Raw genomic sequence first — 115,343 nt, 5'->3', positions numbered from 1 at the left:
ATTGCCCAGCAATAATTTATGTTTCTAGAACGAGAAAAGCTTATTTGCTTTCAGAGCGATTAACCAAGGATGGCTTTAATGCAAAACCATACCATGGGAAAATGGATAAGCAAGAAAAGTCAGAAAATCAAGATGCCTTTATCAATGGTGAAACACAAATTATGGTAGCGACCTCGGCTTTTGGAATGGGAGTTGATAAAAAAGATGTAGGTATGGTGATTCATTATGAAATTTCTGATTCACTTGAAAACTATATCCAGGAAGCAGGAAGGGCGGGCAGGGACGAAAATATTGTTGCTGATTGCTTTGTGCTATTTAATGAAGAAGACCTAAGCAAACATTTTATTCTATTGAATCAAACCAAGCTTTCTATTAAAGAGATTCAGCAGATTTGGAAGGCGATTAAGTATATCACCAAATTCCGTTCAAAAGTATCCAACTCAGCTTTAGAAATTGCTAGAAAAGCAGGTTGGGACGATAATGTAGTTGAAATTGAAACCCGGGTAACAACCGCTATTGCAGCTTTAGAAGAAGCAGGATATCTAATACGAGGGCAGAATATGCCTAGAATTTTTGCAAATAGCATCCTTTCTAAAAATGCGCAAGAAGCCATTGAAAAAATCAATCTTTCTGAGCGATTTGAAGAGAAGCAAAAAGAAAAAGGTATCCGAATCATAAAGAAGCTTTTCTCCAGCAAAAGCAAAAATCAGTCAGTCGAAGATCCTGCTGAATCAAGAGTTGACTACATCAGCGACCACCTAGGGATTGTGAAAGAAGAAGTAATAAACATTGTCAACCTTTTACGTGAAGAAAATATTTTGGCTGATGCAAAAGATTTAACTGCCTTCATCAAGAAGGGTGAAAACAAAAATCGTTCTCTAAATATCGTTGAGTCATTTGCAAAGATTGAAAACTTTCTTTTACCCATTTTTGAAGAGCAGGAAAAAACAGTCCACATCAAAGAACTGAACGAACAAGCCGATGAACAAGGTTGCAATGATGTTTCGCCTAACAAAATTAAAACAATCATCAATTTTTGGGCAATTAAGCATTGGATAAAGCGGCAAAATATTCAATACTCTAAAAACCATATTGTTGCTATTTCACTTCATCCAAAAAAAATACTTAAAGAAAAACTTGAGAAGCGTCACGTCTTGGCGAAATTCATTATCGAATTCCTTCATAAGAAAAGTGATTTGAATGAAGATAAAAATGAAAGTCAAAAAGAAGAAGTATTAGTTGAGTTTTCAGTTCACGAATTAAAAGCTGAATACGAATCTAATCAAAACCTATTCAAACTTGATATTAGCATCGATGATATAGAAGATACACTTTTTTATCTTTCAAGGATTGAAGCGCTTAAAATAGAGGGTGGTTTTTTGGTAGTTTATAATCGACTAACTATTGAAAGGCTTGAAGAAGACAATTATAAACGATATACAAAGCAAGATTATCAAAAGCTGAATGAATTTTACGAAAACAAGATTCAACAAATTCATATCGTTGGCGAGTATGCCAAAAAAATGATAAACGATTACAAAGATGCGCTTCAATTTGCTGAAGACTATTTCCAATTAAATTATTCTTCGTTTCTAAGGAAATACTTCCCAGGGAGTAAAGTTGATGACCTTAAACTTAAAATGACTCCAACCAAATTTAGACAGCTTTTTGGTGAACTTTCACCAACGCAATTGAAAATCATAAACGACAATGAAACAAAATATATTGTTGTAGCTGCAGGGCCCGGAAGCGGAAAAACAAGGGTATTGGTTCACAAGCTTGCCTCATTGCTTTTGATGGAAGATGTAAAACACGAGCAATTACTAATGGTTACTTTTTCGAGAGCAGCAGCAACAGAATTCAAAAAACGATTGCTAAAATTGATTGGAAATGCCGCTAACTATATTGAAATAAAAACCTTTCATTCTTATTGTTTTGATTTGTTGGGAAAGGTTGGTAACTTGGAAAAGTCAGGTGAGATTCTTAAAAAAACAATTGAAAAAATAAAAAACAAAGAAGTTGAACCAAATAGAATTACAAAAACAGTTTTGGTAATTGACGAAGCACAAGACATGGATGAAGATGAGTTCAATCTCATCATTACCTTAATGGAACAAAACGAAGAAATGAGAGTTATCGCGGTAGGTGATGATGACCAGAATATTTATGAATTTAGAGGAGCAAGTTCAAAATACCTTGAAAAGTTTATTCAATCAAAAAGAGCCATAAAGTATGAATTGGTTGAAAACTATAGAAGTAAACGTAATCTTGTTGAGTTTAACAATCAATTTGTAAGAAGCATACATCAACGACTAAAACAAACACCAATTATTGCAAATCAAATTGATGACGGGAGAATAAAATTGGTTCGTTATCAAAGCCAAAATCTCATTAGTCCACTTGTTCAAGATATACTCACAACAGGACTTTCGGGAACTACTTGTGTGCTTACAAAAACGAATGAAGAAGCTTTGCAAATCACAGGTCTTTTACTAAACAACGGTATGCAAGCAAAATTGATTCAGACCAATCAAGGATTCAATTTGTATAATCTTTTGGAAGTTAGGTTCTTCTTAAATCAACTGAATTTAACTAATGATGTGTTTATAATTAGTGACGAAGTTTGGATAAGTGCAAAGCGAGAATTATTAAATAGATTTCTAAATAGTACAAAGTTAGAGCTATGTAAAAACATCATCAAGGATTTTGAAGCAACTAATCCCAAAAAGAAATACAAATCAGATTTGGAAGCTTTTATTCGCGAGTCTAAACTTGAAGACTTTTTTAGTGAAAATGGGGAAACCATTTTTGTATCTACTATTCATAAAGCAAAAGGCAAAGAGTTTGATAATGTTTTCTTGATGCTTGATAATTTCAATTTAGTATCCGATAGCGATAAAAGGCAATTATATGTTGCAATGACGAGAGCAAAACAGAATTTAACAGTCCATCTTAATTCAAGTTTTCTTGATCATCTTTCCGAAGAAAATTTAGAGCGAATTAACGATAATGAAAATTACTTACCTCCAAAAGAAATGGCAATGCATTTGACCCACAAAGATGTTTGGCTTGATTACTTCATACACAGACAGCATTGGATTTCTCAACTTTCAAGTGGTGATAGCTTAACTTTTAAGGATGATGAATGTTTAAACCTAAGTGGACAATCAGTTTTAAAGTTTTCAAAGCATTTCTTAGAAAAAATTGAGAGCTTAAAAGGGAAGAATTATATTTTAAAAAGCGTGAAAGTGAATTTTATTCTTCATTGGACGAAAGAAGGTTTAGCACATGAAGTCAAAATTGTTCTGCCAGAATTGTTATTTGAAAAAAATAGTTAATTTATTTCCCCTACCTTTATACTCTACAAAAATAAACTATGCTCAAAAAAATACGCCGCATTTCCCTTTATGCTTTACTTTCAATAATAGGAATACTTATCCTAAGTTTTGTTGTGTTGAAGGTAGTTTATAATGAAGAGATACCGCAGGGGGAAAGAGGTGAGCTTGCCGATGAGCTGGCGGAGAAAATGCTAGAGGCAATTCATCATCAGGAATTCAAGGAAGCAGAAGAAATTCATTGGAAATTTAGAGGGGTAAATCAGTATGAATGGAAATTGCAGGAAGATGTAGTTGAGGTGTATTGGAAAGATTTTCAAGTGACTTTACTCACAAAAACCCCCGATAAAAGTAAAGCCTATCAACATGGCAACGAAATTAAAGAGGAAGAACGAAAAGAAGCCATTGCTTATGCCACTAAAAATTTTAATAACGATAGTTTTTGGTTGATTGCTCCGCACAAAGTTTTTGATGAAGGCACTGAACGTCAACTGATAGGTGAAGGAGATGGTGAGCAACTTTTAGTAACTTATACCTCAGGCGGAAGTACACCAGGCGATTCGTATCTTTGGGAATTGGATGAAAATTACTTACCCGTTTCCATGAAAATGTGGGTAAGTATTATCCCTCTTGACGGGATAGAAGCGCAGTGGAGCGACTGGCAAATGACGGAAGGAGGATTTCCCTTGCCCCAAAAACGCACTTTCTTTGGTTTAGAAATTCCTGTCTCAGGGGTGGTGGTGAAATAAGTAAACATTAAAATTCGAGATAAATTAATTTAATAATGCACATTTATGTAAACAATCTAAAATTATGGATACAAGTTTATACCATTTATCAATTGAAATTACCGCAATAAAACGCCCTTTTTTCCTTCCTGTTTCATTACAAAAAGAAACCATAGCTACGGCTATGCTTGATTTTTCTAATTCACATAAAGAAAAAAATCATCATTTTCTTTGTAGTAATTTCAAATAATAACTGGTATTAGTTTTTCAAATCGTCAACACTTTAGTTTTACCTGCTTGGTTGGTGTTGATTTTCTTTCCAAAAAAAGCATGGCGAAATACCGCTATTTATGCCTTTGCGATACTTATGGCTTTGGTATATGCTTTTTATGTAGGAAGCGGATTTGGGGATTTTGATTTTGAGGCTTTTAGCACCTTAGAAGGCGTAAAAGCTATGTTTACCACCAATGTGGCTGTGCTCACAGGTTGGGTGCATTACTTGGTGTTTGATTTATTGGTAGGAAATTGGATAGTCAACAACGCACAAAAGCATAAAATTAATCACTACTTGATTATTCCCTGTTTGTTATTTTGCTTTATGCTTGGGCCTGTGGGGTTTTTGCTGTATTCCATAATTAAGCTTGTGAAAAATCAAAGCTTAAGGGAGTAATTTTTTTACCCATCTACATATAAAATCAACTCCTTTCTGCTATTTTGTAGTCAATTAAAATCTCCATTTCTCGTTTTCTGTCAAGATGGCCTTTAATTTTGAATTTAAGCGACTTTTTTGGCTCGGGTTTTACGCGTTTAATTTTGTATTTTCTTTTGTAATAATTACAATTTCGACACGTATGAAAATTGATTTTTTGGGGTAAGTAAAGGGCTTCGTTTTGTTTCTCGTAAACAATTTGCGTGCTTGAAATTCTGCAACCTAAAATTTCATCATGTTGCTCTTCTAAATAAACCTCCACAAAACTCATGCTTGTTTTGTCAATAATAAAAAAACCTTGGTTGTATGTTGCTTTTTCTTTAACGGCCTCAAAGTTGACTTTTACTAGGCCATCTCCTAAGTTTGCATCCTCATCATATTGATACGTATATCTTTTCGTTTTTTTTAGATGCTTTGGCTTCCTGATGTGAGTGCCATAATCTAAGTAACTGATGTAGCCAAGGTAATCATCTAAAAAGCAGGCTAAATCAAGTTTATCCATTCGCTTATTGATACCGTACTTAAAGTCATTTTCTTTGTCAACTCTAATACCCAAAAAATACCTGTTAAACAATTCACCTTCTAAGCTTTTTGTATAGATTCTTGCAATTGCTTGATCGTAATTTTTTCCCACTAAATTGTTTTGCGAATAACTTTCTAATTCAAATTTATTCCCTTTAACTAAAAATGCATATTTTTCTTCTTCCGTATAGGGGTTTTGGCTTCCTTGGTGAAGAAGAACTTTAATTTCAGTATTTAGTTCGTCTAATTCCTGATGGTCTAGCAAAGCATGCTTCACTACTTCAAAATCAATATCCTCATTTTGGATAGTGGTTTTTGCCTCAGCAGTGATATGAAAATTTTCTACGTTTCCTTCCTGGGTTTTAGTTTTTTCGGCTACTTGCTCAACTAATTCTAAAGCAGTAAGCTCGTTTTTATTCTGACAAAAAACAAGGAAGGGCAACAAAAATGAGAGAATTAGGCTAGTATTTTTCACAAGATTATATTTTTTAATTACATCACAAATTAACTAAAAAATTTCTTCATAGTTGATTTTTTTTAATTTTACAATAGGAGTTTGGTTTATTCCTTTTGTATAATTCACTGTGGTTTGTTGGTTTTAGCACAACTTTTTGAGGCTCCATTTAGGAAATCCTCATTAGCTTGGTATTGTCTATAGCCGAATGTTACATGCAATAATCCCCATCTGAAGATGGGGAGATTATTGAAATCATGGTTTCTATAGCTATTTGAAAATTGAATAGAAATAGGATTAATTTTTATTTTAGTTCAATTGATCGGGATTGTAACCTTTGTATTCTTTTTCTTGCTCGTTAAAAATGATATTGTATTCTTCAAGTTCATTTAAAACGGGTTCATAGATTTCTTTGTGAATAGGGCGCAATACCCCAGGCATAGTAATTTGCTTGTTAAGGATTTTTACACAGGCAATCCCTACAGGAATTCCCACTGTTTTTGCCATAGCGGTATATTTTTGATTTTCACCAATACTCACCATAGTAGAATCAATTTGTTTTTTTTCTCCATCCATTTCGTATCCAAATTTATGATACATCACAATCATGTCTTTATCATTTGGCTGAAGCGTCCATTTATCTTCCAGGATTTTTTGAAGAGCTTGCGCTGGAGTAGCTTTATGAAGTCCAATTTTTTTATTGGGATTAAATAAATCCAACTCCAATAATTTATCCCAAATTAAGTCATCTTGATCAATTTTTACGGCATGTCGAAGTTTGAGTTCAACACTATCGTAAGGCGAATAGGGCAAGAAGGAATTAACAAACTCTCGGTAACTCATGTTTTCGGTATTTTGTAAATGATAAGTATCATCAGTCATTCCTAGTTGAACAAACACATTCCAAGCCCTACTAAAACCAATTCGCCTTAAGGTTCCTCGGTAAATGGTAGGAATGTTTTCTAATCCGTAAACACTTCTATAAGCTAACGAATTTCGATTAGCCAAACCTTCAAATTTACCATAACCAGGTACTTCTAGGAACTCTGTTCTTCTAAATAAGCGTTGGTAAGGAATATATTTGTATTGTCCTTCTTGAATAAATTCGGCCGCACCACCTTGTCCTGCAACTACTACATTTCTAGGATTCCAAGTAAATTTATAGTTCCAAAGGTTGTCGTCACTTTCTGGAGCAACTAATCCGCCTGTAAAAGATTCAAACATTAAAATTTTTCCGCCTTGTTCTTTAATTTCGTCAATTACTTTCATAGCGCTCATGTGGTCAATGCCTGGGTCAACGCCAATTTCATTCATAAAGCTTAGGCCTTTAGCTTTTACTTCTTCGTCTAAAGCTTGCATTTCTTTAGAGACGTATGAAGCGGTAACCATATTTTTCCCAAACGCTAAACAATCTTTAGCTACCTCAATATGAAATCGAGCAGGAAGCATAGAAATAACAATACTTGCATCTTGAATAGCTTTTTGTCTTTCTTCTGCATTAAAGATGTCAAGTTCTAAAGCTTCCGTAGATGAAAAACCTTCTATCATTTTTTTTGCGATAGCAAGAGATTTATCAGCTACAATTAGATGTAGCTTTTCAGTTTTTGATTTCTCAGATAAATAACGAATTAATGATGAAGTTGACTTTCCGGCACCAATTATTAAAATAGTATGCATAAAATTGTCTTTATTTTGTAAATTTGTGAATGTACGAAGTTAGTAAAATTATCTACTCTAATTCAAATTTTATGCGTAAAAGTCTGTTGTTATTTGGTGCTTTTTTTGGAATTTTAGCTGTTATTTTTGGTGCTTTAGGAGCGCATGCGCTTGAAAATCATCTAGATGAATCGGCGCTGAAAAGTTTTGAAACTGGAGTGCGTTATCAAATGTACCACGCCCTTTTATTGCTATGGGTAGGAAGCAGCTCACTTATTCAACCTAAATTTCAGAAAACAATTGGAGTTTTGTTGGTGCTAGGAATTTTATTTTTCTCTTTTTCTATCTATTTATTAGCTACTTCAGCTTGGTTAGAGCTTCAGGTTTCTTTTCTTGGGCCTGTTACTCCAATAGGTGGTTTGCTATTAATTGTAGCTTGGTTGCTAATTTTCATCAACTTTTTCAAAACGAAAACCAAATAAATTCTATTTACTTCCTTTTATTAGAATAAAGTTTCTAATTTTGCTTTCCATAAATCAATAAACGATTACAATGGCTGATAATTTAAAAACTACGAAAACGATTTCGTTAGAAAAAGAATTCGGAATTAAAAATGCAAAAGTTCATTATCAACTTACTCCAGAAAAACTTCACCAAGCTACTCTAAAGAAAAATCAAGGGGTTGAGGTTGACTCTGGCGCACTAGCAATAAATACTGGTGAGTTTACTGGCAGAGCGCCCAAAGACCGGTTTATAGTTATGGATGAAATCACCAAAGAAGATGTTTGGTGGGGAGATATCAATAAACCTTTTGATTCTGAAAAATTTGACCTCCTGTATGATAAGGTCATTGATTACTTAAATGGAAAAGAATTGTATGCTCGTGATGGCTACGTGTGTGCTGATGATAATTACCGCTTAAATATTAGAGTGGTAAACGAATATCCGTGGAGTAACCTCTTCTGCTACAATATGTTTTTGCGCCCAGAAGAAAGTGAATTAGAAAATTTTTCTGCCGACTGGAAGATTGTTAATGCACCCGGATTTCATGCCAATCCAGAAATAGACGGTACACGTTCACATAATTTTGCTATTCTCAATTTTAAAAAGAAAATTGCTCTAATTGGAGGAACTGGCTATACTGGTGAAATGAAAAAAGGAATTTTTTCTGCCTTGAATTTTATTTTACCAACTCAAAAAAACACCCTACCTATGCACTGCTCGGCCAATGTTGGTGAAGATGAAGATACTGCTATTTTCTTTGGACTTTCAGGAACTGGAAAAACAACGCTTTCTGCAGACCCTAGCCGAAGATTAATTGGTGATGATGAACATGGATGGACTAAAGAAAATACAATCTTTAACTTTGAAGGAGGCTGTTATGCTAAAGTAATTGACCTAACCGAAGAAAAAGAACCCGATATTTTTCGCGCTATAAAACCAGGTGCTATTCTTGAAAATGTAATTATAAATAATCAAGGAAAAGTTGATTTTGAGGACGCTAGCATCACACCAAATACCCGTGTAAGTTACCCAATTTACCACATTGATAATATTCAGCCTTCTTCAGTAGGAGAGAATCCTACCAATATTTTCTTCTTAACGGCCGATGCTTTTGGGGTTTTGCCTCCAATTTCAAAACTAACTCCCGGTCAAGCCGCTTACCACTTTATTAGTGGATATACCGCTAAAGTAGCTGGTACCGAAGCAGGAATTAATGAACCGCTTCCAAGTTTTTCTGCTTGTTTTGGAGCGCCATTTATGCCTTTGCATCCTACTCGTTATGCTGAAATGTTAAGCAAAAAAATGAAAGATGCTGGAGTGAATGTATGGCTTGTGAATACAGGTTGGACAGGCGGTCCTTATGGCACTGGCTCTAGAATGAAACTGAAATATACCAGAGCTATGATTACTGAAGCCTTGGCAGGTAACTTAGAAAATGTAGAATTCAAAACCCATGAAATTTTTGGTTTGGCAGTTCCTCAATCTTGTGAAAATGTTCCTGACGAAGTGCTTAATCCAAGAGCTACTTGGGAAGACAAGGAGGCTTATGACCAAAAAGCGACACACCTTGCCAAATCTTTTCAAGATAATTTCAAGCAATTTGAAGATTATGCAAATCAAGAAATAATGAATGGAGCTCCAAAAGCTTAATTATTCATTGCCACTAAAAAAAAATCCGTACGATGTAAAAATTGTACGGATTTTTTTGTCTTTTAACTTGATTTTTAATTATTCTGAATCCCAAAGTCTGCATAAGCTTGCATACCGTGTTCGTGTTTGTCTAAACCTTCAATTTCTGCTTTGTTGCTTACACGTAAGCCAACTGAATATTTTAGCACTAACGTAATGATTACAGAAGAAACCATACAGAACGAACCAATAATCAATAAGGAAGAAAATTGAATCCAAAGTTGATTCCAGCTAGCCATCTCTCCAAAAACCCCAACCGCTAATGTTCCCCAAATACCGCAAAATAAATGAACAGGAATAGCTCCTACAGGATCATCAAGATGAAGTCGGTCTATGAGGCGTACCGCTAAAATTACGACCACTCCAGCAATTAATCCAATTAAGATAGCTTGCGTAGGCGACATTAAATCTGCACCGGCAGTAATACCTACCAAACCACCCAAAACACCATTAATAAACATAGTAACATCAAGCGATTTATAAAGAAACAACGTAATTAGTGCCGCGCTAATACCTCCACCTGCTGCGGCTAGACTAGTAGTAACCAGTACTTTTGAGGTTAATCCAGGTTGTGCAGAAAGCACCGAGCCACCATTAAAACCAAACCAACCAAACCAAAGCAAAAACAAGCCCATTACTGCTAAAGGTAAATTATGGCCGCGAATAGCTAGCGATTTATTTTTTTTGAATTTTCCATATCTTGCGCCTAAAAGATAAATAAAAACTAACGCGGCCCATCCTCCTACCGAATGAACAATTGTAGAACCTGCAAAATCGTAAAATCCAAATTCTTCTAAAAAACCACCACCCCACAACCAAGAACCTACAATAGGATAAATTAAGCCCACATAAATTATACTAAATAACACAAAAGCTTGAATTTTTACACGTTCTGCAACAGCTCCAGAAACAATTGTTGCCGCGGTAGCTGCAAACATAGCCTGAAATAAGAAATCAGTCCAGAAGGTATAACCACTCTCTGCGTATTCTGATGTGAGTCCGTTGCTAGGTAATTCTAAACCAAAACTAGCAAAGCCTAAGTAGCCATTAAAGTCTCCAGGATACATTAAGCTAAAACCAATAAAGTAATAAAGGAGTAATCCAGCACAAATAATAAATATGTTTTTAAATAAAATATTGATAGTGTTTTTTTGTCTTGTCAAACCAATCTCTAGCAATGAGAATCCAAGATGCATAATAAAAACTAAGGCAATGCAAAGCATCATCCATAAGTTGTTGGTGGTTAAAAGCAATTCTTCCATGAGATTTTTATTTTAGTGCGTTTGTTCCTCTTTCATTAGTTCTAATTCTAATTACTTCTTCAAGGCGACTTACAAATATCTTTCCGTCTCCAACTTTTCCTGTTGTAGCAGATTTTCTTAGCGTCTCTAGTGCTTCATTTAAAAAGCCTTCACTTACTACAATAACTAAAAAGCGTCTTTGAATATCGGAGGTGCTGTATTCTATGCCTCGGTAAACACTACCTCTTCGCTCATTACCCACACCCGTAACATCCCAATAGCTAAAAAAATTCACGTCAATTTGGTGTAAAGCTTCTTGAACTTCATTAAATTTTGATTTTCTAATAATCGCTTCAATTTTATACATGTACCTGTTTTTTATGAGGGTAAAATTATAAATTTATACTTATTTAGCTTGATATTTTTTAAAAACAAGGGGGTGTGTGTGTTTTATTTGTTTTTTTTAAAAAAGCTAAAAGACTGATGTTCTCAAAATCAGCATTTATTTTTGTTGAAATGAAAAAACAATACTATTTATAAGTAAGCAAATTAGAAACTTGGCAAAACAACAGGCTTATTTATAATGACTATAAATTATATATTCTAATGAAACACACCTACACCTATTCATTATTATTCACTTTTTCACTAATGCTTAGCAAGTAGTTTTATAAGTTTTAAGATTTTTGTTGTCTTTGATGCTTAATTCAAATCTAGAAACACTTTAATTTGATGTGTGTAGATTTCAGGTTCTTTAATCGTTTCAAGGCAAGAATACTTTTTGAGTGAATATTTCGGATAAATTCTCTTTATTGATTAGTAAGTTTTATTTAATTTAGACGAAAAATTTGACGATGAAAAAAATAATTACATTAAGCATGATGTTAGGCTTTGCAGTGGCTTGTCAGTCACCTCAAGAGCCTGTTCAAGGGGATTGGATTACGGGAACAGAAGAAGAAAAATTAGAAAAGACTGAAGAGCATTTTCAAGGGTTTGGAAAAGCTATGTGGGAAGTGAGCTATCGTTATAAAGAACTTTACACCGCAGGTAAAAATCAAAATTGGGGCTATGCAGCGCATCATATTGAAGAATTAGAGGAAGCTATTGAATTAGGATTAGAACGAAGACCTGAGCATGCAGCGTCTGCTGAAATATTTTTAACTGTTGCTCTTCCTGAGCTTGAAAAAGCAATTCACAAAAAAGATTCTATTGCTTTTTTTGAAAAATACGAACAATTACGCGTGAATTGTAATGCTTGTCACCAAAGAAGAGACCATGAATATATTAAAGTTAGAATACCAGAATACTATCAATCGGTAGTTGAATAAATAGTCCTCTCATAAGAGGACTATTAAAAGTGCAGTCAACTTTAAAAATGACTGTTCATTTAAAAAAACTTAATTCATCCATTCTGTTTTATCCTTGATAGATGATTTGCGTTCACCCGCGGGCAAATCACCTTCATAATTGCCCATATAGAAAAAACCTAGACACTTTTCATTTTCCTCAAGTGAAAAGAAATTCTTCATTTTGCTAATAACTGCTGGAGAACTCCAATAGCTTCCTATACCTAATTCGGTGCATTTTAACCACATATTCTGAACCGACATTCCCACGGCAGCTACTTCTTCCCATTCCGGTAATAAGCTTGGGTTAGTTTGCATGCAAATAGCTATAACAACTGGAGAAACTTCAAATTTAGAACGTATTTTCCGTTCTTTGAAGCTTGATAATTCGCCTTCTTTTTTCTTTTCATCAACTATAAAGTTAGCAAGTTTTTCTTTGCTTTCCCCCCTTACTACTTTAAATCGCCAAGGTTCCGTTTTTCTGTGTGTGGGTGCCCAATTAGCCACTTCTAAAACGGCTTTAACAGCGGTATCAGAAATTTCTTCTTGGGTGTATTGAGCGGGAAATACAGATCTTCGCTTTTTTATTAATTCAGTTAAATCCATTGTTTTAAAATTTAATCAAATAAGTCTTTAATTACTTGTTTAATTCGGTGGCGGTCTTCATCAGTTAAATTACTTCCTGAAGGTAAACAAAGTCCGTTTTCAAATAACTTTTCGGCTACATTTCCGCCGTAAAAAGGAGAATTTTTAAAAATAGGTTGCAGGTGCATTGGTTTCCAGAGTGGGCGACTTTCAATATTGGCTTCTAAAAATGCCAAACGGATTTGCTCTCTATTTATCTCCTTTGTTTTTTCAGGATTCACTAGGATACAACTTAGCCAGTGATTAGAGAAATAATCATCGCTTGGCTCTTGAAGCACTTTAATTCCATCAACTTCTTTAAAAAGTTCAAGGTAAAATTGATTCATTTTTCTTCGTAAACCAACATGTTTGTCTAAAACCAACATTTGCCCTCTTCCAATGCCAGCCACTATATTGCTCATTCGGTAATTGTAACCAATTTGTGAATGTTCATAATGCGGAGCTTGGTCGCGTGCTTGTGTGGCTAAAAACACAGTTTCTTCTTTGAGTTCTTTGTTTGGGGTTACCATAGCACCTCCGCCAGAGGTGGTAATTATTTTATTTCCATTAAAAGACAAAGCGGCTAAACTTCCAAAAGTACCACAATTTTTGCCTTTGTAGTGAGCGCCTAAGGCTTCGGCAGCATCTTCAATAACAGGAATATTATAGCGTTGGGCTACTTCATGTACTGCTTCAACTTGATAAGGCATTCCATAAAGGTGAACAGCAATAATAGCTTTGGGTTTCTTCTTTTTTTTGATTCGGTCTTTGATGGCTTCTTCTAAAGCGATTGGACAAATATTCCAGGTAGTTTCTTCACTATCTACAAAAATAGGATGCGCACCTAGATAGAGTATAGGGTTTGAAGAACCACAAAAAGTGAAGCTTTGACAAATGACTTCATCATTTTGACCTACACCTAGTTGAACAAGCGCAAGGTGCAAAGCTGCAGTTCCGCTAGATAAACAAGCCACTTCATGGGTGCTTCCTAGGTACTTTTTTAAATCTTCTTCAAAACCATTAACATTTGGTCCTAAAGGAGCTATCCAATTAGAAGCAAATGCTTCATCGACAAATTTTTGTTCTTCTCCACCCATGTGAGGAGAAGAAAGCCATATTTTGGGTAAGTTATTCATTGTTTTTATTTCTGAAGGGTAAAAATAAGGTATCTAAAATGATTTTTATGTCAACCCAAAGTGAAACTTGCTTTCGGTAAGCTAAATTAATTTTCAACTTATTCGGAAAAATTACTTCATTGTTATATTTTAAGGGGGCTTTTTGTTGTTTTAAGAGAGCTTCTTCATTAGCGTATTTTAGCGAGGCCCACCCAGTTAAACCGGGTTTTAAATCCAATATTGAGGTATATGGCTTATCAATTTCGTCATAATACCCAGGAATGTCTGGTCGAGGACCAACGATGCTCATTTCTCCTTTTAACACATTGAAAAGCTGGGGCATTTCATCTAATTTTGATTTCCGAAGAAAACGTAAAAAACCATGCCTAGCTCCATTTTCTTTTAAGGTTTTAAACTTGATGATTGTAAAAACAGAAGCTTTTTTACCTATGCGCTTTTGCAGAAAGAAAACTTTTCCATTATGGATAAAAAGTAAAATAAAACTAATGAGTACCAAAAATGGTAACAACAAAATCAATCCGATTAAGGCCAAAAAGAAATCAAAAATAGGCTTGACAAAGCGAAGATACATGCTTGTTGTTTTTTGCAAAGATGAATAAAATTAGTTTATTAAACCAAGCAAATTTTGGGTTATGGAAGAATATACCATTTTCATGTAAATCTCCATGATAAAAAAGGAGCATGTGTTTGTCAAGCCGAGAAACGAGTTGACTCATCCTGCTAATCACGTATTGCTTTTCAAGTCTTATTTTCTTTTGTCATTCCGTACGAGTGATAACGAGATACTGAATCTTATATTTTGGAAATCAGGGACTTTCTGTCTGCTTGAGTCTCTGAAAATTTTGCGAATTTTAGTTAAAAGTGTGTGACGTTTATTAATTTTGTTTCAAGTTCGAGCCCTTCGACCTGGCTCAGGATAAACTCTATCGAGAACCGATCACATCTCGACTCCGCTCGAAGATAAACAAAACACTGATAATCATTAATTTACAGAAAAACGTCATTCGTAGTAATTTCAATTTGTTTTTGGTGAAAAAACAGATTGAGATTGTACTTCGATTAAACTCAGCAGAACTATTGAGAGCCGTCTTCGGTAGTGTTCTCGATACTTTTTTCTTTCCCTTATCGGTCAAGAAAAAAACTCGAACTGACATTTGGTTTCATAACAGTAAGATTCCGCATAAAATTTCCTTAGGAAAATTTTTCCGGAATGACAGGTCAACGAGGGTGAGTTTGTTACACCAAGGAACGAGGTCTCCCATACTGCTAATCACGTTATGTTTTTAAGTCCCCTCCCCAATGGGGGAGGCTTAGGGAGGGGCTTTTAGGGCTTTGGTTTTAAACAACTCAAAATTGAATTTGATGTTATAAATTCTATTACTTACTTTTGGATGGTGAAAATAGTCAATTCTATAGCTAAATTTATTGAAAAGTACTTTCCTAGTCCGTTAAGTATAGCTCTTGTGTTGACTATCTTCAGCTTGTTGTTGGCTTATTTTTTTACTTCGAGTCCAACGGATGAAAATCATTTTGTGAACACACTAACTCACTGGCAAAGTGGAATTTGGAACTCAGATTTATTAGTTTTCGCTTATCAAATGATGTTAATTTTGGTATTAGGTCACATTCTTGTACTTAGTCGTCCAGCTAATTTATTTTTAACCAAGATGACTAGTTTTGCTAACTCCAATTCTTCAGCAGTAGTTATAGTGAGTTGCTTAACTATTTTAGTGGCTTATTTTAATTGGGGCTTAGGCTTAATTTTTGGTGCTATTTTAGTGCGAAAAATAGGGGAGAAGGCAGAACGCGAAAACTTTAGGTTGAATTACCCGCTTTTGGGAGCTTCAGGTTACGTAGGAATGTTAGTATGGCATGGAGGTTTAAGTGGTTCAGCTCCTTTAAAAGCAGCAGAAAAAGGTCATTTAGCAAGTTTTTTTTCCGAAAAAGAAATTTCCCAAATGGGTTCCGATTTCCTTCCTGAAGTTTCTACTGCTCAAAGTCTTTTTTCTACACCTAACCTGATTGTTGCATTAGCTTTACTTATCATTGTTCCATTATTTTTAAGGAGCTTAAGTCTTAAGTCGGTAGGTAAAATTAAATTACCGAACCTGCTTCAAAAGCAAGACTCAACTGATCAAGGCCATTTACATACATTAGACCAAAAACCTTACTTAGCAAAAATCATAGGACTACTTTTGTTAGTTGCTTTTTGGGTGGCCTATGGAGAAGAAGTGTTGCAGCTTCAGTTGACGCCAAATTCACTTAATTTTTTTATGTTGAGTTTGTGTTTTTTATTGCATCATAACCTAGCTTCATTTAGTGATGCTTTAGCTGAAGCCATTCAAGGTGCTTCAGGTATTTTAATTCAGTTTCCGCTTTACTTTGGTATTATGGGAGTAATGAAAGAGAGCGGTTTAGTTACCGAAATGGCTAGTTTTTTTATTCAGAATTCTTCAGAAGAAAGCTTACCAATTTTTACTTTTATTAGTGCAGGTTTAGTTAATATTTTTGTTCCAAGCGGAGGTGGGCAATGGGCTATTCAAGGCCCTATTGTTATTGAAGCTGCTTTAGGTAAAGGCGTTGAAATTCCAAAAATCATTATGGCTTTTGCTTATGGAGACCAAGTTACCAATATGCTTCAGCCCTTTTGGGCTTTGCCTTTATTAGCCATTACTAAATTAAAAGCAAAAGAAATTTTTCCTTATACTTTTGCCTTGTTTTTACTCGCTTCTCTAGTTTTTATAGCGGCTTTAATTTTTATTTATTAATATGTATTTACTTAAAGAATCGCTTGTATTTCCTCCCGTTGAATACGCCGATGAGCAAGGCTTATTGGCAGTGGGTGGCGATTTATCTGTTGAACGATTAGAATTGGCTTACCAAAATGGAATCTTCCCATGGTATGCTGAAGGCGAACCAATTTTATGGTGGAGCCCCAACCCAAGAATGGTACTTTTTCCAAACCAACTGAAGGTTTCAAAAAGTATGCAACAGCTTTTTAAAAAAGGCAAATTTGAAGTTAGTGTAAATCAAAATTTTGACCAGGTAATTAAGCATTGTGCAGCAATTCCTAGAAAAGGGCAGCAGGATACTTGGATTACTTCTGAAATGATAGAAGCTTATAAAAAACTACACGAAAAAGGGCTTGCCTACTCGGTTGAAACTTGGGAAAATAAAAAGTTAGTTGGTGGTTTATATGGTGTTTTGTTAGAAGACCAAAAAGTTTTCTGTGGTGAAAGTATGTTTGCACATGTTAGTAATGCTTCTAAATATGCTTTTATTTGGTGGGTCAAAGAACTTGAACAAAAAGGCTTTCGCTTAATCGATTGTCAGGTATATACTTCGCATTTAGCTAGTTTGGGTGCTGAAGAAATTTCTAGGGAAGAGTTTTGGAGTTTTTTAGCATATAAGGGAGTTTGACCTTATCATTAGTTTTTCTGTGTTTTCTGTTGCTAAATAGTTTATATTTGAACGTATAATAGTATAGTTTATGAAAATAAAAATAATGGCTCTTATTTTTTGGAGTTTTTTTGTCGCTTGTTCGTCAGATAAAGACGACATCTCTGAGGAAATAATTTTTGATTTTGAATTAGAAGAAATCTATAGCATAAGTCAGAATAGAGCTTTTGCTAAGCTTCAAACTAGCCAAAGTGAAGCAGTTTTTGAATTACGACTTCGCAAAACTCAGGATAACGATTTATTTACCGATTTATGGTATGAAGTTGCGCCAAATCAAATTAATTATTTATGTAATTTGGATAGTTCTTCTTCTTATGAAGCTACTTTATTTGCCACTTTTAATGGTCAAGAGGTAGAAGGAAACAGCTTGACTTTTGAGACGCGACAAGTTGGCACAGACGCTTCAACTGAAGTTATTGAAATCACTAATCCCGTAACTGGAAGAACTTGGATGGACAGGAATTTAGGAGCCGACCAAGTAGCTAATTCGTTTAATGACAATAGAGCTTATGGCCATTTATATCAATGGGGTAGAAGCGCAGATGGGCATCAATTGAGGGATGCAGAAATTATTGAAAATCAAGCCACAGATATACAGCCAGAACATGGCTTTTTTATAGCTGGTTTTCCAACGTGGAATAACCAGCAAAATTCCGATTTATGGGAAGGTGTTGATGCAGTTAATAATCCATGTCCTTGTGGGTTTCGATTACCAAGCCCAGAAGAATTAGCTGAAGAAATTAGCTCTTGGACAACCCCAGATGCTGCAGGTGCTTTTGAAAGTTCTATGAAATTTAGCCTAACCGGTTATCGCGGAAATGCCGATGGCGAAATTGGTTCGGAAGGAGATTTTGGCTATTATTGGTCGGCAGAAAGCGAAAACATGAACGGTAAAGATATGGGAATCAACACTTTTTCTGCACAAGTAACTAGCCACTTACAAGCTGGTGGAGCTTCAGTACGTTGCATAAAAGACGAGTAAAGGACTTACTTACAAACTTCCAACCTCAAGTTTCTTAAATATACGAAGTGCATTACTATCGGTTAAAGAAGCAACATAAGAGCAGATTTCTAACAGGTTTTCATAGGTGCTTTTTCCTTCAAAATTAAGTTCAGAAAGAAAATTAGCTAAAATGAGTCGGTCGTAATTTGTTGCCGTAGCTTTTTCTTGTTGTTCCATGGCTTTTGTAAAACAATCTAAAAGTGTAGTTAAAATTTTATATCCAGAAATCTCCTTTTCTAAGACTTCACGGCTTCGGTAGATTTTGTCAATACTTATTTTGATGATATCATCAATTTGAGCTTTAAATTTTGATTGGTCTAATAAAGATTTATGGTAATTCCCTTCTCTAATAGCTTCTTCGTTCTCTAGGAAAAGGCTTACGGCTTCATCAATCAATGTACCAATAGCTAATGAACGCAAATAATTCATTCGGTTTTTGGTGGTTTTTAACTGCGTATATTTTTGACGATTTACCCGGCTGGCAATGATTTTTGATAAGTATTCTAAGGCTTTATCTTCTTCAATAAGTCCTAAATTAATGCCGTCTTCAAAATCAATCACGGTATAACAAATATCATCAGCAGCTTCAACTAGAAAAGCCAGCGGATGGCGATGATAACTCACATTTGTAGTAGATTTTTTAACTAGTCCTAATTGCTTAGCCACTTGTTGAAAAATAGTTTTTTCAGTTTGAAAAAAGCCAAATTTTTTATCGCTAATCTCCCGACTTGGTCGATGTGGTAAACTTTCTTTAGGGTATTTGGTAAAAGCACCTAAAGTAGCAAATGAAATTCGTAAGCCACCTTCAATACCGGGTTCAGATTTGTTTAGTAATCTAAAGCCATTAGCGTTTCCTTCAAAATGGGTAAGGTCTTGAAATTCAATTTTGCTTAGTTTCTTTTGAAAGCGCTGTCCTTCGCCATGGCTAAAATATTCGCCAATAGCTTTTTCGCCAGAATGGCCAAAAGGCGGATTTCCAATATCATGAGCAAGAGCAGCAGCAGCTACAATAGCACCAAAATCGTGAAAGTGATGTCCGTGGGCTTGGGCTAGGTGAGGGTATTTTTTTAAAATTTCTATACCTACTTTACGCCCTAATGTTCTTCCTACAACAGAGACTTCTAGAGAGTGTGTTAAGCGCGTGTGTACAAAATCGGTTTTAGACATGGGAATAACTTGGGTTTTATCCTGCAGGCTTCTAAATGCCGAAGAAAATATAATCCGGTCATAATCTACTTCAAAACCTAATCTGGTTTCATCTTGTTCTTGTCTTAAACGCTTATTTTGATCTCCATATTTTTGTAAGGATAACAATTCTTCCCATTGAGGCATACCTTAATTTTTGTTTCAAAATTACATAAAAAAAAGCATTGTAAGCTTAAAGCTAAATGGTTTTTGGTCCTCAGTTGCTGCCGAGTTCTTGTAAAATAAGTAGCGAATTCAGATTTAATTTTCTAGGGGTAATGTCTTATCCCCATTTAACCATCAAATGACGCTATTTAGCTCATTCATTTTCCCATATATTTCCTTGTTCACAATTTCCGTCACGTACGTAAGGGATGCAAATTATTCACAGCCTTATATATGAAAAAAGCAATTTCGCTCTCTTAACGACATTTAATAGTAAAATTGGTATTACTCTTCGTTTTTTGAACATAAAATTTTTTTTAATTGGTAACTCCTTAAAATTATTTTTGTTAAATTGTAAAAAATAGACGTTATGAATAAAATTATTGGATTATTTGCTTTTTTAATTCTTGTTTTTGGTTTGAATCATGCTCAAGCACAAGACACAAGACTTGGGGTGCGCGGAGGTTTAAATCTTTCTAATTTATTTGCTGATGAGCCTGACGACACTAATTTAAGAGCAGGTTATAGTTTTGCCCTTACCTCTAAATCAGCTTTAATTGAAGACATTTTGTTTTTACAGGCCGAACTAGGTTATTCAACCAAAGGTTCAAGAATTGAAAGCGATTTAGGAGAGACTAGCTTGAACTTAGGTTATATTGATTTGCCTGTAATGCTATCTTTGGGTTTCGCGAATTTGATTTATGTTGAAGGTGGAGTTTATGCCGGCTATTTAGTGAATTCAAGCGTTTCAGGACAAACTAATTTGGGTACAAGTTTTTCTAGCAATTTGAGTACAAGTGATTTTAATCGCTTAGACTATGGTTTGGTTTTTGGTGCAAATATTGATTTAAAACCAATTACTATTGGCGCTAGATACAACTATGGTCTTCAGAACATTGTTGATAATGACATAGGAAATTTTCTTGGTACTGAAGCTAGAAATTCGACATTTCAAGTTTATGTAGGCCTTTCCTTTTAATTTTTAGTGTTTTTTTGGGCTTGATCAACAGTCATTGAAACAGCGGCGTCTCCCGTAACATTGACGGTGGTTCTTAACATATCTAGCGGACGATCAACTGCAAATATTAAAGCGAGTCCTGCTTCAGGAATACCAGCTTGACCAAGTACAATAACTAACATTACAATTCCAGCACCTGGAACAGCTGCTGAGCCAATTGAGGCCAAGGTGGCAGTTCCTATAATTCCTAATTGAGTTGCCAAATCTAAATTCATACCAAAGGTTTGCGCAATAAAAACGGCAGCCACTGCTTGGTACAAACTTGTACCGTCCATGTTTATGGTAGCTCCAATCGGCAACACAAAACTAGCTACTTTAGCGTCCACTTTCAATTCTTCTTCAACGCGCTCCATAGTTACAGGAAGGGTGGCTGCACTAGAACTAGTGGAAAAAGCCAATAATTGAGCGGGAAAAATTCCACCTAAAAACACTTTTGGATTTTTACCTGTAATCATCCAAACCGCAAGAACGTAGAAAATAATCATTAAGGCTAATCCAGCCACAACACAAATGGAATAATATAGTAGGGCTATTATCAAATCACTACTAGGAGCTTCAACTACTAGTGCTGCTAGAAGTGCAAAAACACCAATAGGAGCCGCTAACATAATAAGGTCAATCATTTTTAAAATGACTTCATTTAAACTATCAAAAAAGCGCTTTACAGGCAAGCCTTTTTCTTCTGGAATTAAAATTAAACCAATGCCAAAAAATATAGCAAAAAAGATGACTTGTAGCATGTTTGCATTATCAGCCGCTGCGCCAAAAATATTGCTAGGAACTAAATCTTCAAGCGCTTGTAAAGGGCCAGAATCTTGTTGTTGTTGCGCTACTTGTCGTTTAGATTCAGCATCACCTCCATAGCTTTCAATAAGTTCGTTTCTGGTTTCTTCAGAAATGGTTTTACCTGGCTGAAAAGCATTGACTACTACTAACCCAATAGTTACTGCTATAATTGTTGTAATTAAGTAGGTAATAATGGTTCTAAACCCCATTTTAGAAAGACTAGAAATATCTTTTAAATCGGATATTCCTTTTACTAGTGAAGCTAAAATTAAAGGAACAGCAATTAATTTAAGCGATTTAATAAAAATGCTTCCAAATGGTTTAATCCAATTAGAAATAAAATCGGCACCCCATTCAAACGGGTTTAACACAAGGGCAAAAACTACCCCAAAAACCATTCCCATAATAATTTGCCAATGCAATGCTATTTTTTTCATTTGTGTTGTTTTAGTGTTAAGTATTGGACAGGTATATGACTTACGATTATTGCCTTGTTTAGAGGATAATTATACCTAAGTGTTTCATTTGCTTGATTAAAATTCAAATTCTTTTCTTGCTTGATGGAGCAGGAGTTGGTCTAAAATCACTAATGCTGCCATGGCTTCAACAATGGGTACTGCGCGAGGAACTACACAAGGGTCGTGCCTTCCTTTGCCTTTTACTTGCGCTTCTTTTTGATGCACATCAATGCTTTTTTGATCTTGCATTAAAGTAGCTACTGGTTTAAAAGCTACTTTAAAATAAATAGGCATTCCGTTACTAATTCCTCCTTGCACGCCTCCGCTATAATTTGAGCCTGTACGTTCATTTTTTAAAATGGCATCATTATGTTGGCTTCCAAGCATTTTTGTTCCCTCAAAGCCACTTCCTATTTCAAAACCCTTAACGGCATTAATGGAAAGCATAGCTTTACCTAATTCGGCGTGAAGTTTGTCAAAAACAGGTTCACCCAAGCCCACGGGCACATTTTTTATAACACAAGCCACCACACCACCAACAGTGTCGCCTTTTTTTCTAACTTTTTTAATGTATTCTTCCATTTGCGAAGCTAGATTTGGGTCTGGACAACGCGTAATACTTTTTTCTGTTAGAGAAAAATCAATTTCCTCTACAGGCTGGACAAGACTTAGATTTCCTACCGAAAAAGTGAAAGCATGAAAAGAAACAGACCTTAAAACTTGTTTTGCTAATGCGCCAGCAACTACTCTTGAAGCAGTTTCTCTCGCGCTAGACCTACCTCCGCCACGGTAATCTCTATGTCCGTATTTTTTTTGATAAGTAAAATCAGCATGACTAGGTCGATAGACGTCTTTAATGTGCGAATAATCTTTCGATTTTGCATCTTTATTTTTGATTTCAAAAGCAATAGGAGTTCCTGTTGTAATCCCTTCAAAAATTCCGGATTTAAAAACCACCTCGTCACTTTCTTTACGTTGCGTAACGATAGCCGATTGTCCAGGTTTTCTTCGGTCAAGTTCTTTTTGAATCGTAGCTAAGTCAATTTTTATACCTGCCGGGCATCCATCAATTATTCCGCCAATGGCCACACCATGCGATTCGCCAAAAGTGGTCAATTTAAAAAAACTTCCAAATGTGTTTCCAGGCATAAATTTAACTTTAAAGCGAAAGTAAACAATAGCGTTGAGGTATGAAATATTTGAGCTTGAAAAATAATTGGATACCTGTAATTTTTGGTTTTTGTCTTAGTTGCAACAATTAGAAATCAAAATACCTCAAGGCTGTAAGAATTTTCCGATATTCTTAATCTATTCGCATAAATCTATTAAATTTGCAGGTTCATTAAAACGACTATGATCCAAGAAATAAAGTCACACATTAAGGAAGTTGAAGCATTTCAATCTGAAGATTTGCAGCAAATTGAAGAATTTAGAATTAAATATTTAGGCAAAAAAGGCTTAATGAACGATTTTTTCAAGGCCTTTAAAGAAGTGCCTAACGAAGAAAAAAAAGAATTTGGTAAAACCCTTAATGAATTAAAAACCTTAGCCACCGAAAAAGTTAAGGAATTAAAAGAAGCCCTAGAGAATAAGCAAGAGGAAATAGGTGTTTATGGCGATTTAACCCGCCCGGCCGAGCCTTCAGAAATTGGATCAAGACACCCTATTTCTATAGTAAAAAATCAAATTATTGAGATTTTTGCTAATATTGGTTTCAATGTTTCTGAAGGACCAGAGATTGAAGACGATTGGCATAATTTTACTGCGCTTAACTTGCCCGAACATCATCCAGCAAGAGATATGCAAGACACCTTTTTTGTGCAACGTGACCCTAAAGATATCTTACTTAGAACTCATACCTCTAGCGTGCAAGTGAGATACATGGAAGAAAATCAACCGCCAATTAGAACTATAAGTCCGGGACGCGTTTTTAGAAATGAAGATATTTCTGCTCGTTCTCACTGTATTTTTCATCAAGTAGAGGGTTTGTATATTGATAAAAAAGTTTCGTTTTCAGACCTTAAACAAACCTTACTTTATTTTACGAAACAGCTTTTTGGAAAATCTAAAATTAGATTAAGACCCTCTTACTTTCCCTTCACAGAACCTAGCGCCGAAGTAGATATTTATTGGGGGTTAGAAACAGAAACCGATTACCGAATTACCAAAGGCACCGGTTGGCTAGAGATTATGGGTTGCGGAATGGTTGATCCCAATGTTTTAACCAATTGCAATATTGACCCAGAAAAATACTCTGGCTTTGCTTTTGGAATGGGGATTGAACGTATTGCTATGTTGTTGTATCAAATTGGAGATATTAGAATGTTCTATGAAAATGATGCGCGTTTTCTGGAGCAATTTAAATCTAGTATTTAGTTTTTATCCATGAAGAAAGATATTACAATTCCTGAAGTTGTAGATGTTCACGTTGCCGCTATTTACGTACATAATGAGTCGTTTAATACCCACGAATGGAACGTCTATTTAATCAATAATCTTCAAGAAGCCATTGAAACTGTCTTGGTGGTTTCTAAGGGAGCTAAGCAAAAAACAACTTCAGTTTTAAGAAAAAGCATAGCTCATTTACCAGCAAAATCTTTTGCTAAGCTCGAATTTCTTCATGAAGATTTGCTTCAAATTGAAAATAGATTTATGGTGACTTATTTTAAAGACGGAAAGATGTATGATAAAACTTTTGTCTTCTCTTCTAAAAGCATCAAAACAAGCAAAGCGAAGCACTTACCCGTTGTTCCTGAAAAAGGAATTTTAGCCAAGTAAGTTATTTAGCTAAAGCCGAAGAGGATTAGTTTTTTTTAACCCCCATCTAAAGATGGGGGCTATTGAATTCCCCTCATTAAAAATGGTTTTTTTTATTTTTTTTTATATTTTCATTTAAATTGAGGTTTTTGATTTCCTTTAAAAGGAAACCATTATTCATTGATCAATAGGAACGGGATTTATCCCGTTTGTAATTTTTGAAGGTTCATGATGGGCTTTAGCCCAATATTTTTATGGGTGTTTTTTGAGCTGGGTCATTATGCTTTCATAAAAAACATAAATTTTTATTAGAAGACTAATCTACAATCACGCTTAAATTTCAAAAGAAATACTTATTTTTAGCCACATAATTCAAAAATCACAACAAGATGGCAGTGAGCAAGCCTTTCAATTTAAATAAGTGGATCGAAGAAAATAGAAACTTACTCAAGCCTCCTGTAGGCAATAAAAATTTATATACCGAATCTGACGACTACATTGTTATGATTGTTGGTGGACCAAATGCTAGAAACGACTACCATTTTAATGAAACAGAAGAATTGTTTTTTCAATTGGAGGGAACTATTGAAGTTCACATTCAGGATGAAGGTCAAAAGAAAACCATGAAGTTAGGGCCAGGTGATATGTATTTAAATCCCCCAAATGTTCCACATTCGCCGGTGCGTCACGAAGGTTCGGTGGGTTTAGTGGTGGAAAGAAAGCGCAAAGGAACCAATCTGCAAGACGGATTAATGTGGTTTTGTGATCATTGTAATCACAAATTACATGAAGTATATTTTCCATTAAAAGATATTGAGAAAGACTTCTTAGGTCATTTTAAGGACTTTTACACCGATGAAGAAAAAAGAACCTGCAACAACTGCGGCACAATAATGCCCGTTGACCCAAGGTTTATTGGTTAGAAGTAATTTTTCTTTCATTTCTATTTTTTTTCAGGTCAAATTCGTCTGTCTTCGCCCGTGAGAAAGCCAGTTAATATTAAAGCTCAAAAGAGGAAATAAAATTGTACCGAAGTGTGGGTGAAAATACATTCTCTAATGCATAGTGTGAGTTTAAGGCAGAAACCGTATTATATTCATAAAATTCACTTCTATTTTATCCGCTTCAAAGTTTAAATTGTTACTTTGCATTATATTTAGATAATATGCCTGTACAAGAATTAATAGAAACAAATAGTTCTAGTTTTAAGTTAGAAGATGAGGTAGGTAAATTACATGCTTACGCCATAGAACATTTTCAAAAAAACTTACCTGTAATTAATGAGGGGGTTTATTTGGGATGTATTTCTGTTGAAGATTTAGCGGGGATTTCATTTAATGATAGGTTGAACAATCACGCCTATTTAATTAGAAAGTTTTTTATTACTGAAGAGATTTCAGATTTGTTGTTGCTTAACGAATTTGCTGTAAATCAAACTGATATTCTTCCGGTATTGAATGAAAATGAAGAATGGATAGGGATTATTCATTTAGACGACTTCTTAAATAAATTTAGCGATTTACCATTCCTTAATTTTAGAGGCGAAGAAATTTCACTTAGGAAAAAAAGGATAGATTTTTCATATTCAGAAATAGCCCAAATTGTTGAAAGTCAGAATGCCAAAATTTTAGGTGTTTATACGTCTAAGTTAGACGAGCAATTTATAGAACTTTCGTTACGCATAGACCACAACGGAATGAATGAAGTGCTTCAAGCGCTACGCCGTTATGATTATGAAATATTGTCTTTTCATCAGAATGATTTACATTCAGAAAACCTCAGAGAGAATTCCGCTTATTTAGATAAATACTTAAATATATAGTGCATGAAAGTCGCTGTTTTTGGTCAGTTTTTTTATCCTGATTCTGGTAAATATATAAAACAACTCCTAGCTACTTTAGCTCAAAATTCAATTGAAGTTCACATTGAGCAGGACTATTACCAAATGTTACTAGAAAAGTCTATTTTAGGTCATAAAAATCAATATTCAACCTTTGAAAATTTAGATAGTAGTTTTGAGCTGTTTTTTTCATTGGGTGGAGATGGAACTATACTTTCTGCAGTTGATTTTGTGAAGCATTACCCTATTCCTATTGTGGGAATTAATACAGGGCGCTTAGGCTTTTTGGCCAGTATTCATAAGGAAGAAATACAGCCTGCTATCACTGAAATTTTGAATAAAGAATACACCCTTTCTAACCGGAGTTTGTTAGAAGTGAAAACAACGGCTTCTAATTTTCCTGAATCTTGTTATGCCCTCAATGAAATGGCTATTTCTAGAAGAAATACAACCTCAATGATTACCGTTGAAACTTGGTTAAATAACGAGTTTCTCAACGCGTATTGGTCGGATGGCATAATTTTGTCAACCCCTACAGGATCTACAGGTTATTCGTTAAGTTGTGGAGGCCCTATAATTACCCCAGAAAGTAATTCTTTTGCATTAACCCCAATTGCGCCACATAATCTAAATGCTCGTCCATTAATCTTTCCAGATTATCACCCTACTAAGTTCAACGTTAAAACTAGAGAACAAGACTTTATGATTTCGGTAGATTCAAAAGTATTTACCGTAGATTCTTCAACAGAAATCACAGTGAATAAAGCAAATTTTGAACTTCGCTTAGTGAGTTTAAAATCCGATTCATTTTTGCAAACCCTTCGGAAAAAATTATTGTGGGGCGAAGACAGTAGAAATTTCAAGCATTAATTTTACTGCCGCTAAATGAAATAAATTAAATTCCCTTTCGTTTTTAGGATAGTTGATTTTTCAGCTAATACCAATTTGACTATTAAATGTCGTTAAGAGAGCGAAATTGCTTTTTTCATATAAAGCGCTGTGAATAATTTGCATCGTGAACGTACGGGGCGGAAATTGTGAACAAGGAAATATATGGAAAAATGAAAGAGCTAAATAGCATCATTTGATGGTTAAATTGGTATAAAATATCTTTTTCAATTTTAAATAAAAAAACACTAGGGCAATCTATAATTATTATATTTGCACCCTTTTAAAATTCTATGAAGTACAGGTTGTTAGCATTTATTGGGCTTTTGACATTTGGATTTGCGCAATCTCAGACGTATGAGGTAGGCTTAATCTTAGGGGGAACTAATTTTTCTGGCGATGTGGGTTCTACTTCATTTATGAATCCTAAAGACTATCTGCACCGAAACAAAGGAAGCTTTGGAGCCATTTTTAAATGGAATCGGAGTACACGACATTCATTTAGGTTTTCATATATGCGCTTGCGCACTTTTGATGACGATTTGCGCTCAGATAACAACGCTAAAATAGCAAGAGGTTATTTTTTTAATACAGATATAGACGAGTTTTCTGTGGGTATAGAATATACTTTTTGGGAGTGGGATCCGCACAACCATAAATCTGAAATTGTACCTTATTTATACACTGGTCCTACCTTTTTCTTAAGTCACCACCACTTTGTACAAGGTGATCAGTTAACACGTGGTGATCGAAATACAAATTTTGCAATTCCTATGGTAATTGGCTTAAAAATGAATTTTGGAGACCATTTCGTTATAGCTGGAGAATTTGGTGCTAGATATACCTTTACCGATAATTTAGACGGAAGCGCACCAAGCGAGCTAGGAGATAATAATTTTCCGGCATTTGGTAATGCTAATACAAATGATTGGTATATGTTTGCAGGTCTAGTACTAACGTATTCTTTTGGAAGAAAGCCATGTTATTGTAATTTTTAATGGAAAAAGAGCTAAGTAAACATAAAATCCCTAAACATGTAGCTATCATTATGGATGGCAATGGTCGTTGGGCAAAAAAACAAGGTTTGCTTCGGGTTGCGGGCCATGAAAAAGGCGCAAAATCGGTTCGAGAAGCAGTGGAATATAGCGCTGAACTTGGAATTAAAAACCTTACCCTTTTTGCATTTTCAACAGAAAACTGGAACCGACCTAAGTTTGAAGTTAATCAATTAATGAAACTTTTGGTTAGCTCATTGAAAAAAGAACTGCCCACACTTCAAAAAAACAACATTCGATTAAATTCTGTTGGTAACTTAAATACTTTACCAGATAAAGCTCAAATAGAACTTGAAGAAGTAATAGCTAAGACTTGTCAAAATTCACAGATGACGCTTACTTTAGCACTCAGCTATGGCTCCAGAGAAGAAATAAAATGTATGGTTCAACGCATAAGTGAAAAAGTGAAAAAAGGCTCAATTCAACTTAATGAAATTACGGATCAATTAATTAATCAACATTTATACACTTTTGATTTACCAGATGTTGATTTGTTAATTAGAACCAGTGGAGAACAACGTATAAGTAATTTTTTATTATGGCAAATAGCTTATGCAGAGCTTTATTTTTGTGATGTTTTATGGCCTGACTTTAGAAGAGAACACCTTTTTGATGCAATTTATAATTACCAAAAAAGAGAAAGAAGATTTGGAAAGACTAGTGAACAACTTTAATAAAATGAGACTTTCAAAGTGGTTAATCGCTTTGTTTTTCTTGGCAATTAGTTCAAGTATTTTTGCGCAAGACAAAGGAATTGGAGATGCTAAAAAATATACGCTAGGAAGTATTCAAGTAACCGGCTCTACCACCTACAACGAAACGACGGTAATTGCTTTTACAGGCTTAAAGAAAGGGGAAGAAATTTACCTCCCTGGTGAACGCTTAAGCCAGGTGATTAATAAACTTTGGAATCTTGGTTTGTTTAGCGATGTTAATTTTTATATAGCAGATATAAAAGGAAATACCGTAGATCTAGAGTTAGAAATTAATGAGGTTCCTAAGCTAAATGAAGTAAAAATAAGAGGAATTAAAAAGCGAAAACAAGAAGAACTCCAGAAGGAACTCAAGCTTAAAAAAGGCACCAAGCTTACAGAGAGCTTTTTAGCCAATACTAAAAATGCATTAACCAACAAATACCGCAAAAAAGGATACCTCAATGTTGATCCAATCATAAGCACTAGGCAAATTAAAGACAGCTTGGATAATGTGCTTGGTGAAGACATGGTAATCAATATAAAACGCGGAGAAAAAGTAAAAGTTTCGCAAATACAAGTGAACGGTAACGAAGCCTTTTCTGATCGAAAGATTAGAAGGTTTATGAAAAACACGAAACAAAAGAATTTCTTCCGAATTTTTAAACGCTCTAAATATATCCCGGAAGACTTTAAAGAAGACAAGCAAAGAGTTGTTGAAAAACTTAAAGAAAATGGATATAGAGATGCAAGAATAGTTTCTGACACGATGTTCCCAACTTCAGAAAAAACAGTTGAAGTTCAATTAGAGGTAAATGAAGGAAATCAATACTATTTTGGCGAAGTTACTTTTCTTGGAAATAGCGTTTATTCAGATCAAGAATTAGCAAGTTTATTAGCCATTAGAAAAGGAGATCCATACAATGGACCTTTGTTAGATGAAAAAATAACAGGAGGGCCGAAGCAAAAAGAAAACATAACCGACTTGTATCAAGATAATGGCTATTTATTTTCGCGTGTAGTTCCTGTTGAAACAAAAGTTTATAATGATACTATTGATTTTGAAATACGAATTGTTGAAGGTAAAATAGCTTATTTCGATAATGTTACAGTAAAAGGAAACGACCGCACCCATGATCACGTAGCTTATAGAAATGTAAGGACTTTCCCAGGAGAACAGTACAGCAAACAGGCCATTATGAGAACAGCTAGAGAATTATCTCAGCTAGGTTATTTTAATCCCGAGGGAATTAAACCTGATTTAAAAAATGTAGATCCTAGTGCTGGAACTGTTGACGTAGAGTTTGAAGTAGAAGAACAAGGCGCAAGTCAAATCCAGCTTCAAGGTGGTTATGGAGGTGGTGGCTTTATTGGAACTTTAGGTCTAAGTTTCAATAATTTCTCCTTGCGAGGAATAGGTGATAAAGATGCTTGGAAACCACTACCTATGGGAGATGGTCAACAGCTTTCCTTAAGAGCACAAGCTAGTATTGCTTTTAGAAATTACAGCTTAACTTTTGTAGAGCCCTGGCTAGGAGGAAGAAAACCAGTACAACTTTCGGTATCCTTATCTCAAACAGAACAGTTTTTGTTTGACCCATTTACTAGACGTGCAGATAATAGTAGAAGCTTCTCTATTACAGGAATAAATGTAGGATTAGGAAAGCAACTAAGAATACCAGATGAATATTTCTTCTTATCAGCGAATGTTGGCTATCAACACTTTAATTTAAATAATTATAATGTTGGCTTGTTTAGATTTCCTGACGGATACTCAAATAATCTTTCTTTCACTTTTGCCTTGAGAAGAGATAACACTTGTTGCAACCCTATATTCCCAAAATCAGGTTCACGCTTTAATATTTCAGCTAAATTAACCCCTCCGTATTCTATGTTTAATGGGGTAGATTACAAGAGTTTGAGTGAAGAGCGTAACATAGCTTTGGAGGAAAACGATGAAGAAGCTTTGGCTAGAATTGACCAACAACGTTTTGATTGGCTAGAATTTTATAAGGTTAAATTTCAAGGAGAATGGTTTAATAAAATTGCAGGAGATTTAATTTTAAGAAAAAATATTGAATTTGGCTTTCTAGGAGCTTATAATGATGATCGAGGAATCCCTCCCTTTGAACGTTTCTTTGTAGGGGGAGATGGGTTGGCCGGTTTTGCCATGGATGGAAGAGAAATAATAGCCTTACGCGGTTACCCAAACCAATCTATTATTCCTAGAAGAAGAACCGAAGTAACCCAAGAAAGCTTTAATGATGGTGCTACTATTTACAATAAGTTTACCTTAGAATTAAGGTACCCTATTACGCTTAACCCAAGTGCATCAATCTTTGGATTAACTTTCTTTGAGGCAGGTAGTGCATTTGATTCATTTGACAATTATTCACCTTTTGATTTAAGTAGATCTGCGGGGGCAGGTTTAAGGATATTTATGCCGCAATTTGGATTGCTTGGTATTGATTTTGGTTATGGTTTTGATCCAATTCCTGGAAGTAATACAGGAGCAAATGGATGGGAAACTCATTTTATTATTGGTCAACAATTTTAGTTTGGCATGATTTTTAATGTAAATATGTTAGGAAGTAAAAAATTAAACATCTTAGTCGTTTTTTGTTTAATTAATTTAACTTTACAAGCTCAAAGAGGCTTGAGAATTGGCTATGTAGATATGGAACACATTATGGAAAATGTTCCAGAATTTCAGCAATCTATGGATATGGTAGATATGAAAGCACAAAAATGGTCTTCAGATCTAGCCAAGAAAAAAGCAGAAATTGAAAAGCTGAAGGAGGAATTAGATAACGAAAGGCCGCTTTTAACGCCCGAATTAATTGAAGAAAAGGAAGAAGAAATTGAATACTTGAGAGAAAAAATGTTTGAATTTCAGGATGAAAAATTTGGTGTAGGGGGGGAGTTAATGACCAAAAAAAGACAAATTATTATTCCTATTCAAGATCAAGTTTTTAATGCTGTGCAAGAAATAGGAGATAACAGAGGCTATGATTTTATCTTTGAAAACTCTGCTGATGCTCTTTTATTATTTTCAGCTAAAAGACATGATTTAACCAAAATTGTCCTGAAATTAATTAAACGAAATGCTAGGCAAGATCAATTGCAAGGCGAAGATGAAGAAGATGAAATGTTTGGAGGCGATTACAAATCTGTAAAAGATGCTGAAGCAGACGAACAGAAAGAAAAAGAAAAAGAAGAGAAAATAGCGCAAAGGGAACGCGAACGTGAACAACAACTAGATGAACGAGCAAGACGCCGTGATTCAATAATGACCGCTAGAGAAGCTCAGTTAAAAGCAAGAAGAGCACAAATACAAAAAAGACGAGAAGAACAACAAAGAAAAAGAGACTCAATAAGAGCATTAAGAGAAAATAACTAATACATATAACTATTAAATCAACAAAAATGAACAGAATTAAATTATTTAGCATAGCTTTCCTTTTGTTTATTGGAGCTAGTAACTTGATGAATGCGCAATCAAAAATAGCGCATGTTGACTCACAAGAGTTAATCGAAACCATGGATGCCTACAAGCAAGCCCAAAATGAACTTGAAAAAATTGAAAAGAGTTATCGTGATCAAATTGACGATATGATGAAAGAAGCGCAAAAAACAAGTGAGCGATACCAAGCTGAATCGGATACAAAAACCGAAGAAGAAAATCAGCGAAGAATGATGAAACTTCAAGAAATGCAGCAAAGTATTTCTGAATTCAGTCAAGATGCTCAAGAAGATCTTCAGAAGAAGAGAGAAAGTTTGTTAAGACCTGTGCTTGAAAAAGCTAGAGAAATTATTCAACAAGTAGCTAGAGAAAAAGGCTATGATTATGTACTTGATTCTTCCATTGGAAGTGGAGTGCTTATGGCCGATGGATACGACTTGCTTAACGATGTAAAAGATGCTATAAATAAGTAATAAATTGCAAAAATATAGTAGTAAAGCTGTTCAAATTACTAAATTTGAACAGCTTTTTTAGTTTGATTAGATGGTAAATAATTCAATAGGAATATTTGATTCAGGACTTGGTGGCACTTCTATTTTTAAAGAAGTACATCAGTTACTACCTAACGAAAATATAAGCTACTTAGCCGACAGTAAAAATGCTCCTTATGGCCAAAAATCAAAGGAAGAAATCATTCAACTTAGCTTTAAAAATACTGAGCTACTTCTTCAAAAGCAATGCAAGCTTATTATCGTAGCTTGTAATACAGCAACTACCAATGCTATTCACTTACTTCGAAAAAAATATTCTGTTCCGTTTATTGGTATTGAACCTGCCATAAAACCGGCTACTCTGCAAACTAAAAACAATAAAATTGGTATTTTAGCCACAAAAGGGACGCTTTCTAGTCAATTGTTCTCTAAGACCTTTAAAAAATTTGTAAAAAAGGACATTCAAGTAACTGAAATTGAAGGGAAGAATTTAGTAGAAGCAGTTGAAAATGATAGCCTAGATACAAAAGCTTTTAAATCTTATTTTTTTCATCATATAGCCGCCTTTAAAGAACAAGAAATTGATTCTTTAGTTTTAGGCTGTACTCATTATCCTTATTTAATCCCTTTAATTAAAGAATTTTTACCCCAAGTAAACATTATTGATTCTGGTTTTGCTGTAGCTCAACAAACAAAGCGCGTTTTAAATCAAAACCAATTACTAAATCTGAATAATACAAGTCCACATATTGAATTTATTACCAATGCAGAAATTAAATTTCTAAGTAAGCTTCTAAAAAAACACAACCCCGATTTTATTAACTTTAAGCTTAAGCAGCTCGACTTTTAAGTATTGATGACTCTTATTTTAGTATTTCTAAAAATGCCTAAAATCGATTAATCCATTACACCTTGTAATACTTCATTAAACCGAATGCTTTAATGAATTTTGTTTAATCCTTAACACAGATAAATTAAACAAAATTGTAAATTTACCCGCTTAATGGATAAATCATGAAAAAGTTAAGCCTTGAAGAAATCCAAGCACTACCCAAATTAGCGCGTATGCACCTTGTTAATTCCTTAGGAGGAATAAAATCTGCCAACTTAATAGGAACTATGGATACGTTAGGCAATGAAAACTTAGCTATTTTTAATTCGGTAATTCATTTGGGAAGCAAGCCCCCTATGCTTAATTTTATGATGCGGCCCCACACCGTAGAGCGGCATACTTATGAAAATATTAAAGATACCTTGTTTTTTACCGTCAACCATGTTCATGAAGATTGGGTTGATTTAGCGCATCAAACTTCAGCAAAGTACGAGCGTGTAGAATCTGAGTTTGAAAAAGTTGGATTAACCGCAGAATATAAAGATAATTTTTCTGTTCCATTGGTCAGAGAATCAAAGGTTAAGATGGTGTGTAGCTTTGTGAATGAATACCACATCAAAGAGCAGAATTGTCATTTAATCATCGGTCAAATTGAAGCACTTTATTTTCACGAAGACCTGCAACAAAAAGATGGTTTTTTAGATTTAACAAAAGCAAAAACCGCAGGAATTATCGGCTTAGACGGCTATGTACAAACCAGTAGTTTAAAACGATATGATTATGCAAGGCCTCATCAGAAACCAAGTTTAAAATAGACAATGGCACATCAAAAACCAAATTTGCCTCAGAAAATTTGCCCGGTATGTCAACGTCCCTTCTCGTGGCGAAAAAAATGGGCAAAAGATTGGGATAATGTAAAATACTGTAGTGAAAGATGCAAGAAAAACAAAAAATAAACCTCGTCTGGTTCAGAAACGATTTACGTGTTCGTGACCAAATTTCCTTAACTTCGGCTTTGCAAAAAGACCTGCCAGTTCTTGGCGTTTATGTATTCCAGCCTAAACATTACGAAATAACTAAGTATGGCTTTAAAAAAACAGAAAAATTTAGGGCTAAATTTTTGTTGCAATCGGTGGAAAATTTAAAAGATAATTTACATCAATTAAACCTGCCTTTGTGGGTAACTCATCAAGAAATAGGAAAGGCTTTTGAAGAAATCTACCAAACTTTCAAAGTAGAACATATTTTCTACCAAACCGAATGGACCTCAGAAGAAAAAGAAGAAGAGATTCGGGTAGAAAAGGCACTATCAGAAACTAAATTCAACCCCCAATACAACCAGTTTTTATTTTATCCAGAAGATATCCCATTCACAAATTTCAATGAAATTCCAGAGGTTTTTACCCACTTCAGAAAAAATTGCGAAAAAAAATCTAAGCTAAGAAGTGAAATTCCTATACCACAACCACAAAAGCAAAGCCTTGAAATACCAATCAATGAAATTCCACAGTTAGAGGATTTAGGTTTTCAGGATTTTGAAACTCACTCACAATCGGCTTTTCCTTTTCAAGGGGGAGAAGACCAGGCCTGGCAACGCCTCAATAATTATTTTTGGGAGACCAAAAAACTACAATTTTACAAAAAAACAAGAAACGGACTTTTGGGTACGGATTATAGTTCTAAGTTTTCAGCTTGGCTAGCAAATGGTAGTATTTCTGCAGTTTCCATCTATCATCAAATCAAAAGTTTCGAAAAAGAAATCAAAAAAAACCAAGATACTTATTGGCTAATTTTCGAACTCATTTGGCGTGATTATTTTAAATATGTTTCGCTTAAGCACGGCAATACAATATTTCAACTTGGCGGTATTTTAAACAGGGATTATAATTGGAATTTTCACCCCAAAGCTTTTCAGGATTGGACAGAAGGCAAAACACCAGAACCTTTTGTAAATGCCAATATGAAAGAAATTGCTGCTACCGGATTTATGAGCAACCGTGGGCGCCAAAACGTCAATTCCTATTGGGCTAAAGAATGGAAACAAGATTGGCGCGTAGGTGCCGCCTATTTTGAAGCTCTGCTTATTGATTACGACGTCCACAGCAACTGGGGAAATTGGATGTACAACAGCGGCGTAGGTAATGACCCACGCGATAGAAAATTCAACATTAAAACACAAGCAGAACGTTATGACAAAAACGGAAAATACCAACAAACTTGGCTTCAAGAAAGCTTATTTTAATTAGGAGTCGGGAACCTGCTATCCGCTGTATCCCTCAGTTACTTCGCTGGTATTCTACCCCTACAAAAGCTTCTTAGGTCGCTTTTGTAGGTCAAGAAAAACTAAGCTCAGAAACCTCGGGGATGCCGCTTCTATCAGGACTATAATACCAGTTATTATTTGAAATTACTGGAAAAGAAAACGATGATTTTTTTCTTTATGTGAGTTAGAAAAATCAAGCATAGCCGTAGCTATGGTTTCTTTTTATAATGAAACACAAAGGGAAAAAGGGCTTTTTATTACAGTAATTTCAATTGGTAAATGGTATAAATTTCGTTTTCCAATTAAAAAACAAATAAAAATGAAAAAAACATTACGTTTAGTATTAGGCGATCAACTCAATCAAAAGCACAGTTGGTTTCAAGAAAAATCTGATCAGGTTATTTACTTCATGGCAGAGATGCAACAGGAAACAAATTATGTAAAACACCACATTCAAAAAGTAGTAGCTTTCTTTCTTTCCATGAGAAATTTTTCAAAAGACCTTCAGCAACAAGGACATCAATTTATTTATTACAACTTAGATGATTCAAAAAATACAGGCGATTTAAAAAAGAATATTCAGCAAATCATTGAACAAGAAAACATTGAAAAATTTGAATATCAACTCCCCGATGAATACCGTCTAGACCATCAATTGAAAGAACTTTCAAATGAAATAAGCATTTCGTCAAAAGCCTATGATACCGAGCATTTCTATACCCAACGGCAAGACGTTACTCAGTTTTTTGAAGGCAAGAAAGAGATGGTGATGGAATACTTTTACCGTGATATGCGTAAAAAACATCAGCTGTTAATGACGGCAGACAAACAACCGCTTGGAGGAAAATGGAATTACGATAAGAGCAACCGTAAAAAATGGACGGGCAAACCAGAAATTCCTCCCATCAAGTCCTTTTCAAAAAATGTTACTGAAATTGTTGAGCTTCTAGAAAAAGAAAAAATTTCAACTATAGGGCGAATAAATGAAGAAGATTTTACCTGGCCAACCTCCAGGAAAGAATGTTTAGAGGTCTTAGCCTACTTTTGTACAACTTTACTTGTTCATTTTGGTGATTATGAAGATGCGATGCATACCGATAAGAAATTTCTTTTTCACTCCCGACTTTCATTTGCTATGAATTCAAAAATGTTATCGCCTAAAGAGGTAAACGAAGCTGTAATTAACCATTACCAAAATCACCAAGAAGAAATAGATATTTCTCAAGTAGAAGGGTTTGTAAGACAAGTTTTAGGTTGGCGAGAATACATGCGAGGAATTTATTGGAAACAGATGCCTGAATACGCAAAATTAAACAAGCTCAATAACACCAATCCACTTCCTGAATTTTTCTGGACAGGCGAAACAAAAATGAATTGTTTAAAACACTCCATTAATCAAAGTTTAGATCATGCTTACGCACATCACATTCAGCGTTTGATGGTAATTGGCAATTTTGCTTTACTAAACATGGTAAATCCTAATGAGGTTGACCAATGGTATTTAGGCATTTATATAGATGCTATTGAGTGGGCAGAAATCACCAATACCCGCGGAATGAGTCAGTTTGCTGATGGCGGAATTGTGGCCACAAAACCCTATGTTTCAAGCGGAAGTTACATTAATAAAATGAGTAATTATTGCAAGTCCTGTAAGTATTCAGTAAGTAAAAAAACAGGAGAAGATGCCTGTCCATTTAACAGCTTGTATTGGAATTTTATCAATGAAAAAAAAGAGCACTTTCTAAATAATCAACGCATGAGTATGATGCTGGCAATGCTTAAAAAGATGAACCAAGAAACTTTAAACCAGCATATTGAGCGTTCAAAAGAAATAATAAAAAGTCCAAATAAATTTTGATTATCTTAAGAATTCTTATACTTTTACAAAAAAATATATCAAAATGAAGAAACCATTATTAAGCTTAGCCCTACTTGCATTATTTGCATTAGGACTTACAAGTTGCGAAGAAGTAAAGAAAGAACCAGCAGACCAAGTTGAAGAGACTACTGATGATACTCAAGATGCTTTAGAAGATGCAGGTAGCGATGTTGAAGAAGATTTAGACTCAACAGACACTATGGAAGAAGGCCAAACTGAAGCAGAAAAAGCGCTTGATGAAGCAGAAGAAGGTCTAGAAGATGCTGAAAATGCTCTTGAAGATGCTACAGATGATGCTGAAGAAGTGAAAAAAAACGTAGAAGAAGCTACTAAAGACGCTTTAGAAAAAGCTGAAAAAAGTGCTAAAGAAGCCGTTGATAAAGCCCAAAAGGCTGCAGATGATGCTGCAGAAACTATGCAGGAAGAAAGAAAAAGTATAGAAGATGAAGGGAAAAAACAGAGTGACAAGTTGAAATCTAATATGTAATCAATATTGTTACTACTTATATAAAATCACGCTACTTCATGTTAGCGTGATTTTTTTTGCTAGAATCTAGAGTGTTAAAAAGTACCAAACTGTTAGTTTGGAAATACATCTAAATTTTTATTTCTTCTTGAACGAAAACCTATAAATTCAGGTCTGTAAAACTGCTTGTTAAAATGTAATTTCAGATTTTTTATACCAATTTTACTATTAAATGTCGTTAAGAGAGCGAAATTGCTTTTTTCATATATAAGGCTGTGAATAATTTGCATCCCTTACGTACGGGACGGAAATTGAGAATAAGGAAATATATGGGAAAATGAATGAGCTAAATAGCGTCATTTGATGGTTAAATTGGTATTAAACCTTTTTTATAATTTCTAGTCCAACTTAAAAAGCAATACTATGAACAGAAAATACCTACCGCTTTTTTTATTGATGCTCACACTTACTTTTAGTTCTTGTAGTGTTTTTCAATCAAAAAAAGCAGCACCAGCTAAATCAGCTAAACAAAAAAAATCTAAAAACGGCATAAAGCCTTACGGTCAAGTAATTACCAAAGAAGCGAAAACTAATAAGGGACTTTTTGACGTTCATTTTTTAGACAATAAGTACTTTTTTGAAATTCCAGATTCCTTATTAAATCGAGAGATGTTAATGGTGACTCGAATTGCAAAAACAGCCACTGGAATTGGATTTGGCGGAGGAAAACAAAACGAACAAGTGCTAAGATGGGAAAGAAAAAACAACCGTGTAAATCTTCGCGTTGTTTCGTATTCTAATTATGCAGCAGATTCACTGCCCGTACATGAAGCAGTAGTTAACTCTAATTTTGAACCTGTTCTTTTTTCCTTTGATATCAAGGCCTTTAAAAAAGACTCTGTGGTTAATAACCTAGTAATTGATGCAACCAATTTATTTACAAAAGATGTAAAAGCCATAGGTTTTCAAGACCAAAGAAGAAAGCAATACCAAGTTAAAGGTTTAGATGGTTCAAGGTCTTACATAGATACCATTAAATCCTTTCCTAAAAACATAGAGATTAGACACGTAAAAACTTACTCGGCTGGTAAACCTCCATCTAACGCTAGTACAGGTTCTATCTCTCTTGAATTTAGTAATTCTTTAATCCTCCTAGACAAAGAACCTTACCGTAAACGATATTTTGACGAACGTGTAGGTTGGTTTGCAAGAGGACAAGTAGATTATGGAAATGAAGCTCAACGTGCTAAATCAGTAAAGTATTTAGATCGTTGGCGTTTAGAAGTAAAAGAAGAGGACGAAGAAAAGTTTAAACGAGGTGAATTAGTAGAACCAAAGAAGCCTATCATTTATTATATTGATAGAGCAACCCCAGAAAAATGGCGTCCTTACATTAAACAAGGAATTGAAGATTGGCAAGTAGCTTTTGAAGCAGCTGGTTTTAAAAATGCTATTTTAGCTATGGATCCACCTTCTGTAGAAGAAGATCCAGATTGGAGCCCTGAAGATGCTAGGTATTCTGTAGTTCGGTATTTAGCTTCACCAATTCCTAACGCTAACGGACCTCACGTAACTGATCCTCGTTCAGGTGAGATTATAGAATCTGATATCAATTGGTATCATAATGTAATGACTTTGCTAAGAAACTGGTATTTTGTTCAAACGGCAGCTATTAATCCTGAAGCAAGAAGGCCCGAGTTTAAAGATGAAGTAATGGGCGAATTGATTCGTTTTGTTTCTGCTCATGAGGTTGGTCACACCTTAGGTTTACCTCATAACATGGCTAGTTCTTCAGCTTATCCTGTAGAAAAGCTAAGAGATCCAGCTTTTACAAAAGAATTTGGAACAGCACCTTCCATTATGGATTATGCAAGATTTAATTACATTGCTCAACCTGGTGACGGTGATGTGGCTCTTATGCCTGCGGTAGGTCCCTATGATAAATATTCAATTAAATGGGGATATCGACCAATTTTAGATAAAACTCCAGAAGAAGAAAAAGAAATCTTAGATCAGTGGATTTTAGAGAAAGCAGATGACCCCATCTATCGTTTTGGTAAACAACAAATAGGAGGAGTTATTGATCCTAGTGCACAAACTGAAGACTTAGGTGATGATGCTATGTTGGCGTCTCACTATGGTATTGAAAACCTAAAACGTATTGTGCCTAATCTTAATGAATGGACTTACCAAGAAGGGGAAAGTTATGAAGATTTGACTAATTTTTACAATCAAGTTTTTGGTCAGTATAACCGCTACATGGGGCATGTTGCCGCGAATATTGGAGGAATTTATGAGTATTACTATACTTACGATCAGAAAAAAGATAATTACATTCATGTAGATAAAGACAAACAAAAACGAGCTTTGCAATTTCTTTTAGATGAATTGTATGAAACTCCAGAATGGCTTATTGTTCCTGAAATCTACAACAAAATTCAGTACGATGGTTACTTAGAACAAATTAGAAGTTACCAAGACAGAAACTTAACTCGTGTTTTGGATTTTGGTAGAATGGCTAGAATGATGGAAAATGAAGAACTTAATGGAGCTGAAGCTTATGCATTAAATGATATGATGAGCGATTTAAGAGAAGGAATTTTTCAGGAGATTAAACGGGGTCAAGAAATTTCTAGGATTAGAAGAAACTTGCAGCGCTCTTATGTTTCAAGAATGCACCAAGTAATGACCGAAGAACAATCAAGTATTCCTGCAAGATTTAGAAAATATATTAATCAAAGTAAAATTGATGTCATAAATTCTGATGTGCGCTTAATTGCGAGAGCTGAACTCAAACAACTAGAAAGCGACTTAAAAAGAGCAGAACGAATTACAAGAGATGAAATGACAAAGTATCATATTGAAGACTTGTTAGACAGAATAGACCTTATTTTAAATCCAAAGTCCTAATACCTTAAAATTATTACATCGCTTATTTTTTCAAACTGAAACTTTAGCTCGAAGTAAAAAAAGCAAAAAGTCTTGACTAAAAGCGTCGGTGGTAAAAACCAACCGGCGTTTTTTTCGATATATGTTTTTTTAAGCCTTGAATTCAACAAGAAAAAAGAGTTTCCAAAATCATTTTACAATGTTTTGATAATCTCTGTAAAAAGTTTCACCAATTTAGGTTCAGCTTGCTTAGCAATAGCAATAATTTCTTCTACATTTACGGGTTGTAAATGGTCTGGATCGCATTCATCGGTAAGCACAGAAATGGCGGCCACAGGAAGTTTGAGGTGATTGGCAACGATGATTTCTGGAACTGTACTCATGCCAACAGCGTCTGCACCAATAATTCCTAAATACCTATATTCTGCTCGGGTTTCAAGTTGAGGACCAACCACAGAGGCATAAACACCTTCGTGTAAAATGATTTCAGCTTTTTGAGCAATTTTTTTAAAAGCAGCATTTAAATTTTGATCGTAAGGTGCAAGCATATCTACAAAACGCTCGCCTAATTGAGAAACTCCTTTAAATGCTAAAGGCGAACTACCTTGAAGATTGATGTGATCATCAATTAACATCAATTCACCTTTTTTATAGGATTTGTTTATGGCTCCAGCGGCGTTAGAAACCAATAAGTTACTTATACCTAACTGCTTCATTATTCGCACAGGATAAGTAATGTCTTGCAAACTGTAGCCTTCGTAAAGGTGAAATCGACCTTGCATTACAACTACTTTTTCCCCACTTAATTCACCATAAATAAATTTCCCTTGATGAAATTCTACTGTGGCCGTAGGGAAATGCGGAATGTGATTATAAGAAATCTCTTTTTCAACTTCAATTTGATTAACTAAAGCACCTAGGCCTGTTCCTAAAATTATTCCTACTTGCGGAGCTTTAAATCCTTTTTCTTTTAAATATTCAACGGTTTTATTAAGTTGTTCTGTCATTTGATTTATTTAGCTTATAAAAATAAAAAAAAAGCTACTCTTAGTTGCTAAAATAAGTCAATAATCTACCTACATTAAATGAAAGATAGGTAATTAAACTAAGTTTGTATTCATTGTCAAATAGAATAGGAAACATAGTACAAAATCATTCATAAAATTGGAGCAGTAATTAATGTATTCAGTATTTTCGTAAAAAAAGATGAATAAAAATAAGCTAGCGCAAGCTTCAAGTCCATACTTGCTTCAGCACCAATACAATCCTGTAGATTGGTGGGAGTGGGGAGAGGAAGCTCTTCAAAAAGCTAAAAAACAAAATAAGCCTTTACTAATTAGTGTTGGTTATGCAGCCTGTCATTGGTGCCACGTAATGGCACATGAGTCTTTTGAAGACGAGGAGGTAGCTCACTTAATGAATACTTACTTCGTTTGCATAAAAGTAGATCGAGAGGAGCGTCCAGATATTGATCAAATTTATATGGATGCCGCTCAAATTTTAACTGGAAGAGGTGGGTGGCCGCTTAATGCATTTGCTTTACCCGACGGAAGACCTTTTTATGCCGCTACTTATTTTCCAAAAGAAAATTGGAAGAAAGTTTTAAAAAACGTACACAAAGCTTTTACAACACAAAAAGAACAACTTGAAGATACCGCAGAAAAACTAACCGAAGGAATTAGAATTGGCGATTTAGCAGAATTTGAACCTACCCAAGAAGCTATCTTCACTCCATCAGATTACAAAGATTTGCTGGGCAGTTGGATGCAGTTTGTAGATTTTGAAAAGGGAGGTTTTAAGGGCGCACCAAAGTTTCCTATGCCTAATTCTTGGGAATTTTTAATTCAATATTATGCGTTTACCAAAAATCAATCGGCTCTAGAAGCACTTATTGTTACCTTAAATGAAATGGCTAAAGGCGGGATTTACGATCAACTGGGGGGTGGTTTTGCTCGCTACTCGGTTGATGATGTTTGGTTAGTTCCTCATTTTGAGAAAATGCTTTACGATAATTCTCAATTGATAAGTTTGTACGCTAAAGCCCATCAATTATTTCCTAATCCTTTTTACGAAAGCATTATAACTGAAACGATTAACTTTGCTCACCGAGAGCTTCAGCATAAAAACAAGGGGTATTTTTCTTCATTAGATGCTGATAGCGAAGGCGAAGAAGGAACTTATTATGTCTGGAAATATGAGGAAGTTAAAGCTCAAGTTGCTCCTGAAGATTGGGATTGGTTCAAAAGCTATTTTCAGCTTCAAGCAAAGGGAAATTGGGAAGACAAAAAAAACATTCTTCATTTGAAACAATTACCTAAAAAATTTGCTTCCGAAAACCAATTTAAATGGCAAGATTTTGAAGAAAAAGTACATAGCTACAAACAAAAATTACACCAAATACAACAGAAAAGAGAACGTCCAGGTTTGGATGATAAAATACTTACTTCTTGGAATGCTATGATGATTAAAGCTTTGGTGGACGCAGCCAAGTCATTGCAAAATAAAACCTACTTAAATCAAGCCAAAGCAACCGCCGATTTCATTTATGCCAATTTACGAGCAGAAAATGGACGATTAAAGCGTAACTTCAAAAACAATAAGGCTAGTATTGATGCTTTCTTAGATGATTATGCGTTGCTCATTGAAGCTTTGATAAGCTTGTACCAACTAAGTTTTGAAATTCATTACCTAGAATGGGCTAAAGAATTAATGTACATTTGTGAAACTGAGTTTTTTGATGAACATTCGGGAATGTTCTTTTTTACTTCTTCTAAAGGAGAACAATTAATTGCAAGAAAAATGGAATTGAGTGATAATGTAATTCCTGCTTCTAATTCAGTTTTAGCTAAATGCTTGTTTTTGCTCGGTCATTTTTATGCTGCTGACGATTTACTGGAGAAGAGTAAAAAGATGTTGGCTCAGGTGGAAAAGAAACTTTATAAATCAGGCCCTTATTTTGCCAATTGGTCTCAGTTGGCTGGTTGGATTGCTAACCCGTTTAAAGAAGTAGCCATAGTAGGCAAAGATGCTTTTGAAGTTGCTTTCAAAATGCAAAAGAACTACTATCCTAATGCCTTGTTTTTAGGGGGAGAGACAGAAAATTTAGATTTGTTGAAAGGAAAATTAGTAGTTGGCGAAACTCGTATTTATGTTTGTGAAAATAAAACTTGCCAACAACCTACTACCGATTTACAAGTTGCAATTGATCAATTTTTTTGAAAGTAAATTTTAAAATCGAACGAAATAATTATCTTTACCCCGATGAATGGAATTGATATTTTTATTGGGGTTTTATTGATTTTTGGTCTTTTTAGAGGATTTCAGAAGGGGTTAGTTTTAGAGTTCAGCTCTTTAATAGCTCTTGTCTTAGGCTTAATAGGTGCTTTTACCTTTTCTGATTACACCAAATCATATTTGATTCAATGGTTAAAATGGGAAGAAGAGTACCTACAAATTGCTGCTTTTTTAATCACTTTTTTAGCTATAGTTATTGTGATTTCTTTAATTGGCAGATTGTTAACTAAAATCCTGCAAGCCATTGCTTTAGGAGGTGTCAATAGAATATTGGGCGCTGTTTTTGGTTTTTTTAAAATGCTATTAGTAGTAGTGGTTTTAATGCTTGTGTTTAAAGCATTTAATGCCGGGGCAAATTGGTTTGAAAAAGAACAGCTTTATCAATCTAAAGCTTATGCGTTAATTGATGAGCAGTTAATTATCTACTTACCTAGCTTAATTGATTTAGCTAAAGAAAGAGATATCATTTCTGATGAAATTGAAGTAATTTTAAAGTAAATATAAACTTTTGCTAGCTGAATAAATAAACAAGATAAACTTTATTTTATAGCTTTAATTCCTTTACGTGTGCTGAATCAATCCAACCGGTATTATCGTTAGCAATTCTAATCTTTGTGTAGTTTCTAAACTCTTCTTCAATTTTTACTTTAGTGCCTTCGTGAAGGGTAAACTCTTTCTTACTTCTTGGGTTAGGCTCGTTAAGAATTTCAATTTCTTCGGTAAAAACAATACCAAAACGTTTACTTTCAATAGTTTTTAATTGTTGATTAGCTAACCAAAAAACACCGATGGCTAATACCAAAAATAACCCAGAAAAGCTTAGTGAAATCCGCTTTAAGCTAGATTTTTTTCCAAAAAGAAATAGCATAAAAAACAACAAGGTGAATACACTGCCTGCAATAGCAAGTAAGGCCCATTGGTCCTGATCAAGTGCAAAGATGATATTTTCTTTCTGCACTTCAAAAGCTGAAGCTTCAGCAACTTCAATCTCATCAATTCTTTTATTTTCTGCGAATTTCAAATTATTTTGAATGGACTTATTGGTTGGCGAAAGCATTAAGGCAAGCTCATAATAATAAATACTTTCAGCTATTTTTTGTTGTTTGTAATAGGCATTAGCAAGGTTGTAAAAAAGTTTGGCAGAAACTTTTCCGTCTTCAATTATTTGCTTGTATAATCTTGTTGCTTCTCTATAATTTCCATCTGCATAAGCATTGTTGCCTTCTTCAAATTTAGTATTTAAGGCAAAGCTAAACTGAAAGCTTAAGCAAATAATTATTAAGTAAACTAGATTTTTTTTCATGTTACAGGTTTTTATCTAATTTAGAAATAATTTGGGTAGCTTGTTGATATTCTTCTTGCATTGCTTCATTGCTAGACGGACTGTATTTTGCCATTTCGCAGGAAGAAAGCAAGCGAATAAATTTTTGAGAGACGGCTTCCTCAATTTCATTTTCATTTAAGGTTGCTATTATTTTTTCTTTGCTCATCTCGGCTGTTGAGATTTGTAGCTTGGCTTTTAAATAATTGTGCAAGGCTCTTTCTAACGCATCGAAAAAGGATTCTTTGTTTCCTAGATTCTTTTTTGCTTCACTCAGGTACTTTTTAGCTAGTTGATTCGCTTTGCGTTGTTTCTTATTGGTTTCAGAAACAGCTAATTTACTAGCGTTCTTTTTAACTAAAATAAATAGAGGTATTAATAACAAAGGCGATATAAATAAGGCCCAAAAACTTGTACTTTTAAAGAAATTTGATTGGTTAGCTGGACGCAATTTGGTTTCTGTAGCAATGTATTCAAAACTCATATCTGAGGTAATTCTATTTTTAAGAGCAGCTTTGTTGGTTCCTTCTTCGGCTACTTTGGCTTGTTGATTTAACGGATTTTCAGGTCCAGCTTCTACATTTATTTGAACTTCTTTAGTAGTTGTTGTTTTGTACTTTTCTTCGTTTGGATCAAAATAAGTAAACTTCACCGGAGAAATCTTATAATTTCCTTTAAATTCTGGAACAATGGTATATTTGTTAGAAATGTATCCAGATAGACCTCGGTAGGTGGTACGGTAATTATCTTTTCGTTCAGGTTCATAGACTTCTAATGAAGCAGGTATTTTTAAATCTGGAAGGTTCATTAAACTCAAGTTTCCAGTTCCTGATATTTTTAAATTTGCAGTTAAACTTTCTCTAGCCTCTAGACTTGTTTTACTCGTGTTTAGCGCAATATCAAATTGACCAACAGCACCCGTAAAATCGGCTGGTTTACCTTTTTCTGGTAAAGGTTTTACTTGTAATTTCCGGGTTTTTGCAGAAGCGTTTTTCTCAACATATTCGTATTGCCTTCTTCCAAAAATATCTCTTTTATCACTAGGAACCTGAACCGATAAGGCTACAGTTAGTGGCTCAATCACCAACTCTCCCGTTTTTTGCGGATAGAGTAAAGTCTTTCTTAATTCCACATATTGATAAGGTTCTCCACCATATTCACCCTCTTTCACTTCAAGCTGATCAATATCAATATTTTGACTCCAAAAATCATTGAATTTTGGGTCGTCTAAGACGCGGTAGTTTCTAATGTTCACATCTCTTCCTATGAATAATTTATAAACCACATAAACCTCTTCATTTAAATAGGATTTAGTTTTAGAAACTTCTGCTACAAGGTGAATAGCATCGGAGAGCCTACTTTTTGCAATACTTTTATAGGAGTTTGGATTATCTACAGCAGCAGTAACCTCTATGTCAATAGGCGAAGTCTTGTAAGTTTTTCCTTGGTATTCAATTTCAGCTTGACCAATTGTTAGTCTTCCTCTTCGCTGGGGTTCTAGAAAATAAGTATAAGTTTTTTGAAAACTGCTTTTACCATTCACCCAACTTTGTGAGATGGATTGATTTGGCCCTGCTAAACGTTTAAAACCTTTAAAATCTGGAGCAAGAAAATTATCAGCATCTTTATCAATAATAAACTCTACTTTTACGCGTTCATTAATGCCCATTTTTTCTCTACTAGCTTTGGCTTCAAACTGTACCTGAGCTAAACTTGAGAATCCAAACAATAATGAAATTACGATGTAAATTAACTTTTTCATCTGTTTATATGATTTGCTTTTTAGTGGTCATATGTAACACGTATAATCATTCCTTTGTGTATATAAGCTTTATACATGCGTGTTTCATTACCAATCTTTTTCGGTTCTTACCCGTTCTCCTTTTTCTTCTTTTTTATTCACTTTATCTTGAGTTTCTTTCTCTTTATTTTCAATAGCCTCTAAGAGATTTTGAATTTGTTCTGGAGAGAGTTTACCTTCCACTTGTTGTGGCTTTTGTTCTTGTTGTTCTCCTTCTTTCTCTTCATCTTTGCCACCTTGGTTTTGAGGCTGTTGTTGCTCTTGTTCTTGCTCGCCTTCCTCATCATTATCTTGCTCACCCTCACCTTCTTTATCTTCGTCTTCTTGATCACCTTCGTCTCCCTGATCCTTTTGATCTTGGTCTTGATTATCTTGATTATCCTCATCCTCATCTTCTCCTTCGCCCTGGTCATCTTGAGGTTGCTCTTGTTCGTCTTCTTGATCATCGTCGTCTCCGCCACCTCCGCCGTCTTCTTCTTGTTTTTTCTTGGCTAAAGCTAAATTATAGCGGGTTTCATCATCATTAGGTTGCATTCGAAGTGCATTTTTATAGGCTTCTACTGCTTCGCCGTAACGCTCTTCTTCCATTAGCATGTTTCCTTGGTTGTGAAAACTCTTATGTTTAAGTTGTCTATTTTCGCTTTTTTGTACCGTTTCTGCTAAATTAATAAAAGCTTCCTTTTGTTTGTCATTTTTTAAATAAAGATTACCAAAATTATAACGCGCTATATCATTATCAGGATCGGCCGACAATGCTTTTCTGAATGCTGCTTCAGCTGCTGCAAAATTATCACTTTCTATTTGCGAAGCCGCCTCTGCTAAATGTTTTTTTACTTCTTTTGAAACTTCTTGGGCGTGCAAATTAACTACTGAAAGCAAGGATAGCAGTAGTAAAATGAAATAGCTTTTTATAGGTTTTAAGTTATTCATTTTCAGATTCATTTTCATTAAATAAATTCAATTTGCTCAACCAACCTGTTTTGCGCTCAAGAAGAAGTACTTCTAGCAACATAAAAAATATACCAAGGATTAAAAACCATTGAAAATAATGTTGATAATTTGCATATTCTTTCGTTTCAAATTCAGTTTTTTCCAAATCATTAATTGCTTCTAAAACTTCATTTACTGCTTTTGTTGTACTACTGCCATCTACATAAACGCCATTCCCTAAATCAGCAATGCGTTTTAAAGTAGAGAGGTCTGCGCGTGTAATTACGGTTTCTCCAGCACGGTCTTTTTTGTAATTTACACCACCTCTTCCGTCACGAATTGGAATAGGTGCTCCGCGCTCAGTTCCTGCTCCTAATGCAATAATTTTTATGCCTTGTTCTGCTGCACGTGCAATTTCTTCCTCAAAGTCGGCTTGATGGTCTTCGCCATCGGTTACTAAAATTAATACTTTGCTTGTTTCTTCGTTATCAAAATACCGATTGGCTAGACGAACAGCTTCACGAGTGGCCGTACCTTGACTAGAAACCATGTCTGTATTCATAGAGCGAAGAAAGTTTTTAGTAGCCGAATAATCTGTTGTGATTGGAACTTGTGGAAAGGCACTTCCTGCATAGCCAATTAAACCTACTCTGTCTCCCTTAAGGTTGTTGATTATTTCGCTTATAATTCGTTTCGACTTAGCTAAACGATTTGGCGTTATATCTTCGGCTAGCATACTTTTTGAAACGTCTAATGCAAAAACAAGATCTACTCCTTCTCGCTTAACTGTTTCTGTTTTTGTACCTAATTTGGGATTGACTAATGCAATGCTTAAAAAACCAATGGCTAGGCATAAAAATGTGATTTTAAGCGAAGATTTTAAGGTAGATTTATTAGGCGTTAGTAAGCCAAACAATTTTGGCGAAGCAAATTTTTGTTGTGTTCGTTTTCTCCAGAATAGAACAAGTAAATGTATGGCTATTAATAAAGGAATAGCTAACAAGCACCACAAATATATTTTCTCTTCTAGTATGTACATTATATAAAACTTCTAAATAAAGTATTTCTTAAAATAATCTCGAAAAACAACAGCAATAAACCAATAATTACCAAGGGTCTAAATTTTTCTTCGTAATCATAAAAGGTTTCTTCTTCAATTTCCGACTTTTCTAAGCTATCAATTTCATCGTAAATCCGTTGTAAGGATTCTTCATTGGTAGCCCTAAAGTATTTTCCGCCAGTTTCTTTAGAGATCAACTGCATTAATTCTTCATCAATTTCAACTTCTATGGGGCGGTATTGAAATTCGCCGTTAGGCAAAATAGCAACGGGAGATAATGCTCTACCTCTACTACCAATTCCAATGCTATAAATTTTAATCCCTTTTTCTTTAGCAATTTCAGCAGCCATAATAGGGTCAATTAATCCAGCATTATTTACTCCATCGGTAAGTAAAATAATGACTTTACTTTCTGTGTCGCTTTCTTTTAGGCGATTCACCGCTGTGGCAATTCCCATACCAATAGCCGTACCGTCGTCAATATTAATGGCGTGTGTTAGATTTTCAATGGCATTGCTTACTAAAATTCGGTCTGAGGTAAGTGGTGTTTGGGTGTAGCTTTCGCCGGCATAAATTGCTAAACCCACTCGGTCTGTTTTTCGATTTTGAACAAATTCTGAAGCTACTTTTTTTAAGGCTTCAAGTCGATTTGGTTTAAAGTCTTTGGCTAACATACTTGTTGAAATATCTGCGGTTATGATGATATCTACTCCTTCAATTCCTGAAGTTTTACTTGAAACATCCACTGTTCTTGGTCTAGCCATTGCTACAATTAAAAACGAAAGCGCTAATAGCCGAAGTACATAGAGCACTGGCCTAAGTTTTGGTAAGATACTAGTCGTGTCTTTAAATCCTTCTAGACTAGAAATAGATAAACTAGGGTTTTGTTCATTGCGTTTCCAATAGTACCAAAAAGCAACAAATGGCAATAGCAAGAAAAGCCAAAACCAGGCTGGATTTTCAAAAAATATGTCTTTGTAATTCCACATCTTTATTGCGTTCTAAGTTCTAGTGAGTTAATTACTCGCTGGCTAATTTCTTCAGCGTATTGGTCGTCTGCATTATAAATCAAAATAAGCTGTTGAAAAGCCCCCATTTCTGCAAAATTTAAAATCTTATATTCTTTTTTGATATCGTTTTTTGTAAAAGGATTTTCAATAGCAAAATTACCAGAGACTAATTTTCCTTCAGCTCCGTCAAGAGTGGTAGTTTGATCTTCTTTGGATAAAATATTGTAAGCTCCTTCAGCTTCTAAAATCTCATACACGCCATCAACCACTGTGTTTAAATCAAATTCTTCATCTTCTTTAAATTGCATTACCGAAAGTACACTGTGAAAATTACTATAAATACCCCCGGCTACAAAAGTTTCTGGATCTGCTAAAATCTTTTTAGCTTCTTGTGTCATTTCAGAATCACCTCGAACTAAAACTTCGGGCGTGGTAATTCCTACAGGAGGAATTCCATATTGACTACTTACCCAATTTCCTTCTAATAATTCTTTACTAGGATGACCAAAATAGTGGTCTTTAACGTAGTCGTATCCTTTGGTAGCAATCAAATAGGTGATTCCACCCGATATAATGAGTAAAACGGCTAGCGCTCCTAGCGCAAATTTTATTTGTTTTTGTTTTCTTGCTTTTTTAGCTCTAAAAGCAGCATCTTGGGCTAACTCTTCTTCCGTAGGTTCTGGAATTCCTTGATCTACTTCGTCTGTAAACGACTGTATAAACTTTCGGTCGTCTTTTGCTGTTAGAACGTCGGGTTGCGACCTGGCAAACTTAGCTAAATCAGAACGTTTTAAAATTTTTCTGAAATCATCTATGGTGGCTTGTTGAATAAGAATCTTCTTGGCGTCTTTATTGCGTTGCAATTCATCAATTAATTCATTGGTGGTAAACTCTAAAGCGCGAAGTTCTATTTTATCTTCTAAATAGCGGCGACTAATATTGGTTAAAACTGAATAATATTCTCTTAAGTTTCGCTCTTTCATCAACGGACTTTCATCTAATTGCTGAAGTGATTGAATAGCTTTTTGATAAGGTGGAATATTTTCTTTTGCTTCTTTTCTTTTTTGAAGAATATACTGAATTAATAAGAACAAACCAACAACAACCCCAAGTAGCAACAAGCCCCACCATATCCATTCAGGAATTTGGAAAGGCCGCTCTGTTTCAATGTAAGTCTTTACCGGAAACAAACCTTGTTTGGTGGTGTCAACAACTACATCTTGCACATAAATTTGAAGTGAATCTGTGCTAATTCCTGATTCGTTAATTTGAATAAATTGTTTGGGAATAGTGTAACTGCCCGAATCAAATTGAGTAAGTGCGTATTGTTTGCTTAATTTTAATTTTGGCTCTAATTGATTGGTGTCAATCTTAAAGGCTTCAATAGCTTCAAGCGGAACAAAAGTTTGGCCTTCTGGAAACTGAACTACATCATCTATATTGGTTTCAACTTCAATGGTATAAATAACTTGTTCACCAATTAAAATACTATCTCGGTCAAGGCTTACATTTGCCTGCTGAGCAAATAACTGAATTGTACTTAATCCACTCAAAAAGCAAGTCAATAAGATAAAATTTAAATAATTGATTTTCATGCGTTTATCTTGCTTTAAAGTAAGTGAGTAATTTAGTGACGTAATTTTCATCTACTCGTGTAGTTAAACTGCCTGCACCACTTGCGCTAAAAGATTTTTTAAAGTATTCTGATTGTTTTTTAAAGTTAATTTCATAGCGATTTCTAGTCTTTTTAGAGGAGGTATTTACCCACAAACTTTCACCTGTTTCTTGATCTTTCATTTGTACCATACCAACATTAGGCATCTCTTTTTCACGAATATCAAAAACTCTGATTCCAGTAATGTCGTGACGTTGAGAAGCAATTTTCAATTCTTGTGCGTAATCATCCAACATAAAATCTGACAACATAAAAGTAATAGCTTTTTTCTTCATCACATTAGAAAGAAACTTAATGGCTTTTCCTAAATCGGTTTTCTTACTTTTTGGCTGAAATTCTAGCAACTCTCTAATAATTCGCAAAACGTGAGACCTCCCTTTTTTAGGCGGAATGTAAAGCTCAATTTCATCGGTAAAAAGAATCAGTCCAATTTTATCGTTATTTTGTGTAGCCGAAAAAGCTAAAGTAGCAGCTATTTCAGTAATTCGATCTCTTTTAATAGAAGTTTGTGTGCCAAAAAATTGTGACCCAGAAATATCTACCAAAAGCATCATGGTAAGTTCGCGTTCTTCTTCAAATACTTTTACAAAAGGCTCGTTGTATCTAGCGGTAACATTCCAATCAATGGCGCGAACATCATCACCAAATTGATATTTTCTTACTTCGCTAAAAGTCATTCCTCGTCCTTTGAACGTAGAATGGTATTCACCACCAAAAACGTGGTCGCTTAACCTACGTGTTTTGATTTCAATTTTTCTTACCTTTTTTAAAAGCTCCTTAGTATCCATAATTATTTCAAATTCTAATTTAAATTTTTAATAAGTGGAATTTGATTAAGGCACTTCTACTTCATTCACAATTTTATTAATGATATCTATGGAAGTTACATTTTCAGCTTCGGCTTCATAAGTAATTCCTACACGATGTCTTAACACATCATAGACTACAGCGCGTACATCTTCTGGAATTACGTAGCCTCTTCTTCTAATAAAAGCGTAGCATTTTGCGGCAGTTGCTAAATTAATACTTCCTCTTGGTGAAGCACCAAAACTAATTAAAGGTTTTAAGTCTTGTAGTTTATATTTTTCAGGATAACGTGTAGCAAAAATCAAATCAAGAATATATTTCTCAATCTTTTCGTCCATATATACATCCTTAACGGCTTCTTGAGCACTAAGGATTTGAGCAGTAGAGATTACTGGATTTACGTTTTCAAAACTGCCTTTTAGATTAGCCCTCACAATTTGTTGTTCGTCTTCAATTTTTGGATAATCAATAACTGTTTTTAGCATAAATCGATCAACCTGCGCTTCAGGTAAAGGATAGGTTCCTTCTTGCTCAACAGGGTTTTGAGTGGCCATTACCAAAAATGGCTTATCTAATATAAAAGTTTCATCACCAATAGTTACTTGCTTTTCTTGCATGGCTTCTAATAAAGCCGATTGCACCTTAGCTGGTGCACGGTTAATCTCATCAGCAAGAACAAAATTGGCAAAAATAGGTCCTTTTTTAATGCTGAAGTCGTTTTCCTTAATATTGTAAATCATGGTTCCTACTACATCGGCAGGAAGTAAGTCTGGCGTAAACTGAATTCTGGAAAAGCTTCCTTGAACAGCTTTTGATAAAGTGTTAATTGCTAAAGTCTTAGCCAATCCTGGCACCCCTTCTAACAAAATGTGCCCTTTACCTAAAAGACCAATTAGTAAGCGTTCTACCATGTGTTGTTGACCAACAATTACCTTATTCATTTCACGCATCAAAATATCTACAAAGGCACTTTCTCTTTGTATTTTTTCATTGATGCTGGCCATATCTAAATGCTCATTCTGATTTTCCATAAATTCAATATTTAGTCTAAACTCTTTACTTCTATTGAGCGTGCAAATTGAAAAATAATTGCTGTAGTGCTTGTTAATGTATGGTTAAAAATTAGCTTGCAAGTCCTTGTAAGGTAAAGGGTTTTGCTTTTTGTTTAAGAGTTTGCGGACATGGTTTAGTCAAAAGTAAAAACTATTTGAATGAAATTAAAAACTTAATTAAAATAATATTGTAAACATTTGATTACTTCTATTTCTTAATAAAGTTTGATTAAAAGTAAATAGAAGCAAACCGAATTTAAAAAACAGCTATTTGTTTTTTTAGGAAGCGCAATTTAAATGTTTGTTTACAAGCCAAAAAATTGATTTTTCTTACTGTGTTTTTTTGTCTTTTGTTCTTCTTCTAACTCATTAGTAAAGTTTGCTATAAAAGGCCTGCTTTCTGGACTTAATTCGCCAATTGCTTCTGTAATAAATCTGTTGATTTTTTTTGTTTTCATAAGACTAGCGTTTTTCTTTAGATTCAATACAAAAATAAACCTAATTGTTTCAAAAAAGTGTTACGCTATTGTTAGTTCCTTATGTCTTTATGATTAATTAAGTGTTTCTTTATTGATTTTAATTTTATTATTCGATTATTCTAAGTCAAATTGTTGTAAACTCTGCTATTAATCGAACTTAGGTTTATAGCAAAAAAAAAAGTTGAAAAAGCTATAATTAGCTTCAACTGAATTATTTTTGTACGCTTGAAAAAGAATGCTATGGATTTTAACATTAGAAAAGCCCAAGAAAAAGACATACCTTACATCTTACAACTTATTCATGAGTTAGCTACTTTTGAAAAAGAACCTGATGCGGTAGAAATTTCAGAAGAAACCTTATATAAATACGGGTTTTCGGAAGAGGCTTACTTTCAATGTTTAGTAAGTGAGTTTAGACAAGAAATTGTGGGAATGGCACTTTTTTATCCTCGCTTTTCAACATGGAAGGGAAAAACCATTCACCTAGAAGACCTTATCGTAACCCAAAAAATGAGAGGTAAAGGCCTAGGTAAAGCACTTTTAGACGAGGTAGTAAAAACCGCCAAAAATCAAGGCCTAAAACGAGTAGAATGGGTAGTTTTGGATTGGAATACACCTGCTGTAGAATTCTACAAAAATTACGGAGCCAATGTTTTATCACATTGGGATACCGTTCAATTAGAAATCAATACATAAATCAATAATAATCATGCAAGTTTTTAAGTTTGGAGGCGCCTCTGTAAAAGACGCCGCAGGGGTAAGAAATGTGGCTAAAGTGCTTCAGTTTACCGGAGTAGAAGACAAAATTATTGTGATTTCAGCGATGGGTAAAATTACTAATGCGCTAGAAGAAGTCATCACTTTATATGTTGAAAAATCACCTAAACTTAAAGACAAGATTAAACAAATCAAGGACTATCACTACGCCATTTTAGATCAACTTTTTAATGAACCCCAACATCCGGCTTACACCAAAACCAACTATTTTTTAGACGAGTTAGAAATCTTTTTAGAAAGAAATAAATCGCCTAACTATGATTACGTTTATGACCAAGTGGTGTGTTTTGGAGAGTTAATTTCAACTTCAATTGTAAGTCAGTACTTGAAATCACAAGGTATTCTCAATACTTGGTTAGATGGCAGAAGCCTCATTGATACCGATGACACCTACCGAGATGCTAAGGTTAATTGGGAACGGACTCAAACCAAAATTAATGCTCATGTAGAGCGTAATGAACTTTGCATAACCCAAGGATTTATTGGCTCTGATGAAAACAATTTCACCACTACTTTAGGGCGAGAAGGAAGTGATTACACTGCAGCTATTTTTGCCTACTGCCTAAATGCAGAAGCCGTGTATATTTGGAAAGACGTTCCCGGCGTACTTAATGGAGACCCAAATGTCTTTGAAGATACGCAATTACTTCACAAAATCTCTTATGAAGAAGCCATTGAATTAGCTTTTTACGGCGCCTCGGTTATTCACCCAAAAACCTTGCAACCGCTCCAAAAAAAGGAAATTCCACTGCACGTAAAATCCTTTCAAAACCCTGAAAACAAAGGAACTGTGGTTGCTAAAGGACAACTTATAGAACCGCTTATTCCCTGTTATATTGTCCAGAAAAATTTAGTTTTACTATCGCTTTCAGCTATCGATTTCTCCTTTTTTGTAGAAGAAAATATTAGCGAAGTCTTTGCACTACTGCACAAGCATCAAATTAAAGTTGATTTAATTCAAAATTCCGCTATTAGTTTTTCGGTTTGTGTGGACAACAAATTCAATAATGTGGGCAAGCTTATCGAAATCCTCAAAGCCAAATTTAAGGTAACATACAACAAAGGCGTTTCCTTATATACCGTGCGTCATTTCGACCAAAAAGCCATTCAAAAAATCGAAAAAAACAAGCAAGTACTGCTCAAGCAGCTCACTCGCGAAACCATACAATTGGTAGTAAAAGAGTAATAGAATAAGGAGCCAGGAACCTGCTCTCGGCTCTATCTTTTTTTCAAAAGCCAAAAATTTTAGCCTAGCAAAAGAGCTTCTTAGGTTGCTTTTTGCTAGGCAACTTCTAATAACCTGAGTTCGATTATAATCACAAAGTCAAAATCAATAAGGATATTCAGTTACAAGGCAATTTTTTGAAGGATAGCCTTAGCTATCGTGATAAAAATTAACGCTGTAAATGGATGTWCTTATTGAATAAAATAGAGTAATCAGTTTTAAACAGCAATCTACTTTACTTTTTTACTCCGCAATATCCAGATATTACGTCTTAAAAAAGTTTGTATCTTACTATTTAAAACAGTTTTGACAAAGTGAGAATAATCGAACTCAGGTTAATGGCTTTTTCAAAAAAGGATGCCGCCTCCATCAGGGCTAGGCAATCTCCAAAAAAAGATTATTTTCGCACTAAAATTAAACGCATGCTCAATCATTTAATACTTATATTTTCCTCATCATTAGGAGCCGCAGCTACTTATATGCTTCATAAAAACGGACTTTCGGTAGTAGTTGCTTCCTGTATAGTAGGTTTGCTGGGCGCTTTGTTTGGTCACTTATTTAATTTGCCTCATTTAGCTTTGGTAGTTTTTGCCGGTACTTTTGTTGGCATGACAAGCACAAACCTAGCTTCATTAGGTTTAGTAGTGTTGGGAGGTTTGGTCTGCGGAATCATTTACATTTTAAGTTTAAAGTTATTTGTAGGCTTTGGCGGAAAGTTAGGAACTACTGCTTTTTTAAGTACACTTTTTGTTTGGGGCCTGTTTTATCTACTCCAAAAAATTACACTTTAGTCCTTTTAAAAAGGTAAAATTCTCCTAGCTTCAAAGGATAACTTTTTAGCTCGTCCTTATAAAAATTAACACAGTAAATGGATGTTCTTATTGAATGAAATAGAGTAATTAGTTATAAATAGCAATCTACTTTACTTTTTTACTCTGTAATAGCTAATTATTACGTCTTAAAAAAGTTCCTATCTTACTATTTAAAAGAGTTTTGATAAAGTGAGAATAATCGAACATAGGTTTTTATATATTTGCAAACGAAAATAATTTTATGAAGTACGCAAATAATATCATAGAAACCATAGGGAATACTCCATTGGTTAAATTAAACAAAATTGTAGAACAAATCCCAGCAACGGTCTTAGCCAAGTACGAAACTTTTAATCCTGGCAATTCGGTGAAAGACCGCATGGCTTTACAAATGATTGAGGATGCTGAAAAAGATGGTCGTTTAAAACCTGGCGGAACAATTATTGAAGGAACTTCTGGTAACACAGGCATGGGACTAGCTTTAGTGGCTATTGTGAAAGGTTACAATGTGGTTTGTGTGCTTAGCGATAAACAGAGTAAGGAAAAGATGGATATTTTGAGAGGTGTAGGTTGTGAAGTGCATGTATGTCCAACCGATGTTGCGCCAGATGATCCACGCTCTTATTATTCAACTTCAGCAAGATTAGCGAGAGAAACGCCAAACTCTTGGTATGTAAATCAATATGATAATCCTTCTAATTGCAAAGCACATTTTCAATCTACTGGCCCAGAAATTTGGGATCAAACTGATGGAAAAGTAACCCATTTTGTTGTAGGTGTTGGTACTGGAGGCACCATATCTGGTGTGGGTTCCTACCTGAAATTACAAAACCCAAATGTAAAGGTTTGGGGAATTGATACCTATGGTTCAGTTTTTAAAAAATACCACGAAACAGGGGTATTTGATGAAAATGAAATTTATCCTTATGTAACAGAAGGTATAGGCGAAGATATTTTACCTTTAAACGTGCGATTTGAAGTGATTGACGGTTTTGAGAAAGTCACCGATAAAGACGCCGCTGTTTACACCCAAAAGTTAGCCAAAGAAGAGGGGATGTTTCTAGGGAATTCTGCTGGTGCTGCAGTAAAAGGCTTACTTCAGTTAAAGCATCATTTCAAAAAAGAAGACGTTGTGGTTGTTTTATTTCATGATCACGGAAGTCGTTATGTAGGGAAAATGTACAACGACGAGTGGATGAAAAAAATGGGCTATTTAGAATAATGAGTGCTAGTTTATAACAATGAATTGAAATAAGCTTTGCGTTTTTTTAGTTTTATTATTTGGACGAAGGTGTATTTTTTTTCCACCTTTATATTCTAGTGTCCAACTTTGATCAGCATTAATTTCAAGAAAACTCGTTTTGTCAATTTTAGCAGAAAAACGAGATTCTACCTTTTTTTTGGATTTCTTTTCAACGTACATTTTTTTGATATTTTTTAAAGCTGATGCATAAATAATTCTTTCAACTTCATTTATCTGAACAGGTTGGTTAGAAAAAATAGAAAAGTTTACAGTTATATCATCGCTATGGTCTCCTGTTCTAAATGTGAAATCGGGATGTAACTCAAAATCTTTAGATTTGAATTTTAAAGGTTTTATAAAATACTGGTCAACACTATCATTTACAAAATAGTTAATAACGCCTTTATGTGTTTCAAATCCATTTAAACTTGAGGAAGAATTATTATTTCTTTGCAAAGGAGAGCAAGCTATGATTGCTATCAAAATAAGAGTTGAACTAATTAATTTTTTCATCGAATAGTTGATTCTGGTATGCTTTAGTAATTAGGTCTTTGTCTTTAGAGACCCAGCTAATAACAAACGGAATTCCCTGAACTCTTTCAGTATAAATAACCGAATAGATGTAATATTCGTTATTGGTGTAAAGAAGTTGTTTGCTAAACTTGGTTGAATTTTCATTTTCAACAAAGTTAAATTCTTCTGTTTTTAAAATTTGATTGATTGTTTCTTGTTCAGAGTTTTCAATTGCCGCTGAAATAAAAATGTAGTAATCTTCATGAAGCAAAATCTTATTTAAAGGCAAGTTGAAATCTTGATAATTCCATATACTTTCGTGAAGTGCAATAAAATTATTTACAACTGCACTTTCCTCATCATTAGAAATTTTAAAAGTTTCTTTGTATCCAAATGTGATGGTTTCAGTATTGTTTGAAGAGCTTTTACATTGAGCCAGAAAAATTATTGGCAGTAGAAGTAGTAGTACCTTTTTCATAAAAAAGAAAAAAAGAGCAGAAACGATTTAAAAACCTTTCTGCTCTATGAAAATTAATGATTAATTAATTACCAGTTACAATAGTTTCATACTGACCTATTAAAAACAGGTAATTAGTTGTTTTAAAATCAACAGTTGAAATTTTCTTGATACCACCTTTTTTGGCTGCAGTTCTAATAGAAGCATCACCTCCATCTAAGTGTAATCCTAAAATTGAAGTTGTGCTTGCTGTACCAGTTTTTGAACCTACTTCATTGCTAGTTGCATTAACAGGCATTGTTACTGTACATGATACCATTGCTAGAGCCATTACGCCTAAAATAAAAATTTTTTTCATTGTTATAAATTTTAATGTTTAGCCAAAAGTATTATTTTTTTTGATAAAATATTGTATTTAGGAGATAAATTTATAAAATTATTAAAAAAAAGCTACAACTAAGTCTTATTTATTTATGGCTAACCTTTTTATTCATCGGTACTTTCAAACTCATCATATTCAGGATATAAAAAGTTATTGTAAGGGAACCTTGTGATGTGAATTTCTCTTACGGCCTCGTAAACCTTCTTTCTAAACTCTTCAATATTTTCTTTTTCTGTAGCTGAAATAAACAAAACATTCTCTCCCATTTTATTCATCCAAGTTTTTTTCCACTCCTCAAGGGTGAAATGCGCAGAAGTTCGTTCTTCTTGCAAATCTTCGTCATTATAAGCTTCAGCTTCATACACATCAATTTTATTAAAGACCATCATCATTGGTTTGTCTAAAACCTCAATTTCTTTTAAAATTTGATGTACTGATGCGATGTGGTCTTCAAATGAACGATGCGAAATATCAACTACGTGTAAAAGTAAATCGGCTTCCCTTACTTCATCTAAAGTTGATTTAAAGGATTCTACCAATTGTGTAGGAAGTTTTCTTATAAATCCAACGGTGTCCGTAAGTAAAAAAGGCAAATTTTTAATGACCACCTTTCTAACCGTAGTATCTAGAGTAGCAAATAATTTGTTTTCTGCAAATACTTCACTTTTGGCAATGATATTCATTAAAGTTGACTTCCCAACATTGGTGTAACCTACTAATGCTACTCTTATTAAACTTCCGCGATTTCCGCGCTGTACCGCCATTTGTTTATCAATGGTCTCAAGTTTCTTTTTAAGCAAGCTAATTTTGTCACGAACAATCCTCCGGTCGGTTTCAATTTCGGTTTCACCTGGACCACGCATTCCAATACCCCCACGTTGGCGTTCTAAGTGGGTCCAAAGTCCAGCTAAACGCGGTAATAAATATTCGTACTGCGCTAACTCTACTTGCGTACTTGCGTAACTAGTTTGCGCACGTTGAGCAAAAATATCTAAAATGAGATAGGTTCGATCAATGACTTTACATTTCAAAATTTTCTCAATATTTTTTTGTTGAGCAGGAGAAAGTTCGTCATCAAATACGGCTGTGCTTATTTCATTTTCTACAACAAACTCTCTTACTTGTTCCATTTTCCCTTTACCAATAAAAGTTTTGGGATTGGGTTTGTCTATTTTTTGTTGAAATCTTTTAACTACTTCACCGCCAGCTGTAAACGATAAAAAAGCAAGTTCGTCTAAATATTCTTTAGATTTTTCTTCATCTTGATGCTGTGTTATTACCCCTATAAGGACAACTTTTTCGTATTCAATATCTTGTTTGTCGATCATAATTTGTTAAATGCTACAAATTTAAGTAATATGATGATTATAGAACTTAATTTATTAATATGTTCACTTTTTATTTCGCCAATGTAAAGTAAATATGACTCACTTGCTTTTAAAAACTTAATGAAAAAAGCTTAAAAAATAATTGAACTCAGGTTAATAACTTGAGCCCCTTGTTTTATAATGCTTTCTGGGTTTTGTTTTTTCTTAGTATAAGGTTTTGAAAATCTGATAAATATACTTTTAGTAAAATTATTTTAATATTATGTTTAACTTATTGGTAACAATTTTATATATTCACACCCTAAATTATTATTGATGAAAACATTATTACTTAACTTCGCTTTTGTATTCATTTCTTTCGCATCTTTTGCTCAAATAGGTGTGATAGAAAATCTTGATGGAGGCGTTCCCGTTGGGTGGACTAATCAAGGGGCTAATTTTTTTGGATCTAATCTTCAGTCTTGTACAGGGAATAGCATAAGAGCTAATGTTTGGGGTACTGGAGCTTCTTCTAATAGTACGCTAACTACTGTAAATTATGAAGGGCTATCCAATGGAACCGATCTTAATATTTCTTTTGATTATAAAATTGTTGATTGGAGTGCAGCAACAGACGCTACTGCTCCTGGATGGGGGTTTTTTGATATTGAGTATTCTACAGATGCTGGAGATAATTGGACTTTGCTAGAAACTATAGATGATGACAATCACGTTACCTCTAATGAATGTGCTACACTTTCATATACTATTGATGCCGTAGATATTCCAGAGGATTCTGACTTCCAATTCAGGATTTTTATTGACCGTCAAGGGGGTGATTTTTACTTTTATCTAGATAGTTTTAGCTTTTTACAAACTTCTAACGATTCTCCAAATTGTGATGCTGTCCTTGATCAAGATGGTTTAACAGATTTCCCTATTGAAGGAAATATTTCATGGGCGGCGGCTACTGGTTTAGCTACTGAATACTTTCTAACTGTTGGAACAACCCCGGGAGGAAACGACGTAGTAGATAATGTTTCTACTGGTTTAGCCACTTCTTATAACTTCGCTGAAGATTTAGATTACGAAACTACATATTATGTAAATATTATTCCTTCAAATGAAAATGGTGACGCAGATGATGCTGAATGTCAAGAGTTTTCCTTTACCACAGAAGATGATCCATCGCAAACTATAGATTGTAATGAAGGCCCCTTTGATGGTTCTTATTGTTATGGTAATAATGATAATACAACTTTTGATTTCACTAGTAGCGATGGTTCTAGTTTAAATATTACTTTTGACTCGGGTAACATTGAGCAAAATTTTGACAATTTAATTGTCTTTGATTCAGATGGTTCAGTTTTATACGATTTCAATGATGAAGAACCAGGTTTTGGGAATTTTGATGTCTCAGGTTTGACTTTTCAATCTTCTGGAGACAGCATCTCTTTTCAAATCACTTCAGACGGGTCAGTTGGTTGTGATTCATCAGCTGCTTATTTTCCTATAGAATATACAGTTTCATGTGCTACTTGTACTAATCCGCAAGTAAATTATGAGTTGGTAAGCGATTGTCAAAATGGTCCTCAGTTCTTTATTGATGTAGATGTTACCGATTTAGGTGATGCAAACTCATTAGAAATCACCGATAACCAAGATGAATATACAGAAACGGTTACAGAAACAGGTGTTGTGCAAATTGGTCCATTTGATAATGGAACCGATGTGGTTATTACTGTTCAAAGTTTAGATGATGTTAATTGTAATTCGAATTCTCCAACAATTACGCAAGAGATTTGTTCTGAAATTTTTGTGGATTGTGATGCTGGGCCCATAACCGAAACTTATTGCTATGCTAATAATGAAGATTACGAGATTACTTATGTTAGCGATAATGGAGGTCCTTTAAACCTAACTATTAATGCTGGATTTGTTGAGGTTTTCTTTGATGAGTTCGTAGTATTAGATACTGATGGCACACAATTAGCTTCGTTAGATGGAAATATTTCTGGAAATTCATTTCAGTCAACAGGAGATGAATTAACGGTTTTGATTAATTCTGATGGTTCAGTAAATTGCCAAGGCAATAATTATGAAGAGATCGAATACACAATTGCTTGTGCTACTTGTATTAATCCACAAGCGACTTATGAAGTTGTTGATGATTGTGATAGTGGAACCGACCAGTTTTTTGTAGATATTGATGTAACGGATATGGGTGATGCTACTTCTTTAGAGGTGACTGATAATCAAGACGATTTTACTGAAACCGTTACTGAAACAGGTCTTGTTACATTTGGCCCTTACCCTAATGGTACAGATGTGCAAATAACAATTGAAAACTTAGACGATGCAAATTGTATAATATCAAGCCAATCTTTAACCCAAGAAGCTTGCCCGCCAGCAAACTCATCTTGTGATGATGCTGAGGTTGCTGTGGTAAATGACGGAAGTTTATGTGTTGAACTAAACGAAGGAACTTTGTTTGAAGCTACGTCAACATCAGTGCCTTCTTCTTGTCACCCAGACATTACTCAAGATGTTTGGTATGAATTTGAAGCTACCGCAGAAACACACATGACCACAATAATTAATCCCGGTTTTGGTGCGCCACTTGGTTCAGCAATTTATGAAAATGATTGTGGTGATTTAGCTGAGTTATATTGTAGCTCAGAGTTTGATAATTTTGGAAATTCTAACTCTATGGTAGCAGAAAATTTAACAATCGGTGAAACCTATTACGTAAGAGTCTATTCTTTTGGTACTCAAAATTTGAACTTTGATCTTTGTATAACAACTCCCGAATTTTTTGAAGATAATGTATTGTGTTCTGATATCGAACCTTTCTGTGCACCGGTAGATGACGAAGGTAATCCAACAGCTCTTGTTTTTCCAAATACCTACTATTATAACGAAACTACTCCCCCTGAAGATGGACCAGACTATGGATGTTTATTTACACAGCCAAACCCAGCTTGGTTTTATGTTACAGTGCAAGAGAGTGGTGACTTAGAGTTTGAAATCGTTCAATCTACTGCTTTTGACGCCGACGGCGTGTCTATAGGACAAACACTTGATGTTGATTTTATAGCTTATGGCCCATTTGATGAAGTTGAAGGGAATTGTGAAAATCTTACCGAAGCAAATACAGTTGATTGTAGTTATTCTGCAGCAGCTGTGGAAGATATGGTTTTTCCTGATGCAGAAGCTGGTGAAATTTATATTGTTGTTATTACTAATTTCAACCAGGCAGCAGGTTACATTTCACTAACACAAACCAATTTAGGACAGGAACAAAGCGGTAGCACAAGTTGTGATGATGTCTTTGGTGTTCGTTATGGATGTGCTTCAGAAGGCTTCCTGATAGAATCAGAAATTGAAGGCGCAGATGCTTATGCTTGGTTTGAAGTGCTGTTTGATGAAGAGGGAGAAATTGAAGATTTTGTTTTAATTGATGGTGAAGATCAACCTGATTTATTTGTTGAAGAATCAGGGGTTTATAGAATGTTGCATTTGTCTGACCCTGCTATTGGTCCAGAAGAAGTGTTCTTTGATGTGAGGCTAGCACCAGAGGTGGAGCTTGATCCTGAACTTGGTTTAAGCCCTGATGAAGTCAATGAGATTAATATCTGTGAAGGAGATAGTTTAGTGATAGACGGAATGCCTATTAATTTAGATGCGTATGAAGAAATGCAACATGCGTGGCTCGATGAGAATGGAGCCGTTTTATCTACCGATCCAACTCATTCAATTAGCGAAGAAGGCGAATATTCTTTACATATAACTTCATTCTCTTCAGGTTTTGGTACAGGACTTCAAGAATGTTTAAATACCTTTGATTTTATTGTTCAATTTACCGAATTTGATATCGATTTGGGTGGTGACCAAGAGTTTTGTGATGTTGAAGACCCACAAACAATTACCGCTAATGTTGAGGGTGATTTTGAAGGAGAAGTAACCTATGAATGGAGTACCGGTGAAACTACGCAAAGTATTGAAGTTAGTGAGACCAACATTTATACAGTAACCATAGAGATAGATGGTTGTATTGATTCTGCAAGTGTAGAGTATATTTTTAATGAGTCGCCAGTAATAGATTTACCAGAAGAATTAATCAATTGCGACCTGACGAATCAAACTTTAAATGCTACACCACAAAATACAGACGTCGAATTAACTTTGTTTCAATGGTTTTTAGATGGAGAATTAATTGAAGGAGAAAATTTAGAATCAATTAATTTAGCTACCTATGGCCACGGATTGTATGAAGTAGAAGCTTATTCAGATTCAGAAGATTGTGTAGGCTCAGCAAGTACCTTTGTAGGAACGCAAGAATTAAGTATTTTTGTAGATGATGATTCAGATAATCTATACTGTGTTGGTGAAACAGTTAATTTAACTGCCATGGCTGATGGAATGCAAATTGATGAAAATAGTAATGCCGCTTGGTTTGTTAACGGTCAACAGCAAGAGGCTTCTGGTTTTGCCCTCGATTTTGAAGTAGGTTCGGTTACAGGAACAATGAATGATATAGATCGAGTACGTTTAGTGGTGGGAGAATGTGAAGCTGAAATGGATATTGAGCGTTACCCTATAGAAAATTGCATCGTGCCTCAAGGATTATCTCCAGGTGGCATGAATCCGTCCTTAGATTTAAGGTTTTTAAATGATCGTTCAGGAATTTCAAAATTACAAATCTTCAATCGATATGGTAAAAAAGTGTTCCAACAAAACAATTATGAAAATAGCTTTGTTGGTCAAGATAAAGGAGGAAATAATTTAGTTACTGGAACTTACTTTTTAGTAATTAAGTTTACTCAGCCAGACCCGGTTTACGGAAGTGAATATAAAGGCTGGCTATACATAAATAGAGAACAATAATAATTAAAACCCCTAGTTAATTATGACAAAAAAATTATTTTATTTTGTGTTGATGTGGTGCTTCGTTTTTGTGGGCTTTTCGCAGAACATCCAAATTTTTGAACCCGTTAACGACCTCTCGGAAAATGACAATGAATTTACACTTTTTCAATTAATTGATGAGGTTCTAATTCAAGGTGAATGTAAAATTGTTGATAATGTTGAATCACCTAACAACTCAAGAGATTCTGGTGCAACTTTTGATAGTTTTGGCTATTTTGATGGCAGCGGAACTTCCTTTCCATTTGAGGATGGTATTGTGCTAGCTAGTAATGATGTAACAACTATTCCATCTAATCCAGGCGGAAATTTATCAGGTACTGTCTGGACCGGAGATCCTGATTTAGACAATTTAGCTGGTCCTGAAGAAAGTAATAATGCCACTGTAATTACGTTTGATTTTGTGCCTTTTCAAGAATTTATAGAGTTTAATTATCTTATGGCTTCTATGGAATACAATACATTTGTCTGTTCTTATGCAGATGTATTTGCTTTTATTTTAAGTGGCCCAGGTATAGATAATGAGAATTTTTACAATATTGATGCTAACCCTAATAACGAAGATGTAGCCTTTGATTTAGGTGGGTTAAATATTGCCACTTTACCAGGTACTAATATTCCAGCAACAATTACTAATATACATAACGGAACTAGTGGAAATGCTAACAATTGTGCATCTGGTTCACTCGGAGAATTTGCAGCTTCTCAGTTTTATGCTGGAAATAGTACAGCCACCGGCTACGATGGAAGAACTGTGCCGCTTACTGCCTCAGCTGATGTAATTGCCGGAGAAACTTATACCATTAAACTAGCTGTAGGAGATTATAGAGATACTGTTCTTCCAACGGCCGTTTTCTTAGAAGGACAAAGTTTTGACATTGGTATAATTGATTTAGGCGATGATTTAACTTTTGCTAACCCTCAAACCGAATGTGATGGTGACCCTATACTTTTAGAAAGTGGTTTTCCAGATGATTCAAGTATTTTGCAATACGCATGGACACGAAATGGTGATGAAATTGAAGGAGCAGATGGTCCTGGCCTTACTGTTGACGAAACCGGCTTCTATGTATTATTTGTCTTTGTAGTAGATCCAAATGGAAATGTTGCTTGTTTTAATTCAGGAAATGTATTTGTTGATTTCTTCCCAAAACCTGAGGTTAATTTACCATCATCAGAATTAGTATGTCCTGACGAAAGCGTAATTTTAGACGCTACTCCAGCTAACATAGACAATATAAATGCGGCTATTGAAGATGCAGAGCAAATTATTCAAGATATTATAGATGACCCAGATATCGATATTGAAGATGTTGATATTATAGTACCTGAACTATCTTATCAGTGGTATTTTAATGGTGCACCTATTGAAGGGGCTACTGATTTTACTTATGAGCCCAATGAACCAGGTATTTACGAACTAGATGTTGAATTTGCAAATTGCTTTGATACTTACACCGTTGAGGTTGATTTAGTTGAATTTGAAGTTGTAGAGCAAATAGAATCTATTTCTGCTTGTTTTTCTGAAGGACAAGAAATAAATGCAGTAATTGAACCTGAAATTGAATTCTTTGTGCCTTCTCAAGAAGAAGCTAACCCTAGCTATTCGTGGAGTACCGGAGAAACAACTCCTACAATTGAAGTGAATGAAGGAGGAACTTACGAATTAACTGTTTCGGTTAATGGATGCGAGGAAACAACTAGTTATGAAGTCGATTTATTTGAAGCCCACACAGTTCTTATTGAAAACAAAACCGTCTGTTTTGATGAGTTAGAAACAACTTTTGAAAGCGGTTATAACAACAGCCAAGACGGCACAAGTGTAGTATGGTCTTTACCTAACGGAACAACTCAAACTTCTTCAAACCTAAATTTGTCTTGGGCTAATAGTGGTGAGGCTGAAACCCTAGAGGGCGAATATGCTGTTACTGTAACAATCAATGATTGTGAAGTTACAGAAGTATTTGAATTTAACTTTACCAGACAAGACGATGGTGAAGGAGAAATTCTGCAAAGTTGTATCATACCAGAGGGTATTTCTCCTAACGGTGACGGAATTAACGATAGCTTTGACTTGGCTTTCTTAGACGATATTCTTGGAGTTGAAAAAGTTCAAATTTTTAATCGTTATGGAAGAAAAGTATATGAGTCTTCTAATACTTATAGAAACGAATTCTTTGGACAAGACCAGGGAGGTATAAATTTAGTTACAGGAACTTATTTCTATGTAATTAAACTAAAAGAATCTAATGATAGTTTTAGTCAAACCGAGAAAGGTTGGCTTTATATAAATAGAGAACAACAATAATCAACAACTAATAAATTAATATTTCGAGATGAAAAAAATTTATGTATTATTTTGTGTGATAGGGCTTTTTTTAAGCTACCAAGCTCATGCCCAGCAAAATCCACAGTACACGCAATACATGTATAACATGAATGTAATTAACCCTGCTTATGCTGGTTCAAAAGAAAGCCTAAGTGTAGGTATGTTGTACAGAGAACAATGGCAAGGAATTGATGGCGCACCAAGTACGGCAACCTTTCACGCACATTCTCCTATAGGCAATAATATAGGTGTAGGTTTGTCTGCTATTAACGATAGAATAGGACCCACCGATTTAACCGATTTAATGGCTGATATCTCTTACACTATCGACTTCCAAAATGACTGGAAATTGGCCTTTGGTGTAAAAGTAGGTGCAACTTTTAATGATATTGGTTTAGCAAACGTTGGTACACAAAACCCAAATGACCCCGCTTTTAGCACCAATGTTAGCGAAACTCACGGCATGTTTGGTGCTGGTTTTTTCCTATACAATAATAACTTTTATGTAGGACTATCAGTTCCCAACTTTTTAGAGTCAAGACATTTTTCAGACCAAGATATAGAATGGGGTAACCAGTCTAGACATTTCTTTGGAACCGTTGGTTATGTTTGGGAGGCTACAGACAACTTAAAAGTTAAGCCTTCACTATTTGCCAAATCTCAAATCTCTGATTATAGTTCAGACCAATTCTCTTGGGATGCTAACTTGAATTTCCTATTTATGGATCGCTTTGAGGTAGGAGCCTCTTACAGATTTGATGACGCTTTCAGTTTCTTAGCAGGGGTTAAACCAACACCTTGGTGGCACATTGGCTTTGCTTATGATGCAACAACTAGTGACCTAAACAGGCCTTCATACGAAGTCTTTATGATTTTTGATATCTTCTTTAAGAAGAAAACCTATTTATCACCAAGATACTTCTAATCACATAAATTATATAAGTTAAAAACTATGAAAAATATTATAAATTTAGCCTTTGTATTCTTTATTGGTTTGTCTGTTATAACAGCGCAGAATAAAGACACCAAAAAGGCCGATAAACATTTTGATCGATTAGAATTTGTAGATGCTGCAAAGCAATACGAAAAACTAATTGAAAAAGGAAAAGCCAATGCTTACGTTTACAAAAAAGCAGCTGAAGCCAACTACAACCTTTTTAATATGAAGGAAGCAGAACGCTTTTACAAGCTTTTTGTAAGAAAAAATGAAGGTATTGAAGCTGAGGATTATTTTAGATTTGCTTCCGCATTAAAAATCAATGGTAAAATTGATGATTCTGATAAGAATATGCAAGAATTTGCAAAATTAGCTCCACAGGATAAACGTGCTCAGTTCTTTAAAAACAATCCTAACTATTACCAAGACCTTATAGCTAAAGAACCTAACTTCAGTGTTTCGGATATGGAAGTTAACTCTGGAGAATATTCTGATTTTGGTGGTTATGAACATAACGACATGCTTTACTTTGTTTCTGCAAGAAACAAATCAGGTAAAACTTATGGCTGGAACGATCAACCTGTGCTTAATGTTTTTGTTGCAGAAAATGTGGCCGGTACCTGGAAAAACGAAGATGAAATTCCTGGTGATGTTAATTCTAAATTTAATGAAGGTACAATGGCTATCACACAAGATGGTAAAACCATCTACTTTACTAGAACAAACATGGGTGATGGAAATAAATATGAAGCCGATGAAGATGGTATTGGTAGATTACGTCTTTACAAAGCCACTCTAGTAAATGGAGAATGGAAAGATGTTCAGCCTTTATCATTTACAGACTCTGAATACTCTTATAGTCATCCAGCTTTAAGTCCTGACGGAAAAACACTTTATTTCTCAAGTGATACGTCAGGTGGTTTTGGAAATTCAGATATTTACCAAGTAAGTGTTGATGCCGAAGGTAATTTTGGTGAACCAGAAAATTTAGGAAATCAAGTTAATACTCCAGGTAGAGAAACTTTTCCTTTTATGGATGAAGACAATAGATTGTTCTTCTCTAGTGATGGTCATTTAGGCCTTGGTGGATTAGATGTTTTTTATACTACTTCAAGTAAAGGAATGTTTGCTTACCCAACAAATATTGGAGCACCAGTAAATACATCGTCAGATGATTTTGCCTTTTCTTACTATACAGGTAAAGAATCAGGATATGTTTCTTCTAATAGAGAAGGATCATCAACAGTTGATAATATTTACCAAGTAGATTTGTTACAGCCTCTTGATGAAACACTATTGATGATTACCGCTGTTGATGAAGAAACTAGCAAGCCTATAGAAAACACGCAAGTAATTGTTTATGATGATGATAAAACTGAAGTTGCTCGAGGAACAACCGATGAAGCTGGTCAAATTGATATTCTCGTTATTAGTAATGAAGATTATGATGTTCAAGGAAATAAAGAAGGTTACGAAAGTACATCGGTTAGAATTACTGCAGAAGGTGAATCTATGCCTGTAGAATTAAGATTAAAGGTAATAGAGCCACTTATTGTTGAAAGAAAAATTGTTTTAAATCAAGTGTTTTTCGATTTCGATAAGTCTGAAATCATTGCAGCTTCTGCACTGGAGCTTGATCGTTTAGCAGAAACGCTTATGAAATATGAAGATATTCGCTTAATGGTAACTTCTCACACTGATAGAAGAGGTCCAGCTGAATATAACCTAGGCCTTTCTGAAAAACGTGCGAAAAGCACTGTTGATTACCTAGTTTCTAAAGGTGTTGATGCTGATAGATTAGAATATGAAGGTAAAGGAGAATCTGAGCCTATTAATGATTGTGCTTCTGGATGTTCTGAAGAAGAACATAGAGTAAACAGAAGGTCTGAATTTACAATTATTGAGGAAGAAGAAGGCGTTGAAACTAAAGTAATCTCTCCTGAAGAAGATTAATTAGATTTTTTACATAAAATAAAAAGCCTTGCATCTTATTTGCAGGGCTTTTTATTTTAAATTGAGTTTACTACCAATTTAATCAACAAATTGCTTAAATTAGTTGCTATTTACAAGCTTAGCCTTGCTAGATTAACTAGACATAAATACAATCATGAAATCTACATTTAGTTCACTTATTTCTCTTTTCGTTTTAGCTTTTATGGCTTGGGCTTCTCTCTCTTATCAATCACCAACTAAAGTAGATGTCAACTTAACCAATTCAGATTTTGATATTAACAATGCACTTGGTTGGGTAGAAGACTTAAGCCAGCACCCAAGGCATGTAGGAAGTACATTTCATGACTATACAAAAACTCAAATTCAAAACTACTTATCAGATCTTGAAATTGAAAACCACAGTCAATCTGGTTTTGTGTCTAATGCCTCAGGAAATTTAACTTATGCTCAAAATGTTGTAGCCAAACTTCCAGGTACCAATGAAGCTAAAGATGCACTTCTTATTATGGCTCATTATGATTCTGCAATGATGCATTCTTTAGGAGCGGCAGACAACCTAACAGGAGTAGCTGTTATTTTAGAAACTCTTAGGGCTTTAAAAGAAAGAAATTTTAAGCCTGAAAATGACATTATCATCTTGTTTTCTGATGCTGAAGAAATAGGCTTATTAGGTGCAAAATTATTTGTAGAAGATCATCCATGGGCAAAAAATATAGGTTTTACCATTAATTTTGAGGCAAGAGGAACTTCAGGCCCTTCTAATTTGATTATTGAAACCAATCAAGGGAATAAACAAATTGTTAAAGAATTTATTCATTCAAACCCAAGTTTTCCAGTAGCCAATTCATTGATGTATAGTGTTTACCAAAAATTACCTAACGATACAGATTCAACAGTTTTTAGAGAATTATTGAACGTTCCTGGATTGTTTTTTGCCTTTATAGACAATCATCAGTACTATCACACAGCTCTCGATAACTTCCAAAATTTAAGTACTTATTCTTTACTTCATCAAGCCTATTATCTCAATGAAACCCTTGCACATTTTTCTTCAATCAATTTGTCAAGCTTAAATGATAATGAAGATTTATTATATTTTAATTTTCCTTGGTTAGGAATGATTAGCTTTTCCATGCAATGGGCGTTTGCCTTTTTGGCGGTAAGCTTCATAATTTATCTTGGCTTTACCTATTACGGGGTAAAAAAGAACATGATTACACCTAAACTTTTCTTTTTTTCATTCTTAAGATTAGTTTCATTTATGGCAATTTCTAGCATGCTTATTTATGGCATTTGGTATTTAACAAAATTACTTATTCCGCATTATCAAGACTATATTCATGGGTTTTATTACAATACTCATTTATACATAGCCTTTTGTTTTGCTTTTGTAATTGGACTTGGTTTTTTATTTTATCGAACACCAACAAGAAAATTCAGTAACCTATATGCCAGTTCTCCAGCATTTTTAGTTTGGTTTATAGTGCTTTTTTCAGCTCTTTTTTACCTGCCTGGACTGGCCTACTTAAGCCTTCCATTTTCATTATTATTAGTAGCTCACTTCTTAATTTACTTTAATCAAACCCAAAAAAGCTACTTAAAAATACTCTTTGTTTTACCTATGTTTATGGTGTTAATACCGCTTTTACAAAATCTAATTGTAGGTCTTGGTCTAGACGCTATGTTTTTAGTAGCTATTTTTGTTGCGTTAATGTTCACTTCTTTATTGCCCGTTATAGGTTATTATCCATTCAAAAAATCATTTGGCTATTTTGCCTTTTGTGTAGCTATTTTTTATTGGGGCAATGCTTACGTTAAAAAAGGCCCTAGTTTAAAATCTCCTTTTTTTTCAAGCTTAAATTATGAAGTAGATTTAGATCGAAATAAAGCCCAATGGAAATCTTATAATGCTTACGTAACACCTTGGTTAAGTAATGTTTTCAGCTTTAAAACTAGTTCTGATGAAATCTTAAACAATAAAGCAGACTTTCGAGAAAAGCTTACCAAAGAAGCTGATTTTATTCCTTTTGAAAAATCAAACATAAATTTGCTAAGACAAAACTCGTTTGTCGTAAAACCACATGCAGATACACACTCTATTCATTTGTATTCAGACAATTTCAAGGAGGTTTCTCAAATCAAGGTTAACAATCAATTATTAGCTAAATCAAATTTTGACTCCTCCTTTTTAATGAGTTATTATGTGGTTCATCAAGAACCACTAAGCATTGAAATTATAAGCGAAAATTCAAAGACGATTAAGTTAGATGTACAAGAAAAAAGATACTGTGTTTTTGATGATAATCGCTTACAACTAAGAAAACGCCCAAGGAGCGAAATAGCTATGCCTTTTGTAACCACAGATGCAATTTTAATTAATTATTCGATAAATTTAAACGATGAATAAATACGCAATCATAGGCTTAGGTTGGTTAGGGAAAGAGTTAGCCATACAACTCCAAGCTATTGGTTGTGATGTTTGGGGAACATCAACGCGTATTGAAAAAGTAGAAAGTTTAACTCATTTAGGTATTCAAGCTCATCTTTTTGAACTTCAAGAAGAAAATTATAAAGGAAATCTTTTCAATCAATTAAAAGAAACAACTCATTTACTGGTTAATATTCCTCCCAAGTTAAGAAGTAATAAAGATACTGATTTTGTAAGTAAACTACTTCAACTTATTAGCCTAATCACTCAATTTCAAATTCAACATCTTATCTATGTAAGTACCACAAGCGTTTTTGAAGATCAAGTGGGCATCCCTGAATATACAGAGTTGAGCTTGCCTAATTCAACTTCAATAGTAGGAAAACAACTTATAGAAGCTGAAAATAAAATTTTAAAGCTTTCTTCAAAAACAAGAACTATTCAGGTTTTGCGTTTAGGCGGACTAGTAGGGGGAGAGCGTCATCCTGCTAAGTTTTTAAGTGGCCAAACGGACGTCAAATCACCTCAAGCACCAGTCAATTTGATTTCAAGAGTGGATGCAATAAATTTAATTTTAGCCCTTTTTGAGCATAAAAAGTCTGGAATTTTTCATGGAGTTTATCCTAATTACCCTACAAGACGTGTTTTTTACAGTAGAGCGTTTAATAAAATGAACCTTAAGGAAGCTTCTTTTAAAGATGATGACCAGAATAAAGGGAAAAAAATAAGCTCACTAAAAACTTCAAGTGAGCTCAATTTTAGCTTTATAAAACAACCCTAATTTAAAATTTATAGCAGCTTTCGATTAAAATAAGTTAATGCTAGAAATAGGGATAAATTATTACTTACTATTTTTAATGTAATTTTCAAGCGCCATAGTCATTGAAGGTGTTTCTGGCGTAGGAGCTTTGATGTTTATTTTTAAACCTTTTTCTTTAGCGGCCTTAATCGTTGAGTTTCCAAAAACAGCAATTTTTGTGTTTTTTTGTTCAAAATCTGGAAAGTTTTCGTACAATGATTTAATTCCACTAGGACTAAAGAATACCAAAACATCATAGAAAACTTTTTCTAAATGAGATAAATCACTTACAACTGTTCTGTAAAAAACTCCTCTTTTCCATTTTACTTTAGCCTTGTCAAGAGATTTTGGAATAACTGGTTTTAAAACATCAGAAGAGGGTAATAAATAGTTTTCTTCTTTGTGTTTTTTGATGATTTGAACTAATTCGTCAAAAGTTCTTTTACCAACGTAAATTTTACGCTTTCTATAAACTACATACTTTTGCAAGTAATAAGCAACGGCTTCACTTTGGCAAAAATATTTTAAAGAGTCGGGTACTTCATACCTCATTTCTTCCGCTATTCTAAAAAAATTATCAATAGCGTTTCTGCTAGTAAAAATAATTGCAGAGAAATCCTTGAGGTCAATTTTTTGTTGCCTAACTTCTTTCGTATCCACTCCTTCTACATGAATAAAAGGAATAAAGTCAATTTTCACCTTTAATTTATCTTGTAATTCAGAGTAAGGAGAGTTTTCAACTTTAGGTTCGGGTTGAGAAATAAGGATAGTTTTCACTTTCATATACATTATTTTTCTATCAATTTACGCTTTCAGAAATTGCTTTATATAAAATAATATAAGGAGCAATTTCGAGGGTGCAAAGGTACAAAATAAAATAATACCAATGCCTAATTATTTCATTTTGAAATCTTAACTGAAAATCAATGATAGAAATCAACAAGTAAATTGCTCCTACACTTCCTATTGTAATAGCCAAAAACTGTGGGTTTAAAGGACTGTAATTGAGTAAAATTTGACCTAAATAGAAAATAAAAAACCAGTAAATAGCTTTGTTAAACTTATAATAAGCCAAGTAGGTAGCGTAGTCTTTAAGTTTAAATACATAACCAATTAGGTTAATGCTTACAAACCTTAATCCTATAAACATCAATATAAATGATGTACAGATTAAGAGAATGCTCCAAAAATTTGTAAAATCAATACAATTAAATTCAATTAAAAAACAGCTTATTAATAGTCCAAAATGTAATCCTGTTAGGATATAAAAAGTAAGTTGTAGTCCGTAGGCTTTATTTTTTTCCTTTAGGTTTTGGTGAACAAATCTAGGTTTCCAAAAAAGTTGAATAAATGAGTAAAAGTAAGAAGTGTTCCTCAACTTTACAAAGACAAGTACTGCGAAGGTAAAAATATTGATTAAATCAATAATGAAGTTAAAAGGTACATTATTCAAAGCAATAATCTAAGAAATTAAGAGTTCAAAAATAAGCTAAAGTTTTTAGTTAGGAGAATTCTTCTCTAATTACTTACTTTTGCCTCAAATTTGAAAGATGCCTAAACAACTTGTAATCATACCCACTTATAATGAAGCCGAAAATATTGAAGCTATAATTCAAGCTATTTCTCTTTTAATACAAGATTTTCATGTATTAGTGGTTGATGACTTTTCGCCGGATGGCACTTATAAAATAGTTCAAAGGCTTATTGATACTTCAAATCAGTCGTTTTTGCATCTCATTGTAAGGAAACAAAAAAGTGGCTTAGGTACGGCTTACATTGAAGGTTTTAAGTGGGCTCTAGCAAACGATTATGATTTTGTTTTTGAAATGGATGCAGATTTTTCTCACGCCCCTAAAGACTTACTTCCAATGTTTAATATGCTTCATCACAAAAAAGCAGACGTGGTTATTGGGTCAAGGTATGTAAAAGGCGTTAATGTTGTAAATTGGCCAATGAAGCGTATCTTAATGTCGTGGTTAGCTTCAAAATACGTGAAATTTATAACCGGCTTGCCAATTAATGATTCAACAGCTGGATTTGTTGGTTTTCGCAAGGAAGTGCTTCAAAAAATTAATTTAGATAAAGTTAAATTTGTGGGCTATGCTTTTCAAATTGAGATGAAATTTATAGCTTATCAGTTGGGTTTTAATATAGTAGAGTTCCCCGTTGTTTTTACCGATCGCAGCAAGGGAAAATCTAAGATGAATACTAGTATTATCTGGGAAGCAATTTTTGGTGTAGTAAAACTTAAACTTAAAAGTTGGTTTGGAAAAATCAATTAACTTTAAGCAAGCATTAAGCTATTATCAAAATGCTATTTACTAAATTTGCTCATTAAAATCCATAAAATGAAAACCCTCATTAAAAATGCCAAAATAGTTAATGAAAATACTATTAGTGAAGGTGATGTTTATCTAGAAAACGGCATTATTGCTGAAATTTCTAGTTCAATTAGCATGAAGTCTAACGATGTTCAAGTAATTGATGCCGAAGGAAAATATTTATTACCGGGGCTAATTGATGACCAAGTACATTTTAGAGAACCTGGTTTAACCCATAAGGAAACTATTGCAACAGGTGCTAAAGCGGCTATTGCCGGAGGAATCACTTCCTTTATAGAAATGCCTAACACCAATCCTCAAACCACTACTATAAAAAGATTAGAGGAGAAAATGAGTATAGCTAAGCAAGATTCTATTGCTAATTATTCGTTTATGCTTGGTGGAACAAATGATAACCTTGAAGAAATCAAAAAAATTAATCCAAGGGAAGTAGCAGGCCTCAAGTTGTTTCTCGGTTCTTCTACAGGTAATATGCTAGTTGATAATGCAAATGTGCTTCGGGAAATTTTCAAAAACTCACCGGTCATTATTTCTACGCATTGTGAAGATGAAACAACAATCAAAAAAAATACACAAGCTCATATAGATGAATTTGGAGAGGCTATACCAATAGAAAAACATCCCGAAATAAGAAGCGAAGAAGCTTGTTATTTATCATCTTCTAATGCCGTAAAATTAGCCAAAGAAACGGGAGCCAGATTACATGTTTTTCACCTTTCTACTGCTAAAGAGCTTTCGTTGTTTTCTAACAAAAAACCTTTAAAAGACAAAAAAATAACGGCTGAAGTTTGTATTCATCACCTCTGGTTCAACAATCAGGATTACAAAGATAAAGGTACCCACATTAAATGGAACCCAGCAGTGAAAACTAAAAAAGACCAAAAAGCTCTTTTGAAAGCGCTTAATGAAAATCTTTTAGATGTTTTGGCTACCGACCATGCTCCGCATACATTAGATGAAAAAAATAACACTTACTTAAAAGCACCTAGTGGCGGACCTCTTGTGCAACATGCATTACCTGCTTTGTTGCAGTTTTATCATGAAGGAAAATTAAGCCTTGAAAAAATTGTAGAAAAGGCATGCCATAATCCAGCAATATTATTTGAAATAGAAAATAGAGGCTTTATTAAAGAAGGTTATAAAGCAGATTTAGTTTTGGTTGACTTAAATTCGCCTTGGCGAGTAAGTAAGGATAATATTTTGTATAAGTGTGGTTGGTCACCTTTTCAAGACACTACATTCAATTCTCGCATTACACACACCTTTGTTAATGGGAATTTACTTTATCACAATTTTAAATTCACCAATTTGGCTAATAATTATAGAGGAGAACGCTTAACATTTAATCGATCTTAAATTAAATGATAAAAAAGTTATTATTTACAGTATTATTAATACTTGGTTTTTCTTGCCAAGACTTAGAGTTTGCCAAAAAACCAAAACCTCTTCTTGAAGAAGATGTCATGGTTGATATTTTAACCGATTTAGCCATCTATGACGCCGCTCTAAGCTTAAATGAATATAAGCTAAGAAAGTTTGATCAGGACATGAATAAATACCTACTTAGAAAATATGAAGTTGATAGTAGTGTCTTAGCGCAAAATATTGCTTATTATAATGAAAATTATGAAGTAAATCAAACAATTTACAAGCGGGTTGGCGAAAGAATTGACGCTAAGAGAGTTTATTTTGATTCCATTAGAAAACTAAACGATAGCATTAAAAGACTAAACTCAGAAAAAGGAAGAGATTCTTTGGAAAATAAATTTATAAAGGAAATAAAGCGAAAGGAAAACTAATGAATTACATAAGCTTACTTGTTGCTTAAATAATGTTTCGCAACGCGGTCTAGGCTTTTGGTTACCGAAGTATATTTTATTTTTAATTGTGTTACGGATTTTTCTGAATCGTAAAAACTGTTTTTTAACGCATCATTTACTACCGTATAGCTTAGTTTTCTAGAAGTAAGTTTAAATAAACTCAATATATATTCTACACTTATCAGTAACACAAGCATCCATTTCTGAAGAGAAATATAGGGTTTTTTCTTTCCAAGTTTTTCAGCTAATTCAACTTGAATATCTTTTAATCTTCTGTTTTCAGCTACTAAAATGAAACGTTCATTAGTGATAGTTGAATTTAAAGCAATATACATGGCGCTTACAACGTCTTTAACATCTACAAATCCTGTTATTTTATCAACATAAATAGGAAATCCTTTATTAGCTTTATCAATAAGTTCGCCGCTTCCAGAAGTGTAAAAACCTTCACCAATAATAACCCCTGGATTAATAATTACCGCTTTTAAACCTTCTTGTGTGCCGCGCCAAACTTCCATTTCTCCTCCGTATTTAGAAATACTATAAAGGCTGGTTTTTCCTTGTTCTTCACGGTAGTGTTCCTCATTAATTAGTTCATTTCTTGGGGCTTCTCCTAAGCTGGCAATTGAACTTAAGTGACAAAACTTATCTATATTATTTGCTATACTTAAATTGATTAAATGTGCAGTACCTTCAATATTAACTTTTCTAAGTTCTTTTTCTCTAGAAGGAGCATTCGAAATAATACCCGCACAATGATATACTTCATTAACATCGCTAAACACTCCTTCCAAAAAAGGGAGGTCACAAATGTCCCCCTTTTCCCAATGAATTTGTTCAGCTTGCTTAGCGAGTTGAACTCCATATACCTCAAAAATCACCTTTAAAGTAAAGTTTTTTTTGTCTTCACTTCTATAGACGCCTATAATATGCTTAGCATTTTCGTCTTTTAAAAACAAGTGAGCTAATAAATGCGTGCCTACAAGACCTGTTGTGCCAGTTATTAAAATCATTTTGCAAATATACTTATATTCAATAGGGTAAATTTTTTCATTATAATATCTTTGTGACATAAATTCAAGATGATAATGAACAAAGATTTTATAAACGAAGTAACTTGGCGTGGTATGCTTCATGATGTAATGCCAGGAACAAAAGAGCATCTAAATGAAAAACCAAGAACTGCTTATGTTGGAATTGACCCAACAGCAGATTCATTACATATAGGTCATTTAGTTGGCGTGATGTTGTTAAAGCATTTTCAATTATCTGGCCACCGCCCCTTAGCTCTAATTGGTGGCGCAACAGGAATGATTGGCGATCCTTCTGGAAAATCAAAAGAAAGAAATTTACTTGATGAACAAACCTTGTTGCACAATCAAAAATCTATACAACAACAGTTGGCTAAATTCTTAGATTTTGACCAACATCATCCGCAAGCGGCAAAAGTAGTGAACAACTATAATTGGATGAAAGATTTTTCTTTTTTAGAATTTATTAGAGATGTAGGCAAGCACATTACTGTAAACTATATGATGGCAAAAGATTCTGTAAAAAAACGTCTCTCTTCAGAATCTTCTGAAGGAATGAGTTTTACTGAATTTACATACCAACTGGTTCAAGGCTACGATTTTTTACACCTCTATCAAACCGAAGAATGTAGTTTGCAGATGGGCGGAAGCGACCAGTGGGGGAACATCACAACGGGTACAGAAATGATAAGAAGAATTGGAAATGCCAAGGGCTTCGCGCTTACCTGCCCGCTAATAACTAAAGCTGATGGTACCAAATTTGGCAAAACGGAAGGAGGCAATATATGGCTAGACCCCAAACGGACTTCACCTTACAAGTTTTATCAATATTGGATGAATACTAGTGATGATGATGCAGCAAAGTTTATCAAAATTTTTACCCTGTTAACTGAGGAAGAAATTAATCAACTTATACAAAATCATCAAGAAGCTCCTCATTTAAGGAAGTTACAGCAAAAGCTTGCAGAAGAAGTTACTACAATGGTTCATTCTGAAGAAGAGCTTAAAAAAGCTCAAAAAGCAACACAAGTAATTTTTGGAAAAAGTACAATAGAAGATATTGCAAGTTTAGATGAAGCTACTTTTTTAGATGCTTTTGAAGGAGTGCCTCAAGCTGAAATTAAACGTACTATCATAGAAGACGGACTAGATATGGTAGGTGCACTTGCGGCAAAAACTAACTTTTTGAAATCTAATTCTGAAGCCATGAGAAACCTAAAATCTAATGCTATTGCCGTAAATAAAAACAAGGTAGATGCCAATTACTTAATCACTGAAAAGGATTTGATTAATGGCAAGTATGTGCTAGTAAACAAAGGAAAGAAAAACACCTTTTTAATAAGGCTAGTTAATTAAAAAAACAAACCCCTAACTCGAGCGAGTAGGGGTTTGTAACTAACCAATCTATTATGAAAAACTTCATCCACTACAAAAGTATATAAAATTTGAGTTACCACCAAATAAAATTTATTTTTTTTGCTAAAAAAATTCAATTAAGCTTTTTCTGTAAAAGAATTACTTTTAAACAGGCTGGCTAAATTGAAGTAATAATTCAAAATTTAGTAATTCAGAAAAGTTCTTTTTAGTAGTTATACTTTCCTTTCCACTTTGCTTTTAAGTCGGTGGCAATAGCTTGTTCACGTTTATTGTTATTAGGCTTGAAGAAAATTTTACCTTCAATTTCTTTGGGCAGAAAATCAGCTTGCACAAAACTTCCGCTATAATTATGCGCATATTTATAATCTTTGCCATAATCTAAATCTTTCATTAGTTTGGTAGGCGCATTTCGGATAGCTAGAGGCACACTTAAATCGCCTGAATTTCTTACTTCTTGCTGTGCTTGATTTATAGCCATATAGGCCGCATTGCTTTTTGGTGAAGTAGCTAAATAAATACAACACTGACTTAAAATAATTCGAGATTCAGGATAGCCAACGCTGTTAACTGCTTGAAATGCATTATTTGCCATAACCAAAGCTGTTGGATTGGCTAAACCAATATCTTCACTGGCTAAAATAATCAAACGCCTAGCAATGAATTTCAAATCTTCGCCACCTTCAATCATTCGTGCTAACCAATACACAGCAGCATTTGGGTCACTTCCTCTTATGGATTTAATAAAAGCTGAAATAATATCGTAGTGCTGTTCACCTGTTTTATCATACTTACTTGGTTTCTGCTGAATTTGTTGTTCAACTAAGGTATTGGTAATTTCAACATCATCAGTAGCTTGACTTTGAATCAGCAATTCAAAAATGTTCAATAATTTACGCGCGTCACCACCGCTAAATCGAAGTAAGGCTTCAGTTTCTGTAAGTTTGATGTCTTTCTTTTGTAACTGACTATCCTTTTGCATGGCTTGTGCTAAAAGTTGAAGCAAGTCTTTTTTGTCAAATTCTTTTAAAACATAAGTTTGACACCTAGAAAGTAAAGCAGGAATCACTTCAAAACTTGGGTTTTCTGTTGTGGCGCCAATCAAGCAAACCCATCCTTTTTCTACTGCACCAAGTAAAGAATCTTGTTGCGATTTACTGAAACGATGTATCTCATCAATGAATAAAATAGGGTTACCTGCACTAAACATACCTCCCGATTGTTTGGCTTTTTCTATTACCTCTCGCACATCTTTTACCCCAGAGCTAATGGCGCTTAGCGTGTAAAATGTTCGTTTACTTTCTTCGGCAATAAGTTGTGCTAAACTAGTTTTGCCAACACCAGGAGGACCCCAGAAAATCATAGAAGGTAATCCGCCAGAATGTAAGGCCTGTTGTATAGGACCATTTTGTCCTACTAAATGCTTCTGGCCTATGTATTCGCTTAATTTCTTAGGCCGTATTCGCTCAGCTAAAGGTTGATTCATAAAGCAAAAATACAATTTTAGGTGGTTTTACATGATTAATCATAAAATTCCTACCTTTGAAACCGTTTAGGAAGACAAAGTCCTATTTCAATAGATTTAGGAAAGCAATAAAACGGATTTTGTTTAAAATTTATGCCGTTTACAAAAATTAGTTTAATTGATAAAAAAATAATAATGGAAGATAAAAACTTTAACTTGAGTCATCAGTTAATTTGGGTTTTAGCAATACTTAGCCTTGTTTTGTTCTTAGTAAAACTTATATTTAATGTTCAGAATATTGAGTTTCCTCAAATTGTTTCTAGCTTTAATTCAGGTGTTTTTTTTGTTGTTTGGCTTGTTTTAGTGGTTGAAATATTGACTACAAAAATTTACAATCAAAAGTTCTGGTTAATCAGCATGTTTATATTGCCACCTATTACAGTGATTTTTTACATGATACAGCGTCAGCGCTTAAAACACTTAGCTCAATCCTTTAATAAAAAATACTTTTGATAGAATTCAGAAATCACTCAGTTAAGAAGGTTTATTATAAGCTAACTATACTTAATTAACCCACATTATTTACGTAAATTTGTATCAAATTCTTATTTATGTTTGACAACACAGGAGATAGTAAAACAAAACTCTCAGAATTAGGTGAATTCGGCTTAATAGAACACCTCACTCAATTTTTAGATATAAAACAAACTTCAACTATAAAAGGTATTGGTGATGATGCCGCCGTTTTAAAACACGAAGATGAAATAGTGGTCACTACCGATTTGTTGGTGGAAGGTGTCCATTTTGATTTAGCTTTTATGCCTTTAAAGCACTTAGGATACAAATCGGTAATGGTTAATTTATCTGATGTGTATGCTATGAATGCTAAAGCAACACAAATTACGGTTTCTATTGCTTGCTCTAATCGATTCACCGTAGAAGCCTTAGAAGAAATTTATGCAGGAATTCATCACGCAGCTAGTTTGTATCATGTTGATGTAATTGGCGGCGATACTACTTCGGCAGTAAAAGGCATTACTATTAGCATTACTGCTGTAGGAACTGCTCCAAAAGAAAAAATTGTTTATCGCTCTACAGCTCAACCTAACGATTTAATGGTGGTTTCAGGCGATTTAGGCGGCGCTTTTATGGGGCTGAAAGTGCTCCAGCGAGAACAAGAAGTTTTTAAGGTCAACCCAAATAATCAACCCGATTTAGAACCTTATACCTATATTGTAGAACGACAATTAAAGCCTGAAGCTAGAAAAGATATTCCCGAATTACTTGAAAAATTAGGGGTTTTGCCAACTTCTATGATTGATATTAGTGACGGGCTTTCTTCAGAAATTCTCCACCTATGTAAAAATTCTAAAGTTGGAGCTACTTTGTATGAAGAAAAACTCCCCTTAGACCAAGGCGTAATTAGCGCTTGTGAAGAGTTTGAATTAGACTCTACTACTGTTGTTTTAAATGGAGGCGAAGACTATGAACTACTTTTTAGTATTGCTCAAAAAGATTATGATAAAATTAAAGGCAATCCCAACCTGAGTGTGATTGGTCATTTTAATGAAGCTAAAGAAGGCATTCATCTTATAACTCGAGACCAATTAAAAATTCCTATGAAAGCCAGAGGCTGGAATTCAATGACTAAAGAAGAAAAATAAATAGAATACTTTTTTAAGTATTTTTACGTTTTAAGTTAAAAGATGAAATAAATGAAATCTCTAATTGTAATATTCACTTTTGTTTTTGGAATATCTGTAATAGCCCAGGAGGTAGAATGGATGAGCATGAATGAAGCTCTTGAAGCACAAGAAAAAGAACCAAAAAAAATATTCTTAGATGTTTATACTACTTGGTGTGGCCCTTGTAAAGCAATGGACAAAAGAACCTTTAATCACCCCGATGTAGCTAATTATTTAAATGAAAATTTTTATGCGGTAAAGTTTAATGGTGAAGGAACAGAAACAGTTTTTTACAACGATTTTGAATACACCAACCCCAATCATGACCCAAATAGAAAAGGAAGAAACGCACAACATTTATTTGCTGCGGCGCTTAAAGTTCAAGCCTACCCAACAGTGGTCTTCTTTGACGAGGAAGCGAATATCATTTCTCCAGTAAAAGGATACAAAAATCCACAACAACTTGAGGTGTATTTAAAAATGATCAACAAAAATCACTATAAAGATATCACAACATCTGAAGCCTGGAAAGATTATCAAGCCAATTTTAAGAACACTTTTAAGCAATAGTGTTGCTTGAAAATGAAATGAACACCTAAATAAATCACATAAAAAGATGTAAATTAAATATTTTACAGATTAAGTAGAAGCTTTCAATTTATTCTATATTTTAGCACAAGTATTTAAACAATCTCATAACTATGTTAGCATATTTTCAAGAAGCCACAGAAAACCTTGAAGAACCTACCGAAGAAACCTTATCACTATTAAGTTTGCTTTTTAGTGGAGGTACAGGAGGGACTGTAATTATTCTTATTTTAGCCGTCTTGCTTTTTGCCGCTATGTATATTTACTTTGAGCGCTTGTTCGCTATTAAAGGGGCAAATAAAACCGATAAAAATTTCATGGCCGAAATAAGGGATGCAGTCTCTAACGGAAACATTGAATCTGCAAAAGTGAAATGCGCTCAAGAAAACACTCCTGTTGCCCGCTTAACCGCTAAAGGAATTTCTAGAATTGGCCATCCTTTAGAAGATATCAATACAGCTATCGAAAATGCTGGTAAACTAGAGGTTTATGCCTTAGAAAAAAACGTAGCTATACTGGCTACTATAGCCGGTGCTGCTCCAATGATTGGTTTTTTAGGTACAGTAATAGGTATGGTGTTAGCTTTTCACGAATTGGCAACCACTAGTGGTCAAGCTGAAATGGGGCTTTTAGCTGAAGGAATTTACACTGCTATGACCACCACCGTAGCTGGACTTGTAGTAGGAATTATTGCCTATATGGCCTACAACCACTTGGTCGTAAAAACCGATAAAATTGTTTACCAAATGGAAGCTACAGCAGTCGATTTCTTAGATCTATTAAATGAACCTACTTAATTATGAATTTAAGAGGAAGAAATAAAGTAAGCGCTACCTTTAGTATGTCATCAATGACAGATATTGTATTTCTGTTATTGGTCTTTTTCTTGTTAACCTCCCCGGTGGTTACTCCAGAAGCTTTAGACTTAATTCTGCCTAAGGCAAAAGGGAAGTCAACCAATCAACATCAACTTTCGGTAAGCATTAATGATCAGTTGCAGTTTTATGTCAACGAAGACCAAATTAGTGAAGCTAATTTAGAGTCAGTTTTAAAAAACCGACTTAAAGGAATAGAAAACCCAACCATTATTTTGCGAGCAGAGCAAAACGTGCCTGTTGATAAAGCAGTGAAAGTAATGGATATAGCAAACAAAAATCAATTCAAAATTATTTTAGCAGTAAAACCAAATTAACGTGGAGTCATCTACTGAAAATAAAAATAAAAGAAAATCTCTTATCATTACAAGTATTTTGTATATGCTAATGATTCTTCTGTTGGCTTTTGCCGGATTGAAGTACCTCGATCCTCCTCCAGAAAATGGAATTGCCATTAATTTTGGTACTACCGAAGCAGGATCTGGTGATCTTGAAACACAGCAGGAGGTAAAAACATCTCCTCAAAATGCTACGCCAGAGCCCACACCAACACCTGCCAACACTTCTGAAAGTCAGGAGAGTATGGAAGACGTAGCCACACAAGAATCTGAAGAAGCACCTGTTATTGAAGACGAAAAAAAAGAAGAAGAGACTGAAGAAACGAAAGAAGAACCCGAGGAAGAACCAGTAGAAGAAGTTGAAGAACCTGAAGAAGAAACTCCCGAACCTGAAGAACCTGTGGAAGAGCCTGAACCCGACCCACAACCCGATGAAAATGTAAAAAATACCATGTCTAATTTGTTTTCAGGCGAAGAAAACGAAGGAGAAACCGACCAAGGTGATGGTGATACCAACCAAGCAGGAAATCAAGGTGACCCCGATGGTGACCCCAATTCTTCTTCCTATTATGGAGTTGGAACAGGTTTAGATGGTGATGGAAACTATAAATTAGGAGGTAGAAAAGCATTGAATAAAGAAACCTATAAACAAGAGTGTAATGAGACGGGTACTGTAGTTGTTGAAATAAGAGTTAATAGAGACGGTGAGGTAATTCGAGCTAAAGCTGGTGTTCAAGGAACTTCTAATTCAAGTAGGTGTTTGCTTGAACCCGCAGAGCGTGCCGCAAGAGCCACCAAATTTAATCCAGATTCAAACGCACCGAGTACACAGGTAGGATATATTACTTATGAATTCAGATTATCTGAATAACAACAAATGAATTATCAGCAAACGCTAGATTGGCTTTTTAATCAGCTTCCTATGTATCAACGTCAGGGAGCATCGGCCTATAAAATTGATTTGACAAATATCAAGTTGCTTAGTAAATATCTCAATCATCCTGAAAGCAACTTTAAAAGTATTCACGTAGCTGGAACAAACGGAAAAGGTTCAACTTCACATCTATTAGCCTCAGTTATGCAAGAAGCGGGATACCAGGTAGGAATTTACACCTCACCACATCTCATTGATTTTAGAGAGCGTATTCGCATTAACGGAAAAATGATCTCTAAAAAAGAAGTTATAGATTTTGTAGTTAAAAATAAAGCTTTTTTTGAACAACATTCGCTTTCATTTTTTGAAATGACTGTAGGAATGGCTTTTCAGTATTTTGCTGAAAAACAAGTTGATATTGCTATTATTGAAGTAGGATTAGGAGGAAGATTAGATTCCACTAATATTATTCAGCCTGAAGTAGCAGTAATTACCAACATTAGTCTTGAGCATACCGAATTTTTAGGTAACTCCCTAGCTGAAATAGCTTTTGAAAAGGGAGGGATTATCAAGCCAAATACACCTTGCGTAATTGGTGAATACAATGAGCAAACTTATCCGGTTTTTAGAACCTTAGCTAAATTAAATCAAACCGACTTACATCTAGCTAATCAAGAAAATAGTCAAAAAAAATGGACTACTGATTTACTAGGAGATTATCAGCAAAAAAATATTCAAACCGTATTAAAAACAATAGAAGTCCTCAATCAATCTAAGTGGAAAATTACTAAAGATGCATTAAAAAAAGGATTTCAGGAGGTAGTTAAAAACACTCAATTAAAAGGGCGTTGGCAAGTTTGTGATTCGGCTCCCAAAGTAATTTGCGATACAGCTCATAATGCTTCCGGACTTCAGTTAGTCATGCAACAATTACAAGAACAAGACTATAACCAATTGCATATTGTTTTAGGCGTGGTTAAAGAAAAAAACTTAGATTTAATTCTTGGTCTATTGCCTACCCAAGCTATTTATTACTTTACAAAGCCAAACATTCTAAGAGGGCTTCCTGCAGACGACCTTGAAGAAAGTGCTAAACATTTTCAATTAAAAGGAAAAGCCTATAAAAATGTTCGCATAGCAATAGAAAAAGCTAAAAATAGAGCAAATGAAAATGATTTGATTTTTGTTGGAGGAAGCAATTTTACAGTAGCCGATTTTTTGTTGTTAGCTAATTAATTTTTATTTTTCAAAAAAATTGATTTTTTTTAAAAATAAATTTGGTGATATAAAATATGGTCGTATATTTGCACTCGCAATTACGCAAGGGCGCTTAGCTCAGTTGGTTTAGAGCGTCTGGTTTACACCCAGAAGGTCGGGGGTTCGACTCCCTCAGCGCCCACAAAGCTTCAACTTTTGTTGAAGCTTTTTTTTGTCTCAAAATTTTGACTTTCATATATTTTGCAACATCTTGTTATTCAGCTTATTTTTGAGGATTATAGAATTGAATAATAAGATTGAAATTAGTAAAGGTCAATTTTTCAAACTCTAGTTAATGAATCAAAATTAGTTTTTTACAAACTTGAATAAATCTTTCCGATTATAACTTAAGGGGTTTCATCTTTAATTTATACCAGTTATTATCTGAAATTATTGTAAAAGAAAATAGCCTGTCCCGACCGTTTCGGGAAAAAGGGCGTTTTATTGCGGTAATTTCAATTGATAAATGGTATTACCCCCTACCTGACAAAACTCATGCTTTCAACAGACAAAAAAAACTAAAAAAAGTGTATTTTTGTCATGCAAACAAGCAGTATGATAAAATTACACGACTTAGAATTTGAACCTTACATTTCTGCTAACGAACTTCAGGAGACGGTAGTTGAGTTAGCTCATCAAATTTATCAAGATTATAAAGATAAATGTCCAGTATTTGTAGGTGTTTTGAATGGGGCGTTTATGTTTCTTTCAGATTTAGTAAAGCATTATCCAGGTTCATGTGAAATTCAATTTGTTCGTTATAAGTCTTATGAAGGTACTTCTACTTCAGGAGAGGTGCAAACTTTACTCGACTTTTCAGCAATTGAAAATCGAGATTTGATTCTTGTAGAAGATATTGTAGATACAGGTAACACATTAAGCTTAATTGTAAAGCGACTTCAGCAAGGCGAACAAAAATCCTATAAGACAGCAAGCTTGTTTCTGAAACCCGAAGCATATACCAAAGAAATAGAAATTGATTACGTAGGTTTGGCTATTCCCAATAATTTTATTGTTGGTTATGGTTTAGATTACAACGAATTAGGAAGAAATTTACCCGAAATATATCAACTTAAACAACAACACAATGATTAATATTGTTTTATTTGGCCCTCCAGGTGCAGGGAAAGGTACTCAAGCCGATGTACTTAAAGAAAAATACAATTTAGTACACATTTCTACAGGAGATGTTTTTAGATACAACATTAAAAACAAAACAGAGCTAGGTAAGAAAGCTAAATCTTTCATTGATCAAGGCGCATTAGTCCCCGATGAAGTCACCATTAATATGCTTTCAGCAGAAGTAGATAAAAGCATTGATACCGCAAAAGGTTATATTTTTGATGGTTTTCCTAGAACTGAAGCTCAAGCTGATGCATTACAACAATTAATGGATGAAAAAGGGACTCAGGTAAATGCTATGATTGCCTTAGAAGTTGATGATGAGGTGCTCGTAAAACGACTTCTAGAACGCGGAAAAACTTCTGGTAGAGCAGATGATGCAGACGAGTCGGTAATTAGAAACAGAATTAAAGTTTATTATAACGAAACCGCAATCTTAAAGGAATACTATAAAAAACAGGATAAGTATTTTGGCGTTGATGGTGTGGGAAGCATTGAGGAAATCACCCAACGCTTAAGTCAAGTAATTGATAAGCTTTAATTACTTAATAATATTTACCAATTAGAGCGGGCTTGTTTAAGTCCGCTTTAATTTTTTATCAAAATAATCCATACATTTAACTTGCCATTATTTTGCGTACTTTTGCTGTTAAATTAAAATTCACATGACCGAAGGAAATTTTGTTGATTATATAAAAATCCATACCCAATCCGGAAAGGGAGGAAAAGGTTCTTCTCACCTAAGAAGAGAAAAATATATTCCCAAAGGAGGACCTGATGGAGGAGACGGTGGTCGAGGAGGTCATGTAATTGTAAAAGGAAATAAAGAAATGTGGACGCTCTTCCACTTAAAATTTAAAAGACACCTTAGAGCTACACATGGGGGTGATGGCGGAAAACAGGAAAGTACTGGCGCAGACGGGCAGGATGTTTATGTAGAAGTTCCTCTAGGAACGGTAATTAGAGATACCAATACCAATAAAATCATCAAAGAAATAACTGAAGATAAAGAAGAATTTATAGTTGCTAGAGGAGGTAAAGGAGGGCGAGGAAATGTACATTTTAAAACCTCAACCAATCAAACTCCAAGATACGCTCAACCTGGAATTGAAGGTGAAGAAAATGATATTACCCTAGAACTTAAGATTTTGGCCGATGTAGGCCTGGTAGGTTTTCCTAATGCAGGTAAATCCACATTGCTTTCTGTTATTACCGCAGCCAAACCAAAGATAGCCGATTATGAATTTACCACGTTAAAACCTAATTTGGGTATTGTAAAATACCGGGATTTTAAATCTTTTGTGGTGGCAGATATTCCTGGAATTATTGAAGGAGCAGCTGAAGGGCGAGGACTTGGTCACCGTTTTTTAAGACATATTGAACGCAACTCAACCTTGCTGTTTCTTATCCCTGCAGATGCAGACGATATAGTGAAGGAATACCAAATTCTTGAAGATGAACTTAGACGCTATAATCCTGAATTGCTTGATAAAGATAGAATTATAGCTATTTCTAAATCGGATATGCTAGACGCGGAATTAAAAGAAGAAATTAACAACTCAATTAAAGGAGATTTTCAAGGAATGAAGTATATTTTCATTTCCTCAGTAGCGCAGACAGGTCTTCAGCAATTAAAAGATATACTCTGGGAAAACTTAAATAAGCAAGTTTAATTTTTTTATAAATGTTTAATTTATATCTTACAATTGACTATTTTAGTCAAAATTCTTAATTATGAAATTAACTAGCTTGTTTATGCTTGTAGTTTTACTAGTTTCTTGTAAATCTTCTAAATCTTTTGTTGATTATGATGAAAGTACAGACTTTACTAAGTATTCAACTTTTAATTTTTATAACCCAAATTCTGGCTTAACCCCTGAAGAAGATGAGGTTGTTTTAGATGCTATTGAAGAAAATTTAACTGAAAAAGGATTATCAAGCACGCTTATTGCTAAATCCTCCATTAACTTTTATGTAGAATACTACCAACAACTAAGCTCAACATCTATGGGAGTCAGTTTAGGTGTTTACGGAGGAGCTATTGGCGGAGCTGTAGGTACAAAAACTCCACAAGGAAATCATCCTGTTATTGCTTTAACAATAGAAGTTGCCGATGCACTTACCAATGAATTGATTTGGCAAGGTGTAGTAGAGCGAAAAATGAAAGCTAGCTTTAACGATGAACAAATGCATCAATTTCTTGCTGAAACTGTTAGCATGACTTTAAAAAATTATCCGCCCACAAGAAACTCCTCTGAAGAAAAGACTTCAGTTAAAAATTAATTAATATACTACACAATGAAAATTATCAACTTCGTTTTGATTGTTTTTGTTTTTCATTGGGGAACTGCACAAGGGCTTCAAGAAGCTCAAGATTTCTACCAATCTGGAAATTCAGCAAAAGCTATTCAAACACTTGAGCAAATAGTAAAAGAAAATCCTAAAGATGAAAAAGCTCTGAGCTTAATGGGTAAAATATATGCCGAAAAAGAAAATTGGGAAAGGGCATCAACATATTATTCTGAACTAGTGAATATAGCTCCCTCCAACGCCGATTATAATTTTAAGTATGGAGGTGCCTTGGGGCTTTACGCAAAAACTCTAAATAAGTTTAAGGCAGTTTTTTTAGTTGAAGACGTAAAAAAGCATTTAAATAAAGCAGCAAGACTGGACCCTAATCACATTGAGGTAAGATGGGCTTTAGTGCAATTATATCTTGAGTTACCAAGCATAATTGGAGGTAGCATAGAAAAAGCGAGGTCTTACGCAAATGAACTTGAAGAGATAAGCCCGGTTGATGGAGCACTTACTAAAGGACTAATTGCTGAAGAAGAAAAAGATTTTAAAGCCGCAGAAAATTATTATAAAAAAGCAGTAAGCTTAAGAAAATCAACACTTACCTATCAGAAATTGGTAGATTTATACTTGAAAACCGACCAAACTCAAAAAGCTAAAAAAACAGCTGAAAAGGCTTATAAAACAACCAACGAAGACAATTTTTTAAAGAAGGTAAATCATATAAATTAAGTGCTAATTTTTTTGTGTAATCTAGTAAGTTATTTAGCTGTAATTTTATCGGTTAACTAAATACAAAATGTCCTAGCATAATTTAAAGCTTGTTATATATTTGCACCAATAATTATTTTTATGTTTAAATGGATTTGTGCCATCATTGGATTTGGGTTTAGAGGCTTCCTTGGAGCCCTTGTTGGCTTTTTTATTGGTTCGGTTTTAGATACTTTTTTTAAATCACAAATACGAATTAACACCGGAGGAAATGCCAATCCTTTTGGAGGTCAAAGTGTAACCCCTAAAGATTTTGAGTTAAATTTACTTTCACTAGCTTCCTTAGTTATTAAGTCTGATGGAAAAGTAAAACAATCTGAGTTAGATTTTGTAAGGAAATACTTTGTTCAATCCTACGGAAAAGAAAGAGCTAATGCCACTTTTAGAACTTTTAATGAAGTAGTTAAAAACCGAGAAATTTCAGCAGAAAAAATATGTGATTTCATTCGTCCAAGGCTAAGATACGAAGTTCGTTTACAAGTCCTACATTTCTTATTTAACATTGCAAATTCTGATGGGCACGTCTCTACAGCAGAAGAACAAACGCTCTTACAAATTGCCAATCACCTCAATATTGGAAGAAATGATTATGAAAGCATAAAAGCTATGTTCTTTAAATCGGCAGACGATGCATACAAAATTCTTGAAATTGAATCTTCAGCTTCTAATGATGAGGTAAAGAAGGCTTATAGGAAAATGGCCAAAAAATACCATCCAGATAAATTACAGCACATGGATGAAGCCTACCAAAAAGGCGCTCAAGAAAAATTCAACAAGGTGCAGGATGCTTATGAGCGAATTCAGAAAGAACGTGGCTTGTAATTTCAATTTACCTATATTTTGAAGCATAGCAAGTATTCTTCAGAGGTTTTCAATTCCTTTAAGATTCAATAAAGACCAAGTAGGTCTTGCTCAAATGCCAACTAATTTTACTTATATTTGAATTTCTTATATAAACATTCAAACGATTTCGCTTCAGGTGATTTCAGTTAAAATAATGAACACTATGCAACAAACAACACAAAGTTATATTCAAGGCAATTGGACCCAAGGAAAAGGCGAAGGACACCCCATTTTTGATTCGGTAACGGGTGAACATTTTACTAATGTAAACGTAGAAGGCTTTGATATTCCTGAAGTTTTAGCTTACGGAAGAGAAAAGGCTAATGCCCTTCGTAAAATGACATTTCAAGAGCGTGGTAATATGCTTAAATCGCTAGCTTTTTACCTTCAAAAAAAGAAAAAACATTTTTATGAAATTAGCTACCGCACAGGAGCTACAAAAATTGATTCTTGGTTTGATATTGACGGAGGTTTTGGGAATTTATTTGCCAATGCTTCATTGAGAAAACTCTTTCCTAATCAGCCCTTTGATGTAGAGGGAGAGCCCATCGATTTGTCGCGTGGCGGTAAATTTATGGCCCATCATATTTTGGTCCCCAAAGAAGGAGTTGCTGTACATATTAATGCCTTTAATTTCCCCGTTTGGGGAATGCTAGAAAAATGTGCGGTTAATTGGATGGCCGGTGTTCCAGCCGTAGTTTTACCCGCTCCACAATCGGCTTACCTTACGGAAGCTGTAGTTAAAGAAATTATTGCTTCTGGAATTTTACCAGAAGGTGCATTACAGCTCATTAGCGGAACCGCCAAAACTATTTTAGATTCTGTTGAATCGCAAGATATAGTTACGTTTACTGGTTCGGCTTCTACAGGAAGACTGCTTAAAGTTCATCCTCGTTTAACTCAAGAAGCCGTGCCATTTACTATGGAAGCCGATTCATTAAATGCCTCTATTCTAGGTGAAGATGCTGTCCCTGGTACTCCTGAATTTAAATTGTTTATTCGAGAAGTAAAAAATGAAATGACTATTAAATGCGGACAGAAATGTACCGCAATTAGAAGAATTTTAGTGCCCGAACACCTGATGGAGGATGTGCAAATTGCTTTAGGAAAAGCTCTGGATAAAACTAGCCTAGGTGACCCACGTTTAAAAGAAGTACGAATGGGTGCCTTAATTGATAAAAAGCAAGTAGAGGACGTTAAGCAAAAAGTGAGTGAAATTACTAAAACAGCCCAACTTGTTTACGGCGATTTTGAGCCTGCTGAAGCGGTTGGCGCGAATTTTAAAAAGGGTGCTTTTATAAAACCAATTTTACTAAGAGAAGACGAGCCTTTTAAGAATGAAGCGGCTCATGTTACTGAAGCATTTGGTCCCGTAAGTACGCTTATGCCCTACAAAAACCTTGATGAAGCCGTTGCCCTTGCTAAAAAAGGAAGAGGCTCTTTGGTAAGTTCAATCTTTACCAATGATAATTCAATAGCTCGTGAATATACTATAAACGCTGCTTCTCATCACGGAAGAATACTATCAGTAAATAGAGAATCAGCCAAACAAAGCACTGGCCACGGGTCACCTTTACCTACCTTGGTTCATGGCGGGCCTGGCCGTGCTGGTGGAGGTGAAGAAATGGGTGGTAAACGAGGAATTAAACATTACATGCAACGATGCGCTATTCAAGGCAGTCCAACAACCTTAACCGAAATTACTGGGATTTATCAGGCTAAAGCCGATTATAAGCCAGCTGAAAAACATCCTTTTGCTTATCATTGGGATGAAATTAAGCCAGGAATGTCATTGCAAACCCATAACCGAACCTTAACCGATACCGATATCATCAACTTCGGAAATTTAACTTGGGATCACTTTTATGCACATACGGATATTACTTCGTTAGAAGGAAGTATTTTTGAACAACGTACAGCTCACGGTTATTTCATTATTTCGGCTGCGGCTGGTTTATTTGTATATCCAAATAAAGGTCCTGTTGCGGCTAACTATGGTTTAGAAGAAATACGATTTTTAAGGCCTTTATACCACAATGATACAATTAATGTTCGCCTTACTTGTAAGGAAAAAGTTGATCGCGACCAAAAAGGGAAAGAATTGCCAAGTGGAATTGTAAAGTGGTATGTAGAAGTGTTTGATGTTGAGGCTGTTGAAGAAGAAGATAAATTAGTGGCTATTGCTACTATTTTGACCATGGTACAGAAAAAACAAACTACTTTTCATGAGATAGATCTAAACTTCTTACAACAAAAAATAAGCGCTTTAACTGAAGATGCTAAAGCTAATTGGGGAATAATGACACCCCAGCACATGGTAGAACATTTGGAAATGGGACTACGCATTGCTACAGGTGAAATTTCAGATTTTGAAGTGGCTACACCTCAAGAATACCTGGAAAAAGTACAGGAAACACTTTATAATTATGAAAAAATGCCACATAATTATAAAATGCCATTACTGAAAGAAAATGACTTAGAAGAATTAAAACACAATGACTTAGCCAAGGCTAAAGAAAATTTTTATGAGGCCTATGAGGCTTTTGAAAAATTCTTCAGAGAACACCCAGAAACTACTACAAAAAATGTTGTTTTTGGAGAATTGACTTATTTTGAATGGAAATTATTGAACAGAAAACACTTTAATCACCACTTTGAGCAATTTGGATTGATTTAAGTCGCTTAATTGATATCAATTTTTCAACTAAGCCTCAAGTTTTCTTGAAGCTTAGTTGATTTTATCCCACCACTTTAATCTCGTCTTCTTCTAACAATTCTTCTTGTCGGTAACGCAAGAAAATTTGAGCAATGGCCACTACATCTTTTTCACAATAAGTAATAATCCGGTCAATATTTTTTTCTTGGTAAAATACTTTAGCTACTTCACTTCCATCAATATCATCTTTGGGAGAAGGGACGTGTAAAATTTCTGTAAGTAATTTTAAAGAAGTATAATGTTTATAATCGCCAAACTTCCACATTTCTAAGGTATCTAAATGTGGAATTTCCCAAGGTTTCTTTCCAAATAATTGCAATTTATTAGGCAAAGCAATTCCTAAAATAATCATTCTTCTAGCTATGTAAGGAAAATCAAATTCTTTTCCATTATGCGCGCAGAGTAGGTGATAGGGATGATAAAAGTGTGATTCTAGAAGCTGTTTAAATTCGATTAGTAAATCTTTTTCTTCTCCGTGAAAAGTTTTTAGGCGTAGTTGTCGTTCTGTTCCATTTAGTCTAAAATAGCCTACAGAAATACAAACAATTTTTCCAAATTCAGCCCAAATTCCAGCACGTTCGTAAAACTCTTCTGGCGTAAAATCCTCCTTTCTTTGATAAGCTGTTTTATCGGCAAATAGTTGTTGTTTTAATGGGCTTAAATCGGTGTAATTTTCTGCTTCTGGAACGGTTTCAATATCCAGAAATAAAATGTGTTCAAGATTGATTTTTTCTAACATGGATTAATTTTTTGAGTTCAACATTTGGTAGGCTTCTTCCATATAAATGTACATGTCTTTAGGGAAGTTATTGATTTTTTCCTGACTTCTCTGGTGGCCTAATCTTGTAATGATTAGGTCGTCTTCAGGAATAGTAATTACGTATTGCCCTAGAATACCACGCATGATAAAGCTTTGTTTGCCAAGGTGGTTACTCAGCCAAAATCCGTAGCCGTATTCCGGAGAATCTTCAAATTTAGCTTGGGTAGAAAGAGCTGTGAATTTTGAATTAAGTAGTTGTTTTCCATTCCATTGCCCTTGATTTTTGTAGAGCATTCCAATTTTACTAAAATCCCTGGCATTGGAAGAAATGCAGCAATAGGTTTTTTCCATTCCGCTATCTAATCCATCAAGTTGCCACAAAGCATGATTTTCCATTCCTAGAGGTTTCCAAAATGAACTACTTAAATAATTGGAAAGCGGTTGATTGACGGCTTTTTCAATGAGCATTCCTAAAAGTTGAGTATTTCCACTTAAATACTTAAAGGATTGGTTAGGCGCTTCAGTGACTTCTAGGCTTAAAATTAAATCGCGAATATGGTTGTCGTAATAAGCTTGTGCTGTCATGGAAAAAGGCGAATAATAATCTTCATCCCAGTTTAATCCCGAGGACATGGAGGCTAAATCACCTACGCTAAGTTCTTTAGCATATTCCCCTTTTAAATCTGGAAAAAAATCGATTACCTTTTGGTTTAAACCTTTTATAAAACCGTCTTCTATGGCTTTTCCTAAGAGCATAGATGTTATGCTTTTAGCCATTGAAAACGAATTAGTTTGACTAGTAGGTCCATAGTCTTGATGATAATTTTCATACCATATTTCATCGTCTTTAATAATGAGAAAAGCTATTGTTCCTAAAGTTTGATTAATACTGTCTAATCGTTTTGTACTTGAAGTTTGATTGTAGTGAGGATGCTTAGTTAGTGGTTGAGGGGTTGCATTGTCAATGACGCGATTATCAAAATACTTATGATCATCGATAAAAGCTGTAGAATGTCCTGTCATATAAACCACTCTTACGCCTTTCAAAATATATTCGTAACCTGTTGCATATAGCCCCAAAAGTGTAATGGCAATAAAAATGAAAATACCCCATAAAACTTTTCTTAGTTTGCTCATTTTTCCAGATTTAGTAGAAGTTGCTAAGTTAGTAATTTCTATAATGATTAGTTTTAAAAGAGAATTTTTTAATGATGAACATTTTTTTTAGCAGTAAATTCAAGTTGAATGTTATTCTTCAAATAATTTATTTTTTTTACTTCAATTCATTCAAACATTCGTAAATTAGTTCACTTTCATAGCCTTTTTGATAGAGGTAAGATTGAATTTTTTGTTTGTTTTTTAGAGTTATTTGACCTTCAAGTTGTTTTAATTTTTTTTCAGCTAATGATAAACAAGTTTTAAAGTAATCACTTGGTTTAATTTCATCCATGCACAAAATAATCAAACTTTGAGGAATACGTTTTAATCTTAGCTGTTGATTAATTTTAGTTTTACCCCAGTTTTTGGAATAAAACTTTCCTCTGATAAAACTTCTTGTGAATCGTTCTTCGTTTAAAAAGCCTTCTTGCATTAAAAAAATAATGATTTCTTCCTGAGCAGCCGGAATCATCCGCATTTCATTGAGTTTTTTTTCAACTTCAAAATGGCAACGGTCTTGGTAAGTGCAGTATTTAGCCAGTCTTAATTTGGCTTCATCTAGAGTGTATGATTTATTTTTTTTGGAATAATCCATAGATGTATTTTAATCCTGAATGTATTTTTTTGGAGTGGTACCAAACTTCTTTTTAAAGGCTGCTATAAAATGGCTTGACGTGCTATAGCCTACTGCTAAACCAACTTCGTTTACATTGTGTTTGCCACGCTCCAATAACTTCCTTGCATAGTCCATCTTGTAATCCAAAAGAAAAGAATAAGCAGTGTCACCGTAAATTTCTTTAAAGCCTTCTTTTAGTTTTTTTAAACTTAAGCCAACCTCTTCGGCTAGTTCATTTAAGCTTGGCGGACTTACCATGCGCTGAATAATAATTTCCTTAGCTAATTTAATTCGCTTCACATTGTCTTCATCATCTAAAAAAGGACATTGTTCAATATCGGCCTCTTCTGGTCGATTAAAAAACAGACCTAATAATTCATATGCCTTTCCTTTTAAATAAATTTCTTTGACTGAAGCATGCATATTATAATTTAGAATCTGACTTAAAACAACAGCCATTGCTGGAGAAATTTCACCTTGTTTGTAGTATTTTTTATCGCGATTTTCATCGGTAAGGAAGTCGATATATGATGCCTCCCTAGAAAATAATTGGTGTAATTTTTTAATTGAAACCAAAACACTTACCATCCAAGAATCTTGATAAACCTCTAAGTTGATAGGTAAACCTTTTTCTGGATTGTATAACAATAAGGATTGGTCTTCTAAAATATCTATGGCATAACGTCCTTGGTTAAAATTGAATTTTACTTTGCCTTTTACACAGAAATGAAATTGAATGTAGTTTTCATTTATAGGGTGGGTAAAACATTGATTATCTGATGAATTATTTTTAATATGCAATAAGGTAAAGTCTTCATTAACTTCAAAAAGTTGCTCTGAACTTATAGCGACATTTTTTGCTTGAGGTGTCATAATTTTACTTTATTTTATTTAGAATCATTCTAATTAGTTGTTTCGTTAAGCCTTACTATAAGGCAAATCTAGGGCAAATAGATGATATTTATCACAAATTCAAAGAAAAACCTTTTTTCAACACAAAAAGAACTTTGAGCGTTATTTTAAAATAAGCTTATGATTTATTTTTGCGTCAAAATTATAATACATGCAAATGTATCAAGTATCAAATTTTAAAAGTTTCTTTGCCGTAGGTTTGAGCTACGAAAAGGCCGATGCATTTGTACGCGGAAAGTTTAGCTTAAGTTTAGCGCAACGAAATGCCTTATTAGAAGATGCCAAAACTAAGGGCTTAGATGCAGTGGTGGTAACTTCTACCTGTAACCGTACCGAGTTGTACGGTTTTTGTGATGAAGTGAGCACATTAATTGATTTGCTTTGTGCACACAGCTTGGGTAATAAAGAAACTTTTAAAGAAGTGGGGTACATCTATAAAGATGATTTAGCTATTGCCCACATGTTTAGAGTAGGCGGAGGCTTGGATAGTCAGATATTGGGTGATTTTGAGATTATTTCTCAAATGAAATCTGCTTTTATCCTTTCTAAAAAGCGCGAAATGTCTAATGCTTTTTTAGAACGACTTTTTAATTCGGTAATTCAAACAAGTAGAAGAATTAAAAATGAAACCGCACTTTCATCTGGAGCAACATCGGTTTCTTTTGCTTCAGTTCAATATATTATGGATAAAATCGATTTTTCTACCACCAAAAATATCTTATTATTTGGAACAGGGAAAATTGGAAGAAATACTTGTGAAAACTTAGTGAAGCACACTCACAATAAAAATATTACTTTAATTAATAGAACCAAAGATAAAGCTGAAGAAGTAGCCGGTAAATTTAATTTAGAAGTTAAAGATTTTTCTGAACTTCAAGCCGAAATCAGAAAATCTGATATACTTATTGTTGCTACAGGTGCTCAGCATCCTACAATTACTAAAGAATTAATTCACACCAAAAAAGCTTTACTTATTTTAGATTTATCGATACCTAAAAATGTAAATGATAACGTGAATGAATTAACTAATGTGAATTTATTACACATGGATCATCTGTCTAAGTTGACTGATGAAACACTTTCTAAAAGAAAAGCCTATATTCCTCAAGCGGAAACTATAATTGATGAGGTTAAAGCTGAATTTTATGAATGGTTAGATACGCGTAAGTTTGCCCCCACCATTAAAGCCTTGAAAGAAAAATTTGAATTATTTAAAGATGAAGAATTAGATTATCAGTCTAAAAAATTTGAAGCTTTTAATGAAGAACAAGCCAAGTTGATTTCAGATCGAATCATTCACAAAATCACGCGTAGTTTTGCCTCACACTTAAGAAGCGCTAATGGTTCTACCGATGATACTGTGGCTTTATTAAATAAAGTATTTGAGCTTGAAAACCAATAAGTTGTTTGTTTTCAATTCAATTTCTACTGTTTTACTAGATGAATTTATTGAAAGTTGAAACTTCATTAAAAATAGTTGAAATTAAATTTGTTAGATAAATAAGATTGATTAAATTTGCACACTGAATTTTTAAAGAATAGAAAAGAGATGAAAGCAGGCATACACCCAGAGAATTATAGATTAGTAGCATTTAAAGATATGTCAAACAATGAGATATTTTTGACTAAATCTACAGCTGAGGCAAAAGAAACTATAGATGTTGATGGTGTTGAATACCCATTGATTAAGCTAGAAATTTCTAGAACTTCACATCCTTTTTACACAGGTAAAAAGAAATTGGTAGATACCGCTGGACGTATCGATAAATTTAAGAATAAGTATTCTAAATTTAAAAAATAAAATCGCTTTTACATAGTATATACCAAAGCCCTTTTTTCAAAGGGCTTTTTGTTATTGAATAAATGTTAGAAACAGCGTTTTTAATAGCATCGTTCCCTTCAATTACTTCAAAAGATTTTTTATTAGCAGCACATCATCAGTTAAACATTCAATTGGAATATGAGCTACGTCAGTTCGTGAAATAGAACCGTAATCACTTAATTGTTTAGCCATTTTGACCTTACCTGAAGCTTTTTCATTAGTTAATCCCTCAGGCTGAACAATACTGAAACTAAGTTTACTTTTTCTTAAATACTCATCAGCTTCTTTTTTAGCTCTAATGTAATGTTCTAAGTCGCCTGCTTTTTCGGGTTGATAGGTTCCAATACTGCTTAGCATAACAAACTTTTTGAGCTTGTTTTTTTCAGCATAATTCACCGCTCTCTTAGCTCCTTCTTGGTCAACACTTGTTGTTTTTTCTGGGCCAGTTTTGCTTCCCGATCCTGCTGCAAAAATAACTTTGTCGATGCAGTTAAAACAGTTACTAAAATCCTGTTCTAAATCGCCTATACAGGTTTCAACTCCAAGTTTGTTAAAAAATTCAGTCTGTTCTACTTTTCTAATCATGGCTATTGCTTAGTATTTTTTTGAATTAGCTAGTATTTTACTAACTATTCTTCCCGTTGTGCCGTTGGCTCCAATAATCATTACTTTTTCCATTTTTAATTTTTTATTTAATATGAGTATTAGTTTTTGATTAACCTTATATAAAGGGTTAAAAAATGGGTAAATCTTTATTTATTTGGATTTTTGAATTTTGATTTATTAATTGTTTTTTAAATGATTAGTTTTTCAGTTAGTCATGGTTATATTTGAAAGAAAAACTATGGAGTACTTAAAAATCATTATTCAGGTAATTGTTGCTGCAACTATTTTCAATGTTTGGTTGTTCAGATTTAATAAATCCACTCCCTTTCGAGGCGCAGATGCTCCGAGTATGAAAAAAGAATTTGAAGTTTATGGCTTAAATGAAACCATGATGTATTTAGTAGGAGGTCTAAAGTTGCTATTCGCTATAGGACTAATAGCAGGAATTTTTCTCCCTAGTATTGTCGAAATTTCAGCTGCAGGTATTGGCTTTTTAATGCTTGGTGCAATTGGAATGCACATAAAAGTAAAGGACGAGCCTAAAAAGTCATTTCCAGCCTTTACAATGTTAATTTTATCACTTGCTATATTAGTAATTTGATTTTATACTCCAATATATTTCTTAATTCTCAATTTTTCCTTTTTATCTTTCTTATTTTTGTGAAAATTTGAATTTTATGAATGAAGATATTAGAACTATTGAACCAAAGGCCGTCTGGAAGAATTTTGCCGACTTGAATGAAGTGCCACGGCCTTCCAAAAAAGAAGAGCGTGTGATTGCTTTTATGCTCGATTTTGGAAAAAAACTTGGACTTCCAACTCAAAAGGACGCTATTGGAAATGTGGTGATTACCAAACCTGCTTCTAAAGGAATGGAGAACCGAAAAAGCATTGTTTTGCAATCGCATTTGGATATGGTTCATCAAAAAAATAACGATACAGAATTCAATTTTGAAACCCAAGGAATAGATATGTATATTGATGGCGATTGGGTTCGTGCAAAAGGAACTACTCTAGGTGCTGATAATGGCCTTGGCGTTGCTACTATTATGGCTATTTTGGAAAGTGAAGATATTGCACATCCGCCTATTGAAGCCTTGTTTACTATTGACGAAGAAACGGGAATGACAGGAGCCAAAGAATTAGATCCAACTATTCTAAAAGGCGAAATTCTTTTAAACTTAGATACAGAAGAAGATGATGAAATAGGAATAGGCTGTGCCGGCGGTGTTGACTTATCGGCCATAAGAACTTATAAACAAGAACCTGTGCCAAGTCAAGTTGAGGCTTTTGAAATCAAAATTAAATCACTGCAAGGCGGGCATTCGGGTATGGATATCATTAAAGGATTAGCTAATGCAAACAAACTATTAAATCGTTTGTTGTTTGATTCTTACACTAACTTTGGACTTCGAATTGCCCATCTTTTTGGTGGTGGATTAAGAAATGCCATCCCTAGAGAAAGTCAGGCTGTAGTAGTGGTAGATCAACTACACAAAGCAGTTTTTCTAGAAGAAATGAAAATCTTGATTGACGAAATTAAACAAGAGTATAAAAGTATAGAGCCACACATGGAAATTACCATACAGCCTTCAAAAATGCCAGAAATGGTCATGGATATTGGCGTACAAGAAGGTTTTTTGAAAGCAGTTTATGCCGCTCATAATGGCGTTTATAGAATGAGTCCAGATATTGACGGCTTAGTAGAAACTTCAAATAATATAGCTAGAATTGAAGTCAAAGGCGGCACAGCCGAAGTACATTGCTTAACCAGGTCTTCTGTAGAATCTAATAAAATTGATCTAGCTAATAGTTTGCGCTCAAGTTTTGAATTGGCTGGTTTTGAAGTTGAATTAACCGGTGATTATCCAGGTTGGGCTCCTAATCCAGATTCAAGCATACTGAAGGTTTTAGATAAGATTTATCAAAATCAAAATGGCGAAAAAGCCAATATTGCTGCTTGTCATGCTGGTTTAGAATGTGGAATTTTAGGAAGTCACTATCCTGAAATGGATATGATTTCATTTGGCCCTACAATTCGTGGAGCACACTCGCCAGACGAAAGAGCAAGCATTTCATCTATGCAGAAGTTTTGGAAGTTTACCAAAGAAGTACTTCAGCAGATTCCAAAGAAATAGATAAGTCAGATTTTTTCTTAATAAAAAGTGCTTCAATTTTGGTTGAAGCACTTTTTATTTTTAACTTGTAGATGCTTTACTATATTTCGAAAGCCTCTTTCAGCTTATCTACGTAGTCTAATTTTTCCCAAGTAAACAATTCAACCTCTTTAGTAACTTCACCAGAATAATTTGATTTGTAAACTTTTCTTTCTTTTCTGTAGGGGCGTCCCATGTGGCCGTAAGCTGCTGTTTCACGATAGATAGGGTTTCTAAGCTTTAATCTATTTTCAATACCAGCAGGGGTTAAATCAAAAATTGCTTCTAATTTTTTAGCAATTTCGCCATCCATTAAATCAACTTTTGCGGTTCCGTAAGTTTCTACGTTAAGCGATACAGGCTCTTTTACTCCAATAGCATAAGAAACTTGCACTAAAGCTTCATCAGCAATTCCTGCAGCCACTAAGTTCTTGGCAATATGTCTTGTAGCATAAGCTGCTGAACGATCTACTTTACTCGGGTCTTTTCCAGAAAAAGCACCACCTCCGTGAGCGCCTTTCCCACCATAGGTGTCAACTATAATTTTTCGACCCGTCAGGCCCGCATCTCCATGAGGTCCGCCAATCACAAATTTTCCAGTAGGATTGACGTGATATGTGATTTCAGAATCAAATAGTTGCTGTACTTCTTCATTAAAGTAAGTCTTTACTCTTGGAATCAATATGTTTTTGACATCTTGAGCTATTTGATTAAGCATTTTATCATCTTCGTCAAATTCATCATGCTGAGTAGAAACTACAATGGTATTTATTTTTTGAGGCACGTTGTCATCACTATATTCAATAGTTACTTGCGCTTTGGCATCAGGTCTTAAGTAAGTGATTTCAGTATGCTCTCTTCTTAATTTTGCCAATTCAATCATAATGCGATGAGAAATGGCTAGAGCAAGCGGCATATAATTATCGGTTTCATTGGTGGCGTAACCAAACATCATTCCTTGGTCGCCTGCGCCTTGCTCTTCTTTCGCTTTTTTATCAACACCTTGGTTAATTTCGGGAGATTGTTCATGAATGAGGGAAATCACCCCACATGAATCACCGCTAAATCGGTATTCACCTTTGGTATAACCAATATCATTAATCACATCTCTAGCTACTTGTTGTACATCAATATAGGTGTTGCTTTTTACTTCACCCGCTAAAACTACTTGACCTGTGGTTACAAGTGTTTCACAAGCTACTTTAGAATCTTCATCAAAGGCTAAAAAATAGTCTAGTAAAGCATCACTAATTTGATCTGCTATTTTATCGGGATGACCTTCAGAAACACTTTCTGAGGTAAATAAATAAGGCATATTTTTACAATTTTAATTCAACTAAAAAGAAGACTGGAGGCATTCCAAAAATGAAGAAGCTGCTTTAGCATTTTTAGAGGTTGCAATCAGTCAAATCTTTCCTCGCAGCAAAGATAAACATTTTGATTGATTCTAAATAGGCTTAACAGAAGTTTAGTTCATCTTCTCACTCATGCTAAATGAACCATCAAATGAAGCTGTTTAGTTGCTTTATTTTTCTTTGTCTATAAAAATGAATAATCAAACCTGATAAGGAATTACTCTAATAAAAAAAAATCATACAATTTCGCAAGTTAGTTAGTCGCTTAAAAATATATTTGATTTTTTCTAAAGCCTTAACTTCTTAATACTTCTTAAAACCCAATAAATCAACTCATTTTAAATCATTAGCTTTGCAAGAAAATTTTTTTATGTATTCAAAGTATAGGCTTTGCTGCTTGATTTTAATGTTATTTTTTTCGGCTTGTCAAAAAGAAGACCAAGTTGCTCAAGAAATTGCGGCTATCCCCGTTGAAATAGAAATCAATCGCTTTGACCAAGAATTTGCTTCCGCCACGCCTTCAAACCTTATTCAACTGAAAAACAATTACCCCATGCTTTTTTCTGAAGAGGTGCCCAATGAAGCTTATATTGAAAAAATGAAAGATACGCTTCAAGCAGAAATTAATACAGAAGTAAGTAAAGCATTCCCTTCCTTTGAAAACGAACAAGCCGAATTAGAAAAATTATTTCAGCATTTAAAGTATTATTTTCCTCAAATTCCTACACCTAAAATTATCACCTTAGCTGAAGAAGTGGACTACAGAAATAAAGTGATTTTAAATGAAGATATACTTTTGGTTTCCTTAGATAATTACCTGGGAGAGGAGCATCACTTTTATGAAGGTTTTGCTAGTTATTTAGCTAGGTTACAAACTCCTGACTATTTAATTTCTGATGTAGCTCAAGTGTATGCTGAAAAATTAGTACCAAGAAGCACCTCAAGAAAATTCTTGTCCACCATGGTGCATCACGGAAAAATCCTATACATTAAAAGTTTATTACAGCGCTTTCAGGAACCTCATTTTGCCTTTGATTATACCACAGCTGAATTGGATTGGGCGTATGCCAATGAAGCACAAATCTGGAAATATTTTGTAGAAAAATCTTTATTATACAGTTCAGACCAAAAACTGAAAGAACGCTTTATAAATATTGGCCCTTATTCTAAGTTTTACTTGGAATTAGACAATGAAAGTCCACCGCGACTTGGTCAATTTATTGGCTACCGAATTGTAGAAGCATTTATGGATAAAAATGAAATTAGCCTGGAAGAAATGCTAACTTTAGAAGCTGAAGAAATATACAATAAATCAAATTACAAACCCAGAAAATAATGAGTTCAAAAAAATCAACCATACAAGTCAACGTAGAAACCGATGAAAATAACATCCCAGAAAACTTAACTTGGTCTGCCCAAGATGGTGGGGTTGAAAACGAAGAAGCTAAAGCAGTCATGCTTTCGCTTTGGGATCACCACAACCAAGAAACACTTAGAATTGATCTTTGGACAAAAGATATGCCCATGGATGAAATGAAAAAGTTTTTTCATCAGACCTTGGTAACCATGAGTGATACCTACTACCGTGCCACCAATGATGAAAAAATGACGGAAACTATGAAGGATTTTTGCGATTATTTTGCTGAAAAATTAGACCTTAAAAAAGAGTAAATGACACAGTCCTTGATTTTTGTTTACAACGCTAACAGTGATTCAAAAAATCAATGCTTAGATTTTGCCCACAAAATCCTGAAGCCTTCTACTTACGATTGTAATTTGTGTGCACTTACGTATGGAAAATTGACCGAGAAAAGAAGCTGGAGAAAATTCAAAAAAAATACTTCTATTGAAATGAAATTTCTTCATAAAGATGAATTTGAAAAACAATTTTCTTCAAAATTTTTACCGAAGTACAATTTTCCAATCATTTTTTACCAAAATCATTACGACTTAGAAACTTTGCTCAGTAATCAACAGATTAATAAATTTCAAGATACACAAGAATTAATAACAGCAATCTCAAAGCGATTGGCTTTAGATTGAATATAATACTATAGAAAATGGATGCATATATAATAGACGGAATTAGAACACCAATTGGAAATTACAAAGGAACTTTATCACCCGTAAGAGCTGATGATTTAGGCGCTTTAGTAATTCAGGAGTTGGCCAATAAAAACCCAGTGATACCAAAAGATGCTTATGATGATGTTATCATGGGTTGTGCTAATCAGGCAGGCGAAGACAATAGAAACGTAGCAAGAATGGCCTCATTATTGGCGGGTTTGCCACATAGTGTTCCTGGAGAAACCGTAAACCGACTTTGTGCAAGTGGGCTTTCGGCCATTATTCACGCCAATAGAGCCATTAAAGCTGGAGATGGCGATTTGTTTATTGCGGGTGGGGTTGAGCACATGACGCGCGGACCTTACGCCATAGCCAAGCCATCATCAGCTTATGGAAATGATGCTAAAATGTACGATACAAGCTTTGGATGGCGATTTGTCAATCCAAAAATGCATGAAATGTATGGTACTGATGGAATGGGAAGAACAGCTGAAAATTTAGTTGAAATTCACAATATTTCAAGAGAAGATCAGGATGCTTTTGCCTATCACTCACAAATGAAAGCAACCAAAGCACAAGAAAATGGGAGGCTTGCTAAAGAAATTATTTCCGTTAGTATTCCACAGCGAAAAAAAGACCCTATCATTTTTTCTAAAGATGAATTTGTAAAACCAAACACTCAATTAGAAATTTTAGCTAAACTAAGACCTGCATTCAAAAAAGAAGGGAGTGTTACTGCGGGAAATTCTTCAGGCTTAAACGATGGTGCTGCCGCTACTTTAATTGCTTCAGAAAAGGCAGTTAAAGATTATGGGCTAAAGCCTATGGCTAAAATCATTAGTTCTGCGGTAGTAGGTGTAGAACCACGAATTATGGGTATTGGCCCTGTTGAAGCTTCGAATAAAGCCTTAGCTAAAGCAGGATTGACCATGAACGATATGGATATAATCGAGCTAAATGAAGCATTTGCCGCACAATCTTTAGCCTGTATAAGAGCTTGGGGACTAAAAGACGATGACCCAAGAATTAACCCTAATGGAGGCGCTATTGCTATGGGTCATCCACTTGGAGTTACTGGTGCAAGAATTGCTTATTCCGCTGCATTAGAATTACAACTCACCCAAAAAAAATACGCCTTAGTTACACTTTGCATCGGCGTTGGCCAAGGATACGCTGCCGTTATTGAACGTGTTTAATCTAGTTTTTAGTCATGCTGAGCACAGGGAAGTCCTGAAAGGGTAACGATTAGTGATGGTGATAGAAGGAATTTAAAAAGTATTCATAGAATTGAATGGCCTGTTATCATTTTCGGTAACAGGTTTATATTAAAAGGCCTAAGTTTTTTATAGCCCCTTTCGCTCTAAACTTTTTACACTCAGTCTCACAGCCGCAAAGCTTTAAAAAACGTACAGGGTCAAATTAAAATTTATAATTCAGAATTTATAATTTGCTAGAAGCCAGCTATTTCTTCAAGTAGATGGAGGTAGTCTTTACGGTTTTCAACAAAGTCTAATTCAGAAATATCTATAATTTTCACCTTTAAAAACTGCTGATTTTTAATGAAATTTAAATAGCCTTTGTTGAGGTTTTCAAGGTATTCAGGTTGAATTTCTTGTTCGTAACCACGACCGCGTTTTTTGATATTACTCAGCAATCGTTCGGTGTTTTGGTAGAGGTAAATGTAGGCATCAGGTTTAGGTAATTCTTTGTACATGATATCAAAAACCTTCTTGTACAATCGGTATTCATCTTCACCTAAAGTAACTTGTGCAAAAATTAAGGACTTGTAGAAGTCGTAGTCGGCAACAGCAAATTCAGAAAATAATTCAAATTGCGAAATATCATCTAAGAGTTGTTGGTGTCTGTCGGCTAAAAAAGACATTTCTAGCGGAAAGGCATAACGACTTTGATCTTTGTAAAACTTGGGTAAAAAGGGATTATCTTTAAAGCGTTCGGGAATAAATTTGGCATTGTAATCATGCGCAATACAACTCGCTAAACTGGTTTTTCCAGCCCCAATATTCCCTTCAATAGCTAAGTATTGGTATTGAATAATAGGCAGTTGAGGGATTTTTAATTTTAGGTCATCTACTATTTTAATAGATGGAGAAGTAAACTTATTAAAGTATTCTATTATTCGATTCCCTAATTTAGGATGGCTAAACTTTGGTGCAATATCTTTCAGCGGAGCTAAAACAAAATCACGCTCGGTTAGTTTAGGATGAGGTACAATTAATGATTGGCTTTGGTGGCTTTCATGCCCATAAAATAAAATGTCTAAATCAATACTTCGGTTGGAGTACTCGCCATTGGGCAATCTTGTTCTCCCTAATTCAAGCTCAATTTCAAGTAGTTCTTTCAGGCATCTTTCAGCAGAAAAAATCGTTTCAATTTCAATACATGCATTTAAAAAAGGACTTCCTTCAAAGCCCCAAGCTGGTGTTTCATAGACTTGAGACACCTGAGTTATCAGACCAATTTTTTGATAAATTTGATCAATTGCTTCCTGAAGATGATGCCATCGATCTCCTAAATTACTTCCTAATGAAATGAATACTTTTGTGTATTTACTCAAGGCGTTTTGTTGTTTGCTGAAAACTAAATTTGAAAGCCCAAAAATAAAAAGTAATTCTTGAGGGACTAGTTTTTTTGGCATGTTTTTTTATTTCTGTGCTTTTTTTAGGTTTCGTAAAGTATTTTCAATAAACTCACTTACTTTTGCATTAAAATAGAAGGTTTGAAAAATACATACGATGCGGTTTTTGTTGGAGGAGGAGCAGCTGGTTTTTTTGCAGCTATTCAGTTAGCAGAACAGCAGCCCAATGCTAAGATTTTGATTTTAGAAAAAACTCAACATGTACTTCAAAAAGTTAAAATTTCTGGAGGTGGGCGCTGTAATGTAACCCATGCGGTTTTTGAACCGAAGTCTTTAGCTCAAAATTACCCCAGGGGAAACAAAGAACTTTTAGGTCCTTTTCATCAATTTATGACTGGCGACATGATGGCTTGGTTAGAAGAAAATGAGATTGCTACCAAAATTGAAAATGACGGAAGGGTATTTCCAGTATCTGATCAATCGCAAACAATTATTGATTGCTTTCTCCATTTATGTAAAAAACACCAAATTGAAATTCTTACTTCTACCGCCTTCACCGATTTCAACTTTGATGAAGCTACGCAGCTTTGGAATATAATGACCACCGATGATAGGCTTCTTGCCAAACATTTAATTTTAGCTACAGGAAGCAGTCCTAAGGTATGGAAGTTTTTATCTACCAAAGGAATTGAGGTTGTTTCTCCCGTACCTTCATTATTTACTTTCGATTTTAAAGATGCATCAAGGATTAAGCAATTGGCGGGAATTAGCACAGAAGCAAGTGTAAAAGTAACGGCTAACAATAAAAATGTAAATGCTTCAGAATTAAAACAATTAACCTCTGAAGGTCCTTTGTTAATTACTCACTGGGGGATGTCAGGTCCCTGTATATTGAAGCTATCTGCGTGGGGTGCAAGAACACTTTTTAAACTCAATTATCAATTTGATTTACATGTTAACTGGACAAAATCTAAAAATGAAGAGGAAGTTTTTGAAGCCTTGATTCAGTTGAAAAATACTGAAAAACAAAAGCAAATAGGAAATTTATATACTTTTGACTTGCCCAAGCGTTTATGGAAATTTCTATTGGAAGAATTGGGTATAGATGAATCTACGAAAGCGCAAGACTTAACCCATAAGCAATTGAGAAAATTTGCTGCTCAACTCACCAATACCGCGTATGAAATTAATGGTAAAAGTACATTTAAAGAAGAGTTTGTAACTGCTGGGGGCGTTGATTTAAAGCAAATTGATTTTAAAGATTTTTCAGTAAAAAACTATAAAAACCTTTATATGCTTGGTGAAATGCTAAATATAGATGCAGTAACTGGAGGCTTTAATTTTCAAAATGCGTGGACAGGCGGTTTTGTTGTAGCTCAAGGTATAGCAGCAAGTTGAATACCAATTTAACCATCAAATGACGCTATTTAGCTCATTCATTTTTCCATATACTTCCTTGTTCACAATTTCCGTCCCGTACGTACGGGATGCAAATTATTCACAGCGTTATATATGAAAAAAGCAATTTCACTCTCTTAACGACATTTAATAGTCAAATTGGTATAAATAGTTAATTCAATTGCCAGATTTCAAAATTTAAAAGGCTAGCAAAGAGTACCCAAAAAAGGTAGGGGAATAACAAATAGGCTGCAATTCGGTTTACTTTTAAAAATGAAATTATTGTCATTATAATCATAAAAAGTAAGCCCAATATAATCATTAACGCGCCAAAAATTTCTTGGTTTCCAAAAAAGACTACAGACCAACTTAAATTTAGCATCAGCTGGAATAAGTAAATGCCCAGTGCTTTTTTAACCTTTGCCTGCTTGAGTCCAGCTTTCCAAACTAAGCCAGCAGCAATGCCCATTAAGATGTAGAGTAGTGTCCAAGCTGGGCCAAACACCCAATTAGGAGGATTAAAACTTGGTTTATTCAATTCAACATACCAATTGCCCACACTAATTTGTGTGGCATAACCCCCTATGCCAGCAACCACAAAACACAATAATAAGCTGATGCCAATTTTAATTCCGGTGTTGCGTTTCATTATTTAAATTTGTGTTCAAAAGTAAAGAAAAAGATTAGTTTTCAAAAGCTTAGTATTTTATTATTCAACACCAGCTTTTTTAATAAAAAACTACAAATACTTTAAAAGGCACATGATAAACCAGATTGATCAATTTTCCATCATAAACACCTGCTTTCTTTATTGCAGGTAAGCTTTCAAAAAAAGCTTCTAGGTAAGTTTCGGTTTTAGGGAATTGTGTTTCAATGTTTTTTACCCGCCATTTTTTGTCGTAGCTTAAGATTACACTAACCTTAAAATCCAGCGCCATTCCTGTACCCTTTAATTCCTGCCATTCGTCTTCAGGTAAGATGTTTTTAAAAGAAGCATTAACAATTTTGTTTAAGCTATTATAGCTTATATTTTTTTGTACATGCTGATTAATTTTTAATGAAATACATTCTTTTGCTTCCTGGTATGAAGAGTGGTTTTTGCAATCAACAATTTCAGGATATTGATCAAATTTTTCATTTACCAAACTTGCTTTTTGTGCAGACAAACCAAAGCTAAGATGAAATATCAAAAGGAAAAAAGATGAGTTTTTCATATAAACGATGGCTTATTTTTCTATTCCTTTTTTCTTTTTGTCTGGAATTTGATAAACAATAGGTAAATTATACGATATACTAACCGCTTTGTCTTTATGCTTAGCAGGTTGCATATTTGGTAATTTGCTTATTACACGCTTACCTTCTTCGGTGAGTTCTGGCTTTTCAGACCGGGCTTTAATATCAACTACCTTTCCTTCAGTATTAACGATGAAAGAAACATAAATTCGATTATTACCTACTTGAGAGTAAGCTTTTACTGATTTAGTGTTGAACTCATTCCTTACGTGTTCTGTAATCTTTTGTTGCATGCAAGCTTTTAGTTCATCTTGTGATGAAAAGTTTTCACAACCTGGAAATACAGGTACTTCCTCAACATTAGCAAAAGAAATCGTATCATTAGAAGCTTTGAACGATAAATAATCAGCATATTTTAACTTATTTAGGCTAATGTTCATTTCGAATTGATCTGATTTATTAGATTGAAATTTCAACCATGCTTTTCGCATTTTAAATTCTTCTTCGCTTAATTGATGATTCTTAAACTGATTCACTTTTTGTGCAAATTGAGTTAGTTGCACTTCCTTACCCGTTTCATTCCATACTTCAAGTTGGTTAAGGTAGATTTCTTCCTTGTTTTCTGTTTCAATAGTACTTTTGTTGAGCGCAAAACTACCTCCAGAAATCAGGAGTAGAAGTAGCGGAATTAAAGCTAAATAATGAAATCCATTTCTTTTTTGTTGGGTGTTTTTTAGTAACATAATTCTAGTTTTTATGAGTGGTTTATTAAAGGTATTTATAAATGTAATTGATTGGCAATGCATTGTTTTTTGAAGTAAAAGTAGGGCGTAGGCCTGAGTAGATTGATTTTCAATTTTTTTATCGGCTTGAATCTCGTGTACTGCTTTAAGCTCTCTCTGTAACCAAATGAAAAGCGGATTGAACCAAAATATTATTTTTAAGATTTCAAGCAAGAGTAAATCAAAACTATGTTTTAAATTCCGATGTTCTTTTTCGTGAATATAGATGAGTTCTTTTTCCTGAGGAGTAAGTTTGTTGCCCATAAAAATCCAATTAAAAAAGTTGAAAGCATCATGGGTGTTTTTTAGTTCAAAGTACACCTGGTTTCCAATCCACTTCTGGGTTGATTGCTTTTTGATTTTTAGGACAGTTTTCAACTTTCTAATGAATAAGAAAAAGGAAAAACTTACCCCCGTTAAATACAGTAAAATGCTAAGATTACTTGTGTTCCATGAAAAAACAGGAGATTTTGTTGGAAGAGAAGCTATTTCAGTATTCATAAATAATTCAATTTCCTCAAGTTGAATCTTAGGCTCATTTATTGAAGTTGATGATTCTTTGGCAATTTCTAAAGGATTCCATTGAAGTTGCATTACAAGAAGCGGAAGCAACAAAGAAAGTATAGTTGTACTTAACAGAATCATGCGATTAAGATTTGCTTTAACCGGCAAATGTATAAGCCTATAGCTAAGCAGCAATACCCCTTGAAATGCGAAAACCAAAACTAAGTAGGTGAAGATGTTATTCATTTTGATCTTTTTTAAGTTCTTTCAAAATTTGTTCTAAGTCGCTTATATTGATATCATTTTTCTTGGTAAAAAATGAAAACATCGATTTTAGGTTACCATCAAAATAATTATTTAAAAGATTATTCATACTGGCTTTAGAATATTCATCCTTACTTACTAGTGGAAAGTAAATATGTCCACGCCCTTGTTTTTTATAATCCACAAATTTCTTTTGTTCTAAAATCCGAATAATAGTAGAAACCGTGTTATAGGCAGGTTTAGGTTTAGGCATTTGTTCAATAATTTCAGCAACTTTAGCTTCATCAAGTTGCCATAAATACTGCATTACTTCTTCTTCTGCTTTGGTTAATTCTTTCATAGTTTTCTTATTTACAGAGGCAAATATAACTAAATTTTTAGTTTAAACTAATTTTTTAGTTGAAATATTTTTTATTTTTTGAATATTTTGCTTTTCATTTGGTGAAAAGGGAAGTAATCTCTATTTTTGCCGTCCGAAGTGTTGAAACACACTGGTCCTATAACTCAGTTGGTTAGAGTATCTGACTCATAATCAGAAAGTCCCTGGTTCGAGCCCAGGTGGGACCACAAATCGAAACCCAATTACTTGATTTTTAAGTAGTTGGGTTTTTTGTTTTGAAGGTAATTGGGCGAGAAGTTTACCCTGAGCGCGCAGCAGTCGAAGGGAG

The 115,343-nt window shown here is 34.3% G+C and carries 106 protein-coding genes and 2 tRNA genes (1 of these 108 running past the window's edge); 69 read left to right on the top strand and 39 right to left on the bottom strand.

Annotated features, from left to right (window positions below; translation table 11 throughout):
* From G7034_RS09680 to G7034_RS09665, 4 genes are all read left to right on the top strand, one after another.
* On the top strand, window positions 1-3,338 hold the 3' portion of the coding sequence (locus G7034_RS09680) for a RecQ family ATP-dependent DNA helicase (RefSeq protein ID WP_166400758.1). The gene continues 1,480 nt to the left of window position 1, outside the view; only the last 3,338 of its 4,818 coding nucleotides appear in the window; its start codon lies beyond the left edge, outside the window; it ends in the stop codon at window positions 3,336-3,338.
* A gap of 38 nt (window positions 3,339-3,376) precedes the next feature.
* Entirely contained in the window at window positions 3,377-4,084 is a 708-nt protein-coding gene (locus tag G7034_RS09675; protein ID WP_166400757.1) for a hypothetical protein, read from the top strand.
* Between the two features lie 64 nt (window positions 4,085-4,148).
* Window positions 4,149-4,313 carry a hypothetical protein gene (locus G7034_RS09670; protein WP_166400756.1) on the top strand — a complete coding sequence of 55 codons (165 nt, stop codon included), beginning with the start codon at window positions 4,149-4,151 and terminating at the stop codon, window positions 4,311-4,313.
* Window positions 4,314-4,316: 3 nt separating this feature from the next.
* Window positions 4,317-4,733: an ABA4-like family protein gene (locus tag G7034_RS09665; protein WP_166400781.1), complete on the top strand. Its 417-nt coding sequence runs from the start codon at window positions 4,317-4,319 to the stop codon at window positions 4,731-4,733.
* A 25-nt stretch (window positions 4,734-4,758) separates the two neighbouring features.
* On the opposite strand, the gene G7034_RS09660 is transcribed toward G7034_RS09665, so the two are convergent.
* Together G7034_RS09660 and G7034_RS09655 are read right to left on the bottom strand one after the other, a co-directional pair.
* Window positions 4,759-5,769 carry a hypothetical protein gene (locus tag G7034_RS09660; RefSeq protein WP_166400755.1) on the bottom strand — a complete coding sequence of 337 codons (1,011 nt, stop codon included), beginning with the start codon at window positions 5,767-5,769 and terminating at the stop codon, window positions 4,759-4,761.
* A gap of 288 nt (window positions 5,770-6,057) precedes the next feature.
* Window positions 6,058-7,425, bottom strand: a complete 1,368-nt coding sequence (locus tag G7034_RS09655) for a saccharopine dehydrogenase family protein (protein ID WP_166400754.1) — start codon at window positions 7,423-7,425, stop codon at window positions 6,058-6,060.
* A gap of 29 nt (window positions 7,426-7,454) precedes the next feature.
* On the opposite strand from G7034_RS09655, the gene G7034_RS09650 reads away from it, so the two are divergent.
* Both G7034_RS09650 and pckA read left to right on the top strand, forming a co-directional pair.
* Entirely contained in the window at window positions 7,455-7,886 is a 432-nt protein-coding gene (locus tag G7034_RS09650; protein WP_246166818.1) for a DUF423 domain-containing protein, read from the top strand.
* 70 nt (window positions 7,887-7,956) lie between these two features.
* Complete coding sequence (gene pckA / locus G7034_RS09645) at window positions 7,957-9,558, top strand: phosphoenolpyruvate carboxykinase (ATP) (RefSeq protein WP_166400753.1); 1,602 nt, start codon at window positions 7,957-7,959, stop codon at window positions 9,556-9,558.
* A 74-nt stretch (window positions 9,559-9,632) separates the two neighbouring features.
* Here the strand turns inward: pckA and G7034_RS09640 are convergent, their stop codons facing one another.
* A complete protein-coding gene (locus G7034_RS09640; protein ID WP_166400752.1) occupies window positions 9,633-10,859 on the bottom strand; it encodes an ammonium transporter in 1,227 nt (408 codons plus the stop codon).
* Window positions 10,860-10,866: 7 nt separating this feature from the next.
* Entirely contained in the window at window positions 10,867-11,205 is a 339-nt protein-coding gene (locus G7034_RS09635; RefSeq protein ID WP_166400751.1) for a P-II family nitrogen regulator, read from the bottom strand.
* A 487-nt stretch (window positions 11,206-11,692) separates the two neighbouring features.
* Between G7034_RS09635 and G7034_RS09630 the strand changes: the two genes are divergently transcribed.
* Window positions 11,693-12,166, top strand: coding sequence for a hypothetical protein (locus tag G7034_RS09630; protein ID WP_166400750.1), 474 nt, complete (start codon window positions 11,693-11,695; stop codon window positions 12,164-12,166).
* Window positions 12,167-12,235: 69 nt separating this feature from the next.
* Here G7034_RS09630 and G7034_RS09625 read toward each other — a convergent pair whose 3' ends face one another.
* Genes G7034_RS09625 through G7034_RS09615 form a run of 3 tightly spaced genes read right to left on the bottom strand, consistent with a single transcriptional unit; the run spans window position 12,236 to window position 14,515 of the window.
* Window positions 12,236-12,790 carry a nitroreductase family protein gene (locus G7034_RS09625; RefSeq protein ID WP_166400749.1) on the bottom strand — a complete coding sequence of 185 codons (555 nt, stop codon included), beginning with the start codon at window positions 12,788-12,790 and terminating at the stop codon, window positions 12,236-12,238.
* Between the two features lie 11 nt (window positions 12,791-12,801).
* Window positions 12,802-13,944, bottom strand: coding sequence for a DegT/DnrJ/EryC1/StrS family aminotransferase (locus tag G7034_RS09620; protein ID WP_166400748.1), 1,143 nt, complete (start codon window positions 13,942-13,944; stop codon window positions 12,802-12,804).
* A complete protein-coding gene (locus G7034_RS09615) occupies window positions 13,937-14,515 on the bottom strand; it encodes a sugar transferase (RefSeq protein ID WP_166400747.1) in 579 nt (192 codons plus the stop codon). Before G7034_RS09615 ends, G7034_RS09620 begins: the two co-directional genes overlap by 8 nt.
* Before the next feature lie 820 nt (window positions 14,516-15,335).
* Here G7034_RS09615 and G7034_RS09610 point away from each other — a divergent pair.
* From G7034_RS09610 to G7034_RS09600, 3 genes are all read left to right on the top strand, one after another.
* Window positions 15,336-16,712 carry a short-chain fatty acid transporter gene (locus tag G7034_RS09610; protein WP_166400746.1) on the top strand — a complete coding sequence of 459 codons (1,377 nt, stop codon included), beginning with the start codon at window positions 15,336-15,338 and terminating at the stop codon, window positions 16,710-16,712.
* 1 nt (window position 16,713) lies between these two features.
* Complete coding sequence (gene aat / locus G7034_RS09605; RefSeq protein ID WP_166400745.1) at window positions 16,714-17,364, top strand: leucyl/phenylalanyl-tRNA--protein transferase; 651 nt, start codon at window positions 16,714-16,716, stop codon at window positions 17,362-17,364.
* A gap of 85 nt (window positions 17,365-17,449) precedes the next feature.
* Complete coding sequence (locus G7034_RS09600; RefSeq protein WP_166400744.1) at window positions 17,450-18,385, top strand: fibrobacter succinogenes major paralogous domain-containing protein; 936 nt, start codon at window positions 17,450-17,452, stop codon at window positions 18,383-18,385.
* 9 nt (window positions 18,386-18,394) lie between these two features.
* Here the strand turns inward: G7034_RS09600 and dgt are convergent, their stop codons facing one another.
* Entirely contained in the window at window positions 18,395-19,738 is a 1,344-nt protein-coding gene (gene dgt / locus G7034_RS09595; RefSeq protein ID WP_166400743.1) for a dGTP triphosphohydrolase, read from the bottom strand.
* Window positions 19,739-20,126: 388 nt separating this feature from the next.
* On the opposite strand from dgt, the gene G7034_RS09590 reads away from it, so the two are divergent.
* On the top strand, window positions 20,127-20,735 hold the full coding sequence (locus tag G7034_RS09590) for a porin family protein (protein WP_166400742.1): 609 nt from the start codon (window positions 20,127-20,129) through the stop codon (window positions 20,733-20,735).
* On the opposite strand, the gene G7034_RS09585 is transcribed toward G7034_RS09590, so the two are convergent.
* Both G7034_RS09585 and aroC read right to left on the bottom strand, forming a co-directional pair.
* Complete coding sequence (locus tag G7034_RS09585) at window positions 20,732-21,997, bottom strand: dicarboxylate/amino acid:cation symporter (protein ID WP_166400741.1); 1,266 nt, start codon at window positions 21,995-21,997, stop codon at window positions 20,732-20,734. The two genes, G7034_RS09590 and G7034_RS09585, sit on opposite strands and share 4 nt — an antisense overlap.
* 96 nt (window positions 21,998-22,093) lie before the next feature.
* Window positions 22,094-23,167: a chorismate synthase gene (aroC, locus tag G7034_RS09580; protein WP_166400740.1), complete on the bottom strand. Its 1,074-nt coding sequence runs from the start codon at window positions 23,165-23,167 to the stop codon at window positions 22,094-22,096.
* Between the two features lie 204 nt (window positions 23,168-23,371).
* Between aroC and pheS the strand changes: the two genes are divergently transcribed.
* The 17 genes from pheS to G7034_RS09495 all read left to right on the top strand — a co-directional run bounded on the left by pheS (window position 23,372) and on the right by G7034_RS09495 (window position 41,554).
* Entirely contained in the window at window positions 23,372-24,394 is a 1,023-nt protein-coding gene (gene pheS / locus G7034_RS09575; RefSeq protein WP_166400739.1) for a phenylalanine--tRNA ligase subunit alpha, read from the top strand.
* 9 nt (window positions 24,395-24,403) lie between these two features.
* The gene (locus G7034_RS09570; protein WP_166400738.1) at window positions 24,404-24,796 is read left to right on the top strand and encodes a hypothetical protein; all 393 of its coding nucleotides are present in this window, start codon (window positions 24,404-24,406) and stop codon (window positions 24,794-24,796) included.
* Window positions 24,797-25,164: 368 nt separating this feature from the next.
* The gene (locus G7034_RS09565) at window positions 25,165-25,698 is read left to right on the top strand and encodes a 3-hydroxyanthranilate 3,4-dioxygenase (protein ID WP_166400737.1); all 534 of its coding nucleotides are present in this window, start codon (window positions 25,165-25,167) and stop codon (window positions 25,696-25,698) included.
* A 242-nt stretch (window positions 25,699-25,940) separates the two neighbouring features.
* Window positions 25,941-26,597 (top strand): CBS domain-containing protein, encoded by a 657-nt coding sequence (locus G7034_RS09560; protein ID WP_166400736.1) that lies wholly within the window; start codon window positions 25,941-25,943, stop codon window positions 26,595-26,597.
* Window positions 26,598-26,600: 3 nt separating this feature from the next.
* Window positions 26,601-27,485, top strand: coding sequence for an NAD kinase (locus G7034_RS09555; protein ID WP_166400735.1), 885 nt, complete (start codon window positions 26,601-26,603; stop codon window positions 27,483-27,485).
* Between the two features lie 311 nt (window positions 27,486-27,796).
* Window positions 27,797-28,501, top strand: a complete 705-nt coding sequence (porG, locus tag G7034_RS09550; RefSeq protein ID WP_166400734.1) for a type IX secretion system protein PorG — start codon at window positions 27,797-27,799, stop codon at window positions 28,499-28,501.
* Entirely contained in the window at window positions 28,501-29,232 is a 732-nt protein-coding gene (locus tag G7034_RS09545; protein WP_166400733.1) for an isoprenyl transferase, read from the top strand. Before porG ends, G7034_RS09545 begins: the two co-directional genes overlap by 1 nt.
* Before the next feature lie 4 nt (window positions 29,233-29,236).
* Window positions 29,237-31,807, top strand: coding sequence for a BamA/OMP85 family outer membrane protein (locus tag G7034_RS09540; protein WP_187349890.1), 2,571 nt, complete (start codon window positions 29,237-29,239; stop codon window positions 31,805-31,807).
* A gap of 6 nt (window positions 31,808-31,813) precedes the next feature.
* A complete protein-coding gene (locus G7034_RS09535) occupies window positions 31,814-32,650 on the top strand; it encodes an OmpH family outer membrane protein (RefSeq protein WP_246166815.1) in 837 nt (278 codons plus the stop codon).
* A gap of 26 nt (window positions 32,651-32,676) precedes the next feature.
* Complete coding sequence (locus G7034_RS09530) at window positions 32,677-33,186, top strand: OmpH family outer membrane protein (protein ID WP_166400732.1); 510 nt, start codon at window positions 32,677-32,679, stop codon at window positions 33,184-33,186.
* A 70-nt stretch (window positions 33,187-33,256) separates the two neighbouring features.
* A complete protein-coding gene (gene murI, locus G7034_RS09525; RefSeq protein ID WP_166400731.1) occupies window positions 33,257-34,054 on the top strand; it encodes a glutamate racemase in 798 nt (265 codons plus the stop codon).
* A 164-nt stretch (window positions 34,055-34,218) separates the two neighbouring features.
* The gene (locus G7034_RS09520; protein ID WP_166400730.1) at window positions 34,219-34,851 is read left to right on the top strand and encodes a flavin reductase family protein; all 633 of its coding nucleotides are present in this window, start codon (window positions 34,219-34,221) and stop codon (window positions 34,849-34,851) included.
* A 3-nt stretch (window positions 34,852-34,854) separates the two neighbouring features.
* Window positions 34,855-34,992: a DUF2256 domain-containing protein gene (locus G7034_RS09515; RefSeq protein ID WP_166400729.1), complete on the top strand. Its 138-nt coding sequence runs from the start codon at window positions 34,855-34,857 to the stop codon at window positions 34,990-34,992.
* Complete coding sequence (locus G7034_RS09510) at window positions 34,971-36,278, top strand: DASH family cryptochrome (RefSeq protein ID WP_166400728.1); 1,308 nt, start codon at window positions 34,971-34,973, stop codon at window positions 36,276-36,278. Before G7034_RS09515 ends, G7034_RS09510 begins: the two co-directional genes overlap by 22 nt.
* A gap of 340 nt (window positions 36,279-36,618) precedes the next feature.
* A complete protein-coding gene (locus G7034_RS09505; RefSeq protein WP_166400727.1) occupies window positions 36,619-38,157 on the top strand; it encodes a cryptochrome/photolyase family protein in 1,539 nt (512 codons plus the stop codon).
* Window positions 38,158-38,200: 43 nt separating this feature from the next.
* Window positions 38,201-38,665, top strand: a complete 465-nt coding sequence (locus G7034_RS09500) for a hypothetical protein (protein WP_166400726.1) — start codon at window positions 38,201-38,203, stop codon at window positions 38,663-38,665.
* 402 nt (window positions 38,666-39,067) lie between these two features.
* Window positions 39,068-41,554 carry a zinc-dependent metalloprotease gene (locus G7034_RS09495; RefSeq protein ID WP_166400725.1) on the top strand — a complete coding sequence of 829 codons (2,487 nt, stop codon included), beginning with the start codon at window positions 39,068-39,070 and terminating at the stop codon, window positions 41,552-41,554.
* A gap of 173 nt (window positions 41,555-41,727) precedes the next feature.
* On the opposite strand, the gene G7034_RS09490 is transcribed toward G7034_RS09495, so the two are convergent.
* Entirely contained in the window at window positions 41,728-42,540 is an 813-nt protein-coding gene (locus G7034_RS09490; protein WP_166400724.1) for a purine-nucleoside phosphorylase, read from the bottom strand.
* 199 nt (window positions 42,541-42,739) lie between these two features.
* Between G7034_RS09490 and G7034_RS09485 the strand changes: the two genes are divergently transcribed.
* Together G7034_RS09485 and G7034_RS09480 are read left to right on the top strand one after the other, a co-directional pair.
* Window positions 42,740-44,752, top strand: coding sequence for a thioredoxin domain-containing protein (locus tag G7034_RS09485; protein WP_166400723.1), 2,013 nt, complete (start codon window positions 42,740-42,742; stop codon window positions 44,750-44,752).
* A 42-nt stretch (window positions 44,753-44,794) separates the two neighbouring features.
* The gene (locus G7034_RS09480; RefSeq protein WP_166400722.1) at window positions 44,795-45,325 is read left to right on the top strand and encodes a CvpA family protein; all 531 of its coding nucleotides are present in this window, start codon (window positions 44,795-44,797) and stop codon (window positions 45,323-45,325) included.
* Window positions 45,326-45,371: 46 nt separating this feature from the next.
* Here the strand turns inward: G7034_RS09480 and G7034_RS09475 are convergent, their stop codons facing one another.
* From G7034_RS09475 to G7034_RS09435, 9 genes are all read right to left on the bottom strand, one after another.
* On the bottom strand, window positions 45,372-46,130 hold the full coding sequence (locus G7034_RS09475; protein WP_166400721.1) for a tetratricopeptide repeat protein: 759 nt from the start codon (window positions 46,128-46,130) through the stop codon (window positions 45,372-45,374).
* A gap of 1 nt (window position 46,131) precedes the next feature.
* A complete protein-coding gene (locus G7034_RS09470) occupies window positions 46,132-47,910 on the bottom strand; it encodes a BatD family protein (protein WP_166400720.1) in 1,779 nt (592 codons plus the stop codon).
* 87 nt (window positions 47,911-47,997) lie between these two features.
* Window positions 47,998-48,879, bottom strand: coding sequence for a tetratricopeptide repeat protein (locus G7034_RS09465; protein ID WP_166400719.1), 882 nt, complete (start codon window positions 48,877-48,879; stop codon window positions 47,998-48,000).
* On the bottom strand, window positions 48,872-49,918 hold the full coding sequence (locus G7034_RS09460; RefSeq protein ID WP_166400718.1) for a vWA domain-containing protein: 1,047 nt from the start codon (window positions 49,916-49,918) through the stop codon (window positions 48,872-48,874). Before G7034_RS09460 ends, G7034_RS09465 begins: the two co-directional genes overlap by 8 nt.
* Window positions 49,918-50,928: a vWA domain-containing protein gene (locus G7034_RS09455; RefSeq protein ID WP_166400717.1), complete on the bottom strand. Its 1,011-nt coding sequence runs from the start codon at window positions 50,926-50,928 to the stop codon at window positions 49,918-49,920. Before G7034_RS09455 ends, G7034_RS09460 begins: the two co-directional genes overlap by 1 nt.
* Before the next feature lie 2 nt (window positions 50,929-50,930).
* On the bottom strand, window positions 50,931-52,595 hold the full coding sequence (locus tag G7034_RS09450; RefSeq protein WP_166400716.1) for a hypothetical protein: 1,665 nt from the start codon (window positions 52,593-52,595) through the stop codon (window positions 50,931-50,933).
* Entirely contained in the window at window positions 52,549-53,412 is an 864-nt protein-coding gene (locus G7034_RS09445; protein WP_166400715.1) for a DUF58 domain-containing protein, read from the bottom strand. The genes G7034_RS09450 and G7034_RS09445 overlap by 47 nt, the downstream gene beginning before the upstream one ends.
* Before the next feature lie 45 nt (window positions 53,413-53,457).
* Window positions 53,458-54,462 carry an AAA family ATPase gene (locus tag G7034_RS09440; protein WP_166400714.1) on the bottom strand — a complete coding sequence of 335 codons (1,005 nt, stop codon included), beginning with the start codon at window positions 54,460-54,462 and terminating at the stop codon, window positions 53,458-53,460.
* Between the two features lie 326 nt (window positions 54,463-54,788).
* On the bottom strand, window positions 54,789-54,941 hold the full coding sequence (locus tag G7034_RS09435) for a hypothetical protein (RefSeq protein WP_166400713.1): 153 nt from the start codon (window positions 54,939-54,941) through the stop codon (window positions 54,789-54,791).
* Between the two features lie 261 nt (window positions 54,942-55,202).
* Here G7034_RS09435 and G7034_RS09430 point away from each other — a divergent pair, with 261 nt between their 5' ends.
* The 4 genes from G7034_RS09430 (at window position 55,203) to G7034_RS09415 (ending at window position 58,998) form a co-directional block, all read left to right on the top strand.
* On the top strand, window positions 55,203-55,658 hold the full coding sequence (locus tag G7034_RS09430; RefSeq protein ID WP_166400712.1) for a GNAT family N-acetyltransferase: 456 nt from the start codon (window positions 55,203-55,205) through the stop codon (window positions 55,656-55,658).
* 13 nt (window positions 55,659-55,671) lie between these two features.
* On the top strand, window positions 55,672-56,925 hold the full coding sequence (locus tag G7034_RS09425) for an aspartate kinase (RefSeq protein WP_166400711.1): 1,254 nt from the start codon (window positions 55,672-55,674) through the stop codon (window positions 56,923-56,925).
* A gap of 461 nt (window positions 56,926-57,386) precedes the next feature.
* Window positions 57,387-57,755: a hypothetical protein gene (locus G7034_RS09420; protein WP_223177616.1), complete on the top strand. Its 369-nt coding sequence runs from the start codon at window positions 57,387-57,389 to the stop codon at window positions 57,753-57,755.
* 262 nt (window positions 57,756-58,017) lie between these two features.
* Window positions 58,018-58,998 (top strand): PLP-dependent cysteine synthase family protein, encoded by a 981-nt coding sequence (locus tag G7034_RS09415; protein ID WP_166400709.1) that lies wholly within the window; start codon window positions 58,018-58,020, stop codon window positions 58,996-58,998.
* A gap of 6 nt (window positions 58,999-59,004) precedes the next feature.
* On the opposite strand, the gene G7034_RS09410 is transcribed toward G7034_RS09415, so the two are convergent.
* From G7034_RS09410 to hflX, 4 genes are all read right to left on the bottom strand, one after another.
* Window positions 59,005-59,532, bottom strand: a complete 528-nt coding sequence (locus G7034_RS09410; protein ID WP_166400708.1) for a hypothetical protein — start codon at window positions 59,530-59,532, stop codon at window positions 59,005-59,007.
* Complete coding sequence (locus tag G7034_RS09405) at window positions 59,516-60,010, bottom strand: hypothetical protein (protein WP_166400707.1); 495 nt, start codon at window positions 60,008-60,010, stop codon at window positions 59,516-59,518. The genes G7034_RS09410 and G7034_RS09405 overlap by 17 nt, the downstream gene beginning before the upstream one ends.
* Before the next feature lie 64 nt (window positions 60,011-60,074).
* Window positions 60,075-60,347 (bottom strand): TRL-like family protein, encoded by a 273-nt coding sequence (locus G7034_RS09400; protein ID WP_166400706.1) that lies wholly within the window; start codon window positions 60,345-60,347, stop codon window positions 60,075-60,077.
* Window positions 60,348-60,475: 128 nt separating this feature from the next.
* Entirely contained in the window at window positions 60,476-61,699 is a 1,224-nt protein-coding gene (hflX, locus tag G7034_RS09395) for a GTPase HflX (protein WP_166400705.1), read from the bottom strand.
* A 315-nt stretch (window positions 61,700-62,014) separates the two neighbouring features.
* Here hflX and G7034_RS09390 point away from each other — a divergent pair, with 315 nt between their 5' ends.
* The 6 genes from G7034_RS09390 to G7034_RS09365 all read left to right on the top strand — a co-directional run bounded on the left by G7034_RS09390 (window position 62,015) and on the right by G7034_RS09365 (window position 75,032).
* Entirely contained in the window at window positions 62,015-66,565 is a 4,551-nt protein-coding gene (locus tag G7034_RS09390; protein ID WP_166400704.1) for a T9SS type B sorting domain-containing protein, read from the top strand.
* 22 nt (window positions 66,566-66,587) lie between these two features.
* Window positions 66,588-68,912 (top strand): choice-of-anchor L domain-containing protein, encoded by a 2,325-nt coding sequence (locus tag G7034_RS09385; protein ID WP_166400703.1) that lies wholly within the window; start codon window positions 66,588-66,590, stop codon window positions 68,910-68,912.
* Window positions 68,913-68,940: 28 nt separating this feature from the next.
* Window positions 68,941-69,858, top strand: coding sequence for a PorP/SprF family type IX secretion system membrane protein (locus G7034_RS09380; protein WP_166400702.1), 918 nt, complete (start codon window positions 68,941-68,943; stop codon window positions 69,856-69,858).
* A 27-nt stretch (window positions 69,859-69,885) separates the two neighbouring features.
* Window positions 69,886-71,823: an OmpA family protein gene (locus tag G7034_RS09375; protein WP_166400701.1), complete on the top strand. Its 1,938-nt coding sequence runs from the start codon at window positions 69,886-69,888 to the stop codon at window positions 71,821-71,823.
* Window positions 71,824-71,977: 154 nt separating this feature from the next.
* The gene (locus G7034_RS09370) at window positions 71,978-74,230 is read left to right on the top strand and encodes a M20/M25/M40 family metallo-hydrolase (RefSeq protein ID WP_166400700.1); all 2,253 of its coding nucleotides are present in this window, start codon (window positions 71,978-71,980) and stop codon (window positions 74,228-74,230) included.
* Window positions 74,223-75,032: a Rossmann-fold NAD(P)-binding domain-containing protein gene (locus G7034_RS09365; RefSeq protein ID WP_166400699.1), complete on the top strand. Its 810-nt coding sequence runs from the start codon at window positions 74,223-74,225 to the stop codon at window positions 75,030-75,032. Before G7034_RS09370 ends, G7034_RS09365 begins: the two co-directional genes overlap by 8 nt.
* A 60-nt stretch (window positions 75,033-75,092) precedes the next feature.
* On the opposite strand, the gene G7034_RS09360 is transcribed toward G7034_RS09365, so the two are convergent.
* The gene (locus tag G7034_RS09360; RefSeq protein WP_166400698.1) at window positions 75,093-75,833 is read right to left on the bottom strand and encodes a uroporphyrinogen-III synthase; all 741 of its coding nucleotides are present in this window, start codon (window positions 75,831-75,833) and stop codon (window positions 75,093-75,095) included.
* 16 nt (window positions 75,834-75,849) lie between these two features.
* Window positions 75,850-76,503 (bottom strand): DUF4271 domain-containing protein, encoded by a 654-nt coding sequence (locus G7034_RS09355; RefSeq protein ID WP_166400697.1) that lies wholly within the window; start codon window positions 76,501-76,503, stop codon window positions 75,850-75,852.
* Between the two features lie 97 nt (window positions 76,504-76,600).
* On the opposite strand from G7034_RS09355, the gene G7034_RS09350 reads away from it, so the two are divergent.
* From G7034_RS09350 to G7034_RS09340, 3 genes are all read left to right on the top strand, one after another.
* Window positions 76,601-77,332, top strand: a complete 732-nt coding sequence (locus G7034_RS09350) for a polyprenol monophosphomannose synthase (protein WP_166400696.1) — start codon at window positions 76,601-76,603, stop codon at window positions 77,330-77,332.
* A 66-nt stretch (window positions 77,333-77,398) separates the two neighbouring features.
* Window positions 77,399-78,748: a dihydroorotase gene (locus G7034_RS09345; RefSeq protein WP_166400695.1), complete on the top strand. Its 1,350-nt coding sequence runs from the start codon at window positions 77,399-77,401 to the stop codon at window positions 78,746-78,748.
* 5 nt (window positions 78,749-78,753) lie between these two features.
* Window positions 78,754-79,191 carry a DUF4296 domain-containing protein gene (locus G7034_RS09340; RefSeq protein ID WP_166400694.1) on the top strand — a complete coding sequence of 146 codons (438 nt, stop codon included), beginning with the start codon at window positions 78,754-78,756 and terminating at the stop codon, window positions 79,189-79,191.
* Between the two features lie 14 nt (window positions 79,192-79,205).
* Here G7034_RS09340 and G7034_RS09335 read toward each other — a convergent pair whose 3' ends face one another.
* Window positions 79,206-80,225 (bottom strand): NAD-dependent epimerase/dehydratase family protein, encoded by a 1,020-nt coding sequence (locus G7034_RS09335; RefSeq protein ID WP_166400693.1) that lies wholly within the window; start codon window positions 80,223-80,225, stop codon window positions 79,206-79,208.
* A gap of 75 nt (window positions 80,226-80,300) precedes the next feature.
* Here G7034_RS09335 and tyrS point away from each other — a divergent pair, with 75 nt between their 5' ends.
* Window positions 80,301-81,599: a tyrosine--tRNA ligase gene (gene tyrS / locus G7034_RS09330; RefSeq protein WP_166400692.1), complete on the top strand. Its 1,299-nt coding sequence runs from the start codon at window positions 80,301-80,303 to the stop codon at window positions 81,597-81,599.
* 226 nt (window positions 81,600-81,825) lie between these two features.
* Here the strand turns inward: tyrS and G7034_RS09325 are convergent, their stop codons facing one another.
* The gene (locus tag G7034_RS09325) at window positions 81,826-83,103 is read right to left on the bottom strand and encodes a replication-associated recombination protein A (protein WP_166400691.1); all 1,278 of its coding nucleotides are present in this window, start codon (window positions 83,101-83,103) and stop codon (window positions 81,826-81,828) included.
* 174 nt (window positions 83,104-83,277) lie between these two features.
* On the opposite strand from G7034_RS09325, the gene G7034_RS09320 reads away from it, so the two are divergent.
* From G7034_RS09320 to paaZ, 15 genes are all read left to right on the top strand, one after another.
* Complete coding sequence (locus tag G7034_RS09320) at window positions 83,278-83,595, top strand: hypothetical protein (protein ID WP_223177615.1); 318 nt, start codon at window positions 83,278-83,280, stop codon at window positions 83,593-83,595.
* A gap of 98 nt (window positions 83,596-83,693) precedes the next feature.
* Window positions 83,694-84,746 carry a thiamine-phosphate kinase gene (thiL, locus tag G7034_RS09315; RefSeq protein WP_166400689.1) on the top strand — a complete coding sequence of 351 codons (1,053 nt, stop codon included), beginning with the start codon at window positions 83,694-83,696 and terminating at the stop codon, window positions 84,744-84,746.
* A gap of 51 nt (window positions 84,747-84,797) precedes the next feature.
* Window positions 84,798-85,337, top strand: a complete 540-nt coding sequence (locus G7034_RS09310) for a thioredoxin family protein (protein ID WP_166400688.1) — start codon at window positions 84,798-84,800, stop codon at window positions 85,335-85,337.
* A gap of 131 nt (window positions 85,338-85,468) precedes the next feature.
* Window positions 85,469-86,152 carry a MotA/TolQ/ExbB proton channel family protein gene (locus G7034_RS09305; protein ID WP_166400687.1) on the top strand — a complete coding sequence of 228 codons (684 nt, stop codon included), beginning with the start codon at window positions 85,469-85,471 and terminating at the stop codon, window positions 86,150-86,152.
* A gap of 2 nt (window positions 86,153-86,154) precedes the next feature.
* Window positions 86,155-86,547, top strand: coding sequence for an ExbD/TolR family protein (locus G7034_RS09300; protein WP_166400686.1), 393 nt, complete (start codon window positions 86,155-86,157; stop codon window positions 86,545-86,547).
* A 1-nt stretch (window position 86,548) separates the two neighbouring features.
* Window positions 86,549-87,439, top strand: a complete 891-nt coding sequence (locus tag G7034_RS09295) for an energy transducer TonB (RefSeq protein WP_317163770.1) — start codon at window positions 86,549-86,551, stop codon at window positions 87,437-87,439.
* Between the two features lie 6 nt (window positions 87,440-87,445).
* The gene (locus G7034_RS09290; RefSeq protein ID WP_166400685.1) at window positions 87,446-88,678 is read left to right on the top strand and encodes a bifunctional folylpolyglutamate synthase/dihydrofolate synthase; all 1,233 of its coding nucleotides are present in this window, start codon (window positions 87,446-87,448) and stop codon (window positions 88,676-88,678) included.
* 88 nt (window positions 88,679-88,766) lie between these two features.
* Window positions 88,767-88,841: transfer RNA gene (locus tag G7034_RS09285), tRNA-Val, on the top strand.
* 413 nt (window positions 88,842-89,254) lie between these two features.
* Entirely contained in the window at window positions 89,255-89,794 is a 540-nt protein-coding gene (gene hpt, locus G7034_RS12025) for a hypoxanthine phosphoribosyltransferase (protein WP_166400776.1), read from the top strand.
* Window positions 89,787-90,362, top strand: coding sequence for an adenylate kinase (locus G7034_RS12020; protein ID WP_166400684.1), 576 nt, complete (start codon window positions 89,787-89,789; stop codon window positions 90,360-90,362). The genes hpt and G7034_RS12020 overlap by 8 nt, the downstream gene beginning before the upstream one ends.
* 124 nt (window positions 90,363-90,486) lie before the next feature.
* Window positions 90,487-91,494 carry a GTPase ObgE gene (gene obgE / locus G7034_RS09270; protein WP_166400683.1) on the top strand — a complete coding sequence of 336 codons (1,008 nt, stop codon included), beginning with the start codon at window positions 90,487-90,489 and terminating at the stop codon, window positions 91,492-91,494.
* A 61-nt stretch (window positions 91,495-91,555) separates the two neighbouring features.
* A complete protein-coding gene (locus G7034_RS09265) occupies window positions 91,556-92,104 on the top strand; it encodes a DUF4136 domain-containing protein (protein ID WP_166400682.1) in 549 nt (182 codons plus the stop codon).
* Window positions 92,105-92,119: 15 nt separating this feature from the next.
* A complete protein-coding gene (locus G7034_RS09260; RefSeq protein ID WP_166400681.1) occupies window positions 92,120-92,848 on the top strand; it encodes a tetratricopeptide repeat protein in 729 nt (242 codons plus the stop codon).
* A gap of 120 nt (window positions 92,849-92,968) precedes the next feature.
* Window positions 92,969-93,709 carry a TerB family tellurite resistance protein gene (locus G7034_RS09255; RefSeq protein WP_166400680.1) on the top strand — a complete coding sequence of 247 codons (741 nt, stop codon included), beginning with the start codon at window positions 92,969-92,971 and terminating at the stop codon, window positions 93,707-93,709.
* A 184-nt stretch (window positions 93,710-93,893) separates the two neighbouring features.
* Window positions 93,894-96,407: a phenylacetic acid degradation bifunctional protein PaaZ gene (gene paaZ / locus G7034_RS09250; RefSeq protein WP_166400679.1), complete on the top strand. Its 2,514-nt coding sequence runs from the start codon at window positions 93,894-93,896 to the stop codon at window positions 96,405-96,407.
* A 61-nt stretch (window positions 96,408-96,468) separates the two neighbouring features.
* Here paaZ and G7034_RS09245 read toward each other — a convergent pair whose 3' ends face one another.
* The 4 genes from G7034_RS09245 to G7034_RS09230 all read right to left on the bottom strand — a co-directional run bounded on the left by G7034_RS09245 (window position 96,469) and on the right by G7034_RS09230 (window position 99,853).
* Window positions 96,469-97,185 (bottom strand): 3'-5' exonuclease, encoded by a 717-nt coding sequence (locus G7034_RS09245; RefSeq protein ID WP_166400678.1) that lies wholly within the window; start codon window positions 97,183-97,185, stop codon window positions 96,469-96,471.
* Between the two features lie 3 nt (window positions 97,186-97,188).
* The gene (locus tag G7034_RS09240) at window positions 97,189-98,343 is read right to left on the bottom strand and encodes a serine hydrolase domain-containing protein (protein ID WP_166400677.1); all 1,155 of its coding nucleotides are present in this window, start codon (window positions 98,341-98,343) and stop codon (window positions 97,189-97,191) included.
* A gap of 136 nt (window positions 98,344-98,479) precedes the next feature.
* The gene (locus G7034_RS09235) at window positions 98,480-98,959 is read right to left on the bottom strand and encodes a regulatory protein RecX (RefSeq protein WP_166400676.1); all 480 of its coding nucleotides are present in this window, start codon (window positions 98,957-98,959) and stop codon (window positions 98,480-98,482) included.
* 9 nt (window positions 98,960-98,968) lie between these two features.
* On the bottom strand, window positions 98,969-99,853 hold the full coding sequence (locus G7034_RS09230; RefSeq protein WP_166400675.1) for a helix-turn-helix domain-containing protein: 885 nt from the start codon (window positions 99,851-99,853) through the stop codon (window positions 98,969-98,971).
* A gap of 190 nt (window positions 99,854-100,043) precedes the next feature.
* Here G7034_RS09230 and hemA point away from each other — a divergent pair, with 190 nt between their 5' ends.
* Both hemA and G7034_RS09220 read left to right on the top strand, forming a co-directional pair.
* Window positions 100,044-101,294 carry a glutamyl-tRNA reductase gene (gene hemA / locus G7034_RS09225; RefSeq protein WP_166400674.1) on the top strand — a complete coding sequence of 417 codons (1,251 nt, stop codon included), beginning with the start codon at window positions 100,044-100,046 and terminating at the stop codon, window positions 101,292-101,294.
* 147 nt (window positions 101,295-101,441) lie between these two features.
* Entirely contained in the window at window positions 101,442-101,693 is a 252-nt protein-coding gene (locus tag G7034_RS09220; protein WP_166400775.1) for a type B 50S ribosomal protein L31, read from the top strand.
* A 102-nt stretch (window positions 101,694-101,795) separates the two neighbouring features.
* On the opposite strand, the gene G7034_RS09215 is transcribed toward G7034_RS09220, so the two are convergent.
* A complete protein-coding gene (locus G7034_RS09215; protein ID WP_246166813.1) occupies window positions 101,796-102,299 on the bottom strand; it encodes an NAD(P)H-binding protein in 504 nt (167 codons plus the stop codon).
* Between the two features lie 259 nt (window positions 102,300-102,558).
* Here G7034_RS09215 and G7034_RS09210 point away from each other — a divergent pair, with 259 nt between their 5' ends.
* Complete coding sequence (locus G7034_RS09210; protein WP_166400673.1) at window positions 102,559-102,921, top strand: DoxX family protein; 363 nt, start codon at window positions 102,559-102,561, stop codon at window positions 102,919-102,921.
* A gap of 76 nt (window positions 102,922-102,997) precedes the next feature.
* Window positions 102,998-104,458: an aminoacyl-histidine dipeptidase gene (locus G7034_RS09205; RefSeq protein WP_166400672.1), complete on the top strand. Its 1,461-nt coding sequence runs from the start codon at window positions 102,998-103,000 to the stop codon at window positions 104,456-104,458.
* A gap of 79 nt (window positions 104,459-104,537) precedes the next feature.
* Here the strand turns inward: G7034_RS09205 and metK are convergent, their stop codons facing one another.
* Window positions 104,538-105,791, bottom strand: a complete 1,254-nt coding sequence (metK, locus tag G7034_RS09200; protein ID WP_166400671.1) for a methionine adenosyltransferase — start codon at window positions 105,789-105,791, stop codon at window positions 104,538-104,540.
* 410 nt (window positions 105,792-106,201) lie between these two features.
* Between metK and gldB the strand changes: the two genes are divergently transcribed.
* Genes gldB through pcaF form a run of 4 tightly spaced genes read left to right on the top strand, consistent with a single transcriptional unit; the run spans window position 106,202 to window position 109,094 of the window.
* On the top strand, window positions 106,202-107,167 hold the full coding sequence (gene gldB, locus G7034_RS09195) for a gliding motility lipoprotein GldB (RefSeq protein ID WP_166400670.1): 966 nt from the start codon (window positions 106,202-106,204) through the stop codon (window positions 107,165-107,167).
* A complete protein-coding gene (gene gldC / locus G7034_RS09190) occupies window positions 107,167-107,502 on the top strand; it encodes a gliding motility protein GldC (RefSeq protein WP_166400669.1) in 336 nt (111 codons plus the stop codon). Before gldB ends, gldC begins: the two co-directional genes overlap by 1 nt.
* Window positions 107,503-107,874: a GTPase gene (locus tag G7034_RS09185; RefSeq protein ID WP_166400668.1), complete on the top strand. Its 372-nt coding sequence runs from the start codon at window positions 107,503-107,505 to the stop codon at window positions 107,872-107,874.
* Between the two features lie 17 nt (window positions 107,875-107,891).
* The gene (pcaF, locus tag G7034_RS09180; RefSeq protein ID WP_166400667.1) at window positions 107,892-109,094 is read left to right on the top strand and encodes a 3-oxoadipyl-CoA thiolase; all 1,203 of its coding nucleotides are present in this window, start codon (window positions 107,892-107,894) and stop codon (window positions 109,092-109,094) included.
* Between the two features lie 254 nt (window positions 109,095-109,348).
* Here the strand turns inward: pcaF and folK are convergent, their stop codons facing one another.
* On the bottom strand, window positions 109,349-110,554 hold the full coding sequence (folK, locus tag G7034_RS09175) for a 2-amino-4-hydroxy-6-hydroxymethyldihydropteridine diphosphokinase (RefSeq protein WP_166400666.1): 1,206 nt from the start codon (window positions 110,552-110,554) through the stop codon (window positions 109,349-109,351).
* Between the two features lie 81 nt (window positions 110,555-110,635).
* On the opposite strand from folK, the gene G7034_RS09170 reads away from it, so the two are divergent.
* A complete protein-coding gene (locus G7034_RS09170) occupies window positions 110,636-111,892 on the top strand; it encodes a BaiN/RdsA family NAD(P)/FAD-dependent oxidoreductase (protein ID WP_166400665.1) in 1,257 nt (418 codons plus the stop codon).
* 172 nt (window positions 111,893-112,064) lie between these two features.
* Here G7034_RS09170 and G7034_RS09165 read toward each other — a convergent pair whose 3' ends face one another.
* The 4 genes from G7034_RS09165 to G7034_RS09150 form a co-directional block, all read right to left on the bottom strand.
* Window positions 112,065-112,541, bottom strand: a complete 477-nt coding sequence (locus G7034_RS09165) for a TspO/MBR family protein (protein ID WP_166400664.1) — start codon at window positions 112,539-112,541, stop codon at window positions 112,065-112,067.
* A gap of 79 nt (window positions 112,542-112,620) precedes the next feature.
* On the bottom strand, window positions 112,621-113,106 hold the full coding sequence (locus tag G7034_RS09160; RefSeq protein ID WP_166400663.1) for a hypothetical protein: 486 nt from the start codon (window positions 113,104-113,106) through the stop codon (window positions 112,621-112,623).
* Window positions 113,107-113,118: 12 nt separating this feature from the next.
* The gene (locus G7034_RS09155; protein ID WP_166400662.1) at window positions 113,119-114,657 is read right to left on the bottom strand and encodes a M56 family metallopeptidase; all 1,539 of its coding nucleotides are present in this window, start codon (window positions 114,655-114,657) and stop codon (window positions 113,119-113,121) included.
* Complete coding sequence (locus tag G7034_RS09150; RefSeq protein ID WP_166400661.1) at window positions 114,650-115,015, bottom strand: BlaI/MecI/CopY family transcriptional regulator; 366 nt, start codon at window positions 115,013-115,015, stop codon at window positions 114,650-114,652. The genes G7034_RS09155 and G7034_RS09150 overlap by 8 nt, the downstream gene beginning before the upstream one ends.
* 153 nt (window positions 115,016-115,168) lie before the next feature.
* Between G7034_RS09150 and G7034_RS09145 the strand changes: the two genes are divergently transcribed.
* Window positions 115,169-115,242, top strand: a tRNA-Ile gene (locus G7034_RS09145).
* Window positions 115,243-115,343: the final 101 nt, after the last annotated feature.

Origin of the sequence: Psychroflexus maritimus, assembly GCF_011089875.1 — a bacterium.
In the GTDB taxonomy this organism is placed as follows: Bacteria; Bacteroidota; Bacteroidia; order Flavobacteriales; family Flavobacteriaceae; genus Psychroflexus; species Psychroflexus maritimus.
The sequence above is the reverse complement of the archived record's forward strand: the minus strand, read 5'-3'. Positions and strand labels throughout refer to the sequence as shown.

Excerpts from the sequence above, each read along its gene's own strand:
- G7034_RS12020 (WP_166400684.1), top strand. The coding sequence starts at position 89,787 with ATGATTAATATTGTTTTATTTGGCCCTCCAGGTGCAGGGAAAGGTACT.
- G7034_RS09325 (WP_166400691.1), bottom strand. The coding sequence starts at position 83,103 with ATGAATCAACCTTTAGCTGAGCGAATACGGCCTAAGAAATTAAGCGAA.
- G7034_RS09640 (WP_166400752.1), bottom strand. The coding sequence starts at position 10,859 with ATGGAAGAATTGCTTTTAACCACCAACAACTTATGGATGATGCTTTGC.
- G7034_RS09670 (WP_166400756.1), top strand. The coding sequence starts at position 4,149 with ATGGATACAAGTTTATACCATTTATCAATTGAAATTACCGCAATAAAA.
- G7034_RS09380 (WP_166400702.1), top strand. The coding sequence starts at position 68,941 with ATGAAAAAAATTTATGTATTATTTTGTGTGATAGGGCTTTTTTTAAGC.
- G7034_RS09625 (WP_166400749.1), bottom strand. The coding sequence starts at position 12,790 with ATGGATTTAACTGAATTAATAAAAAAGCGAAGATCTGTATTTCCCGCT.
- G7034_RS09185 (WP_166400668.1), top strand. The coding sequence starts at position 107,503 with ATGACACAGTCCTTGATTTTTGTTTACAACGCTAACAGTGATTCAAAA.
- G7034_RS09470 (WP_166400720.1), bottom strand. The coding sequence starts at position 47,910 with ATGAAAAAGTTAATTTACATCGTAATTTCATTATTGTTTGGATTCTCA.
- G7034_RS09335 (WP_166400693.1), bottom strand. The coding sequence starts at position 80,225 with ATGATTTTAATAACTGGCACAACAGGTCTTGTAGGCACGCATTTATTA.
- hemA (WP_166400674.1), top strand. The coding sequence starts at position 100,044 with ATGCAAATGTATCAAGTATCAAATTTTAAAAGTTTCTTTGCCGTAGGT.
- G7034_RS09350 (WP_166400696.1), top strand. The coding sequence starts at position 76,601 with ATGCCTAAACAACTTGTAATCATACCCACTTATAATGAAGCCGAAAAT.
- G7034_RS09630 (WP_166400750.1), top strand. The coding sequence starts at position 11,693 with ATGAAAAAAATAATTACATTAAGCATGATGTTAGGCTTTGCAGTGGCT.
- G7034_RS09475 (WP_166400721.1), bottom strand. The coding sequence starts at position 46,130 with ATGAAAAAAAATCTAGTTTACTTAATAATTATTTGCTTAAGCTTTCAG.
- pcaF (WP_166400667.1), top strand. The coding sequence starts at position 107,892 with ATGGATGCATATATAATAGACGGAATTAGAACACCAATTGGAAATTAC.
- G7034_RS09540 (WP_187349890.1), top strand. The coding sequence starts at position 29,237 with ATGAGACTTTCAAAGTGGTTAATCGCTTTGTTTTTCTTGGCAATTAGT.
- G7034_RS09465 (WP_166400719.1), bottom strand. The coding sequence starts at position 48,879 with ATGAATAACTTAAAACCTATAAAAAGCTATTTCATTTTACTACTGCTA.
- G7034_RS09460 (WP_166400718.1), bottom strand. The coding sequence starts at position 49,918 with ATGTACATACTAGAAGAGAAAATATATTTGTGGTGCTTGTTAGCTATT.
- G7034_RS09235 (WP_166400676.1), bottom strand. The coding sequence starts at position 98,959 with ATGGATTATTCCAAAAAAAATAAATCATACACTCTAGATGAAGCCAAA.
- G7034_RS09305 (WP_166400687.1), top strand. The coding sequence starts at position 85,469 with ATGTTAGCATATTTTCAAGAAGCCACAGAAAACCTTGAAGAACCTACC.
- G7034_RS09255 (WP_166400680.1), top strand. The coding sequence starts at position 92,969 with ATGTTTAAATGGATTTGTGCCATCATTGGATTTGGGTTTAGAGGCTTC.
- G7034_RS09675 (WP_166400757.1), top strand. The coding sequence starts at position 3,377 with ATGCTCAAAAAAATACGCCGCATTTCCCTTTATGCTTTACTTTCAATA.
- G7034_RS09435 (WP_166400713.1), bottom strand. The coding sequence starts at position 54,941 with ATGAAAACAAAAAAAATCAACAGATTTATTACAGAAGCAATTGGCGAA.
- hflX (WP_166400705.1), bottom strand. The coding sequence starts at position 61,699 with ATGATCGACAAACAAGATATTGAATACGAAAAAGTTGTCCTTATAGGG.
- G7034_RS09260 (WP_166400681.1), top strand. The coding sequence starts at position 92,120 with ATGAAAATTATCAACTTCGTTTTGATTGTTTTTGTTTTTCATTGGGGA.
- gldC (WP_166400669.1), top strand. The coding sequence starts at position 107,167 with ATGAGTTCAAAAAAATCAACCATACAAGTCAACGTAGAAACCGATGAA.
- G7034_RS09365 (WP_166400699.1), top strand. The coding sequence starts at position 74,223 with ATGAATAAATACGCAATCATAGGCTTAGGTTGGTTAGGGAAAGAGTTA.
- G7034_RS09455 (WP_166400717.1), bottom strand. The coding sequence starts at position 50,928 with ATGTGGAATTACAAAGACATATTTTTTGAAAATCCAGCCTGGTTTTGG.
- G7034_RS09610 (WP_166400746.1), top strand. The coding sequence starts at position 15,336 with ATGGTGAAAATAGTCAATTCTATAGCTAAATTTATTGAAAAGTACTTT.
- G7034_RS09245 (WP_166400678.1), bottom strand. The coding sequence starts at position 97,185 with ATGTTAGAAAAAATCAATCTTGAACACATTTTATTTCTGGATATTGAA.
- G7034_RS09530 (WP_166400732.1), top strand. The coding sequence starts at position 32,677 with ATGAACAGAATTAAATTATTTAGCATAGCTTTCCTTTTGTTTATTGGA.
- G7034_RS09165 (WP_166400664.1), bottom strand. The coding sequence starts at position 112,541 with ATGAAACGCAACACCGGAATTAAAATTGGCATCAGCTTATTATTGTGT.
- G7034_RS09510 (WP_166400728.1), top strand. The coding sequence starts at position 34,971 with ATGCAAGAAAAACAAAAAATAAACCTCGTCTGGTTCAGAAACGATTTA.
- porG (WP_166400734.1), top strand. The coding sequence starts at position 27,797 with ATGAAGTACAGGTTGTTAGCATTTATTGGGCTTTTGACATTTGGATTT.
- folK (WP_166400666.1), bottom strand. The coding sequence starts at position 110,554 with ATGCCAAAAAAACTAGTCCCTCAAGAATTACTTTTTATTTTTGGGCTT.
- G7034_RS09570 (WP_166400738.1), top strand. The coding sequence starts at position 24,404 with ATGAAGAAAGATATTACAATTCCTGAAGTTGTAGATGTTCACGTTGCC.
- gldB (WP_166400670.1), top strand. The coding sequence starts at position 106,202 with ATGTATTCAAAGTATAGGCTTTGCTGCTTGATTTTAATGTTATTTTTT.
- G7034_RS09230 (WP_166400675.1), bottom strand. The coding sequence starts at position 99,853 with ATGACACCTCAAGCAAAAAATGTCGCTATAAGTTCAGAGCAACTTTTT.
- G7034_RS09555 (WP_166400735.1), top strand. The coding sequence starts at position 26,601 with ATGAAAGTCGCTGTTTTTGGTCAGTTTTTTTATCCTGATTCTGGTAAA.
- G7034_RS09220 (WP_166400775.1), top strand. The coding sequence starts at position 101,442 with ATGAAAGCAGGCATACACCCAGAGAATTATAGATTAGTAGCATTTAAA.
- G7034_RS09480 (WP_166400722.1), top strand. The coding sequence starts at position 44,795 with ATGAATGGAATTGATATTTTTATTGGGGTTTTATTGATTTTTGGTCTT.
- thiL (WP_166400689.1), top strand. The coding sequence starts at position 83,694 with ATGTTTGACAACACAGGAGATAGTAAAACAAAACTCTCAGAATTAGGT.
- G7034_RS09265 (WP_166400682.1), top strand. The coding sequence starts at position 91,556 with ATGAAATTAACTAGCTTGTTTATGCTTGTAGTTTTACTAGTTTCTTGT.
- G7034_RS09360 (WP_166400698.1), bottom strand. The coding sequence starts at position 75,833 with ATGAAAGTGAAAACTATCCTTATTTCTCAACCCGAACCTAAAGTTGAA.
- pckA (WP_166400753.1), top strand. The coding sequence starts at position 7,957 with ATGGCTGATAATTTAAAAACTACGAAAACGATTTCGTTAGAAAAAGAA.
- G7034_RS09635 (WP_166400751.1), bottom strand. The coding sequence starts at position 11,205 with ATGTATAAAATTGAAGCGATTATTAGAAAATCAAAATTTAATGAAGTT.
- pheS (WP_166400739.1), top strand. The coding sequence starts at position 23,372 with ATGATCCAAGAAATAAAGTCACACATTAAGGAAGTTGAAGCATTTCAA.
- G7034_RS09490 (WP_166400724.1), bottom strand. The coding sequence starts at position 42,540 with ATGACAGAACAACTTAATAAAACCGTTGAATATTTAAAAGAAAAAGGA.
- aroC (WP_166400740.1), bottom strand. The coding sequence starts at position 23,167 with ATGCCTGGAAACACATTTGGAAGTTTTTTTAAATTGACCACTTTTGGC.
- G7034_RS09560 (WP_166400736.1), top strand. The coding sequence starts at position 25,941 with ATGCCTGTACAAGAATTAATAGAAACAAATAGTTCTAGTTTTAAGTTA.
- G7034_RS09565 (WP_166400737.1), top strand. The coding sequence starts at position 25,165 with ATGGCAGTGAGCAAGCCTTTCAATTTAAATAAGTGGATCGAAGAAAAT.
- G7034_RS09300 (WP_166400686.1), top strand. The coding sequence starts at position 86,155 with ATGAATTTAAGAGGAAGAAATAAAGTAAGCGCTACCTTTAGTATGTCA.
- G7034_RS09505 (WP_166400727.1), top strand. The coding sequence starts at position 36,619 with ATGAAAAAAACATTACGTTTAGTATTAGGCGATCAACTCAATCAAAAG.
- tyrS (WP_166400692.1), top strand. The coding sequence starts at position 80,301 with ATGAACAAAGATTTTATAAACGAAGTAACTTGGCGTGGTATGCTTCAT.
- obgE (WP_166400683.1), top strand. The coding sequence starts at position 90,487 with ATGACCGAAGGAAATTTTGTTGATTATATAAAAATCCATACCCAATCC.
- G7034_RS09430 (WP_166400712.1), top strand. The coding sequence starts at position 55,203 with ATGGATTTTAACATTAGAAAAGCCCAAGAAAAAGACATACCTTACATC.
- G7034_RS09600 (WP_166400744.1), top strand. The coding sequence starts at position 17,450 with ATGGCTCTTATTTTTTGGAGTTTTTTTGTCGCTTGTTCGTCAGATAAA.
- G7034_RS09205 (WP_166400672.1), top strand. The coding sequence starts at position 102,998 with ATGAATGAAGATATTAGAACTATTGAACCAAAGGCCGTCTGGAAGAAT.
- G7034_RS09650 (WP_246166818.1), top strand. The coding sequence starts at position 7,455 with ATGTACGAAGTTAGTAAAATTATCTACTCTAATTCAAATTTTATGCGT.
- G7034_RS09160 (WP_166400663.1), bottom strand. The coding sequence starts at position 113,106 with ATGAAAAACTCATCTTTTTTCCTTTTGATATTTCATCTTAGCTTTGGT.
- G7034_RS09375 (WP_166400701.1), top strand. The coding sequence starts at position 69,886 with ATGAAAAATATTATAAATTTAGCCTTTGTATTCTTTATTGGTTTGTCT.
- hpt (WP_166400776.1), top strand. The coding sequence starts at position 89,255 with ATGATAAAATTACACGACTTAGAATTTGAACCTTACATTTCTGCTAAC.
- G7034_RS09290 (WP_166400685.1), top strand. The coding sequence starts at position 87,446 with ATGAATTATCAGCAAACGCTAGATTGGCTTTTTAATCAGCTTCCTATG.
- G7034_RS09390 (WP_166400704.1), top strand. The coding sequence starts at position 62,015 with ATGAAAACATTATTACTTAACTTCGCTTTTGTATTCATTTCTTTCGCA.
- G7034_RS09495 (WP_166400725.1), top strand. The coding sequence starts at position 39,068 with ATGAACAGAAAATACCTACCGCTTTTTTTATTGATGCTCACACTTACT.
- G7034_RS09515 (WP_166400729.1), top strand. The coding sequence starts at position 34,855 with ATGGCACATCAAAAACCAAATTTGCCTCAGAAAATTTGCCCGGTATGT.
- G7034_RS09210 (WP_166400673.1), top strand. The coding sequence starts at position 102,559 with ATGGAGTACTTAAAAATCATTATTCAGGTAATTGTTGCTGCAACTATT.
- G7034_RS09320 (WP_223177615.1), top strand. The coding sequence starts at position 83,278 with ATGGAAGATAAAAACTTTAACTTGAGTCATCAGTTAATTTGGGTTTTA.
- G7034_RS09215 (WP_246166813.1), bottom strand. The coding sequence starts at position 102,299 with ATGATTAGAAAAGTAGAACAGACTGAATTTTTTAACAAACTTGGAGTT.
- murI (WP_166400731.1), top strand. The coding sequence starts at position 33,257 with ATGGTAAATAATTCAATAGGAATATTTGATTCAGGACTTGGTGGCACT.
- G7034_RS09655 (WP_166400754.1), bottom strand. The coding sequence starts at position 7,425 with ATGCATACTATTTTAATAATTGGTGCCGGAAAGTCAACTTCATCATTA.
- G7034_RS09420 (WP_223177616.1), top strand. The coding sequence starts at position 57,387 with ATGCTCAATCATTTAATACTTATATTTTCCTCATCATTAGGAGCCGCA.
- G7034_RS09500 (WP_166400726.1), top strand. The coding sequence starts at position 38,201 with ATGAAGAAACCATTATTAAGCTTAGCCCTACTTGCATTATTTGCATTA.
- G7034_RS09310 (WP_166400688.1), top strand. The coding sequence starts at position 84,798 with ATGAAATCTCTAATTGTAATATTCACTTTTGTTTTTGGAATATCTGTA.
- G7034_RS09340 (WP_166400694.1), top strand. The coding sequence starts at position 78,754 with ATGATAAAAAAGTTATTATTTACAGTATTATTAATACTTGGTTTTTCT.
- G7034_RS09150 (WP_166400661.1), bottom strand. The coding sequence starts at position 115,015 with ATGAAAGAATTAACCAAAGCAGAAGAAGAAGTAATGCAGTATTTATGG.
- G7034_RS09240 (WP_166400677.1), bottom strand. The coding sequence starts at position 98,343 with ATGAGCAAACTAAGAAAAGTTTTATGGGGTATTTTCATTTTTATTGCC.
- G7034_RS09445 (WP_166400715.1), bottom strand. The coding sequence starts at position 53,412 with ATGGATACTAAGGAGCTTTTAAAAAAGGTAAGAAAAATTGAAATCAAA.
- G7034_RS09450 (WP_166400716.1), bottom strand. The coding sequence starts at position 52,595 with ATGAAAATTACGTCACTAAATTACTCACTTACTTTAAAGCAAGATAAA.
- G7034_RS09385 (WP_166400703.1), top strand. The coding sequence starts at position 66,588 with ATGACAAAAAAATTATTTTATTTTGTGTTGATGTGGTGCTTCGTTTTT.
- G7034_RS09545 (WP_166400733.1), top strand. The coding sequence starts at position 28,501 with ATGGAAAAAGAGCTAAGTAAACATAAAATCCCTAAACATGTAGCTATC.
- G7034_RS09410 (WP_166400708.1), bottom strand. The coding sequence starts at position 59,532 with ATGAAAAAATTAATTAGTTCAACTCTTATTTTGATAGCAATCATAGCT.
- G7034_RS09415 (WP_166400709.1), top strand. The coding sequence starts at position 58,018 with ATGAAGTACGCAAATAATATCATAGAAACCATAGGGAATACTCCATTG.
- G7034_RS09425 (WP_166400711.1), top strand. The coding sequence starts at position 55,672 with ATGCAAGTTTTTAAGTTTGGAGGCGCCTCTGTAAAAGACGCCGCAGGG.
- G7034_RS09405 (WP_166400707.1), bottom strand. The coding sequence starts at position 60,010 with ATGAAAAAGGTACTACTACTTCTACTGCCAATAATTTTTCTGGCTCAA.
- dgt (WP_166400743.1), bottom strand. The coding sequence starts at position 19,738 with ATGCCTCAATGGGAAGAATTGTTATCCTTACAAAAATATGGAGATCAA.
- G7034_RS09520 (WP_166400730.1), top strand. The coding sequence starts at position 34,219 with ATGAAAAAGTTAAGCCTTGAAGAAATCCAAGCACTACCCAAATTAGCG.
- G7034_RS09485 (WP_166400723.1), top strand. The coding sequence starts at position 42,740 with ATGAATAAAAATAAGCTAGCGCAAGCTTCAAGTCCATACTTGCTTCAG.
- G7034_RS09535 (WP_246166815.1), top strand. The coding sequence starts at position 31,814 with ATGATTTTTAATGTAAATATGTTAGGAAGTAAAAAATTAAACATCTTA.
- G7034_RS09440 (WP_166400714.1), bottom strand. The coding sequence starts at position 54,462 with ATGGAAAATCAGAATGAGCATTTAGATATGGCCAGCATCAATGAAAAA.
- G7034_RS09370 (WP_166400700.1), top strand. The coding sequence starts at position 71,978 with ATGAAATCTACATTTAGTTCACTTATTTCTCTTTTCGTTTTAGCTTTT.
- G7034_RS09585 (WP_166400741.1), bottom strand. The coding sequence starts at position 21,997 with ATGAAAAAAATAGCATTGCATTGGCAAATTATTATGGGAATGGTTTTT.
- G7034_RS09155 (WP_166400662.1), bottom strand. The coding sequence starts at position 114,657 with ATGAATAACATCTTCACCTACTTAGTTTTGGTTTTCGCATTTCAAGGG.
- G7034_RS09590 (WP_166400742.1), top strand. The coding sequence starts at position 20,127 with ATGAATAAAATTATTGGATTATTTGCTTTTTTAATTCTTGTTTTTGGT.
- aat (WP_166400745.1), top strand. The coding sequence starts at position 16,714 with ATGTATTTACTTAAAGAATCGCTTGTATTTCCTCCCGTTGAATACGCC.
- G7034_RS09345 (WP_166400695.1), top strand. The coding sequence starts at position 77,399 with ATGAAAACCCTCATTAAAAATGCCAAAATAGTTAATGAAAATACTATT.
- paaZ (WP_166400679.1), top strand. The coding sequence starts at position 93,894 with ATGCAACAAACAACACAAAGTTATATTCAAGGCAATTGGACCCAAGGA.
- G7034_RS09620 (WP_166400748.1), bottom strand. The coding sequence starts at position 13,944 with ATGAATAACTTACCCAAAATATGGCTTTCTTCTCCTCACATGGGTGGA.
- G7034_RS09615 (WP_166400747.1), bottom strand. The coding sequence starts at position 14,515 with ATGTATCTTCGCTTTGTCAAGCCTATTTTTGATTTCTTTTTGGCCTTA.
- metK (WP_166400671.1), bottom strand. The coding sequence starts at position 105,791 with ATGCCTTATTTATTTACCTCAGAAAGTGTTTCTGAAGGTCATCCCGAT.
- G7034_RS09400 (WP_166400706.1), bottom strand. The coding sequence starts at position 60,347 with ATGAAAAAAATTTTTATTTTAGGCGTAATGGCTCTAGCAATGGTATCA.